This window comes from Micromonospora sp. NPDC005413, from assembly GCF_040606435.1.
Classification (GTDB): domain Bacteria; phylum Actinomycetota; class Actinomycetes; order Mycobacteriales; family Micromonosporaceae; genus Micromonospora.
In genome coordinates this window covers 3504-117856 of sequence record NZ_JBEXEV010000015.1, presented here as the reverse complement: position 1 = coordinate 117856, position 114353 = coordinate 3504, and the positions used below count along the sequence as shown (strand labels likewise).

Genomic DNA, 114353 nt, shown 5'->3' with positions numbered 1-114353 from the left:
CCGGGCGACCTCGGTCGGCGGGACGCCGGCATTCAGCCAGAGCGAGGCCGCCGCGTGCCGCAGGTCGTCGGGCCGGCGTACGAGCGGCGAGGCGACCTGAGATTCGGTGAGCGCCTTCTCGCGGGCGAGCTTCCACCACCGGTCGTAGACCGACGACAGCGGCCCCCGATCAGCATCTCTGCTGGTCAGGGGCCGTGTCTGCACCTGGTGGCGGGTGAAGGATTCGAACCTTCGAAGCTTTCGCGACGGATTTACAGTCCGCTCCCATTGGCCGCTCGGGCAACCCGCCAGGGCACCCCACCGCGTCGTAACGCGGCGGCGGAAGCAAGGATAGCGGCTCCCCCCGGCACGGACGCAACCGGGTACGGTCAGGGGGTCGTGCCGCTGGTCGGCGGCCGACGGCAGGCCCACCGCCGGACAGCAGGAGCAGAAACATGGCAGCGAACCCGTCGTTCGACATCGTGAGCAAGGCTGACCGCCAGGAGGTCGACAACGCCCTCCGGCAGGCGGAAAAGGAGCTCTCGACGCGGTTCGACTTCCGCGGCACCGGCGCGGAGATCTCCTGGTCGGGTGAGGAGGCGATCGGCCTTCAGGCGGAGACTGAGGAGCGGGTCCGCGCCGCCCTGGACGTGTTCAAGGAGAAGTTGGTCAAGCGGAACATCTCGCTGAAGTCGTTGGACGCCGGCGAGCCGCGCCCGTCGGGCAAGATCTTCAAGATCGACTGCAAGGTGATCCAGGGCATCGAGGCGGACAAGGCCAAGGCGATCAGCAAGAAGATCCGCGACGAGGGCCCCAAGGGTGTGCAGGCGCAGATCCAGGGCGACCAGTTGCGCGTCACCGGCAAGAAGAGGGACGACCTCCAGGCGGTCATCGCCCTGCTCAAGGGCGAGGACTTCGGCGTCGCCCTCCAGTTCGACAACTACCGGTAGGGCACTTCTGCCGGCTGGGGCTTGCATCCGGTACCTGGGTACAGGCTTACCGTCGGGATATGAGCGACCGACATGTCACGACGGATGCCTCCTGGGTGCCGGCTGCGTGCACTCTGCCGACGGCCGAACAGCCGCTGCGGCTCGCCGAGTTCGATCAATTTTTCCGCGATGCGGTTCGGGGTGTCGAGCGGCTGTCGGCACGGCATCTGCGGTTGCAGCTCGGCGGCGCGCAGCAGGTGGAGGAGACCGCGCGGGATCTGACGGCCCGGGAGTCGTCCTGCTGCTCGTTCTTTGCGTTCGACATCGCGCGCCCTGGCCCGCAGTCGCTGACGCTGGACGTTCGCGTAGCAGCGGCGCACGTCGACGTGCTCGAAGCCCTCGCCGAGCGGGCGACATCTGCCCGGGGTCAGAGATGACCGGGTCGGGGCTGCGCATCGGTCAGCTGGCCGATGCGGCCGGGGTCAACTCGCAGACGTTGCGCTACTACGAACGCCGGGGACTACTCACCTCCCCACGGCGGTCGCCGGGCGGACATCGGCTCTACCCGACCGACACCGTCACCCTGCTACGGGTCATCAAGACCGCACAGCGCCTCGGCTTCACCCTCAACGAGGTGGCCGACCTGCTCGACGCCGGCCGACACCAGCACAACCGACCCGACACCGGCCTCCAGGCGCGAGCCAAGGACAAGCTCGTCGAGGTGGAGCAGAAGTTGGCTGACCTGACGGTCATTCGCGACACCCTCCGCGCCGCCATCTCGGCCGGCTGCGACGACCTGGTCGCCTGCGCCGGCAACTCCTGCTGCCCGCTGCCGTTTGCTGAACTCACCGCCACGCGACCGGCTGCGCCGGAGGCACGGTCAGGGTGAGCAGCACGACCGCCAGGTGCTCAGGTTAAGGTCCGACGCATGACGGTGGTTCGATCAATCCTGCTGTTCATACTCGCCGCGATCGCCGAGATCGGCGGCGCATGGCTCGTGTGGCAGGGCTGGCGAGAGAACCGAGGGCTGCTGTGGATCGCGGCCGGAGTCATCGCACTCGGGCTCTACGGCTTCGCCGCCACCTTCCAACCTGACCCGAACTTCGGGCGTATCCTCGCCGCCTACGGCGGAATCTTCGTCGCCGGCTCCCTCGTCTGGGGCATGGTCGTCGACAAGTTCCGCCCCGACCGCTACGACATCACCGGCGCAGCGATCTGCCTCGTCGGCGTCGCCATCATCATGTACGCCCCCCGCAGCTCATAGTCATCCGCCGAATTCCAGGGTCCAGCGGAGATTGAGTCGATCAAGCGGGGACCGTTCAGACCGTGACCGGCTCTTCGGTGCGTACCGCCGTGGTTTCCGCGCGGGCGATGGACCCGGCGGGCAGCGCGGCGACCGCGGCCCCGACGGCGACCGCCGCCCCGGCGAACAGGAACGCCCAGCGGACGCCGCCGGTGTGATCCACGATCAGGCCGGCGACCGAACCACCGGCGGCGCTCGCGGCCACCGCCACGGTCACGACCCAGGTGTACGCCTCGTTGAGCATGCCGGTTGGGGCGATCCGACCGACCAGGGTGTTCTCCAGGGTCAGCGCGGGCGCGATGGTGGCCCCACCGACGACCAGCGCGGCACCCAGCGCCAACGGCGTGGGCATCATCGCGAACACCACGAAACTGCCGGCGACCGCGGCGAGCAGCAGGGCGAACTGTCGGGTCATGTTCGGCGACGGCCTGCGGACACCGAACCAGAGCCCGCCGACAGCACTGCCCGTCCCCCAGACTGCCAGCAGGATCCCGGCCAGGCTCTCCGGGTCGTCGGTGGTGTAGCCACTGGCGTACGCCGGGACGATCACGCCCGCGGCGCCGAATGCGATGCCGAGCCCGGCCACGCAGAAGAGCAGGGCCGGGAAGCCGATGACCCGCAGCGGGCCGAGCCCTCGGGCGTGGTGCTCTCGCGGGTGCGGGCGCCAGCCGCGCATCACCCGGCCGAGGGCCACGGCGGTGGTGCCGACCAGGGTGACCACGGCCGCCCCGATCAGCGCGGCGGCAGCGTCGGCGAAGATGACGAAACCGGCCACGAGCAGCGGGCCGAGTACGAAGACGACCTCGAAGAGCGAGGTCTCCGCGGCCAGTGCGGTGTTGCGCAGGGCGTACCGGCCGGAGCTGGGGTTGGTCAGCTCATTCCAGGCGCCACGGATGGCGGCGGTGAGCGGCGGGTACGTCGCGCCGGCCACGGCTGCGGCGAGGTAGATGGTGGGTAGAGCGTCGTCGCCTGAGCGGCTGGCCAGCAGCAGCCCGATGAGTGCCAGCGGGTGGGTCACGGCGGTGACCAGCAGGACAGGGCTCGGGCCGACCCGGTCGGCGATCCGCCCGGCCACCGGGCTGAGCGCGGCACCGGCGACGGCGTAGATCCCGCCCGCGACGGCGGCCAGCGCGTACCGCCCGGTCACCTGCTCGACCACCAGGAGCAGCGCCAGCGGGGTCATGCCGATCCCGAGCCGCCCGATGATGCCGGTGACCAGCAACATGGGCGCGCCGGGGATCCGCCAGACACCCAGGTACTGACGCAACGCGGCCACCGAACCTCCCGAAGATGTAATGAGCGTGAGCCGTTACGACCCTAACGCTGCCGCCCGACCGGCAGACACCGGATATCCGCCCCGACGCAGCACTCCGCCCGTACCCGGTGCGATCGGGGTACGGGCGGAGGTGGGAATCAGCGGGTCAGCGCTGGAACTGCACCGGCCCCGAGTTGGCGGCCATCTGCTCCAGCCGGGCGACCCGGTCCTCCATCTTGGGGTGCGTGGAGAAGAGCGCCGCCATGCCGCCGCCCCGGAACGGGTTGGCGATCATGAGGTGCGCGGTGCTGGTGAGCTGGCCCTGAGCCGGCAACGGCCGACGCCGCGCCACCGCATCGATCTTGCGAAGGGCGCTGGCCAGGGCCAGCGGGTCACGGCTCAACGTGGCGCCCGAGGCATCGGCCTGGAACTCGCGGCTCCGGCTGATCGCCAACTGGATGATGCTGGCCGCGATCGGGCCCAGGATCAGGGTGAGCAGCAGCACCGCCGGGTTCGGCCGGTCCTCGTCGTCCCCTCCGCCCAGCGGAATGAAGAACGCGAGGTTTGCCAGCAGGGTGATGATGCTGGCCAGGCCGGCCGCCACGCTGGAGATCAGGATGTCCCGGTTGTAGACGTGTGACAGCTCGTGCCCGATCACACCGCGCAGCTCGCGGTAGTCGAGGATCTCGGTGATGCCCTGGGTCACGCAGACCGCCGCGTGCTGCGGGTTACGGCCCGTGGCGAACGCGTTGGGCTGCGCGGTCGGGCTGACGTACAGCCGCGGCATCGGCTGCTGGGCCTCGGCAGCCAACTCGCGCACCATGCGGTACAGATCGGGGAACTGTGCCTCGGTGACCGGTTGCGCCCGCATCGAGCGCAGTGCGAGCTTGTCGGAGTAGAAGTAGGAAACGCCGTTCATGACCAACGAAATGACGACGGCGATGACCAGGCCGCCACTGCCGCCGAACCAGTAGCCCACCACGAGAATCAGCGAGGTGAGCAGGCCGAGCAGCGCGGCGGTCTTCAGACGGTTGTGGTGCACGATCTCTCCTTCGGTGCACGGATCACCGGGATCCGCTGACCGGTGTAACACTCCGGTACCCACCAACCATCCGTCTCAACGCTGAGAGTTCACTGAGACGTGCCAGGTAGGACCCTGTTTCCGGTCAGCGGCCGGCCAGATCGAGCACCAGTTGCGGAGCGACACCGAGCACCACAGCGGCCACCGTCGCCACCGCCAGCACCACCGCCACCACACCCACCAGGGGTACGGCCGCCGCACCGCCGGGAAGCGGCGCAGCCGCGCCGGACGTCGTCTGCGGCGCCCAGAGTGCGGCGGTCACCCGCAGGTAGTAGGCCAGCCCGATCACCGCGTTCAGCGCCACCACCAGCGCCAGCCAGGCCGCGCCACCGTCCAGCAGCGCCCGCACCACGGTCACCTTCGCGAACAGGCCAGCCAGCCCCGGCGGCAGCCCAGCCAGACCCACCAGCGCGAGACCGAGCGCCGCGCCGCGCCACGGGTGCCGGCGGGCCGCCCCGCGCAGGTCGTCCAGGCTGCCGCCATCCGCACCCGTCGGGCGCAGCGCGGTCACCGCGGCGAACGCCGCCAGCTCCAACACCACGAAGAAGACGGCGTACGCCAGCGCGGCGGCATACGCGGCGGACCGTGCCTCGTCCGTACGGCCGGCAGCCAGCGCCAACGCTCCCAGCGGGGCGAGGATGTAGCCGGCCTGCGCGACGGACGACCAGGCGAGCAGCCGGACCGTACGCCGCTGGCGCAGGGCGACCAGGTTGCCGACGGTCATGGTGAGCACCGCGAGCAGGGCGAGCACCGGGCCGGTCTGGTCCGCCGGCAGCGCCCGCTGCACCACGGCGAGCAGAGCGACCAGGCCGCCCAGCTTCGACGCCGTGGACAGGTACGCGGCCACCGGCAGCGGCGCTCCGTCGTAGGTGGCCGGCGCCCAGGCGTGGAACGGCACCGCCGCCACCTTGAAGGCCAGCCCGACCAGCAGCACCGCCACCGCGGCGGTGGTCAGCGGCAGGTCCCGCAGCTCCGGCCGCTCGGCGAGCAGCGTGTTGAGCCGGTCCAGGTGCAGCCCACCGGTCACCGCGTACAGCAGCGCCGCGCCGAGCAGGGTCAGAGTGGTCGCCACCACGCTGACCACGAAGAAGGTCACGGCGGCCTCGGCACTGGCGAGGCTCCCCCGGCGCAGGCCGACCAGCACGTACAACGGCAGGGTCAGCGTCTCCAGGGCGACGATCAAAGTGATCAGGTCGCCGGCCGCACCGAGCACCACGCCGCCGGTCATCGAGCAGGCCAGCAGGAAGCAGTACTCCCCCACCGGCGACCGACCGGCCTTCAACGCGGGCACGGACAGCCCGAGCACGCCCAGGGTGAGCAACGCCACCACCGCGCCGACCAGAGCGGCGCGACCACCGAAGATCCACGAGCAGTCCGCGCCGACGCAGAACGTCCGCCGCTCCCCCGCCGCGCCGACCAGGGCGGCGCCGACCGCCGTACCGAGCGCACCGAGCGCGGCCACCACGATCGTGGCCCGCGGCCGGGCCAGCAGCAGGTCGGTGATCAGCACGAGCACGGCGGTGCCGGCGGCCAGGTAGGCCGGCAGCAGTGCCACGCTGTCCACGCTCTGCACCACGTTCACCAGACCGCCTCTGTCCGCGACTGCGGGGCTCGCAACACCGGCTCACTCCTCGCGCTCACGGAAAGACCACCCCAATGAGGGCATCGACCGGGGCCTCGGCGACGCCGAGGACGAGCGCCGGGGCCAGCCCGATGGCCAACGCGAGCAGGACCAGCGGCACCCATGCGGTCAGCTCGGCACCGGCCAGAGCGGGGCCGACCCGGCCGACCGAGGTGCTCGGCCGGCCGTGGGTGACCTGGCGCAGCAGCCGCAGGAAGTACGCGGCGGTGAGCGCGCCGCCGATCGCGGCCAGCACCCCGAGGGTGGTCCAGAGCGGGCCGCCCACCTGGATGGCCGCGATCACCGTGAACGCCTCGCCCCAGAAGCCGGCCAATCCGGGCAGGCCGAGCGACGCGATCGCCGCGAACGCGAGCAGGCCAGCCAGCCGAGGCGCGGTCTCCCGCAGCCCGGACAGCTCGGCGAGAGTGCCCGTGCCGGTACGGTCCTTCACCGCACCCGCCAGGAAGAACAGCAGGCCGGTGATCACCCCGTGTGCGACGTTGCCGATCAACGCCGCCTGGATGCCGGTGGTGGTCAGCGTGGCGACGCCCAGCAGCACGAAGCCCATGTGCCCCACGCTCGAGTACGCGATCAGCCGCTTCACGTCGGCCTGGGCCAGGCAGACCAGCGCGCCGACCAGGATCGCGGCGACCGCCAGCACGCCGAGCACCGGTGCCGCCCAGCGGGCACCCTCCGGCGCAACCCCCACCGCCACCCGGATCAGACCGTAGGTGCCCATCTTCAGCAGCACCCCGGCCAGCACGACACTGCCCACCGTGGGGGCCTGGGTGTGCGCGTCGGGCAGCCAGGAGTGCAGCGGCCACAGCGGACTCTTCACCGCGAACGCCAATGCGAACAGGGTGAACGCGGCCAACTGGGTGCCCCGGGACAACCCGTCGCCACCGGTCAGCGCCACCACGTCGGCGGTGCCGGCGGCGGCCACCACGACGTACACGCCGACCAGCAGCAACACCGAGCCGAACAGGGTGTAGAGCGCGAACTTGCGGGCCGCCCGACGCCGGTCCGTGCCACCCCAGCCGGCGATGATCGCGTACATCGGCAGCAGGACGACCTCGAAGAAGAGGAAGAACAGCACCAGGTCCAGGGCCAGGAAGGTGCCCAGGATGCCCACCTCGACCACCAACAGCAGCGCGACCAGCGCCCGGCCACTGCCGCCGCCCGGCACTCGCCACATCGTGTACGCGCAGCAGAGCAGCGTGAGCAGCGCGGTCAACACCACCAGCGGCCAGGAGATGCCATCGACGCCGAGATGGAAGCGCAACTCCAGGCCGGGCACCCAGGGCAGGTCCAGTTGATGCCACGGACGCACCGCCGGCCCGTCAGCCGACCAGGCCATCCAGCCCCGCCCGCCGAACACCAGCGGCACCGCCGCCAGCAGGGTCAGCGCCGCCGCGACCGTGCCGACCAGCCGGGCCGCCCGGTCCCGTGGCGTCGCCGCCACTGCGGCCGCGCCGAGCGCCGGCACCGCCAGAACAGCGACCAGCAACACCTGCCCAAACGTCATCGGACCGCCTTTGTTCGCGACTGCGGGGCTCGCAACCCCGGCTCACTCCTCGCGCTCACCGGACCGCTCCAATCACGGCCGCTGCCAACCCGATCAGCAGCGCGCCGGCCAGCACCCCTGCGGCGGCCCGGGGCAGCGCCGCCCGGTGCAGCGCGGCCAGCCCTGCGCCCAGACGGGACGCGGCCCGGCCACTGCCCTCAACCGCGCCGTCCACCACCACCTCGTCGCTCGTGCGCACGGCGCGGGCCAGCGCGCGGACGGGGCGTACGACCAGGGTGTGCTGGACGTCGTCGAGCCGGAACGCGCGGGCGAAGACCGGCCGCAGCGGACCCAGCGCGGTCGCCGGGTCGGCGGCCGGGTCACGACGCCAACCCAGCAGCACCAGCCCGGCGCCGACCAGCAGCAGCGCGAGCGGCAGCAGCAACCCCGGCCCGAGGTGGACCAGGCCGTCCTCGGAGCCCGCCACCGGCACGGTGGGGAACCGCAACCGATCGGCGAACACCCCGACGAACCCGAGAAGACCGAGCAGCGCGGCCGGCACGGCCAGCAGCAGCACCGGCCAGCGCAGCAACGCCGGCGGGTCGTGCGGCCGGACCAGGGGCATGCGGGGAGCGCCGAAGAAGGCTCGCAGCAGCAAACGGCCGGCGTACCAGGCGGTGATCGCCACGCCGATCAACCCGGCCAGCCACACCAGCCAGCCCACCCAGGACGGCGCCGGGCCGGTGCCTTCCAGCGCGGCGGCTTCGGCCACCGTCAGTACGCCGTCCTTGCTCCAGAAGCCGGCCAACGGCGGCACCCCGGCCAGCGCGCCCAGGCCCACCACGGTGCACCAGAACGTCACCGGCATGCTCCGTCGCAGCCCGCCCATCTCCGACATCAGGGTGGTGCCGACCGCGTGGATCACCGCGCCGGCGGCGAGGAACAGCAGCGCCTTGAACGCGGCGTGGGTGAGCAGGTGGAACAGCGCCGCCGACGGCGAGCCGACCGCCAGCGCGCCGGTCATGTAGCCCAACTGGGAGACGGTCGACCAGGCCAGCACACGTTTGATGTCGTCCTGTGCGGTGGCGGCGAGCGCGCCGAGCAACAGCGTGATCGCGCCGATCACCCCGAGCACGGTCAGCGTCACCGGCGCGGCCGTGAACAGCGGGTAGAGCCGGGCCACGGCGTACACCCCGGCGGCGACCATCGTCGCCGCGTGGATCAGCGCCGAGATCGGCGTCGGGCCGGCCATCGCGTCCGGCAACCAGGTGTGCAGCGGGAACTGCGCGCTCTTGCCGGCCACCCCGGCGAGCAGCAGCAGACCGGCAGCGGTCAACGTCGCGGTGGAGTGGTCGTGGGCGAGCACGTCGGCGATCCGGAAGCTGCCCGCCGACACACCGAGCAGCGCGATGCCGAGGAGGAACCCGACGTCACCGACCCGGGTCACCAGGAACGCCTTCATCGCAGCCGCCGGCGCGCCGGGCAGTCGGCGGTCGTGGGCGATGAGCAGGTACGAGCAGAGGCCCATCACCTCCCAACCGACCAGCAGCATGATCAGGTCGCTGGCGACCACCACCAGCAGCATGGCACCGGTGAAGAGGCTGATCTGGGCGGCGTACGGCGGGTAGCGGTGGTCGACGTCGATGTCGTCGTGCGGGCCACGCCGCAGGTAGCCGATCGAGTAGACCTGCACGGCCAGGGCGACCGCGGTGACCGCCACCGCGACCAGCGCGGCGGCGCCGTCCAGCCGGACGCCGAGCGTCACCATCAGCCCGCCGATGTCGACCCAGGTGGTCGATGTCTCCGTCGGCCCGTCGACCGTCAGCAGCAGCGCGACGGCCAACGCCAGCGCGCCGGCCGCGCCGATGACCCCGAGCGCGACGGCCGCCCGACGGGCCCGGTCACCGCCTTCCGCACCCCCGCTCGGGTGACGCGGGGCCGGCGGCAACAGCAGGCCGAGCAGACCAGCGACCAGCGGTACGGCGGGCAGCAGCACTCCGAGCAGCCCGGTCACCGGCCCGCCTCCCCGTCCCGGCCGGCGGTGGCCGGCTCCCGCCCACCGACCGGCTGCGACGACTCGGCCGGCTCGGTCAGCGGCACGTCGTCCACCGCCACGGTCGCCCGCAACCGGTAGAGCTGCAGGACGATCGCCAGCCCCACCCCGATCTCGGCGGCGGCGAGGACGATGACGAACAGCGCGAAGACCTGCCCGGAGTGCGGCAGCACGGCGCGAGCGGTGGTGTCCGCGGTGACCAGGATCAGGTTGACCGCGTTGAGCATCAACTCGACCGACATCAGCACCAGCACCGCGTTGCGCCGACGCAGCACGCCGTAGACGCCGAGGCCGAACAGCAGCGCGGCGGTGACGTACGGGATGACCGGCCTCACCGGCGCCCCCCGGATTCGATGTCGGTCAGGCCACCCGGCGCTGCCGTGCCATCGCGTTGCGGGTCTGGTCGGCCGATGTCCGGTCGGGACAGGACCACCGCGCCCACCAGGGCGGACAGCAGCAGCACGGAGAGCACCTCGAACGGCAGCACCCAGGACCCGAAGATCTGCTCCCCCAGCCGCTCGGCGGTGCCCGCGTCGGGCAGCGTGACGGTGCTCCAGCGGTACGCGTCGACCAGCAGGACGGTCAGCCCCAGCCCGGCGCCGCCACCGATCAGGGCGGCCGGCCAGCCGGGCCGGTCCAGGTCGTCGGAGGCGCCGATCGGGGCCCGGGTCAGCATCACCGCGAACAGCAGCAGGACCACCACCGCGCCCACGTAGATCAGCACCTGCACCCAGGCCACCAGCTCGGCACTGAGCACCAGGAAGTCACCGGCCAGCGCGCCCAGGCAGACCACCAGGTAGAGCCCCGCCCGGACCAGGTGTTTCGTGGTCACCACCAGCAGGCCGGCACCCACCGCCACCGCGCCCAGCGCGAGCAGCAGCACGTCCGCGCCGGTCACCGAGCCGCCCTCACGGCTCGGGCGGCCCCACGTCGCGCGGTCACACATCGCGCGGTCCCACGTCGCGCGGTCCCACGTCGCGCGGTCACGAGGCGGCACCTGGGTCGGCGTCGGGCTCGGAGCGTACCGATGGAGGAGCCGGACGGGCGGCGGCCGCCTTGCGCGCGGCGGCGGTCTCCTCCTTGGCCGGCTCGCCGTTGGGGTCGTGCGCGGGCGGCGGTGGGACGGTGGCCATCCACTGACCGAGGTGATCCTTGTCGTGCAGCAGGTCCTTGATGTCGTACTCGGCGTACTCGAATTCTGGTGACCAGTAGAGCGCGTCGAACGGGCAGACCTCGATGCAGATGCCGCAGTACATGCAGAGCGAGAAGTCGATGTCGAACTTGTCGAGCACGTTGCGCTGGCGGGGGCGGGCGGCGCCGGGCACCACCACCTCCTCCTTGTGCGAGTCGATGTAGATGCACCAGTCCGGACACTCGCGGGCGCAGAGCATGCAGACCGTGCAGTTCTCCTCCGACAGCGCGATCACACCGCGCGAGCGGGGCGGCAGGTCGGGGGCCACGTCCGGGTACTGCTGGGTGGTCGATCGGCTGGTCATCGTCTTGAGGGTGACCGCCAGCCCCTTCACCAGGCCCGCGCCGGGCAGACCGCGCGCGCTGGTGGCGCCGGCCGGGTCGCCGTGCTCGCTGGGGTCGCTCATGTCGACCATCCTGCCCTGTGGCCCCGGTGCGCGCGACCACCACCCGTGGGTCGATGACCCTAGGGTCTGCTCGGGAAGCGCGGCGACCTACCGATCAGCCGGATCACGCCCCGGGTCCACCGACGACCGTCGGTGGGAGCATCTCGACGCCGAGCTGTTGGAGCAGTTGGAACAGCTCGTTGCAGCTCCACACCTCGACGATCCGGCCCGCCGCGTCGAAGCGGAGGAACGTCGCACCGGAGTAGCTGACCACCTGCCCGGTCGGGGGCACCGGCCCGAACTGACCGACGTGCGTGCCGGCCGCACGCCAATGGACGGCCACCCGTTCACCGGCCGCCACCACGTCCACGATCTTGTAGCGCAGGTCCGGGAAGGCCGCCCGCCGCTCGCGGTGCCAGGCCAGCGTCGCCTCCGGCCCGGTGCCGCCCAGCCCCGGGCACTCCTCGGCGATCAACTCGTACGCCGACTCCTCCCGGCGTGCGTTCCACACGTCGGCGATGAACCGCCGGGCCGCCGCCTCCACATCCGTCATGACGGCAGGGTAGTCGCGCCGGTGGCCCATGAGACGAGGCCAGGTTGACCCGCCCGGCACCGCCAGGCCGGAGATCCGCGAGGATGGGACGGAGACGGCAACAGACCGGAGGGTGACGTGGGCGAGGAAACAGGCGGCAAGTACGTCGAGCCGGGCGGCGGGTTCACCCGCGACCAGCGGTACATCGCCACCCGGATCACCGAGGACGGGCGCGACGGGTACCCGGCGGAACCGGGCCGGTACCGGCTGGTTGTCAGTCGGGCCTGCCCGTGGGCCAACCGCCTGATCATCGTGCGGCGGCTGCTCGGCCTGGAGGACGCCATCTCGATGGGGGTGGCCGGGCCGACCCACGACGCTCGGAGCTGGACCTTCGACCTCGACCCGGGTGGCCGGGACCCGGTGCTCGGCATCGAGCGCATCCAGGAGGCGTACTTCAAGCGCTTCCCCGGGTACGAGCGCGGCATCACCGTGCCGGCGATCGTCGACGTGCCGACCGGGCAGGTGGTGACCAACGACTACGCGCAGATGAGCCTCGACCTGTCCACGCAGTGGCGCGCGTACCACCGCGACGGCGCCCCGCAGCTCTACCCCGAACACCTGCGGACTGAGATCGACGAGGTCAACCGCGTGGTGTTCTCCGACGTCAACAACGGCGTCTACCGGTGCGGTTTCGCCGGCACCCAGGAGGCGTACGACAAGGCGTACCACCGGCTCTTCGACCGGCTGGACTGGCTGAGCGAGCGGCTGACCGACCAGCGCTACCTGGTCGGCGACACCATCACCGAGGCCGACGTGCGGCTGTTCACCACGCTGGCTCGCTTCGACCCGGTCTACCACGGCCACTTCAAGTGCAACCGGCAGAAGCTGAGCGAGATGCCGGTGCTGTGGGCGTACGCCCGGGACCTGTTCCAGACCCCCGGTTTCGGCGACACCACCGACTTCGACCACATCAAGCGGCACTACTACGAGGTGCACCGCGACATCAACCCGACCGGGGTCGTGCCGCTCGGGCCCGACCTGTCCAACTGGGTCACCCCGCACGGTCGGGAAGCCCTGGGTGGCCGTCCCTTCGGCGACGGCACCCCGCCCCCGCCGCCGGCCGAGCCCGTCGACCCCGCACACACCCCACTGCGCTAAACAGACCCCACGCCCCCACGCCCCGCCGATCTTGCACTTTGTGCCGCCGAAATGCCCGCTTCACCGCCTTTGTCGGGGCAGGAAGTGCAAGATCGACGCGGCGTGGGGGTCGGGTTAGAGGGCTATGCGGACGGCTGCAGTCAGGACCAGCTGCGCCAGGGACGCGGGGACCAGCACCAGCCAGCAGAGCCGTTGCAGCTGGTCCTCGCGCAGCCGGGGGTAGGACACCCGGAGCCAGATGATCACGAAGGCCACGGCGAAGACCTTGAGCAGCGTCCAGAGCCAGCCCAACTGCTCGTCGGCGAACGGGCCCTGCCACCCGCCGAGGAACAGCACCGTGGTCAGCGCGGCGATCACCACGATGCCGACGTACTCGGCGAGCAGGAAGAACGCGAAGCGCAGACCCGTGTATTCGGTCATGTAGCCGAAGACCAGCTCCGAGTCGGCCACCGGCATGTCGAACGGCGGCCGGCGGATCTCGGCCAGCCCGGCGACGAAGAAAATGATCATCGCGGGTGCCTGCCAGAGCAGCCACCACGGCTGCCACGCCTCGACGATGCCGGAGAGGCTCAGCGTGCCCGCCGCCATCGCCACCGAGGCGGCGGCCAGCACCAGCGGCAGCTCGTAACCGAGCAACTGGGCGGCCCCACGCAGCCCACCGAGCAGGCTGTACTTGTTGGCCGACGCCCACGCCGACATGAGCACCGCCACGACCCCGACACCGACCACGGCCAGCACGAAGAACAGGCCGATGTCCAACGGTTGCCCGACCAGGTCGTTCGGGCCGAGCGGGATGACCAGCAGCACCAGCAGGTAGGGCACCAGGGCCACCGCCGGGGCCAGCCGGAACACCGCCCGGTCCGCCTCGCGCGGGGTGATGTCCTCCTTCTGCACGAACTTGACCCCGTCCGCGACCAACTGGGCCCAGCCGTGGAAGCCACCCGCGTACATCGGGCCGAGCCGGCCCTGCATGTGCGCCATCACCTTGTGCTCGGTCTGGCCGACCAGCAACGGCAGGGTGAGGAACGCGACCAACACGCCGCCCACCCGCAGCACCAGCTCCACCCAGAGCGGCATCAGGTCGTACCCCCGTCGTCGTCGGTGCGGTCAGCGCGGGCCGGCGGGTCCGCGACCGGGCCGGGCGCGGGCTGCTCGGGTGCGGCCCGGCCGTCGTCGGCCGCTGAGGACCGGGGAGTACGCGCCGGACGGGCCCCCGGGGCCGGCCGCGCCGGACGCTCACCGGCCGGCCTGGCCGGGGTGCCGCCGCGCGGACCCTCCCCCACGCCACCCGCGCCGGCCGGGGTGGGCGTGGTCCCCCACTCGCCCGGAGCGGGAACGCCCGGCGGGCGGATCGGTCGGCGCCCACCGCCGGCCTCGGACTCGCCCGGCTCCTTCGCACCCGGCCAGGGCTTGGCCACCCGGGAAGCGAGCACGAACTCCTTACGCAGCGGATGGCCCTCGAACTGCGGCGGCAGCAACAGCGGCCGCAACTCCCCGTGACCGGCGAAGTCGATGCCGAACATCTCGTGCGTCTCCCGCTCGTGCCAGGCGGCACCCGGGTAGACGTCGACCACCGAGGCGACCGTGGGCGCGCTGCGCGGCAACCGGGTACGCAGCAGCACACCGTGCCGCAGCCGCGTCGACCAGAGGTGCGCCACCACGTCGAAGCCCTCGGCCAACTCGTCCACGGCGGAGAGCCAGTCGAAGAAGTCGCAGGCCAGCTCGGTGTCGTCGCGGGCGGCGCGAACAGCGACCAGCCAGCTCGCCGGCGGCACATCGACGGTGGCACGGGCGAACCGCTGCCCGCCGGAGACCGACGGGGTCGCCTCAACCGGCGCGAGCAGCGCGACCAGCCGAGCGCCGACCTCTTCGGGAGTCATGCCGCTGATCCTAGTGCCGGCCCGGACCGCGCCCGTCCGTCGCCGATGCCCGGCGATCTGCCGGCTTTGGTCGCGGCGCAGCGCTCGGCGGGGAAGGATGAGGGTGTGCGCGCTGTGACTGTGACACCCGGGGTCGCCAACTCGCTGGGCCTCGTCGAGGATCAGCCCGAGCCGGCTGCCGAGGAGGGCGCCGTCCTGGTCGAGGCGCTGGCGGTGGGGATCTGCGGCACCGACCACGAGATCATCGCCGGTGCGTACGGCGAAGCGCCGCCGGGTGCCGACCGCCTCATCATCGGGCACGAGTCGCTCGGCCGGGTGATCGAGGACCCGACCGGCACCCTGCAACCCGGTGACCTGGTCGCCGGGATCGTCCGGCATCCCGACCCGGTGCCCTGCTCGAACTGCGCGGTCGGCGAGTGGGACATGTGCCGCAACGGGCAGTTCACCGAGCACGGCATCAAGGCACTGCCCGGTTTCGCGCGCGACCGTTGGCGGATCGAACCCCAGTTCGCGGTCCGACTCGACCCGGCGCTGGCCCAGGTCGGCGTGCTGCTGGAGCCGACCAGCGTGGTGGCCAAGGCATGGGACCACATCGAGCGGATCGGGCACCGGGCCGAGTGGCAGCCTCAGACGGTGCTGGTGACCGGTGCCGGGCCGATCGGGCTGCTGGCCGCACTGCTCGCCGCCCAGCGCGGGCTCTCGGTCCACGTGTTGGACCGGGCGACCGATGGCCCGAAGCCGGAGCTGGTCGCCGCGCTCGGCGCCACCTACCACGCGGTGCCGGTCAACGACCTGCCCTTCGAGCCGGACGTGGTCATCGAGTGCACCGGCGCACCCACGGTTGTCCTCGACGTCATGTGCAAGGCGGCCCCGACCGGCATCGTCTGCCTCGCCGGGGTGTCCAGCGGCGGCCGGATCATCGACTTCGACGCCGGGGCGCTCAACCGGGCGCTGGTGCTGGAGAACAACGTGGTGTTCGGCTCGGTGAACGCCAACCGGCGGCACTGGAACATGGCCGCGCAGGCACTCTCCCGAGCCGACCAGGTGTGGCTCGAGTCGCTGATCACCCGTCGGGTGCCGGTGAACAGGTACGCCGACGCGTACACCTCCGGGCCGGACGACATCAAGGTGGTGCTGGAGTTCGCGTCCTGAGCGACGCCCCTCCCGATCAGATGCCCGGCAGCCGGCCGTTGCGGAACAGGTCGACGAAGAGCTGGTGGTCCTGCCGGGCGCGCACCCCGTACACGTGCGCGAAGTCCACCAGGTGGGTGACGAAGCCCGACTCGTCGGCATCCACCGCCGCGACGATCGCCTCCTCGGTGGAGTAGTCCACCAGGTCGTGGCTGGATTCGTCGTCGGCGACCGAGTGCATCCGGGCCACCGCCCGACCAAGGTCGACGAGCACCCCGGTCAGCTCCTCCGGCTCGTTCACGTCCGACCAGTCCAGGTCGGCGGCGTACGGGGAGACCTCGGCGACGAGCTGACCAGTCCCGTCCAGCTCGGTGAAGCCCAGCCACGGGTCGGCGTGCGCCTGCAACGCCCGCTGCGACTCGGCAGTCCGGTGACCCTGGTGCTGGAAGTAGCCGCGGACCGACTCGTCGGTGACGTACCGCGCCACGGCCGGCACCTGCGCCTGCTTCATGTAGATGACGACGTCGTTCTCCAGAGCCTGGGTGTGCCCCTCCAGCAGCAGGTTGTACGACGGCAACCCGGCCGAGCCGATGCCCACCCCTTTACGCAGCACCACATCCTTGATCCGCGCCGCCACCGGCCGGAGCTGCGTCGAGGCGGCGGGCAGGGTGCCCAGGTAGTCCTGGAAGGCGGCCCGAACCTTGTCCCGGGTGGCGTCGTCGATCTCGAAGACGCCGTCACCGATGGAGAAGCGTCGCTCGTAGTTGTCGACGGTGGTCTGCGCGGCGAGCAGGTCGACGCGGGTGTTGAGCCGGGCCTGCTGGAGCACCCGGCGCAGCACCCCGTCGGCGTTGTCCAGGGTGATCGAGCCGATCGCGTCGTCACCGCCGGCGGCGATCGCGCGCAGCTCGGTCAGGTACGACCGGGCGAAGCCGGCCACCAGGTCCCCGATCGCCGTGTCGGAGAGCGCCTTGCCGTAGCCGAGCAGCGCCACGCTGGCCGCGAGCCGTCGCAGGTCCCAGGTGAACGGACCGACGTACGCCTCGTCGAAGTCGTTGACGTTGAACACCAGTTGCCCGGAGGCGTTCATGTAGGTGCCGAAGTTCTCCGCGTGCAGGTCACCGTGGATCCACACCCGACTGGTCCGCTCGTCGGAGAACCGGTCGTCGGCGAATTCGCCGAGCTGGTCGGCGTAGAACAGCGCGGCGCTGCCCCGGTAGAAGGCGAACGGTGAGGCCGCCATCTTGCGGAACTTCCGGCGGAAGGCGGCCGGGTCGATCGCCATCGACGCACCGAACTCCTCGGTGAGCACGTCGACGATGTGGGCGGACCGCTGGTCGGTGGAGCTGCTCATGATGCGCAGGCTAGCCCGGCCCAGCCACCCCGGACGTCGGACAACCGACTTGTCCCCTCCGGCCGACGGGCCAAGGTCCGCTCCACCAACGGCGGCTGTGCCGTCAGTTCTGGGCGGGTGGGCGTACCGGTGGGGCGGTGAGCGAGTCGACCGAGCGCGGGGCGGCGGCCTCGCGGGGCGGGGCGTCCAACGGCGCAGCGAGCACGTCCGGGCGGGGCACGCCACCCACGCCCGACTGCTCGGCGGCGATCTTCTCCTGAAGGCGCAGGATGCCGTGCAGCAGCGCCTCCGGCCGAGGCGGGCAGCCGGGCACGTACACGTCGACCGGGATGAGCTGGTCGACGCCCTTGGTCACCGAGTACGAATCCCAGTAGGGGCCGCCGCAGTTGGAGCAGGCACCGAACGAGATGACGTACTTCGGCTCGGGCATCTGGTCGTAGAGCCGCTTGATCGCCGGGGCCATCTTGTCGGTCACCGTGCCGGAGACGACCATCAGGTCGGCCTGCCGGGGGCCGTGGGCGAACGGGATCACGCCGAGTCGCATGAAGTCGTGCCGGCCCATGCTGGTGGCGATGAACTCGATCGCGCAGCAGGCCAGGCCGAAGTTGAACACCCAGAGCGAGTAGCGGCGCCCCCAGTTCAGCACGAACCGGATCGGCTCACCGAGCACTGCCGGCAGCTGCACCATTTCCCCTCCCGTCCCCCACCGGACAGTCAACCACAGCCTCCGGGCGCAACCCTGGGTGCCGGTGGCGACGCCGACCCGCGACGGCGGACAGTCGGGTTTACGGCACGGGATCCGCAACCACCCCGGCCGCTGTGGAGTGTTACCGGCGCCAGGGGGACTGACCCTACGGCGACGGGGAGGGGCAGTGACGGCAACGATGGGGGCACGCGCGAATGAGCCACCGGTGGCGATGAGGACCGGCGGGTCGGACGCGGTTACGACAACCTTCGACGACTTCTACCACGCACATTTCCGAGGGGTGACCGCGCAGTTGTGCGCGTACACCGGGGACCTGGGACAGGCGCAGGACCTGGCTCAGGAGGCGTTCTGCCGGGCGCTGGCCCGCTGGGACCGCCTGGTCCGGTACGAGGATCCGGTGGCGTGGGTCCGGCGGGTCGCGTGGAACCTCGCCCGGAGCCGGTGGCGCCGGCTCCGCACCGCCCGCGACCACCTGCTGCGGCAACGGCGAACCGAGGCGGAGGTCGCCGGACCGACGCCCGACCGCGTGGCCATCGACGCCGCGCTGGCGAAGCTGCCCCCCAACCACCGCCGGGCGGTCATCCTGCACTACCTGGCCGACCTGTCGGTGCATCAGATCGCTGCTCAGGAAGGGGTGGCTGAGGGCACCGTCAAGTCCTGGCTGCATCGCGGCCGGGTCGCCCTGGCCGGTCTGCTCGACGAGAACACCGAGGGGGTGTGGGATGTCTGACCTCGATCCGCTACTGCGCGAGCGGTTCGCCGCGTACCGCAGTGACGTGACGGCCAGCGTCGTCGGTCCCGGGCCGGAGCGGGCGCGGCACACCCTGCGCCGAAGGCGGCGGACGACGGCGGTGGCCGTGGCTGTCGCCGGGGTCATCCTGGTCGTGGCCCCGGTCGTCGCCAGTGCCGCGCTGCGTAACGATCCTCACCCGCCGGTGCCGGCGGAGTCCGTCGAACCGACAGCCCCGCCGACGGCAGGCCCCACGCCGACCGTCACCGGGTCGCCGAGCCCGCCGGCAACCGCCACGGGGACGCCGGACGCCCGGATCAGCCGGACGCAGCTACTCGCAGCACGCCTCGACCTGCCGGACTGGCCGCCGAACTTGCCGTCGACCTGCACAACCGCGAAGGTGCGCCTGGCGACCAGTTCCAACACCGCCTACGTGCCGTTGCTCACCGACGTTCCGGTGGGCCACGCCGACCTCGACGGCGACGGCGCCGACGAGACGGTCGCCGTCATCGCCTGTCGGTTCGGCGAGGCGTTGGCGAAGCAGGTGGTCGCCTTCGACCGGGACAGCAGTGGGCGGATCGTGACGCTCGGCCGCGTCGTCCGCACCACAGACGGTGTCGAGGACATCCTCGGCGTGACGGTCTCCACGGCCGGCTCGGTCCAGGTACGGGTGGCCGACCTTCAGCCATGCTGCGACATCCCGACGTACTGGCGGCAGGAACAACTGCGCACGTACCGGTGGGAGGGGGGCCGGTTCACCCAGACGGACGGCCCGACGACGTTCGGAAAGGACCGTCGGCTCACCAATCTGCGACTGACCATGACGTACAAGCTGGGTGGGCTCGTCGAGAACGACGCCCGGCAACATCTCACCACCGTCCTGACCGTCAAGAATGCCGGACCTCGCGACGCGGAGCGGATCAGCTTCGAGGGGCTGGGCCTGGGCGAGCCGACGGGCGGCGACTGGTCGACGTGCGACCCGCCGCCGGCGACCGAGCCGGACGACTCCGCGTGTCTGCTGCCCGGGATACCGGGCGGTGAGACCCGCAAGTACACCTTCGAGGAGTTGGTGCCCGGCGGGGCGCGGCAGGAGTCCATGACTCCGCGGAACATCGTCGTGTCGCACTGGGACCGGCAGGACCGCAGATGGCGCGATCTCACGCCGGACGACAACAAGGTCACGCTCGATCTTCGTTGAGCCTGCCGGTGCCCCACCCGTACGGGTGGGGCACCGGCGGTTCAGCCGCCGGCCTACCAGGTGGGACGTTGCAGCAACCCGACGAACTCGACCAGCAGCCGTTCGCGCACCGCGGGCGGAGCGGCGTCGAGCAGCGTGTTCACCACCGCCATCCGGTCCGGCGTCGGCGCGTCCCCGGCGCCGAGTCCGAGCGCGCCGGCCAAGCCGGCGACCAGTTCGGGGGTGAGCGCGTCCGGGGTCAGCGACGTCGCCAGTGCCGTCAGTTCGGGCGGCAGGGCGACCGGGCCGGCTGCCCGGGCCGTGGCCACCGCGTCGGCCAGGTCCGGCCCGAACTCGGCCACCCGGGGCGCGACCGCCGCGGTCACGGTGAGGTGCACGCTGGCGGGCAGGCCGGCGTACGACAACTGGGGTTGGGTGTGCCAGCCACGCGCGGTCAGCTCGTCGACCAGGACGAACAGGTCGGGGCCGCCCTCGGTGGCGGTGAAGCAGACCACTGTGGACTCTGGTTCGGCCATCAGCCGCAGCCCGTCGACGGCGCGGACCGCGTCGGCCAGGCCAGCGACCGCGTCCCGGGTGAGGGCGGCCAGCCGCAGGTAGCCGTCGTCGCCGAGGTGCCGCAGAGTCGCGTACGCGGCGGCGATCGGCCCGCCCGAGCGGGTGGACGCGATCACCGGGTTGATCATCGTGTAGCCGGGCCAGTCGGCGTACGCGAAGTACTGCGGGGCGCGCAACGCGGCGTCGCGGTGCAGCAGCACCGACACGCCCTTCGGCGCGTACGCGTACTTGTGCAGGTCCACCGAGATGGAGGTGACCCCGGGCACCGCGAAGTCGAACGCCGGCACCGGCTCCCCGAGACGACGCAGGTACGGCAGGGTCCAGCCGCCGAAGCAGGCGTCCACGTGGCAGCGCACCCCGGCGTCGGCCGCCGCAGCCGCGATCTCCGCGACCGGGTCCATCACCCCGTGCGCGTACGACGGCGCGGAGCAGGCGACCAGCACCGTCTCCGGGCGGATGGCGGCTGCCATCGCAGCCGGGTCGGGGCGCAGCGTGTCCGGGGAGACCGGCACGACATCCATCGCCACCCGCAGGTAGTGCGCCGCCTTGGCGAACGCGGCGTGCGCGCTCGACGGCACCACGATCCGGGGTGCGGCGATCTCCGGGTGGGCGTCCCGGGCCGTCTTGACGGCGAGGATCAGCGACTCGGTGCCGCCGCTGGTGACGCTGCCGACGACGTCCGGTGCCGTCGTGTCCGGCCCGCCGCCGAGCACCCGGCCAGCGGTACCGACCAACGCGTTCTCCATGGCCAGCAGGGACGGGAACGCGGTCGGGTCCAGCCCGTTGACGTGCGCGCTCTCCCGGTGGGCGGCAGCGGCCAGCTCGTCCAGCCCCGGCACCGCCGGGTCGTAGACGTACGCGAACAGCCGCCCCCCGTGCGTAGGCCGGTCAGCGCCGCGCAACGCACGAACCTCGGCAAGAACGTCCTCTGCGGCCACCCCGTCGGCGAAAAACGCCCCGACCCTCACCCTGTTCTCGTCGATCATGGACTCGTGGTGCCCTTCTTGTCATGGTCAGCGGCTTTCGTCCCCCACCACAACTCCATGATCGACGCGCTGGTCGTGCGTGGCGGCGGCGGTGGTGGCGGTTAGGACGGCGGGGGTGAGGGTGTAGCTCCGGAGGACGAGGATCGGGGGGGCTATCAGCAGGGCTGGGATGATCGTGAAGCCGAGGAGGACGCCCAGTCTCGCCGTGTCCGACTGGGCGGCTGCCGAGCCGGTGTCGGAGGACACGTAGCCGGAGATCTGGAGCACCAGTCCGTAGATGCCCGGGCCGAGTGCCAGGCCGAAGGTCTCCCCGGCGGTCCACAGGCCGGTGAAGACACCCGCCTGCCGTCGACCGGTGCGCGCCGTGTCGTACGCGATGCAGTCCGGCAGCATCGCCAGCGCGAAGACCTGCTGCCCGGCGTACCCGACGCCGATCACCGCGACCACCAGGTAGACCGCGACCGTCGGCAGCACCGACGCGGCGACCAGGGCGAGGGCCCCGGCGGCGAGGATCAGCGAGGCGACGACCAGCGCGGTCCGCTTGCCCAACCGGGCACCGACCCGGGTCCAGATCGGCATCACCAGCAGCGCCGGCCCGACGAAGCAGACGAAGAGCAGGGTCGGCCCGCTCTTGTCGTCGCGCAGGATCTGCCCCGCGAAGTAGTTGACTCCGGCCAGGATCGTCGCCACCCCGGCGGACTGCACCACGAAGCAGATCAGCAGCGCCCGGAACGGCCGGTTGGCGGCGGCCACGGCGAGTTGGGCGCGCAGGGTCGGCTCGCTGCCGCCCACCGTGCCGGTCGGCGCGGACCGGGTGCCGAGGAACGCGCCGACGGCACCGAGGGCGATCAGCGCCGCCACGAACAGCCCCATCCACCGGTGTCCGGCCACGCCGTCGCCGCCTGCGGTCACCACCAGCGGGGCGATCGCGCCGGAGACCAGGATGGCCAGCGCCAGCACCGCGATCCGCCAGGTCATCAAGCGGGTGCGCTCGGCGTAGTCGTCGGTCAACTCCGCCGGCATCGCCACGTACGGCACCTGGAAGAAGGCGAACGCGGTGGCAGTGGCCAGGAAGGCGAACGCCACGTACGCCACGGCGGCGGGGCCGTTACCGAACGGCGCGGCGAAGATGGACGCGAACAGGACGGCGAGCGCGAGGCCGGCGACGAGCAGGTACGGCCGGCGGGCACCCCAGCGCGACCGGGTGCGGTCGGAGATCCGTCCGGCGACCGGGTTGACCAGCACGTCCCATGCCTTGGGCAGCAGCACCAACAGGGCGGCCAGCCCGGCGGCCACGCCCAGCGTGTCGGTCAGGTACGGCAGCAGCAGCAGACCGGGCACGGTGCCGAACGCACCGGTCGCCAGTGAGCCGAGCGCGTAGCCGGCGTGCACCGGCCGGGGCAGCGAACCGGCGGCTGACGAGCCGGGGCCCGGCGGCGTTTTCATGGGGCCGAATGTTACTCACGTTATGCCGAAGGTCACATCCCCTCATCCGGCGACCAACCGGCCGCCGCGATGTCCACGCCCTCGCCGCGCAGCGGCGCCCCCTCGGCCCGCAGTCGGGCCCGCGCCTCCCGCTCGTGTCCCGGCGGCAGCCGGCCGGATGCGGCCACCACGCGGTGCCAGGGCACCGAGCCACCGTGCCGGGCCATGATGTTGCCCACCAGCCGGGCCGAGGCACGCCCCGAGCGCTCGGCGAGCGCGTCGGCGACCCCGCCGTACGACATCACCCGGCCCTCCGGGATCCGCTCGACCAGGTCGAGCACCGCCTCGACGTACTCGTCAGGTGTCACAACCCGCCACCATATGGGAAGGCCGCCGGACGGTCCGGCCGTGACCACGCAGAATGGTCGGGTGCGCGACGCAGTCACGACGGCCCGGCGGGTCGTCGTCAAGATCGGATCCTCCTCGTTGACCACCGCCACCGGCGGGCTGGCCGACGAGCGCGTCGACACGCTCGTCGACACCCTCGGTCGACTCGCCGCCGAAGGGCGCGAGGTGGTGCTGGTGTCCTCCGGCGCGATCGCCGCCGGGCTCGCCCCGCTCGGGCTGACCCGACGCCCGCGCGACCTGGCCACCCAGCAGGCCGCCGCCAGCGTCGGGCAGGGCCTGCTGATCGGCCGGTACGCGGCCAGCTTCGCCCGGCACGGCCGCACCGTCGGGCAGGTGCTGCTCACCGTCGATGACGTGACCCGACGGGCGCACTACCGCAACGCGTACCGAACGCTGCGCAAGCTCCTCGACCTGGGCGCGGTGCCGATCGTCAACGAGAACGACACGGTGGCCACCCAGGAGATCCGGTTCGGCGACAACGATCGGCTGGCCGCTCTGGTGGCCGCCCTGGTGCACGCCGACCTGCTGGTGCTCCTCTCCGACGTGGACGCTCTCTGGACCGGCGACCCCACCAAACCGCACTCGACCCGGATCGCGGAGGTCCGCGACGACGCGGACCTCGCCGGGATCACCATCGGCGGGGCCGGCCGGTCCGGCGTCGGCACCGGCGGCATGGTGACCAAGGTCGAGGCCGCCCGGATCGCCACCGGCTTCGGCATCCCGGTGGTGCTCACCGCCGCTGACCTCGCCGGTCCGGCACTGGTCGGCGAGCCGGTCGGCACACTGTTCCATCCGCAGCGGCAACGCCCGACGGCCCGGCTGTTCTGGCTGGCCCACGCCACCACGCCCCGAGGGCGGCTGCACCTCGACCCGGGCGCGGTGGCCGCAGTCGTCGGGCGGCGCAAGTCGCTGCTGCCCGCCGGCATCACCGCCGTGGACGGCACGTTCACGGCGGGCGACCCCGTCGACCTGGTGGACACCGCCGGCGCGCCGGTCGCCCGAGGGCTGGTCAACTACGACGCGGTGGAGCTGCCCGGGCTGCTCGGCCGCTCCACCTCCGAACTCGCCGCGGCGCTCGGCCCCGCGTACGAACGAGAGGTCGTCCACCGCGACGACCTCGTACTGCTGTAGGCACGGACCCCCATGTTCACACCCGAGGAGTGCAGAATGAGCGAATCATCGACTCAGGGCGTTGTGGCCTCAGGCCGGCACGGAGCGCAGCGGAGTGCCGGCCTGAGCGAGCGCCAGCGAGCGAATCATCGACTCAGGGCGTTGTGGCCTCAGGGCGGCACGGAGCGCAGCGGAGTGCCGGCATGAGCGTCGTCGAGCAGGCGCGACGGGCGCGGGACGCCGCCGCGGAGTTGGCCGTGGCCACCCGTACGGTCAAGGACGCCGCGCTGGCGGCGATGGCCGACGCGCTGGTCACGCGTACCCCGGAGATCCTGGCCGCGAACGAGGCGGACCTGGCGGCCGGCCGGGAGGCCGGGCTGAGCGCGGCCGTGCTGGACCGGCTCGCCCTCGACGCGGGCCGGGTGGCCGGCATCGCCGACGCGCTGCGCCAGATGGCCGCGCTGCCCGACCCGGTCGGCGAGGTGGTCCGTGGCTCCACCCTGCCCAACGGTCTGGAGCTGCGCCAGATCCGGGTGCCGTTCGGGGTGGTCGGCATCATCTACGAGGCGCGGCCGAACGTGACCGTGGACGCAGCCGGGATCTGCCTCAAGTCGGGCAACGCGGCGCTGCTGCGCGGGTCGTCCTCGGCCGCACACTCCAACGCCGCGCTGGTCGCGGTGCTGCGCGACGCGGTCGCCGCCGCCGGGCTGCCGGCCGACGCGGTGCAACTGCTCGACGCCAGCTCCCGCGAGTCGGTCAAGGAGCTGATGCGCGCCCGAGGGCTCGTCGACGTGCTCATCCCGCGCGGTGGAGCGTCGCTGATCCGCACCGTGGTCGAGGAGTCGACCGTGCCGGTGATCGAGACCGGGGTGGGCAACTGCCACGTCTACGTGGATGCCGCCGCCGACGTGGCGAAGGCCGTCGCGGTGACGCTGAACGCCAAGACGCAGCGCCTCTCCACCTGCAACACCGCCGAGTCGCTGCTGGTGCACGCGGGCGTCGCCGACGCGTTCCTGCCGGCGATGCTGGCCGCGTTCGCCGAGGCCGGGGTGACCGTGCACGGCTCTCCAGAGGTGGCCGCATACTCAGCGGCCGTGGTCCCGGCCACCGAGGAGGACTACGCCACCGAATATCTGTCGGCCGACATCTCGGTCACGGTGGTCGACTCGCTGGACGCGGCGGTCGCGCACATCCGCCGGTACGGCACCGGGCACACCGAGGCGATCCTCACCGACTCGGCGAGCGCGGCCCGCGACTTCGTGGCCCGGGTGGACGCGGCGGCGGTGATGGTGAACGCCTCCACCCGGTTCACCGACGGAGGCGAGTTCGGGTTCGGCGCGGAGATCGGCATCTCCACGCAGAAACTGCACGCCCGTGGCCCGATGGGCCTGCCCGAGCTGACCAGCACCAAGTACGTCGTCACCGGGGACGGGCACCTGCGCTAGGGCGAACCGCCGCTCAGCCGGGCGGCCTCAGCCGGGCGTCGCGGGCCGGGCGGCCCGGATCGCGGACAGCGTGGCGTGCACGTCGAACGGGTGGCCGTCGTCGCTCTCCCAGCCGCCGTCGCTGCGCTGGGTCTCGGCGAGCCGGCGCAGGGCCCGCACCATGATCCAGTCCTGCGGGTCGATGCCGGCACGGCGCAGCGTGGCCGCCAGCCACGCCACGTTCCCCGGGGACATCTTCGGCATCCGCTCGGCGAGCACCACCTGGATCCGCGCTGACTCCTGGAACATGTCCTGCCGGTACAGCACCGCCGCGCTCAGCCAGCCGGCGGCGAGGAACGAGGGCCAACTGCCGTCCGGGCGCAGCCGTGCGGCGAGCGAGTGGGCCGCCGCCTGCACCACCCCGGCGTAGGCCCCACCGACCCGGTGGTCGAGCGGGCCTGAGGCGCGGGCGTCCAGGCCGGCAACGGTGAGCCAGAAACCGGCGTTGGCCGACAGGAGGAACCCGGCCTCCGGGTCGCCCGGCCGGGCCCACTCCGGAGCCGACTCGGCCAGCGACGCGTCCTCGTCCCAGCCGCCGTCGGCCTGCTGCCGGGAGGCCAGCCAGTCCAGTGCCCGGCGAGCGGCGGAACGGCCGAGCGCACCCAGGTCGTCCAGCTCGGCGAGCCGGAAACAGGTGGCGTCGATCGAGGCGATCTCGCCGCCCCAGGTGGCCGGCCAGCCGCCGTCGGATGACTGGCCGACCTCCGCCGTCTCCAGCAACTCGGCGGGCACCGGGGTGCCGTTGCGAAGCCAGGAAAGGCGGGCGCGTTCCACCGCGTCCCCATGCGCCACGACGAACCCGATCGCGGCTTCCAAGTCGACCACGGCGGGAACGCTACCTGCGCAGACGCGATGCCGCCTCGGAGAATCGGCCAGCCCGAAATGGCTGCGTCGCTCCCGCCGGAGGGCTGCTCGGCGTCGGCTGCGTCGATTTTGCCGGGGCGGCGGTGTCGGCCGCCCCGGCTCAGTCGATCAGTACGCGGGCAGCGACGGGTCGATCTGCTTGATCCAGGAGAGCACGCCGCCCTGCACGTGCACGGCGTCACGGAAACCGGCCGCCTTGAGCGCGGCGAGCGCCTCCGCCGATCGGACACCGGACTTGCAGTGCAGCACGATCTGCCGGTCCTGCGGGAGCTGCGCGAGCGCATCTCCGGAGATGATGTCGCCCTTGGGGATCAGGGTGGAGCCGGGGATCCGGACGATCTCGAACTCGGCCGGCTCCCGTACGTCGACCAGGAAGATGTCCTTGCCGGCGTCCTGCCAGTCCTTGAGTTCCAGTGCGGTGATCGTCGAGTCGAGCGTCGCCTCCTGGGCCTCCTCGGAGACCGCGCCGCAGAAGTCCTCGTAGTCTTCCAGCAGGTCGGTGACCGTCGGGTTCTCGCCGCAGAGCGCGCAGTTCGGGTCCTTGCGAACCTTGATCTTGCGGTATTCCATCTCCAGGGCGTCGTAGACCATCAGCCGGCCGACCAGCGGCTCACCGATGCCGGTGAGTAGCTTGATCGCCTCGTTGACCTGGATCGAGCCGATCGACGCGCAGAGAACCCCGAGCACGCCGCCCTCGGCGCAGGAGGGAACCATGCCGGGCGGCGGCGGCTCCGGGTAGAGGCAGCGGTAGCAGGGGCCGTGCTCGGCCCAGAACACCGACGCCTGGCCGTCGAAGCGGTAGATCGAGCCCCAGACGTACGGCTTGCCGAGCAGCACCGCCGCGTCGTTGACCATGTAGCGGGTGGCGAAGTTGTCGGTGCCGTCGACGATCAGGTCGTACTGGGCGAAGATCTCCCGGACGTTCTCCCGGTCCAGCGCGGTGTTGTGGATCTCCACGTTGACCAGGGGGTTGATCTCGCGGATCGATGCGGCGGCGGACTCCGCCTTGGACCGGCCGATGTCGGACACGCCGTGGATGACCTGGCGCTGGAGGTTGGACTCGTCGACGGTGTCGAAATCGATGATGCCGAGTGTGCCGACCCCGGCCGCGGCGAGATACAGCAGGGCGGGCGACCCGAGGCCACCGGCGCCGACACAGAGCACCCGGGCGTTCTTCAGCCGCTTCTGCCCGGTCACCCCGACATCCGGGATGATCAAGTGGCGTGAGTAGCGGCGGATCTCGTCAACGGTCAGCTCGGCGGCGGGCTCGACGAGCGGGGGCAACGACACGGTGGACTCCCCGGGATCGGCGGTGTGAACCGCGCCATTGTTGCTCGCCGGAGCCCCCCTCGGCCATGAGGGACGACACGTGGTCCGCGATGCGGGAGCGGGAATAACCGACGACCCCGTCGATCAGGGGACGATGTCACCCGAGTAGCGACGGCCGTCGACGTACGGCCAGGCGTTGGCGACGCAGCCGTGCAGGCCGTACGTCTGCTGCTGCATCACCGGGGCGGGTTCCCCCGGGCCGGGGCACGCCTCGTGCTCCTCGCCGAACTCGTGGCCCACCTCGTGGTTGATCACGTAGGTGCGGTAGGTGTCCAGCGGAGCACCGTAGTCGGGAACCGCCTCCATCCAGCGGGCCAGGTTGATGATGACCTGGCCGGGCAGACGGCAGGAGGTGTAGCGCTCGGTGGTCAGCCCACCCTCGGCGCACATCCGCTCGGACGTGACCGGGGTGGCCAGGTAGATGGTGAAGTCGGCGGCCCCGGCGTCGGCCACCCGTTGCACCCGCAGCTCATCGGAGGCGATCCAACTGCGCTCGTCGGCCAGCACCTCGTCAACTTTGGCGGCGAACGCGTCGGCGTCCTGGCCGGTGCCGCGTTCGACCGCGACCCGGTAACGACGCAGCGGTCCATCCGCACCGTGCACGGGTGTCTCACCGTCAGCCGCGGCGAACCGTCCCGCTCCGACCGACGGGTAGCTGGTGGGCGCCGGGTGCGCCGCCACCCCACCGCCGTGCCCCATTTCGCCCTGGGTGTTGGCGGCAGGAGTCTCGGCTGGCGGCTCGCCGCCCCTGTTCAGCAGCACACCGATGGCGGCAGCGAGCACGAGCAGGCCGAGCAGGAGACTGCGGCTACGTCGCCTGCGCATCCGGACGAGCGTGGGACGCGCGCCCCCGTACACCGACCGGCCGGATGGGTCGGGCGGCTGGGGCGGGCCGTAAGGGGACGACGGCGTCATAACGTCGAGCCTGCCAGATTATTCGGGCATTTCTCCATTTTTGCCGCTATTCACGCAAGGCGCCTGGTGGAGGGGCGGCAGGTCGGCGCGTCGTCCGGTCGCTCAGAGGGCAGGACCGGTGTGGCGGCGCCCGTCGAGGTACGGCCACGGATTGACCCGGCACCCGTTCAGGAAGAGCGTCTGCTGCATCATCACCGGCGCTGGCCGGCCCGCACCCGGGCAGCGCTCGTGCCGGTGCCCGAGCTGGTGACCCACCTCGTGGTTGACCACGTACGTCCGGTAGACCGCCAGCGGCACGCGGGCCGAGACGAAGTGCGGCACGGACAGCCGCCACCGATCCAGGTTGATGATCACCTGACCGGGTGCCCGGCAGGAGGTGTACGGCCGACCGCCGACCCGGATGTCCACCCCACCGTCGGCGCACATCCGACCCGCCGTACGGGCGGTGGCCAGATAGACGGTGAAGTCGCGGGGCGCACCTCCCGGCACCTGCTGCAGCCGCAGCCGACCGCTGTCGACCCAACTGCCCGGCCCGGCGAGCGCCGTCTGGACCGCCTGCGCGAAATCGGCGGCGTCCTCGTTGCTGCCCGACTCCACCGCCACCCGGTAACGCCGCAGCTCACCCGCCCGACCCAGCACCGGGCCGGAGCTGTCGTCGTAGCCGAACCTGCCTGTTCCGGCGCTCGGGACCGCGCCGGACACCCGCAGCACCGTGGGCGGGCTGGGCACGACAGGGTCGGAGGGCGACGAGTCGGCCGACGGCGGCAGCGGCGCGGCCACCAGCGGCGGCGCGGCGACCTCCTCGGCGGCCAGCCGTTCGGCGCCGGGGTGCCCACCCGGCCCTTCGGCGATCACGGTCACCGCAGCGCCGACGGCCACCACCACCGCCACCAGCTGGGCGAGCAGTGCGAAGCGTCGCTGACGACGAACGGGGCGACGGGCGGAGCTGGGCATCCATCTCAGCCTGCCAGATCGGACCGCCCGACGCTGTCCCCCGTTTCGGCGAGCAGACCCACCACCGCCCGGGCCACCAGGCGGGGAACTTCCAGCTGCGCCACATGACCGACGCCGTCGAGCATCATCAACCGGCTGTCCGGGATGACCCGGGCGGTCTGCGGCGCGACCCGCACGTCGATCAGACGATCCTGTCGGCCGCCCACCACCAGGGTTGGCGCCCGCACCGCCCCGGCGAGCCGCCACAGCGACCCCGGCCCCGGCAGATACGCCCGCAGGAAACTGGAGACCAGCCCACGAAACGTTCGGACGTACGCGGCGGCGTAGTGCGTCGCCTCGTAGCGCACCCGGATCTCCTCCAACGCCTCGGCCCGGCGCTGCTCGCAGATTCGGCTCAGGTCAGCCACGCACGCCTCCAACACCTGCTGGGCCATCACCTCGGGGGCGAGCTGGGTGAGCCACCGGGCGACCAGCCGTTCACCCCGGGGAATGGCGAGCACCGGCAGCATCCGCCCCTGCAACGAGCGACGGAAATCCAGGAACGGCAGAGCCGGAGAGATCAGGGTGAGGGTGCGGACCAGATCAGGCCGGAGCCCGGCCACCTGGACCGCGACCGCGCCGCCCAGCGAGTTGCCGAACAGGTGCACCGGACCCCGACCGGAGTGCTCGATCCAACGGACCACCAGATCCGCGAAGGCCGGAATGGTGTACCGACGCCCCGGCTCGCTGCGACCGAAGCCGGGCAGGTCGATGGCCTGACCGTCCAGCCGGTCGGCCAGCAGCCCGGCCAGGTCCGTCCAGTTCTGTGACGAGCCGCCCAGCCCGTGCACGTACAGCGCGGGCTCCGCGCCCGCGGCGGTGGCCGGGGTGTCCCGCACGTACGTGACCAGGCCGTCGAGGCGGACCTCCCGGCCCGGCCACGGCGGCGGAACATGGTCATCGGGAAGCAGATGGTCCGGCCAGAGGGTGGCACGTTTCATCGTTCCAGTCTGCCCCGGACCACTCAGGACAGCAGCGCCTCCAGCCGACGGTTCACCGCCGCCAGCGTCGCCCGGACAACCGCCTGCCGCGGGTCGCCGGCGACCAGAGCCGAGCCGGCAAGCTGCTCGACCCAGCCCTCACAGACGAGCAGCGCCACCACCGTGGCCACCTCGCAGTTGCCGAACGGCACCACCGCCGCGTGCTCGACGAAGCAGCGCCCCCGCTCGGCGTTCTCGGCGCCGCGCAGCAGCTCGTCCACCGCGGCGGCCGCCGCGACCGCGCAGAGCCGCAGCACGTAGCCGTCCACCGCCGGCCCGGTGGCGTACCCGGAGGCGCTGTCGCCCCCGGCCAGCAGCCGGACCTCGACGTTGGCGTCCAGGCCGAAAGTGCTGACCTGCACGTGCTCGATCACCACCCGCGGCCCCGGCGTGCCGCCGGTGTCCAGCGGCCGGGACGGCGCCGACTCCGTGGTGGTCACCTGACCACCGGAGTACGACGTGCCGACCGTCGCCGGGCTGCCGGTTGCGGCACCACCCGGGGCGGCCGAGACCGATCCGGGCTCCTCGACCGTGGCGCGACCCCGGTGGGGGGCGTTCGGCCGGCGTCGACGCGAGGTGTCCGTGCCGGGCCACTGCTCCGTGCCTGCCGGCGTGGCCCCGACCCGACCACCCGACGGACGAATGGCCGCCGTCGACTCGGCCGCCCGCACCTCGCCGTTACGCGGGTCCACACCGGCATCGCGTGGCTCTGCGCTCCGGGGCTCCGGGGTACGCCGCTCGGCGGGTCGGGGCTCGGCCGCGCGACGGCGAACCGGCGGGGGTGGCGTGGTGGGCAGACCGGGCACGTTCTGCGGGGCGGCGGCCAACCCCATCCGGTCCTGGAGCAGCCGGGCCACCTGTCGGCTCACCTCGGCCGGGTCGGCGCCGTCGGCCAGGTCCAGTCGCAGACTGTGCGCCCCCGCCGGGGTACGGCGCAACGCCGCGTCGCGGACACCCGCCACCTCCCGAACGGCGTCCAGGATCGCGTTGACGTCGAACCCTTCGGGGCGCTCCTGCAGCGGGGCTGGCTCGTCATCGCGGCGAAGGTGGGTGGCGATACGGGCGAGTTCCGGGGTTTCGGCGGGTGGCTCCACGGCTGGCGGCTCCGGCACGACGGGCACGTCCGGTTCCGCGGGGACGCGCTGCGGCAGCACCACCGCCGTCGGGTCCGGTTGCCGCCCGTCATCAGCCGGCGACCCCGGGTCGGGGGCGGATCGGCGAGCCGCGTAGGGCGAGGCGGACGAGGGTGCGGGCCGGTCACGGCGCCCGGACCCGCTCGTGGCGGGGGGTGGGACGGCTCCGGTGGAGGACGGCGTGGCCTCGGCGGATGACGGGGCGTTCGTCGGCGCTGTTGTGCGGGTTGGCTCGACGGGAGACTGACCCGCCGACTCAGGAGTCGCCGGCCGGAGCCGGAACGGTGCGGTCGGCCGGATCTCGGGCCGGGGCAGGCTGGGCGTCTCGCCCGCGTCACCCCCGCCGGGCATGCTGGCCGACTGGCTTGCCGCCCAGGACGGACGGTCGGCAGGGGCGGCGGGGATGCGACCCTCGGACCAATCCGGCCGCTGCGCCCGGGGCGTGCTCGCCGGGGTGGTCGGCGAACCGCCGGCCCAGGACGGGCGCTCCGCCACCAGGGGCGGGCCCGCCGGAGCTGGTGGCGCGTCGGCCAGCGTGGGAGGTGGCCCGGCCGGCGCCGGAGGTGGCGCGTCGGCCGGTACCGGGCTGGCGGCCCAGGTGGGGCGCGCCGACGGGGAACTGGTCGGCGCCGGATCGGGCCCACCAGCCCAGGACGGGCGCGCCGACGGGGAACTGGTCGGCACCGGATCGGACCCGCCAGCCCAGGACGGGCGTACCGGCGGGACGCTGGTCGGCACCGGATCGGGCCCGCCTGCCCAGGACGGCCGCACTGGCGGCGCACTGGTGGGCTCGGGGCCGGCCCCGCCAGCCCAGGACGGGCGGTCGACCCGGGGTGCACTGGTCGCCCCGGATCCGGTCCAGGATGGCCGGTCGGCCGGCGGGCCGCTGGTCGGCGTTGGGCCGGCCCAGGCGGGGCGCTCGACGACCGGCGGCGTGCGTGGCGACGACACCGGCGGGCCACTGGTCGGGGACGGGTCCGAGTCGGCAGCCGCGAGCGAGCGGTCGGGGATCGGCGCGGCGGCCGGGGGGGCCCAGGACGGGCGGTCGGTCGGCGGCACGCTGGTTGGTTCGGCGGCCCGCTCCGACGCAGCCTCGGACACGGGCTCGCTCCGGGCGGGGTCGTACCCGCGGGGCGGATCGGCGCGGACCGGTTCGTACGGGCGGGGCGGGGCGGCGCGCACGGGCTCGTAGGGCTGGTTGGGCTCGGCGACCCAACCCGGCGCGGACTCGTCCCGGGCCGGCGCGGACTCGTCCCGGGCCGCCGGGCCAGCCGGTTCGTCGTCCTGGCGGGACCAGGGCGGTGCCCACCCGCCGCCCCAGCTCGGGCGGTTCCAACTCGGCCCCGACCAGTCCGGCTCGATCTCCGGCGACTCTCCGGCACGGTGCGCGTCCCCAACACGATGCGCGTCCCCAGCACGGTGCGCGTCTCCGGCACGGTGTGTTTCTCCCGGCCGGGGGCCCTCGGCGGCACTACCCGGCTCGGTCCCATCGGCGCGCCCGGCCGGCGCCGGGGTGTGTCTCTGCGCTGCCGCGTGCTCCGGTGAGAGCGGGTCCCGCCAGTCGCCCGGCGCGGCCGGTGGTTCGTCGGCGGCCAGCCGCTCGACGGTGGGCGCGTGGAAGCCGGGCGGCACCTCGAAACCCGACGCGGCGGTGCCGACGGGCGGCACCTGGACGGCCGGTGGCGCCGAGGTAGGCAGCCCCGGCTCGGCCCAGCGGGCGCGGTGCGCGGCGGCCGGATCGACGGTGGAGTGCTGGGCGGGGCCCGTGTCGGGCTCGCCGGCCCCCTGCTCCATCGGCGGTACGGGACGTTGGGCGGGCACCACCAGCCGACCGCTGGCCGCCTCGGGCCGGCCCTCGGCGGGCAGCCCGGGCGGTGCGCTCACGGGTGTGGGGTGCCCCGTGGGTGGTTCGAGACCCGGATGGCGGACGCCATTGGCGTCATCCGGGTGGTGCACGCCGTTGGCGTGGTGGCCGTTGGCCCGGGCCGGCGGCTCGAGGTCGGCCGGCAGCCCGACCAGGGGCGACGGCAGGTCGCCGTGTCGCGTGGAAGAGGTGCGCCAGCCGGACGCGGGGTCGGGCTGCCAGCGCGGCGCCGTGTCCCGGACGTCCTCGCCATCGGCGGCTCGGGGCCACCCACCCGCCGGGGGCGCCCACCCGCTGACGGAACGGCCCGGGTCGTCGTGCTGACCCGCTCCGTCACCGTGCTCTCCCGGGGTGGCGGCTCCGGGTTGCCCTGTTTCACTCACCGCGCGCTCCTTGGTCGCCCCCGCTGAGGCTACCGTGTGCCGAGAGTGGCGATAAGTTACAGCGGCGGGCCATTTCCACGACGGGGCCCATGGGCTTCGCCCGGTCTGGGGGGAAAATGCCGGCTCGTACGGAGAACTCGGAGGATCCCATGACCGCTGCGGGGAACGGTGCACAGACCGCTGGCCGGCCCACCCGCCTGCCCCGCTCCGCGCGCCGTAAGCAGCTTCTTGCTGCGGCGCAGGAGGTGTTCGTCGCGCAGGGCTACCACGCCGCCGCGATGGACGACATCGCCGAGCGGGCCGGGGTCTCGAAGCCGGTGCTCTATCAACACTTTCCCGGCAAGATGGATCTCTATCTGGCGCTGCTCGACACGCACTGTGACGCGATCGTCGCCAAGGTGCGTGACGCGATGCGCGGCACCAACGACAACAAGGAACGGGTCGGCGCCTCGGTGCAGGCGTACTTCGACTTCGTCGATCACGAGAGCGAGGCGTTCCGCCTCGTCTTCGAGTCGGATCTGCGAAACGACCCGGCGGTGCGGCAGCGGGTGGAACGGGTCGAGCAGGGCTGTATCGCGGCGATCACCGACACCATCATCTCCGACACCGGGGTGAGCCGGGCGCACGCCGAGTTGCTCGCCTCCGGGCTGGTCGGCGCGGCGGAGACGGCCGCCCAGTTCTGGCTGGCCGGTGGCCGGCAGGTGCCAAAGGCCGAGGCCGAAGCGTTGGTGGCCGCGCTGTCGTGGCGGGGCATCGCGAGCTTCCCGCTGCAAGGTGAGTCAGCCTGACCGTCGACCCCGTGATCGGATAGCCTTCGCAGGGCGGTTCTTTCGCCCCAGTTGAGGAGGCACAGTGGAGGTCAAGATCGGCGTGCAGTACGCGCCGCGCGAACTGGTAGTGGACAGCGCGCAGTCGCCGGCCGAGATCGAGCAGATCGTGACCGACGCCTTCGCCGGCAACGGCGGCACGCTCTCCCTGACCGACGAGAAGGGCCGACGGGTCATCGTTCCGGTCGAGAAGGTCGCCTACGTCGAGATCGCCGAGGCGTCTCCCCGGTCGGTCGGTTTCACCGTCCGCTGACCGGTCCGGCCATCGCGGCAGGTCGGCGTTCGGCCCACCTGCCGCAGGCCGGCACCGGGCCCGACTCGCCGGGCGGTCAGTTGTTCAGCCCGGCGGCGGCCATCCGCACGGCATGTGCGGCGGTGAGCCTTCCGAACAGCCCCGGCACGTCGACCCGGTCACCCTGGGCGATCAACTCGGTGAGTGCGGCCCGCTCGGCGGCGACGCGGCCGGCCTGGGACAGCGCCTCGCCGACCAGCCGCCGCGCCCACATGGAGAGCCGGCCAGCCACCCGGGGCTCGTTGGCGACGGCTGCGCGGATCTCCGCGGCGGCGAAGTCCGCATACCGGGAGTCGTGCAGGACGTCCAGCACCAACGCCCGGTCCGGTTCAGCCAGCGCATCGGCGATCTCCCGGATGAAGTCGTCGGTGATCGCGTCGCCGACGTACGCCTTGGTGACCACTTCCGCCCAGTCTCGTGGCTCGGTCGAGTCGTGGTACGCCTGCAACGGCTCAAGGTAGGGCGCCATCGCATCCTCCGGCGGCACGCCCAGCGCGGTGAGCCGGTCGGCGAGGCGCCGGTAGTTGGCTATCTCGGCCGCGGCCATCTCGTTCAGCGCGGCTCGGCGGCGCAGGTCAGGGGCGAGCCGGGCGTCGCCGGCCATCCGTTCGAAGGCGAGCAGCTCACCGAAGGCGACCAGGCCCAGCAGGTCGGCGACGGCGGGACCGGGGGTGGTCGGCGCGGACACGAGCGCACGCTACCGCGCCCAACCGCGCGCGTGTGACCCGCGTGGGGTACGTCCCCGACTCCGTTCGCGCTGTGATACAAGTCACATTCGTCGCCCCCGCGTGGCGCCTGGCCGGATGGGAATCGGGACGGGGGCATGCCTGTTCAGGTAGCATGGAGCAGTTGCCGTGGGCGCCGATCTGATCGAAGCTCAGCCCGCGGCGCGCGTGCGGCCCGGTCCGGCTCGGCAATCTGCCGCCGACCGTGTGGCCCGCGTCATACCGAACGCGCCCTGAGGAAAAGACGGGGCGCACCCACGAGAGGGCACCCCTACATCCACATGAGCGAGCTGACTCAAGATCTGATGGACGGCCAGGAACTGGCCCCCACCGCCCCGGTTCGACCGGAGGCACCCACATTCGCCGCACTCGGCGCCCGCGCCGAGACCGTCGAGGCGCTGGCCGCGGCCGGCATCACCCGCGCGTTCGCCATCCAGGAATACGCGATCCCCATCGCGCTGCGCGGCGTCGACCTGATCGGTCAGGCACCTACCGGCACCGGCAAGACGCTCGGCTTCGGCATTCCACTGTTGGACCGGGTCTTCGCGCCGGGTGAGGGCAGCGACGGCGTCCCCCAGGCGCTGGTCGTCGTCCCCACTCGCGAGCTGGGCATCCAGGTCGCCAAGGATCTGGCCGCCGCAGGTCGGACGCGGGGCGTCCGGGTGCTGCCGATCTACGGCGGCGTGGCGTACGAGCCGCAGATCGACGCGCTCCGCAAGGGCGTCGAGATCCTGGTCGGCACCCCCGGCCGGTTGATGGACCTGCAGAAGCAGAAGCACCTCCGACTGGACCGGGTGCACGCACTCGTCCTCGACGAGGCCGACCGGATGCTCGACCTGGGCTTCCTCGACGACGTCGAGAAGATCCTCGCGATGCTTCCGGAAGACCGGCAGACGATGCTCTTCTCGGCCACCATGCCGGACCCGATCGTCACCCTGTCCAGGCGCTTCCTGCGCCAGCCGATGACGATCCACGCCGGGCACACCGCCGAGACCGGCCCGTCGCCGCAGACCCAGCAGCTGGTCTACCGCACCCACTCGATGAACAAGGTCGAGGTGGTGGCGCGCATCCTCCAGGCGGAGGGGCGTGGGTTGACCATGATCTTCACCCGTACCAAGCGGGCCGCCGACCGGGTCGCCGAGGACCTCGACTTCCGCGGGTTCGCGGTCGCCGCGGTGCACGGTGACCTGGGTCAGGGTGCCCGCGAGCGGGCGCTGCGGGCCTTCCGGGCCGGCAAGATCGACATTTTGGTCGCCACCGACGTGGCGGCCCGAGGGCTGGACGTCACCGGCGTCACCCACGTGATCAACTACGACTGCCCGGAAGACCAGGACACCTACACCCACCGGATCGGTCGCACCGGCCGGGCCGGCGCGACGGGTGTCGCGGTGACCTTCGTCGACTGGGACGACATGCCGCGCTGGCGGATCATCGACAAGACCCTCGGTCTGGAGATGCCGGAGCCGCCGGAGACGTACCACACGTCGCCGCACCTCTACACCGACCTGCACATCTCCACCGAGGTCAGCGGCACGCTGCCCACCGCCGAGCGCACCCGCGCCGGGCTGTCCGCCGAGATCGAAGAGGACCTGGGTGGGACGACGCGCTCCCGCCGGGGCGACAGCGGTGCTCGGGGTCCCCGCCGCGGTGACAGCCGGGGCGACGGTCGCGGTGAGGGCCGAGGTGAGGGCCGGGGCGAGCGCCGTGGTCGGGGCGACAGCCGCCGCGACCGCTCCGACGCCGGCACGCCGGCCGCCGCCGAGGCACCCGTAGGCATGCCGACCGCCGTCGATGCGCCTGTTGGCGAGACCGCCGAGGAAGGCACCCGTACCCCCCGCCGCCGGCGTCGCCGCCGGGCCGGCGACGTGGTCGCGGGCGAGCCAACCGCGGTGATCTCCGCCGACGACAGCCCCACCGAGCCGGCCGAGGCGTCCGACGGCGAGCCGTCGAAGCCCCGCCGCCGCCGTCGCCGCCGTGGTGGCGGTTCCGGTGCGGGTACGCCGGCCGAGGCGACCGCGGACTGACCACCAGCCACACCTGACATCCCCCGCACCGCCTCGCGCGGTACGGGGGATGTTCCCTTCCCACCCCACCTGCCGAAAATGGAACGATGCCGGAACCACTGGACGCCGCCCTGACCGAGGTTCGGGCCCTCCTGCTCGACCCCGCGCTGACCCGGGCGGTCGCCGCCGGACGCCGCCGCGGGCCCCGCCCCACCGTGGTTCGGGCCGAGCTGCGGCCGGTGACGCTCAAGGCCGGGCCCCGACTTCAGATCGCCACCTCCGACGGCGCTCGCCCGTACACCCGCAACGTCGCCCCCGGTCCGGAGGCCGCCGTGGCGGTCGACGAACTGCTGGCCGAGCCGTTCGGCAACTGGCACGTGGAGACAACTGACGCGACGCTCCAGCTGAGGGTGACCAAGTCCGGCGAGGCGCAGGTTCACCGGGCCGCGACGGCTCGTCCGGCGGCGACGCCGGGCGGAAATGACCGGGCCAAGGAGTACCTGCTGGACCCGGGCGATGAGATCTTTGCCGAGATCGGCGGCTCGGCGGCCAAACGCCGTCAGGTGGACGCGTTCCTGCGTGCCCTGGCCGCGACCCTGCCCGATGAGCTGACCGGTCCGCTGCGGGTGGTCGACCTGGGTTGCGGCAACGCCTACCTGACGTTCGCCGCGTACCGCTATCTGACGAGTCGAGGGCTCGACGTCCAGCTGATCGGCGTGGACGTCCGGGAGGACCAGCGGCGGCGCAACACCGAGCTGGCGCAGCGGCTGGGCTGGGCCGAGCAGGTCAGCTTCGTGGCCGGCACGATCGCCGACGCCGTCGTCGACCCCGCCCCCGACCTGGTGCTGGCGCTGCACGCCTGCGACACCGCCACCGACGAGGCGCTGGCCCGTGCGGTGCGCTGGGAGGCCCGCTGGGTGCTGGCCGCGCCGTGCTGCCACCACGACCTGGCGAAGCAGCTCCGCGCCCACCCCGCCCCGGCCCCGTACGAGCTGCTGACCCGGCAGGGCATCCTGCGTGAGCGCTTCGCCGACGTGCTCACCGACGCGTTGCGCGCGGGGTTGCTGCGGGTGCACGGCTACCGGGCCGAGGTGGTGGAGTTCGTGGACTCCCAGCACACGCCGCGCAACCTGCTGATCCGTGCCCGCCGGACCGGCAGCGGTCCCACCGAGCCGCAGCGCGCGGAATACCGCGAACTGGTCGACCAGTGGCAGGTCACACCACGACTGGAGACCCTGCTGGCCACTGACGAGGCTCCCGCGGCCTAGCTGCCGGAACGTGGAGGCCGGCGGTCGGTCAGCGGCGGCGGTCGCCGTTGCTGCCCCGGTCACGGCCGCCGACCCGGCCGCCGACCCGGTCACCGGCACCACGGTCGAGGGTCGACACCCCGTCGTTGCCGGCCCGCTGGCTGAAGAGGCTTACCGCACCGGGCTGGTACGGCTGGGGACGGCTCGATTCGGCCATGGTGGTGCTCCTCGGCTGGTTGGTGTCTTTCCCCGTGAGTCGTGGATGGTGCCCGCGAACAGGTCCCGTACACGGGACAGATTGTGCGGTCAGTCAATTGTTTCCGGCCCGGGGCGTACTACCCTCGGAAGGCGCATCGTCCCAGTGCTCCGGCCGGGAGGGATAACCCGCAGGGATGGGTTCCGCAGAGGTTTCACCGCAGATGGCCTTCGCCCGCTTCGTTCGGCGGGCCATCGACGACGCTCGTGACGAACGCGGGTGGACCGTGACCGACCTTGCCGCACACACGGGCGTGGGCCGCTCGACGGTGTTCCGTTGGTTGGCCGGGGACTGGCAGGACTATCCCGAGTTGGCCAAGGTCCGGGGCTTCTGCGCGGCACTGGATCTGCCGGTGGCGGCCGCGTTCCGGGCGCTCGGGCTACCCGATGCGGGCCCTGCTCCCCGCCGCCGCAACGACGACGGCCCCGTCGAGGCGGACGTCCGGGCCATCCTGGATCGGCTGGCCGACCCCACGGTCCCCGCCGAGGAGAAGCACCACATCCGCGACCTGCTCCGCTACCTGGCCCGCCGCCCCATCCGCCGCGCCGGCTGAGCCTGCCGGCTCAGGGGACGTCGAGGGTGAATTCGGCGGTGTGGACGTCGGGCCCCACCTGGAAGTCGAGAAAGAGGCGGTAGCGGCCTGGGCCCGGGGTGGTCAGCCAGAACTTGACCTGGCCGTCCACTAGCTCCGGCTCCGGGTGCACGTGCAGGTAGCCGAGGTCGCCCTCACGCAACGCCACCAGATGCCCGTACGCCCCGAGGTAACGCTGCAGCGGAGCCGCACCGCCAGCGCCGTCGACCCGGAAGGTCAGCGGCACTGTCGCTCCGCCCTGCGGGGTGCCCTGATAGCCGACGGTGAACCCGTCCACGGTCGTCGAGGTGGCTGGGCGCGGCAGCGGACGGGGCTGGTAGCCGCCGGGCGCGACCAGGTCCGTGCCGAGGGTCACCGCGGTCTGTGCGCCGTTGCCGGCGACCACTGTGAAGTCGGCGTACGCGCGCCAAACGCCCGGCTGCGCGAGGGTCAACGGCACCGACCAGGTGCCGTCCGCCGCCATGGTCGGGTGCAGGTGCTGGTAGCCGGTCAGGTCCCGGCGGACGACGATGAGGTGCATCGGCTTGTCGTGCACCACGGCGAAGCGGGTGACCGGCTGGCGCTGCACGTCGCGCACCTGGAAGCGGAGCTGACCGGGGCGACCGGCCGCGAACTCGGTGGCCAGTGGGGCCATGGTGAGCCCGGCCGAGCTGACCGACAGACCGCCCGGCTCGGTGGCCGCACCCTGATCGGTGCCCGTGGCGGTGCCGTGGTTGTGCGGCCCGATGCCCGGCGGATCGGTGTGATCTGCTGCCAACGAGGGGCTGCCCGTGGTGGCGCCGTCGGCGTTCAGCCGGCCGAGGCCGAAGCCGAGCAGCACCGCCAGCACCAGCCCGCCGACCACCAGCGCCAGCCGGAGCGTGCTCCGATCCAGCGCGTGGGTGACGGGCTGTTGGTCGGTCATGCCGCCCACGGTACCGTCGCGCCGGACCGCTGCCGGCCGATGCCCGGGCGGCGTGGCGCCGGTCGCATTCGGAGGTGCCCGGGAACTTTCCCGCCCGACCCGGCGCGGACAGCACCGTGGGTGCGCGCAGCACGGCAACCGGGCGCGGGTGCGCCAGCACGGGGGCAACCGGGCGGGGTTGTGAGCGACACGGCGACCGGCGCCGACCGGCGCGAGCCGCAGCGGGTCAGCCGGCCACGGCGAGGGCCAACGGGAGCACGTCGGGTGCGCCGGCCCGGCGCAGTGCCCGGGACACCAACGTCATCGTCCAGCCCGAGTCGACCAGGTCATCGACGAGCAGCACCGGGCCGTCCAGGCCAGCCAGGGCGTCGGCCAGGTCGGCCGGCACGGTGAAGGTGTCATGCAGGGCGCGTACCCGCTGGGCGCTGTTGCCGCGCGGCCCGGCCGGGCCGCCCCGGCCGGCGGAGGTGACCTCGCCGAGCAGCGGCAGCCGGCCCACGGCGGCGATCCGTTCGGCGAGCGACCCGACCAGCCGGGGCCGTCGCCGGGAACCGACCGCGACCACCGCCGCCGGTCGGCGGGGCCACGGGTCGTCGCCGTGCGCCCACGCCTTCAGCACCTCCACCACCGCGCCGACGACGTCGTCGGGCACCGGCGCGTCGGGCGCCTCCGGGCCGACCAGATCACGCAGCCGGCCACCCCAGCCCAGGTCGGAGAGCCGCCCAACGGCACGGCCCGGCAGCGTCTGCTCCGCGGGGGCTATCCGGCCCTTGAGGGGTACGCCCACCGCGTCGAGCCCGGTCGGCCAGAGCTTCTTCGGGGCGATCTCCACCCCGGGTCGCCCCAGGAAGGTCTGCGCGGCGGCGTGCGCCGCCGTCGACACGTCCGCGGAGAAGAGCGGATCGGCGCACCGGTCGCACCGGCCGCAGTCGGCCGCCCCGGTGTCGTCCAGACATTCCCGTAGATACCGCATCCGGCAGTCGGACGTGGTCGCGTACTCCCGCATGGCCTGTTGCTCGACGGTGCGTGCCTCGGCGACGCGGCGCAACCGGGCCTCGTCGTAGACCCAGGGCTCGCCGGTGGCGAGCCAGCCACCGCGCACCCGGCGGACCGCGCCGTCCACGTCGAGCACCTTGAGCATCAGCTCCAGCCGTGCGCGGCGCAGGTCGACCAGGGGTTCGAGGGCCTGGGTGGAGAGCGGGCGGTCGGTGTGCAGAGCGGCCAGCACGGCCCGGACCTGCTGCTCCGGTGGGAACGCCAGCGAGGCGAAGTAGCGCCAGATCGCGGCGTCCTCGACACCGGGCAGCAGCAGCACCTCGGCGTGCTCGACGGCGCGGCCGGCGCGGCCGACCTGCTGGTAGTACGCGATCGGGGAGGGCGGCGCGCCGAGGTGGACCACGAAGCCCAGGTCGGGCTTGTCGAAGCCCATGCCCAGCGCGCTGGTGGCGACCAACGCCTTGATCTTGTTGTCCAGCAGGTCCTGCTCGGCGGCCCGCCGGTCGGCGTCCTCGGCCTGCCCGGTGTAGGAGGCCACCGGGTAGCCCCGGGAGCGCAGGAACTCGGTCGTCTCCCCCGCTGCCGCCACGGTCAGCGTGTAGACGATGCCGGAGCCGGGCAGCTGGTCCAGGTGGTCGGCGAGCCAGGCCAGCCGGTGCGCCGGGCTGGGCAGATCGAGGACGCCGAGGCGCAGCGACTCGCGGTCCAGTGTGCCGCGCAGCACGAGAGCGTCGCCCAACTGCTCGGCCACGTCCTGGGTGACGCGGGTGTTGGCGGTGGCGGTGGTGGCCAGCACCGGTGTGCGCTCCGGCAACTCGGCGAGGAACGTCCGCAGTCGCCGGTAGTCCGGCCGGAAGTCGTGCCCCCAGTCGGAGACGCAGTGCGCCTCGTCAACCACCAGCAGCCCGGTGGTCGCGGCCAGTTTCGGCAGCACACCGTCGCGGAAGTCCGGGTTGTTCAGCCGTTCCGGGCTGATCAGCAGCACGTCCACCGCACCGGTCTGGATCTCGGCGGTGATCTCGTCCCACTCGTCGAGGTTCGCCGAGTTGATCGTGCGGGCCCGGATGCCGGCCCGCGCCGCCGCCTCGACCTGGTTGCGCATCAGCGCCAGCAACGGCGACACGATGACGGTTGGGCCGGCCTGCTCGGCCCGGGTGGTGTCACGCAGCAGGGCGGTGGCGACGAAGTACACGGCCGACTTGCCCCAACCGGTTCGCTGCACGCAGAGCACCCGCCGCCGGTCGACGACTAACGCCTCGATGGCCCGCCACTGATCCTCGCGCAGCCGGGCGTGGTCACCGGCCAGCCGGCGCAGCACCGCCTCGGCCCGCTCCCGTACCGCTGCCCGCTCGTCACCCATCCGGCATTTCTACCAGCGCCGTGCGTCAGGACCTCGGTTCGCGCGAGAGGTTCCGGTCACGATCCGGGCGTTTGCGCCTCGTCGGGCAGGACGGCCGAGGGCAGGAAGATCAGCAGATCGCGGAGGGGCTCGGTGGCGTTCGGAGGCAGCAGGCAGCGCGCGGCGAGCTCTTCCATCGAGGTGTACGGGCCACGCAGCCACCGGTCCACGACGATCTGCCGACCCTGCTCGGGCGTCAAACCGGGCAGGCCCGTGAGCACCTGCTCCGGAACGGCGTTGATGTCGATCAGGCCACCGTCATCGAAGGTGCCGGGCAGGTCGGGCCGGCCGAGTCGCAACTCGGCCCGGGCCGCGGGGTAGTGGTAGAGCAGGTAGCGGGCGTGCTCTCGACGGATCCGCCGCTCATCGTCAGCGCGGTCCCTCCCGCTGACCAGGCTCCCGGTGATCGCCGCCCAGAGCCCTCGGCTGAGCAGCACCACATGCACCGCCCCGACCAGCCAGGTGACGGCGGCCAGGCCGACGAAGGCCAACGCCTGATTGTCGGAAACCTCGTCCGCGTTCTCGACGTCGAGGACATTCACCTCGACGGTGACCAGGACCAGATAGCCGACGCCGGCGAGCGCGAGGCGCCAGCTACGCCGCCAGAACGCGTAGGCCAGGATCACCAGCCAGGTCAGGCAACCGAAGGAGAGCAGGACGAGCGCCGTACCGAGGACCGTGACGGTCCTGCTCACCCAGCGCGGTGTCTGCCGCCTCGCGCGCTTCGTGGCGGCCGATGGTGGCGGTGTGTGGAGCGGGGTCGACAGGAGTGACGGCGGGTATCCCACGCCGCTCGGACGCTGGCTCGCCGCGATGGGCATGACCGGTTCGACGGGCTGGGTGGCCACGGGCCGGGGTGGCTCCGGCTCGTTCGAGGGCTTCGCCGCCGCCGTCAGCGTCGGGTCGGAGCGGAGGATGCGCCGGTGCAGTTCCTGGAGCGCCTCGCCCGGCTCGATGCCGTACTCCTCCCGGAGCAGGTCGCCGAACTCCCGATAGGCGGCGAGCGCCTCGGCCTGCCGCCCACTGCGATACAGCGCGAGCATGAGCTGGTGCCGCAGCCGCTCCCGGACCGGGAACTCGGCCACCAGCTCCACCAACTCCCCGACCATCTCGCGGTGCCGCCCCAGGTCCAACGTCAGCTCGGCCCGGGTCTCCAACGCCACGGCCCGCAGCTCCACCAGCCGTTGCCGGGCCGCCTCGAAGACCGGCCCGGTGAACCCGGTGAACGGTTCCCCCTGCCAGAGGGCCAGGGCAGTGGCCAGCTCGGTCAACGCCTCGGCGGCACGGCCCTCGGCGCGTCGCTGCCGGGCGCGGTGGATCCCCCGCTCGAAGCGGACCGCGTCAAGCACGTCCGGATCGACCCGGAGCAGGTAGCCGGCGTCGGTCAGGCCCAACACCTGCCCCGGCGTACGCGGCGACCGGTCCGGCTCCAGCACCCGGCGCAGCCCGGCGACGTACTTCTGCACCACGTTGGGGCCGTTCGCGGGCGGATCCTCCGGCCAGACCGCCTCGACGATCTGCCCCGTGGACACCGGACGACCCGCGGAGAGCAGCAGCACGGCCAGCACGGCACGCTGCTTGCCGGGACCGAGGTCGATCTCCCGCTCGGCGTACCAGGCCCGCTGAGGCCCGAGGATCTCGAAACGCAGCGTTCCTGACATGCGAATTTCCGCTCCTGACACCCCCGGCAGCACCAGACGGCAGTGCCCGGCAGCCGGACGGCAGCATATCGGCAGCCAAACCGCCGCGCCTGCCGGCAACATCGTCGTCGGCAGAAGCCATGCAGCGAGAAAGAGACATGTGATGACACAGGCAACGGGCACCGCCGGCACCATCCGACGGACGGTCGGCACGGTCGCCGCCGTGCTGGCCACGACCACCCTGCTCACGGGTTGCGGGTCCAACAGCGAACCGGCCGCAGCACCGCAGAGCAGCCCGACCGCCAGCCCGACCGCCGACCCGAAGCAGGCACTCCTCGACGCCGTTCCGGACGGCACCGAGGGGACGTTCCGGTTCAGCGGCAAGGACTCGTCCAGCACGCTCAGCGGACGGATCGACCCGGACTCGAAGGCGTTTGAGATCAACACGACCGTTGCGCCGGGCGCCGACGGCATCACCACGAAGATGTCGTTCCTGCTGATCGGTGAAGAGGTCTGGATGAAGGCGAAGTTCAGCGGCCAGCCGGGCCTGCCGAAGTTCCCGGACAAGTGGATGAAGCTGGACCGTACGAAGCTGGCCGACGGCGAAGCCATCCCGGCCTACGACGGCGCGGACCAGGGCAACGCCGGTCCGCTCATCGAGGCGGCCACCTCCGTCAAGGAGCAGAGCCCCGGGCAGTATGCCGGTGTCATCGACGTGAGCGCCGGCAACGCGGCGGAGGCGCTGGAGGAGGGCGAGGCGGCGGCGCTCGGCGAGGCCGCCAAGACGGTGCCGTTCACCGCCGTCGTCGGTGCGGACAAGCACCTGTCCTCGCTGACGCTGAAGATCCCGGCCGCCGGCAAAGCGAAGGCGTACGACTACGTCGTCACGTACGCCGACTACGGCAGCGCCCCGAAGATCAGCGTGCCGACCGGCACCGCCACGACGAAGGCACCAAAGATGGCGTACGAGATGTTGAACGGCTGACCCACGACGCAGGAGGGCGGCGGCCACACGGGGGGCCGCCGCCCTCCCGTCGTCGGGGGGTCAACGGCGGGGGCGGAGGGAGCGGGTCAGGTGGGTCAGGCGGGGGGCCAGGCTGGTCAGGCCGCCTGGGAAGAAGTAGACCGCCAGGATGAAGACCGTGCCCAGGACGAACAGCGGCTGGCTCAGCGGGCGGCTCAGGACCGCCGGCAGGTTGTCGACCGCGTCGGACGTACCGAAGGCGGTGAGCCGGTGGTCCAGGTACATGTAGAGGACACCGCCGAGCACCGGCCCCCACCGGGTCCCCGGCCCGCCGAGCACCACCATGACCAGCAGCGACAGGGTCAGCTCGGAGGAGGTGATGTGCGGCGACGCGCCGCCGACGATCAGGACGTAGACCACCCCGCCCGCCGACGCCAGACCGCCGGCCAGGGTGAACGCCACCAGCTTGTAGCGGTACGGGTCCAGCCCGAGCACGCCGATCCGCCGCTCGTCGTCGCGCAGCCCGGCGAGCACCCGGCCGGTCGGCGAACCGCTCACCCGGTGCACCACGAAGACCACCAGCGTCAGGTACGCCAGCGCGAGCCAGTACAGGTTGACGGTGTTCGTCACCCCTACCAGCCCGGCGGGCAGCCCGGACACGTCCAGCGGCAGGCCCTCCTCGCCACCGGTGAGCCCACCGAAGTCCCGCGCGACCAGGATCGCCCCGACCTGGGCGAAGGCCAACGTGACCATGGCGAACGCGATGCCCACGGTCCGCAGCGCCACCGCGCCGAGCAGCGCGGCGAGGATGGTGCCACCGGTGATGGTCAGCAGCGCCGCCTGCCAGAGCGGCAGGCCGGCCCGGGTGACGAGGATGTCCGTGCCGTACACGCCGGCGGCGAAATAGAGCGCGTGCCCGAAGGAGAGCATCCCGGTCCGACCGAAGAGCAGGTCGTACCCGGCGGCCAGCCCGCCGAAGATCAGGCAGATGGCGAGGATTTGCAGGGTGCCCGGTGAGTTGATCGGCCCTTCGAAGATCCCCGGCAGGGAGATCGTCGAGTACGGCAGGATCACCAGGACGACCAGCGCGACCAGCGGCAGGAACGGGCGGACCCGCTGCCACCGCTCCCGCTGCGGGGTCAACTCGGCGGGTACCTGCGCGGGAGGCGCGTCGAGGGTGGAGTTCGTCATGCCGTTGCCACCTTTCCGGCGATGCCCTGCGGGCGCAGCAGCAGCACCACGGCCAGCAGCCCGACCACGCAGATGTCGCCCAGCCCGGACGTGCCGTAGTAGTTGACGAACTGCTGCACCAGCCCGACGACGACAGCCGCGTACGCGGAGCCGACCACCGAGCCCATCCCGCCGATCACCACCACGATGAACGCGAAGATCAGCAGCGAGCCGCCCTGCCCGGGCGAGACCGTGCCGAAGTAGACCCCGCCGAGCGCACCGGCGAGCGCGGCAGCCGCCCCACCGATCGCGAAGACGAGAGTGAACGCCTTACGGACGTCGATGCCCAGCGCGGTCACCATCTCCCGGTTCTCCACCCCGGCCCGAATCACCAGGCCGTACCGGGTCCAGCGCAGGAACGCCAGGATCGCACCGAGCACCAGCACGGCCGCGATGATCAGCAGCAGGCCCCCGTTGGGCACCTGCGCGCCGAGGATCCCGGTCACCTGCCGGGTCCAGTCCGGACGCGGAAACGGCCGGGCGTCCGCACCCCAGGTGGCCTGGAGCAGCGCCACCCCGGCCAGTGACAGACCGACGGTGACCAGCACCTGCTCGATGGTGCGGGAGTAGAGCGGGCGGATCAGCACCAGCTCGACCAGGATCGCCACCAACGTGCCGGCAGCCACCCCGAAGGCGACCGCCAGCACGAAGCCGAACCCGTCACCGCCGGCGCCCGGCAGGTTGCCCGCCGCCCACCAGGTGCCGTAGGCGCCCACACCGAGGAACAGCCCGTGCGCGAAGTTGAGCACGTCGGCCAGGCCGAAGACCAGGGACAACCCGGAGGCGACCAGGAAGTACAGCGCCGCCAGGCCGAGCCCGGTCAACGCCAACAGAATCACGGTCCCCATCAGTGCTGGTCCTTCCTCGCGACTGCGGGGCTCGCAAGCTCACTCCTCGCGCTCGACGAGTGCACCTCCGCCGAGCCGACGCCGAGCAACGACTTGGTCAGCGCCGTCTCCAGCAGCAGCTCGCGGGCGTCGCCGGTCCAGGCCACCTTGCCAGCGGCCAGCACGACCGCGTCGCGGGCCAGCCGTCGTACCACTGCCAGGTTCTGCTCGACGAGCAGCACCGGCACCGACTCCGCGACCCGTTCCAGCACCTCGGCCACCTCGGTCACCACCTTCGGAGCCAACCCCTTGGTTGGCTCGTCGACCAGCAGCAGCCGGTTGTCGTTGAGCAGCACCCGACCGATCGCGAGCATCTGCTGCTGCCCGCCGGAGAGCGAGCCGGCCCGTTGCCGTCCGCGCCGGTCCAGCTCCGGAAAGAGCGCGAAAACCTTGTCGTACGCCGGGCTGGTGCCGCGCCGCTCTGCGAGCCGCAGGTTCTCGGCGACGGTGAGGCCGGCGAACACGCACCGGTCCTCGGGCACGTAGCCGAGCCCGCCGCGGACCAGCCGGTGAGTGGGCCGGGCCAGCAGGCTCTGCGCGCCCATCCGGATGGTGCCGCGGACCTCCCCGGCGGGCGGGGTGAGGCCGACGATCGCGCGCAGCGTGGTGGTCTTGCCGACGCCGTTGCGGCCGAGCAGGACGGTGACGCCGGTCGGGGCGACCGTGAAGGACACCCCCTGGAGGATGTGCAGCCCGGAGATCCGGACCGACAACCCCTCCACACTGAGGATCGGTTCCATCAGAGCGACTCCCCCAGGTAGGCCTCTTGCACGGTGGGGTTGGCCATCACCGTCTCCGGGGTGTCGCAGGCCAGCAGCGCGCCGTGGTGCATGACGGCGATCCGGTCGGCCAGTTCGAGGATGACGTCCATGTGGTGCTCGACCATCAGCACCGCCCGGCCGCTGTCGCCGGTCAACGACTTGATGACGGCCACCAACTCGGGCACGTCTTCGGCGCTGACGCCGGCCATCGGCTCGTCCAGCAGCATCACCCGCGGTTCACCGGCGAGCAGCAGGGCGATCTCCAACTTGCGTTTCTCGCCGTGGGCCAGGGTGCCGGCCAGCGCCGTACCCCGGTGGGTGAGGCCGACCCGGTCGAGCGCCGCGTCGGCGGCGGCAGCGACCTCCCGGTCGGCCGCCGCTCGCCGCCACAGTGCCATCGAGCCCCCGCGGTGCGCCTGCACGGCGAGCCGGACGTTCTCCCGCACGCTGAGCGAGCCGAAGACCGAGGACGCCTGGAAGGTACGGCCCAGCCCGAGGCGGGCCCGTCGGTGCGGCGGAAGCGCCCCGATGTCCTGCCCGTCCAGGACGACCCGGCCCTCCGTGGCCCGGCGCAGGCCGGTGATCAGGTTGAACAGTGAGGTCTTGCCGGCGCCGTTCGGCCCGATCACGCCCAGGAACTCCCCGGGCGCGAGATCGAGGTAGACGCTGTCGACGATGGCGACCTCACCGATCCGCCAGGTCAGACCGCGGGTGGCGAGCATGGGTCAGCCCTTCATGGCCACGGCCGGTGGCGCGGTCTCGTCACCGGTGAGGCTCTTCTGCGCGGTTGCCGTGAACGCGGTGCCGCTGCCGGTCAGCTTGGCCTGGAACATCGGCTGGAGAAGCGCGTGGTCCGCGGCCCGGATGGTCATCTTGCCCTTGACCCCGTCGAAGCTCCAGCCCTCCAGCGCGGTGACCATCTTGTCGACGTCGTCCCCGCCCTCCTGCACCGCACGGACCACCATCTGGGCGGCGGCGAAGCCGTCCGGGTGGAACAGGTCGATGGTGCTGACCTTGGCCTTCAGCGCCTTGCTGGCCTCGGTGTCGCTGGCACCGTCGAAGTAGTGCGACAGGAAGGAGATCTTGGTGCCGGCAGCACCGAAGGTCGGCCAGGAGGCCCGGATGTCCAGACCGGTGACGACCGTGGTGGAGGAGAGCACGCCCTGCTGGTCGAGGCTCTGCCACATGGCCGGGGCGGTGGTGCCGGCCCAGGCGACGAAGAGCAGGTCCGGCTTTGCGGCCTTGATCTGGCTGGCGAACGGCGTGAACTCGGTGGCGCTTGCCGGGGCGCGGACGCTGCTGACGGTCGCGCCGGCACCGCCGATGACGGCCTTGACGGCAGCCTCGTTCGCGTCGCCGAACGCGCCGTCCTGGGCGAAGACCACGACCTTCTTGCCGGCCGGGTCGCCAATGAACGACTTGGCGGTCACCACGTCCTGGTAGGACTGGCGGCCGGAGCGGAAGGTGTACTTGTTGGCGCCGGTGACCGCGTCCGTCGCGGCCGCTCCGGAGATGAAGAGGACCTTGTTCTGCGCCGCGATCGGGGCGACCTGGAGCGCCACGCCGGAGGCGGTGGAGCCGGCAATGATCTTGGTGCCCTTGCCGATCAGGTCCTTGGCGGCGGAGACCGCCTTCGCCGGGTCGCCCGCGTCGTCGACCTCGGTCACCTCGATCGTCCGGTCACCGACCTTGCCAGTGCCCTTGGTGGCGAAGTCGAGCCCCGCCTTGAACCCCTCGATGTACTGCTTTCCATAGCTGGCCAGTGCTCCCGACTGGGAGTACACCAGGCCGACCTTGACCGGCGCGGCGCTGTCGCCGCCGCCGGTGGCGGTGTCCTGCGGGCTGCCACAGGCCGTGGCGGCCAGCGCCGCTGCCATCATCGTGGCGGCGGAGAGGAACACCCGCCGCGTCGTCCGGACCGTCATTGCGACTCCACATGAGGACTCGGAGGGAGAGAACTTCTTCGTGACGGCTCACGCTAGAAGTGACGTCACCCACGGGCTATGTGGCGGAAACACACAAGTAACAGGAATGAGGTGGCCGGGGGTTACAACGGACCGCGTTACCGCCTGAACGCCCGGTCTCCCGATGGCGTGGACCCCCACGGACCGTCCGGCGTCTGTGTCGTCGCGCGCCATCCATCCCGCATGATCGACACCAGGTCGGCGATCTCGCGCGCCAGATCGGCGGGCGAAGATCAACACCGCGCGTCCGCGCGCGTCGCACCCCTTCAAGATCGTGCTCGATCGTGGATGTAGTGGCCTCGAACGTTCTGTGACACCACTACTTCCACGATCGAGCACGATCTTGCGAACGTCCGCCCGGCGGAATGCCTGTTCCCACTCCGAACGGTGACCGGAACAGGAAGATTGTCTGGTGCGCCGGTTCTTCCGCAACCCCGTGCGGCTGGTGCCGTTCGCGTTCCTGGTGCCGATCCTGCTCGGCACCGGGCTGCTGTCGGCGCGTTGGGCGACGGTCGACCACCAGCGCCCACCCCTGGTCACCGCGCTCTTCACCGCCACGTCGGCGGTGTCGGTCACTGGCATGGCGGTCACCGACACTCCCAACTACTGGTCCGGCTTGGGACTGGTGGTGATCACCGTGCTCACCCAGCTCGGCGGCCTCGGGATCCTCACCGTTGCGGCGCTGGTCATCCTGGTGGTCTCCCGTCAGCTCGGGCTGCGCAACCGGCTATTGGTGCAGGCCGAGACGGCGGAGTTCGGCATCGGTGACGTGGCCCGGCTGCTGCGCCGGATCGCGGTGACCGTCTTCGCCTGCGAGGCGTTGATGACCGCGCTGGTCGCGGGCCGACTGTGGCTGGCGTACGACTACCCACCCGGGCGTGCCCTCTGGTCGGGCGTCTTCCACGCCGTTCAGGCTTTCAACAACGGTGGCTTCGCGCTCTACTCCGACGGCCTGCTGGCCTTCGACCGCGACCCGTGGGTGTCACTGCCGCTGGCGTTCGGTGCGATCGTCGGCGGGCTCGGGTTCCCCGCCCTGTTCGAGGCGGTACGCGAGTGGCACAAGCCTGCGGGCTGGGCCGTGGCCACCAAGCTCACCATCTGGGGCAGTGTCGCGCTGCTGCTGATCGGCTTCGTCGGCCTGCTCGCCGCCGAGTGGACCAACGACGACACCATCGGCCCGTACGACGTTCGGGGCAAGATGCTCGCGTCGTTCACCCAGATCGCGCTGAGCCGGACCGGCGGCTTCAGCGTCCTGGACATCACCGCCCTGCAGGAAGAGAGCTACCCACTGCTGATCGTGCTGATGTTCATCGGCGGTGGCAGCGCCAGCACGGCCGGCGGGATCAAGGTTTCCACGTTCTTCCTGCTGGCGTTCACCATCTGGGCCGAGCTGCGCGGCGAGCCGGACGTGACGGTCGGGCACCGCCGGGTGGCCACCGCCAGCCAGCGACAGGCGATCACTGTGGCCCTGCTCAGCGTCGCACTGGTCACGGCCGGGACGATGCTCTTGCTGCTGCTCACTGAGGGGGTCCGCTTCGTGGCGGCCCTGTTCGAGGTCACCTCCGCCTTCAGCACCACGGGGCTGACCATCGGGCTGGCCGGCACGCTGCCGGGCAGCGGCCAATTGACTCTGACCGTGTTGATGTTCATCGGCCGGATCGGGCCGCTCACCCTCGGATCAGCGATCGCCCTGAACACCCGGCGCCGGCTCTACCGCTATCCCCAGGAACAACCCGTTGTCGGCTAGCAGCAAGGAGGGTCGAGGTGTCAGCTAGGCGCGCGGATGGTCGGGGCGTCGTGGTGATCGGGCTGGGTCGGTTCGGCTGCCACCTGGCGGGGTCGCTGAGCCGGATGGACCGCGAGGTGCTGGCCATCGACCGCAACCCGGAACAGGTGCAGCGGTGGTCGGCCCAGCTCGACCGGGTGGTCCAGGCCGACGCGACCGAGGAGGGGGCGCTGCGGCAACTCGGCGTTGCCAGCTTCGGGCGGGCGGTGGTGGCCATCGGGGCCTCGGTGGAGGCGAGCGTCCTCACCGTGCTGGCGCTGGTCGAGCTGGGTCTGCCGCAGATCTGGGCGCGGGCGACCTCGCAGAAGCACGCCAAGATCTTGTCGTCGGTGGGCGCGCACCATGTGATCTTCCCCGAGGCGGAGACCGGTGACCGGGTGGCGCACCTGATCGTCAGCCGGCTGCTCGACTTCATCGAGTTCGACGACGACTTCGCGATCGCCACCGTCCGGGTGCCGGACTCCCTGGTCGGGCGGACCCTGCTCGACCTGCGTCCGGAGGAACGCTACGGGGTTCGGGTGGTTGGCGCGAAGCTGCCGGGCGAGCGCTTCCGGTACGCCTCCGACAGTACGAGGCTTTCCCAGGGCGTCGTGCTGGTCGTGGAGGGCGGGATCGACCAGGTGCAGCGGTTCGCGGGGCAGCGCTGAGCGGCCTCACTTCTTACCGCTGCCGTGCCCCTTCCCGTGACCCTTGGTCACTTTCCCGCTTTTCCCGGACCACCATCCGATCCCTTGCCCTTGCTGGGCTTCTCGGGCTTGGTCTTCGTCGTGCCACTGCCCGGGCCGGAGCCACCCGAACCCGGGCCGCCACGGACCGTCGCCGCCTTCGGCGCGACCGTCACCGCCTTCGGCGGGGCCTTCACGGTGGCCGCCTTGCTCGGCGGGACAGTGGGAGGAGTCGTGCCGGCCACCCCGGAGACCCGTACCCCGCAGGTCACCTCGCCGAGCCGGAACTCCACCGGCAGCGGGTTCGCCCCGCTGTACTTCCCCGCGAGGGTGAACTTCTCGGCCGCGCCGGCAGCCAGCGTGGTGCGCTGGGCCGTCGGCCGGATCAGCACCGTGCTCCCCTGCTGGTGCACCGGTGCGGGCTCCGCCTTCGTCACCGTCTGCTGCCCGGGAAAGGTGAAGCTCATCGTCCAGTCCCGCAGCTCACGGTCACCGGTGTTGGTCAGGGTCAGCTCGGCGGCGAAGTCGCGGCCGGAGTCCGTCCGCAGCGCGTACGCCACCTCGCAGGGCGCCGCCGTCGGCAGACCCATCTTGGCCACGGTCGTCGGCTGGTCCCCGCCACTGGCCGGGCTGCGCGAGGTGAACCCCCACATCGCCCCGGTGACGGCGATCAGCCCGACGGCGGCCACTCCGGCCTCCACCCGCCGACGCCTGGTCACCCGCTGCCGCGCCCGCCGGTTCCGGTCACGGGTACGCGACAGCGGCAGCGCGTCCGTCGCCGCCGACCAGGGCAGGATCGTGGTACGCGCACTGCCCAGCATGGCCGGGTCCAGGGGCCCGGCGGCCGGCGACACCGGCACCGCCGCCAGCATGCCGGCCGCGTCGGCGAGGGTCCGGGTCAGCTCGGCGGTGACCGGCCGGTCGTCGGGCCGCTTGGCCAGGCAGCGCCCCACCAGGGCGGCCACCTCGTCGGGCAGGCCCGGTACCGTCGGCATCGGCGCCGGCTCGTTGTACATGTGCGCGCGCAACATCTGGGTGGTCGTGCTGGCCTGCCACGGCAGCCGGCCGGTGAGCATCCGGTAGAGCAGCAGCCCGACGGCGTACACGTCGGTGGCCGGGGAGACCTGGCCGTTGTCCAGCCGTTCCGGCGCGAGGTACGCGGGCGTGCCCAGCAGCGAGCCGTCCGGCCCCTTCTCGCTCTCCCCGACCAGCGCCGAGATGCCGAAGTCGACCACCTTGACGCCGGTCGACGTGAGCATGACGTTGCCCGGGGTGACGTCGCGGTGCACCACACCGCGGGCGTGGGCGGTGGCCAGCGCCGAGCTGACCTCCGCGCCGATGGTCACCGCTTCCCGCCACGGCAGCCGGCTCTCCTGACCCAGCCGGCTGGCCAGAGACATGCCGTCGACCAGCTCCATCACCACGTACGGCACGGTCAGACCCACCTGCTCGGACTCGCCGTAGTCGTACACGTTGGTGATGTTGGGGTGGCAGAGCCGCGCGGCGGCCTGCGCCTCGATGCGGATCCGGTGGCGGAAGGCCCGGTCGGTGGCCAGCCGGGAGGCCAGCACCTTCACCGCGACCTGGCGGCCGAGCACCTCGTCGTAGCCGCGCCAGACCACCGACATGCCGCCAGCGCCGAGCTGCTCGATCAGCCGGTACCGCTCATCGAGCAGCTGCGCGCCGTTTCGATCCCCACCACCCATGGTGACCGTTGTTGCCCACGAGCAGCCGACCTACACCTCAAGGATCGGAATCGGTCAGCTTTGTCACCCGTTCAGGCGGTGGCCAGCAGTTGGTCCACCGGGGCGTAGTCGTCGGACAACACCATCGCCCCGCCGACGAAATCCGTCAGCTCCGCGCCGGACAGCAGGCTGACCTTCGGGTCGACCTCGCCCAGTCGGGCTTGAACGGCTTCCAGTGGCAGCGGCGCATCGGAGCCGACGATGAGGAAGTTGGACCCCCGCTCCTCGGCGAGCGCCTCCGGCGGCGCGATCAACGCGACGTGCGCGAACTCGGCGGCCACCGTGGCCAGCTCCGCGCGGATGAACCGCAGCGGCGGATAGTCGATGACGTTCTGCACGTACACACCGCCGGGGCGGGTCACCCGTCGGACCTCGGCGGCCATTTCGCGGGTGGCCAGGTGCCAGGGCACCACCAGGTGGCCGAACGCGTCACCGACCACCAGGTCGCGGCTGTCCGTCGGCTCACCGACGACCAGCATCCGGGCGTCACCCACCACCGCCCGCAGCTCCGGCCCCGGGCGTACGCCCAACTCGCGCTCGCCCAACTCGACCAGCCCACCGTCGATCTCGAACACCACGTTGTCAGTGCCCGGCCGGGTGGCGGTCAGATAGCCCGGCACGGTGAACCCACCGCCGCCAAGGTGCAGCGCGTCCAGCCGCTGACCGGCCGGCGCGGTGACGTCGGCGACCGCGCCGATCCACTTGGTGTACGCGTACTCCAGGTGCTTCGGGTCGGCCAGGTCCACGTACGAGTGCTGGGCCGAGTTGAGCAGGAGCGTGCGCCCGGTGGGCCGGTTCGGGTCGGACGCCACCCGGGCGCAGTGGTACGCCGTCTCGATGTCGCACGGGTTCGGTGCCACGGTGGTCAGCCCGGCCCCGACCAGGCCGAGGACGGCCAGCGCGGCCCGGGTCCGGGCGGGACCGGGCAGCTCGGTGGGGTCCTGCCGGCGCAGATACCAGCCGAGGCCGAGGCCGACCAGCCCGAGCGCGATCGCCAGTGCCAGCAGGATCACCGTGCTGCGCAGCGCCGCGACCAGCACGAAGCCGGTGAGCAGGGTGGCGGTGATGCCGCCCAGGGTGCCGATCCCGGACAGTCGACCGACCACCTGGCCGGTGCGGCGCAGGTCGGCGAGCTGAAGCTTCACGACCAGCGGGGTGACCGCGGCCAGCAGAGCGGCCGGCACGAACACCGCCAGCGCCACCAGCAGCAGGATGGCGGTCTCCGCACCGCCGCGCAGCACCTCACCGGCGTACCGGACCACGGGCAGGGTGACCGCGGTGGCGATGCCGGCCAGCACCAACGCCGGTGCCAGCAGGCCACGGGGATTACGTCGGTCGGCCAGCCAGCCACCGGACCACGCCCCGTAGGCGATCGCGGCCAGCGCGATGCCGATCACCGAACTGGTCACCTGGAGGGTCACCCCGACGTACGGGCCGACCAGGCGCAGCGCGACGGTCTCCAGCACCAGCACGGCGCCGCTGGAGAAGAAGACCAGGAAGGCGGCCAGGCCGTTGGGCAGCGCCCGGCCGGTGACCGGCACGGACGGGGCCGAGGAAGCCGGTGGGGCCGCTACGTCGGGCGGTGGGGAGTTCATCGTCGCGATGGTACGCAGCGAAGCTGGTGCTCCGGGTCAGTACATCGAGAGATGAACATGGTTCGTGTGGGACGCGGCGGGACTGCCGCTGCCGCTGTACGCACGCCATCCGGTGCCGGGATGCCAGATCTGCCGGTACCAGATCACGTAGAGCACGCCCAGTCGGTCGGCGTTGCGCACGTGCCAGGCGGCCAGGCTGTCCCCGTACGCCTTGTCGCCGCCGGTCGCGTTGCGATCCTCGAAGCCGTTGGTGGCTGCCGCGAAGTCGCAGGCCCGCCCCTTCGGGTGCTCGCCGCCGCCACCCTCGCGCTTGCAGGAGACATGCCGCTTGTAGCCGGCGGCCTGGGTCTGCTTGAGCGCGTTGAGGGTGCGCGGGGTGATGCAGCCGGAGGTGGTCGGGTCCTTCACCGAGCAGGATTCCGAGGGCCAGGATCCGTCGGAGTTGCGCGGCGCCGGCTTCGCCGAGGTGGAGCTGCCGCCACTGAACCCGTTGCTGCTGCCCGAGCTGACCTCGGCGAGCGCCGCCTCGGCCTCCTTCTTCTTCTTCGCCATCACGGCGAGCTGCTTCTGCTGCTCGCGGACCTCGGCGTCGATGGCGACCTTGGCCTGCTGCGCCTGCTCCCGGGCTTCGACGAGATCGCGCAGCCGCTTGCTGTCCCGCTGGGCCATCATGTCGAGGTCGCTGGCGCGTTGCAGGAACGCCTGCGGCGTGGCGGTGTTGAGCAGCATCGACGCCGGGCTGAGCCGGCCGACGCGGTACGACTGCGCGGCAACCTCGCCGACCTGGGCGGTGAGCCCGACCAACCGACCCTCGACCGCCGTCAGCTCACCGGTCAGCGCCGTCTGGCGACGCTTGGAGTTGTCCAGTTTGGCCTTGGCATCGATGTGGCCCTTGGCGGTCAGCTCCAACGCGTCCCGCAGCTTCTTGCTGCCGCCCTCGTCGGGCTCCGCGTACGCGGGCACGGCGGCACCGCCGAGCACCAGCGCGGCGGTGGCGAGCACGGCGAACAGTGCGCGGCGACCGAGCCGCGGGCTGAGCCTGGTCCTGGGCACGAAAGCGTCCTTCCGTCGACCGCCGGCCCCCGGTGAACCACTGCGCGGCGGCGTCCCCGCCGGCGCCGGTCGGCGGCCTGCTGGCGGAGACCGCCGGTCACGATACCGGACTGCGCGCCAGTGACCAGCCCCGCTGGCCGCCGGGTTGACACGATGTCGACGGAGCGTGCCAACACTGTCGCGCAGTGCGCGGATCAGGGGCCGATGAGGGCGTCGCGCACCTCGGTCCAGACCTGCTCGTTTGCCGCGACGAGCAGACCGCGGCCGTCGTCAGCGGGGTGGTAGTCGACGCCGTCGAACCGGCGGGCGACGCCACCGGCCGCGCGGACCAGCAGAGAGCCCGGGGCATGGTCCCACGGCAGGGTGCGCCAGAAGAGGGCGAACTGCTGCTCGCCGGTGAGGATGTCCAGATACTCCCGGCCTGCGCAGTGCTGGCCGGGCAGCAGCTCACCGAGCCGCCGGCCGCCGGCGCGGACCCGGTCCCGGGTCTCCGGCGGCAGGAACCTGGTCATCGCCACGCCGCGCAGCTCACCGAGCGGCGGCACCGAGGCGCTGCCGTTCACCGGCCGGCCGTTGAGCAGGATGCCGTCGTCCGCCCAGGCGGCGGCGAGAGTGTCGGCGAGCGGGTCGAGGATCCAACCGGCGACTGGCCGCCCGTCGGTCAGCAGTGACACCATGACGGCGAATGGCCGGCGACCCGCGGCGAAGTTGGCGGTGCCGTCGACCGGGTCGACCAGCCACACGTCCCCGCCGTCGCGCAGGTGCCGCAGCAACCCCGGGTCGTCGGCGACGCCCTCCTCACCGACGACCTTCGAGCCCGGCCGCAGCCGGCGCAACCCCGCCGAGAGCAGCTCCTCGGCCCGGCGGTCAGCGATGGTGACCACCTCGCCGGGTGCCTTCTCCGACACGTCGGCGTCGTCGAGTTTGCCGAACAGTGGCAGCACGACCTGATCGGCGACCTCCCGGAGCAGGTCGCCTACGTCGTCGAGCAGGGTGTCAGCCACGCGGCGGCAGCTTGACCACGCTGACGAAGAACTCGTCGATCTGACGGACCACCGAGATGAAGCGCTCGAAGTCCACCGGCTTGGTCACGTAGGCGTTGGCGTGCAGCTGGTAGCTGCGCATGATGTCCTCGTCGGCCTGCGAGGTGGTGAGCACCACCACCGGGATCCGACGCAGGTTCTCGTCCTTCTTGATCTCTTCCAGCACCTCCCGGCCGTCGCGGCGGGGCAGGTTGAGGTCGAGCAGGATCAGGTCGGGCGTCACCGCGTCGGCGTACTGGCCCTCCTGCCGCAGGTAGGCGAGCGCCTCGGTGCCGTCGGAGACGACGCTCAGCCGGTTCCGCAGCTTGTGCTCCTCGAACGCCTCCTGGGTCATCAACACATCACCCGGATCGTCCTCCACGAGCAGGACCTCGATCGGGCTCTTGCCATCCGCCGGCGCGGTCATCCCACCGTCTCCCTCATGTCACCCGTTCTACCGCTTTCCGGCGACTCGTCTGCCCGGTCCGGCCGGTCCGGCCCGGCGGACTGCTCCGCCAGCCCCGCCGGAGCCTCGTTCGAGGGCGTCGCGTCGCCGTCTGCCACAGTCTGCGGCTGCTCCGGCGAGTCGACAGCCGCAGTGGCGGCGGCCTCGATGTCACTCGGAAGCGCCGGCAGGGTGAACCGGATCGCGGTGCCCTCCGGCACGTCGGTGTCCACCCAGACCCGGCCGCCGTGATATTCGACGATCTTCTTGACGATGGCCAACCCGATGCCGGTGCCCGGGTACGCGTCCTTCGAGTGCAGCCGCTGGAAGATCACAAAGATCTTGTCGGCGAACTCCGGCTCGATCCCGATGCCGTTGTCCTGGCAGCTGATCTCCCACTCGGCGCCCACCAGCCGGGCCGAGATGTGCACCTTCGGCGGCACGTCCAGACGGCGGAACTTGATCGAGTTGCTGACCAGGTTGGCCAGCAGGTTGGTGAGCAGCGGTTCCTCACCCGAGATCACCGGCAGCTCGGTCCAGGTTAGCTCGGCATCGGCGTACTGCCGGGCGGCCTCGGTCTGGCCGGCCACGTCGCCCATCACCTTGTTGAGATCGACCTCGACGAAGCCGGTGGTGAGTCGGCCGATCCGGGAGAACGCGAGCAGGTCGTTGATCAGACGCTGCATCCGCTGCGCGCCGTCCACCGCGAAGGCGATGTACTGGTCGGCCCGCTCGTCGAGCTGCCCGGCATAGCGGCGCTGGAGCAGTTGGCAGAAGCTGGCCACCTTGCGCAGCGGCTCCTGCAGGTCGTGCGAGGCCACGTACGCGAACTGCTCCAGGTCGCGGTTGGACCGGGTCAGCTCCTCCGCCTGCTTCTGGAGCTGGCTGTTGACCCACTCGATGCGCTCGCGGGCAGCCCGCACCTCGGCCAGGTCGGCGGCGATCTTCTGGCGCATCGCGTCCACGTCCTCGCCGAGCCGGATGAACTCCGGCGGGCCGGTGGTGGCGATGCCGTGCTGGTAGTCACCCTCGGCGACCTCGCGGACCTGGTCGGCCAGCCCGATCAGGGGTCGGATGACCATCCGGTCCAGGGAAAGCAGCAGCACCGAACCGGCGATGACGACCACCAACGCGGCGACGATCAACAGGACGACCAGCACGTTGCTGCTGGTGCGCACGTTGGCGGCGGCCTCTTCCCGGGCGGCCAGGATCTCCTCCTGGAGGTCGTTCACCGCCGATCGCACCTCGTCGAACTGCTGCCGGGCCTGTTCGGTGACCAACGCCTGACCGGCGCTGGTGCCGCTCTCCTCGGTAGTCGTGATCACCGGCTCCGCCACCGACTGCCGCCACTGCGCCGTGCGCTCCTCGACAATCCGCATCTCCTGGCCGATCTGCGGGTAGTCGTCAAGCAGCGCCCGCATCGCGGCGATGACGCTCTTCTCCTGTTCGAGCCCCTCCTGGTACGGACTCAGGTCGGCGGGATCACCGCTGACCGCGTACCCGCGGATCCCCGTCTCCTGGTCGAGCAGCGCGTTGAGCAGCTCCTGTGACTGCACCCGCAGCGGGCCGGTCTGGTTCAGGATGGCGTCGATCTGGGCGCGGTTGCGGGCGGCCATCGCCGCTTCCGCGCTGGCCAGGCCGATCAACAGCACACCCACGACGGTGAGCAGCGTGATGACCCGACGGCGCAGACTCCAGCCGCCGATCTCCGGCTTCATCGGCCACCACCCCGGCTGACCAGCAGCATGGCCACGTCGTCGGCGAGGGGGCCACCGTTGATCTGCTCCGCCCGGCCGACCAGCCAGGCCGGCAGCTCGGGCAGCGACACCGCGCGGTTCGCCGGCTCGTCCAACAGGCCGCTCAGACCCGGCACGTCGAGCCGTTCGTTGCCGGCGCCCACCCGCCCCTCGATCAGGCCGTCGGTGTACATCAGCAGGGACCAGTCATCGGTGTCGAACTCCAGGTCGTAGGCGATTGGCCGGCGAGGTCGTACGCCCAGCAGCCGGCCGCCGGGCGCGGGCACCGGGGCGACCCGGCCGCCGGTGAGCAGCAGCGGCGGCGGATGCCCGGCGAGTCGGACGGTGGCTCGGTTGGCGTCCAGGTCCAGTCGGGTGGTCGCCACGGTCGCGAAGATCTCCTGGAGGCGGCGCTCACTCATCAGCACCTGCTCCAGTGCGGGCAGCACCTCGTCGTCGGGCACTCCGGCGAGCACCAGGGCCCGCCAGGCCACCCGCAGCTCCACACCGAGCGCGGCCTCGTCCACCCCGTGCCCGCAGACGTCGCCGACGATCAGGTCGAGACGGTCCGGACGGGTCTGCACCACGTCGAAGAAGTCCCCACCGATCAGCGCGGCGTGCCGGCCCGGACGGTAGAAGGTGTGCACCGCCACCTGGTCGGTCGTCATCAACGGCTGTGGCAGCAGGCCGCGTTCGAGCCGAGCCGACTCGGCCTGGCGCAGCTCGATCTCCCGCAGCCGGCGGGCGTTCTCGTCGGCGCGCTTGCGCTCCACGGCGTAGCGCAGCGCCCGGGTCAGCAGTACCCCGTCGACCTGACCCTTGACCAGGTAGTCCTGTGCACCCTCGGCGACCGCCACGATGCCCAGGTGCTCGTCCGAGCGGCCGGTCAGCACGCAGACCGCGGCGCCGCTGGACATCTCCAGCACCTGGCGCAGCCCATCCAGCCCCTGCGCGTCGGGAAGGCCCAGGTCGAGCAGGACGCAGTCGACGCCTGCGATCCGCTGCCGCGCCTCGCTGAGGCTGGTGGCGATCAGCAGCTCGATCATCGAGTTCGTCTCGGCGAGCAGCTCACTGACCAGGAAGGCGTCACCCTCGTCGTCCTCCACCAGCAGCACCCGCAACCGCTCGCCCGGCGGAAGGTTGGCGTGCCGCGCCAGGCCACCGTGCGGGTACGGCACAACTGAGGAACCGGCCAAGCCGGCCCCCCGGTGCGGCCGGGTCACCGCCGCGAGACGCGGGAGTTCGCTGGTGATGTCGGGCTCCTTCCGAGTGCCCTGCTGATCCTGTATTAGACAACGGTCGCACACAACACGATGCCCACGGCACGGGCGGGGATGGGCCGCATCACTGCCCGCCGAATGACCAGCCGGGCGGGCGGTCGATGCGGGCGTACCGGCCATCGCATCGGGGGCCGCCTCCGGGCAGGATGGTGCCACCCCAGGCCCCACCACCCCCCGAGGAGTTTCTGTGGGCGCACCCACCACCCCGGCCACGACGGAGACGCCAGCCCGTCCGACTCCGGGCGTACCCCCTGCCAACCGGGCGCTGACCCGGCCTCGCCGGCGGCTCATGGCCGCCGCGGCGGCCCTGGTCGCGCTGGCCGCCGTCGGCGCGGGCAGCCTGCTCGACCTGCGCACCCCCGCGCCGCGGCAGGTGGACGCGCCGGCGGGTGAGTTCAGCGCCAGCCGGGCGTACGAGGACGTGAAGGTGATCGCAGCCCGATCGCACGTCGCCGGCAGCCCGGCCAACGACCAGGTCCGCGCGCACATCGAACAGCAGTTGCGCGGGCTGGGCCTGGAGACCGAGGTGCAGGACACCGTGGCACCGGAGGCCGGCCAGCTCAGCGGGGCGGCGGGCGGAGCGACCCTGGCCCGCGTCCGCAATGTGGTGGCCCGGCTGCCCGGCACCGACTCGACCGGTCGGATCTTCCTGGTCGCCCACTACGACTCGGTGCAGACCGGGCCGGGCGGCAACGACGACGCGGCCGGCACCTCGACCATCCTGGAGGTGGCCCGCGCGCTGACCACCGGCCCCCGGCCGCGCAACGACATCGTCTTCGTGCTGACCGACGCCGAGGAGGCGTGCCTCTGCGGCGCGTCCGCGTTCGCCGCCAGCCACCCGCTGGCCGCCGACGGCGGCGTGGTGCTCAACCTGGAGGCCCGCGGCTCCACCGGGCCCGTGATCATGTTCGAGACGTCCCGGAACAACGCCAAGCTGGTGGACGTCTTCGGCCGGGCCGCCCCGCACCCGGTCGGCACCTCGTTCGCTGTGGAGATCTACCGCGCGCTGCCCAACGACACCGACTTCACCGCGTTCCTGGACCAGAAGTTCGTCGGGTTGAACTCCGCCTACATCGACGGCGGCGCGATCTATCACACGCCGCTGGACACTCCGGCGTCGATGGACCGGGGCAGCCTCCAGCAGCACGGCGACAACGCGCTGGGCCTGGCCCGGGAGTTCGGCCGTACCGACCTGACCGATCTGCGCTCCGGGCACGACGCCACGTACTTCCCGGTCCCCGGCGGGCTGGTCCGCTATCCCGGCTGGCTCACCCTTCCTCTGGCCCTGCTCGCGGTGGCCGCGGTGGCCGCGCTGGGCTGGCTGACCCGCCGACAGGGCCGGGCCAGCGCCGGCCGGCTGGCCGCCGGCTTCGGGCTGGCCCTGGTGCCGATCGTGGTCGCGCCGGTCGCCGCGCAGCTGCTCTGGCTGGCGATCACCACAATCCGACCGGGGTACGCGGAACTGCTCGACCCGTACCGGCCGATCTGGTTCCGGTTGGCCGTGCTGGCGCTCGCCGCCGCCATCCTGTTCACCTGGTACGCGCTGACCCGCCGCCGGATCGGCCCGGCCGCGCTCGCCGTCGGCGGGCTGGCCTGGCTGGCCCTGCTCGGGGTGCTGCTCGCCGTGGCGGTGCCCGGCGGCGCGTACCTCACCACCCTGCCGGCCCTGGCCGGCGCCCTCGGCGGGCTGGTCGCGCTGCGTACCCGGCAGACCGGGCCGTGGCCGGTGGTGGCGGTGACCGCCGCCGCGGCCGTCGGCGTGGTCATCCTGCTGCCCACCGTGGTGCTGCTCTTCCCGGCGCTGGGAATGGAGATGGGCGGGGTGGCCGCGCTGGTCGCGGTGCTGCTCGGCCTGACCGCCCTGCCGGTGGTCGACCTGCTGCACCCACAGGCCGGCGGCCAGCGCGGTCTGCTGGCACTGCGGGCCCGCCGGCTCGGCGTGCTGCCGGCCGCGGCAGCCGCCGTGGCGGCGGTGGTGCTCGCCGGGGTCGGCCTGACCGTCGACCGGTTCGACGCCGCCCACCCCGCGCCCACCCACCTGATGTACGCCATGGACGCTGGCACCGGCCAGGCCCGTTGGCTCAGCCACGAGAGCGACCCGCAGCCGTGGACGGACGGCTACGTGGACGGGGTGACCGACGTCGGCGACGACTTCCCCGGGCTCGGCGACGGTGAGTTGCGCGCCGGGCCGGCACAGTCGGCGAACCTGCCGGCGCCGAAGCTGGAGGTGTTGGCCGACGCCAGTTCCGGCGGCGAACGCACGCTGCGGCTGCGGCTCACCCCGCAGCGCGCGGCCCGGCTCGCCACCCTGCACGTCGACACGTCGACCGCCACCGTGCTGCGAGCCGAGGTGGCCGGACGGTCGGTGCCGGTGGAGCCCCGCGAGGGGAGGTGGGGCTTCGGGCTGGTCTTCCACGCCCCGCCGACGGAGGGGATCGAGGTCACGTTGACCCTGCGGCCGTCCGCCGGGCAGGTGGCGCTGCGGGCGATGGACGCCAGTGACGGGCTGGACGCGCTGCCCGGCTTCCGCCCCCGGCCGCCGGCTGTCGGCGTCGTCGGGTCGCACAGCTCCGAGATGTTGGCGGTCGCCCGCACCTATCCCATCTGACGAACAGCATGGTGGTCCGGTGGAGCGATTCATCCGCCGGACCACCGGCTTTCGTAGCGATCAAAATCGGATTCGTCTGACGTCAATCGGTCAACCCTCCGGTTCGGGTTGACCGGCGCCGATACGATGCCAGCGATTTCCGTCGTGATCGGTGAAGGTGAGCTCGACCAGAACGGTGTCGGCCGGACGTAACCGGTGCTCCGCCGTGACGGTGACGAAGAGGTCGTGAACGTCGCGGCCAGGTATGCGCCGGACCTGTTTCGCCGCGGCCAGCTCGGCGGATGGGCCGTCCGGATCGTCGGGCGGGACGAGCCGTGCCAGCACCGCCACGTCCAGCACCGGGGCGTCACTCTCGTTGGCCACGGTGACCCGCAGCACCGAGGCGCCCCGGATCTCGGCCACCGCCGACACCAGCCGGGCCTGCGTGGCCCGGACCCGCAGATCGTCGGAGCGGCGAGCGCGGATCTCCCGCCGCAGCCCGAGGTAGACGAAGAGCACGCTGGCGATGGAGCCGACCGCGCCGAACCAGTCCGGCACCGAACCCCAGTCGACCAGATCGTGGTACGGCATCCAGTTCATACGTCCATCGTGGAGGCACCGCGCGAGTCACGAGCCCGGCGGATCGGCCGGAATCAACGGCGAAATGGAAATGGCGGCACCGATTAGGCCGCCCGGGTGGCCTAAACGGAGAGTGTGCAACCCAGTACGGGGATGGATACCCTTGCGGTTGACGTGGTGCGGGCGACGATCCCTCCGGCTGTCCATAAGTGGGCAGAATCTTCCACCGTCGGCCCACTGCAATTTCGCCACCGAAGGGGGACCGCATTGACTGCGGACGTTCCACCCGAGGATGCCGGCGCGCCCCGGCCTGCGTACGACCGGCCGAGTCGCGTCTCCGTCGACCCACCGCTCGGCCGACTGGACAGCCCGCTGCACGGGCGCGACGACCTGATCGACCAGATCGTGCAACCGGGGGAAGGTGCCGGGGAGCAGCCCTCCGTGCACATCCTGTGCGGCATGGGCGGCTCCGGCAAGAGCCACGTTGCCCTGGAGATCGCCCGCCGCGCCCGGGCGGAAGGTCGGACGGTCTGGTGGGTGCAGGCAGCGCGGCTCAACTCCGGAATGCGTGAGGTGGTCAGCCAGCTCGGTGCCTCCGAGACCCAGGTCGACCAGGCCTGGGCCGGGATGATCAGCGCGACCGACCTGGTGTGGCGCTATCTCAACCAGGCCGCGCAGCCCTGGTTGCTGATCTTCGACAGCGCGGACGAGCCCGCCACGCTGGGCCCCACCGACGGGGTGCTCGCCGACGGCACCGGTTGGCTGCGCCGCCCGGACGCCGACGACGGCGTGGTCATCGTGACCACCCGGGATGGCAACCGGGCCACCTGGGGCACCTGGTCGACGCTGCACCAGGTGCGCCCGCTCGACGCCGACGCCGGCGCGCAGGTGCTGATCGACCGGGCCGGCAAGCAGGCCGGTGACCTGGCCAACGCCCGGGAGTTGGCCCGGGAGCTGGGCGGGTTGCCACTCGCTCTGCGCGCCGCCGGCAACTACCTGCGGTCGGTCAACGCCAGCCCGGTCTGGCGCGGCTCATCCACCATCACGACCTTCGCCGACTACCGGGCCGCTGTGGAGCGTCGGTTCCGGTCACCGCGCGACGCCACCGACGTCGACCTCGACGAGTCGCTCGGGCTGGAGATCGTCCGTGAGGTCGACGACATCTCGCTGGACCTGCTGACCCGCCGCAAGCTCCAACAGAGCCGGCCGCTGCTCAACGTGCTGGCCTGCCTGAGCGTCTCCCCGGTGCCCTACGAGGTGGTGCTCAAGCCGGCCATCCTGGCCGTCTCGCCGCTCTTCAAGGGGCTCACCGGCCAGCAGCGGCTGAAGGTGTTGGAGGGCATCGGCGACCTCGCCCTCGTCGACTTCGACGTCCGGGAGGACGTCACCGACCCGGCATTCGCGCACGTGCTGTCGCTACACCCGCTGGTGCACGCGATGTTCCGCGACCGCGACGAGGTCCGTGAGCAGATCGCCGAATACCACGGGCTGGTCATGAAGCTGCTGCTCGCCGCCACCGAAGGGCAGAGCCCAGACGACTCGGCGGCCTGGGCCAACTGGGACGTGCTGGTGCCGCACCTGGTCGAGGCGGTGCGGGAATACCTCGTGCCACAGAAGCACAAGCACGACCCCGAGACGGTACGCCGGGCGCTGGAGCTGGCCCGACTCACCGCCCGCTACCTCATCGCGGTCGGCCTACCCGGCTCGGCCTTCGACATCCTGGACCCGATCGTGCGGGGCTGCGCCGCGTACGACCACGACCTGGACCGACCGCAGGTGCTGGCGCTGCGCCACGAGCTGGGCCGCACCTGGCTCGAACGCAACCAGCCGGAGATGGCCGACCGGGTGCTCCGCGACGTGATCGCGGACCGCACCAGGGTGCTGGGCAGCGACGACGCCGACACCCTCGCCAGCCGCCACAAGCTCACCAAGGCGATCATGGCGCAGCGCCAGTGGCCGGAGGCCGAGTTGGAGCTGCGGCAGATCGTCGCCGCGGAAGACCAGGTCCGCGGCCCGGAGCACTGGGACACCATGATCGTGCGGCACAGTCTGGCGCTGGCCGTGCTCGCCCAACAACGGGCACCCGAAGCCGAGGAGATGCTGCACGCCATCCTGGAGGTCCGGTACCGGACCTGGCCGCTCAACCAACCGGAGACCTGGCAGGCCCGGCACACGTTGGCCCGCTGCATGCAGGCGCAGGGCCGACTCGCAGAGGCGGAGGCGGAGCTGCGGGCCACTCTGGCCACCGTGGAGCCCCGGCACGCCGACCGCGGCGAGGTGCTCGCCATCCGGGCCACCCTGGCCGCGGTGCTCCTGCTCGACGGGCGACTCGACCCGGCGATCGAGGCGTACGAGCAACTGCTGGCCGATCGCCGGCGACTACTCGGGGACACCCACCTGGACACCCTCCAGGTGGAGCACGCACTGCGGCGCCTGCGCAACGGCGACTGACCACCTGCTGCGCCTGGCAACGGCGGGATCAGTGCGGCGCGGCCGGGCCCAGGTCACTCGGGTCGGTGTTGCCACCACAGATGATCACGGCCACCCGCTCCCCCGGCTGTGGCACGTACGCGCCGCCGACCAGCGCGGCCAGCGCGGCGGCACCACCCAACTCGGCGGCGACCCGCAGCTCAGACCAGAGCAGGCGGCGCGCCCGCACCAGGTCCTCGTCACGGACCAGCACGGAGACCACCCCGGTCCGGCGGGCGGTGTCGAAGGCGATCTCGCCGATCCGACGGGCACCGAGCGAATCCGTGGCGATGCCGCCCACCTCGATGTCAACCGGTCGGCCTGCCTTGAGGGCCGAGTGCAGGGTGGGGATCTGCTCGGGCTCGACGGCGACGACGCGTACCGACCCGTCGAACCAGCTGGCGATGCCGGACACCAACCCGCCGCCGCCGACCGCCACCAGCACGGTGTCGATCCCGTCCACCTGCCGCTCCAGCTCCCGGCCAACGGTGCCCTGACCGGCCACCACCTCCGGTTGGTCGTACGCGTGCACGACCAACGCGCCGGTCTCCCCGGCCCGCTGGGTGCTCGCCGCCAACGCCTCGGCGTAGTGCTGACCGACCTGGCGCACCTGCGCGCCCAGCCCGGCCAGCCGCTGCACCTTCACCGGTGAGGCGGTGACCGGCACGAAGACCTCCGCCGGAACGCCCAGCGACCGGGCCGCGTACGCGACCGCGAGGCCATGGTTGCCGCCCGAAGCGGCGATCACCCCGGCCGACGGCAGCGCCCCCTGGAGCATTCGATTGAACGCCCCCCGGGGCTTGAACGAGCCGGTGTGCTGGTGCAGCTCCAGCTTGAGACTGAGCTGCCCGGGAACACCCAGGTCGGCACCATCGACGGCGATGACCGGGGTTTCCCGGACCCGCCCCTCGACCAGTGCCGCAGCCGCCTCGACGTCGCTTCTGTCCACCATGGGGAAACGCCCTTCACTACGACCAGAGGGCCAGTCGACCGTCGTCGGTGAGCCCGACAAAACATCCTATGGAGATCCGTCGGCCATCCGTCGCGGGACGCACCGTGTGATAGTGCCGTGGATCAAACAGAAAGCCCTCCCCGAGCGTGGGCCGCAATGTCAACGACTGCGCGTCGGCGGCCACCGACTCGTGGAAGCCGTACCCGCCGGGGATCCGCCACTCTTCGTCGTCCGGCTGCCAGCGCCGCCGCCACAGCACCGTCTCACCACCGGCCGGGGGTACCCGGATGTAGATGTTGAAGGCCAACTGCGCCACCACGTCACCGTCGAGCAGCCGGCCCGCGTACTCCCGGACCGCGTCGTCGAAATGCATCTGAAGGCCGGCGTTGATCTCGCGGACGATGCCGACGTGCATCTCCCGGCGCTGCCGCCGCCCGGGTGCGACGTCTGGCCAGGCGGCCCGGAACGCGGCCAGGCACAGCTCCCGTGGCGTGTCCGTCAGACCCAGCGTGGACCAGCTCTTCTCGGCCGCGCGGGCCGCGTCCCAGTAATCGTCGCGGAGTTCACCGGCATCCCGGTGGTCGTTGATGGCCGGGCCGAACTTGGCGACGGTGGGAAACACCCGACTCTCGTCGTAGCGGTCCATCGGTGCGTTGGCGAGCGCGGCGGTGATCGCGTGGCAGCGGGCCGCGGACAGCAGCCCCGGCACCCGGAGGGCGGCCAGCCGCCCGGCGATGAGCCCGGCGACATCCGCACGGGTGATCGAATCGGATTCGACGGCGACGAACAACGGATCGATCCTGCTCGAATGCTGCACGGCGGTCCTCCCGTAACGAAGATCCCTCACCGGACTTGTCGCGCCCCCGATCCGCGCACCGTGCAATGTACAAACCTCCAGCAAGGCGGGGTCCCGCAGATTCACGCGCGATGGCGCGGTCGCCGCTACCATCGGCGCAACCGGGGTACACGACACCGAGCCGTACGGCGGGCGCTTTCCACCGATCGGAGAATGGCGACGATTCCCCGGCGTGTCGCATGATGCGACTAGTTCGAACGCTGACGAGGAGTTCGATATGGCTGGCGCCGGCCCGACCGATCTTGACATGCACGCCGACCGTCTGGAAATGGCGCGTCGAATAGCCCGGGAAATGATCGAGTCCGACCATCAGGCACTGGAACTCGCCGTGCGGCAGCGCCCGCAGTGCTGGTCCCGACGCCCCGCCGGCCACGGCTCCCGCCCGGACGCTCTGGCGGGCTGACCCGATACTTCGGCCATGACGCTGTCGCCACCACGCCCCAACCTCGGTAGCACCAGCAAGGTCGCCACGCCAGCCATCTTCCTCGCGTTGCTGGTCAGCCTGGCGATGCTCGCGCTCATCTCCCGCACCAGGATCCGCTCGTCAGCCCTGGTGGGCACCCTGTCCGCGGTGCTTCCGCTGGCCGCGTGCGGCTTCCTCGCCGCCAGCCTCTGACCGGCCCAGCGGCCGATCGGCGTCAGGTCGTTCCTTCCAGCGGCGTGATCTTCGTACGGTCGATCTTGTGCGAGGCTTCGGCGGTGACTGACTTCGGCATCCGCGCAGCCACCCACTCTGATTCCGAGTTCCTGGTCGACATGCTGATGGATGCCGTGAACTGGCTACCGACGCGCCACTGGTCTCGGGACCAGATCCTGGCGAATCCCGCACTGGCGCACTATGTCACCGGTTGGATGCGGCGAGACGACTTCGGCCTGGTCGCGGTGGACCCGGCTCATGAGCCAGTCGGCGCAGCATGGTTCCGATACCTGACCGCCGCTGATCCGGGCTACGGGTACGTGAGTGACGACGTGCCGGAGCTGACTATCGGGGTGGTGCAAACCTGGCGGGGCCGGGGCGTGGGCCGAGCACTTCTGCGCGCCGCTCTGGCCGCCGCACGAGAACGTGGCGTCCGTACGGTGTCGCTGAGTGTGGAGCGGGCGAACTTCGCTTCGAGGCTGTATGCCGCTGAGGGATTCCGCACCGTCGAGTCGTTTGAGAACTCGGACACGATGGTCGCTGAGATCGGGACCTGACGGTCCGCGATCGGAAGCGGAACGTCTTTTTAGACATGCGTCGTGGATGTGCGAACCCACCAGTCGCAGCCGACAGGGGCCACGGGAAGTGGTGCAGCCGGGGCAAGATGCCAGTCATGCGCCGCATCGCTGCCACTCTCTGCCTGCTGACCGCCGCCGCGCTCGGAGTGGCTGCCTGCGCGGAGGCTCAACCGAGGCCCGGAGGCACCCCAAGCGCATCCACCCTCTGGGTCACCTATGCGGCCGAGGTGAGCGGCGTGACGGCCGGTCCGGGCGCCCAGGCTGTGACCGTGCATGTCGAGGCGCTCGCCGGTCGCGACGGCTGCTCGCGCAACGTGCGAGTCGATTCCCAAGAAGAGGAGAACGGCGTCATCTTCGCCAACATCGTGGAGGAGTCGGCCACCGTTGGCAACTGCCCGACCTTTGCGCCCGCCGAAGTGACACTCACGTCGACGGAGCCGATCGGCAAGCGACCGCTGTCGCTCAACCAGAAGGCTTGGGCGCTGAAGAACGGCACCTACACCCTCTGCGACGAGAACCTTGGCTGCAACCCGCCAAAGGACCGCTGCGATCCGGTCTGGACGCGTGCGGCCGTACGAGGGATGGACCTGTCCCGCCACTCGCAGGGCACCGTCGAAGCCTGCGATGGGAACTGGCTCATCATGACGGTGCCCGACGACCCGACAGCGTGCGGCGTCGAGGCGCGCCCGGGGTGCGAGGTGAACACCGCCGTCCGACGCTACTTTCTGCGGAACAAGCCGGCCGGCTGGTTGATTATCGCCCAGACCAATTCTGGTGGGTGTGACGTCGTTGTGAAGGCCGCAAGCACCTTCCCCCGGAAGCTCTGCGCCGACCTGGAGCCGACGAGCCGACTCATCAGCGTGGCGCCGACGCTGCCGCCGGGCTCTCCACCAGGCGGCTGAGGCCGCCCGCCGACCCCGGACGGGGCGAAGCTCGTACTGCCCGAAGTTGGCCTCGTGCGGCCACCTCTCTGGTTTATTGGAGCCGTAGCCGGACGGCGTACGGGTCGACGAGCGTCACGCCGGCGGCAGTGCGCACGTGCAGCTCACAGCCGGTGGGATCGCCCCGATCGCTGGGCCACCACAGACCCCAGCAGGAACGGGAAGACCAGCCCGCCGAGCAGCGCGCCCACATGGTCGGCGGCGAACAGGTCGGCCACCACGGTTGGCGGCCGAGCATCGCGCCGGCATCTTTGTCCGCCCGCGCAGTGCTCGCCCAGGTGGTCCGGAGCCCTCACGTCCCTGCCACGGTCATTCAACTCGCCGCCGCGCTCGGCGTGGCGTGACCGTGCCACTTGATCGACACCATGTCGCCGACGTAGCTGTATCCGTACGGCGGGATGCCGCACCTACGGCGCAGTGGAGTGGATCAGGCGCTCACGCGGTCGACCACGCCGGGGAGGATCGCGCTACTTCCAGCGGAAGTGGACGAAGAGTCGGCCGAAGTTCTTGGAGTCCTTCTCCACGCGGTGGTAGAGCTGCTTGACGTCCTTCTGGTCGAGAAACCGCAGCACCCGCTTCTTGAGCTGGCCGGACCCCTTGCCAGGGATGATCTCGACGAGGGTGGCCTTCTTCGCCACCGCCTCGTCCATGATCCCGCGCAACGCGCGGTCGATGTCCTGGCCCTTGTTGAAGATCTCGTGCAGGTCCAGCTTGAGCTTCATGCCGCAGCCCCCGGCCGGTCAGGTCCCATGTCCGCCATCCTAGGCACGTCCGGCGGCCCACCCGCCGGACGGCGAAGGGGCGGCCCCGGAGGACCGCCCCTCGCACCGTCACCGGCCACGCTCAGCGTGTGCCGCCCACGCGGGTTTCCACCCGCTCCAGCGCGGTCCGGTAGTCGTCGTTTGTCGCGTACATGGCGGCGGCGATCCGCAGGTGCCGCAGCGCGTCGGTGTGTCGGTTCAGCCGCTCCAGCGTCCGACCGAGCACGTGGTGCGCGTAGTGGTCGCTCGGGTCCCGGTCGACCAGCTCCCGCAGGTGCTCCTCGGCCCGGTTGAGCTGGGCCGACTGGAAGTACGCCCGGGCCAGCAACTGCCGGACCGCCGCGTTACCGGGTTCGGCGTCGACGATCGGCTCCAGCAGTCGGGCCGCTCCGCTCGGGTCACCGGTTTCGAAGAACATGGTCGCCCGCCGGTAGTCCGCCAGAAGATCCATCTGCCCACCTCCTCGGGTCGCACCGTCACCTGTTCCGACGCTGGCACAACACTGGGCGTTTGGCGACTGTTCCCGGGAGTCGAGATCGGGTCAGTTCCCGCCGCGACGGGGTCAGGCGCGGGCGTCCCGACGTCCCACGGAGAGCTCCCAGGCGCGGACACCGCCGACGATCCCGGCGGTGTTCGGCACCACCACCACGTCGTCGCCCATCCGCGCCAGCTGTTCGGGCCGGATCAGTCGGGAGTTGCCCCCGCCCAGATAGAGCCGGTCCCAGCGGAACACCGGGCGAAGCCCGTCCACCACCTGCCGGATCCGGCGGGACCAGAAGGCGTCGCCGAGCCGCCTGCGTTCCGGCTCACCCACGTACGTGTCGTAGGTGGTGCCCCAGCGCACCGGCGCGTGGGACAGCTCCAGGTGCGGTGCGAGCACCCCGCCGTCGAAGAGCGCGCTGCCCAGCCCCGTCCCCAGGGTCAGCACCAGCTCGCAACCGGCGCCGGCGACCACCCCGGCGCCGTGCACCTCGGCGTCGTTGAGCACCAGCGCCGGCACCCCGAACGCGTCCGCCAGCGCGCCCCGCGCGTCCCAGCCGGACCACTCGGCGAGCAGGTCCGGGTCGACCCGGGTGCGCGGGCCGTTGCGGGTCACGTAGTGCGGTGTGGTCACCACCACCCCGTGCCGGATCATCCCGGGTACGCCGACCGTCAGCCGGTCCGCCGCGGGCAGCCGCCCACCCAGGTCCAGCAGGGTCCGGACGAACAGCGCAGGCGGCAGCGGATACGGGGTCGGCACCCGCAACGGCCGGGCCCGCATCGTCCCGGCCTCGTCGAGCACCGACGCCTTGATGCCGCCGCCGCCGCAATCGATCGCCAGTGTGGTCACCACGTCGTTGAGTCTGCCCGCTGCCGTCCGCTCGTATGCCACCAGCCGGATAGGCTGCCGTCCTAATGAGCGCCACGATGATCGTCAAGGACCTGGCCGCCGGGCACGGTGACCGCCCACTCTTCGCCGGATTGGACCTGGTTGTCGCCCCCGGCGACGTGGTGGGCCTGGTCGGGCCGAACGGAGCCGGAAAGTCGACGCTGCTGCGTACCCTCGCCGGGTTGCTCCCGGTCGAGGCCGGCAGCGTGCGGCTCAGCCCGCCCACCGCGAGCGTCGGGCACCTGCCGCAGGAGCCGGAACGGCGGCCGGGCGAGACGGTACGCGACTTCCTGGCCCGGCGGACCGGCGTGACCGCCGCCCAGGCGGCGCTGGACGCGGCGACCGAGGCGCTGACCGCCGGGGCGGCGGGCGCCGACGACGCGTACGGCGACGCTCTGGAGCGCTGGCTCGCCCTCGGCGGCGCGGACCTGGACGAACGCGCCGAGCAGGTGAGCGCCGACCTGGGGCTCGCGGTCGACCTGGACCACCCGACGACCGGGTTGTCCGGCGGCCAGGCGGCCCGTGCCGGGCTGGCGTCGCTGCTGCTCAGCCGGTACGACGTGTTCCTGCTCGACGAGCCGACCAACGACCTGGACCTGGCTGGGCTGGACCGGCTGGAGGAGTTCGTCACCGGGCTGCGGGCCGGCACGGTGCTGGTCAGCCACGACCGGGAGTTCCTCACCCGCACCGTGACCCGGGTGCTGGAGTTGGATCTGGCCCAGCAGCAGGTGCACCACTACGGCGGTGGCTACGCGGCCTACCTGGAGGAGCGCGAGGTGGCGCGGCGGCACGCCCGCGCGGACTTCGAGGAGTACGCCGACACCCGGGCCGGCCTGGAGGCGCGGGCCCGCACCCAGCGTGGCTGGATGGAGAAGGGCGTGAAGAACGCCCGGCGCAAGGCCACCGACAACGACAAGATCGGCCGCAAGTTCCGCAGCGAATCGAGCGAGAAGCAGGCGGCCAAGGCCAAGCAGACCGAACGCCTGATCGAACGGCTCGACGTGGTCGAGGAGCCCCGCAAGGAGTGGGAGCTGCGGATGGAGATCGCCGCCGCCCCCCGCGCCGGCGCCGTCGTGGCCACGCTGCGAGGTGCGGTGGTACGCCGAGGCGGGTTCACCCTCGGCCCGATCGACCTCCAGATCGACTGGGCGGACCGGGTCGCGCTGACCGGGGCGAACGGCTCGGGCAAGTCCACCCTGCTGGCCGCGCTGCTCGGCCGGCTGCCGCTCGACGCCGGCACCGCCTCTCTCGGGCCGGGGGTGGTGGTCGGCGAGGTGGACCAGGCACGAGGGCTGTTCCTCGGCGACGCGCCACTGATCGACGCGTTCCAGGCGGCCGTACCCCACCTGTCGCCGGCGGACGCACGGACCCTGCTGGCCAAGTTCGGGCTACGTGCGGCGCACGTGCCCCGGCCGGCGGCCACCCTCTCCCCCGGTGAGCGGACCCGCGCGGCGCTGGCCCTGCTCCAGGGGCGCGGGGTCAACCTGTTGGTGCTCGACGAGCCCACCAACCACCTGGACCTGCCCGCCATCGAGCAGCTCGAATCGGCGCTGGCCAGCTACCCCGGAACGCTGCTGCTGGTCACCCACGACCGACGGATGCTGGCCGCCATCGAGACGAACCGACGGCTGCGGGTCGACGCCGGACGGATCGCCGAGGATTGATCCGTGCCGGCGGGCCAGCGCGGGGTGAGAATGTCGCCATGCTCAAGTGGGAGTACGCCCTACTGGTCCGCCGCCGTCAGGCCGCGACCAACGACCTCGGCTGGGAGGTCGTCTTCGTCTGGTACGGCCCGGACGGCTCAATGGTCGACGTGACGCCGTACGGCGACACCGCGCTGGCCCACCTCAACCGGGCCGGCGACCAGGGCTGGGAGTTGGTCGCGATGAGCGAGGACCCGTCCCTGCCCGGCAACCATGAGCTGCACCGCTATCACCTCAAACGGCCGAAGTCCGCCGCCCCGCCACCCCGCCAGCGGATGCGTGGGGGCCGCCGCACCCTCTCGGGCTGACCCGACCGCTCCGGGCACCCCGAGCCGGCGCTGCCCTTGCGGCGCTGCCCTTGCGGCGCTGCTTCGGCTCAGGGCCTGGCCCTCGCGGCTCCGGCACGGACCGGGCAGGAACCGGTGTCTCCGTTGAGACTTATGCCTGTGAGTCATTTTTATGCCTCACAGGCATCATGCTCGTCGCGGACCTGGCCCGCTCACCCGCCGATCCCGGCGGTCATCGCCGTGGTCGGTGCACCCTGCGGCTGCTGCGACACGCCCATCAACGGCCACGCCGATCGACCGACGAGGTCAACGAGGCGGGGCATACCGGGCGCGATTGCGGGTATCGCGCGGCGGGAGGTGGCCCGAATGGTCGCTTTGGCACAGACTCCGCCCTCGGCCGACCGGCTGCGGGCGATCGACGATTTCCTCGCTGACGCATGGTCAGAGCAGGTCCGGCACGATGACCGGCTGCGGGACCTGGCGATCGAGGTGCGGTTCGACCGGGGAGTGGCCCATCTGAGCGGGGACGTCGCCGAACCCGCCCAGTTGCGGCTGGTACGGGAGCTGGTGGGGCGGATGGCCGGCGTCTACGGCGTCTGGTGCCGGGTTGGCATCGACGGGCGGGCGCCGGTGGTCGTGGACCTCGGTTGCGGGCCGACCAAGCAGTGGTCGAGCAATCTGGGGCTGGACATCTACCCGGCGCCGGGGGTGAGTGCGGTCGCGGACCTGTCCGGTTCGCTGCCGCTCGCCAACAACTCGGTGGACGTCCTCTTCGCGGTGCACATCCTGGAGCACCTGATCGACTTCCTGCCGCTGGTGGACGAGTGCCACCGGGTGCTCCGTCCGGGTGGCGTACTGCACGTGATGAGCCCGTGGTGGGGGCACGTGAACGCGGTGGCCGACCCGACCCATGTCCGGCTGATGGACGTGCAGACGTTCAAGGGGATCTGCCAGGGCCGGCCACCGGGCACCCCGCGGTGGTACCCGCTGCACGCCAGCTGCGACGGTGCCTCGATCTTCGCCGACCTAACCCCCCTACCCCCCGACGTGGACCCGGCACCCCAGTCCCACCTAGCCCGCTTCTTCGACTAACCCCACCACCCCACCCACCCCACCCCACCCACCCCACCCACCCCACCTCACCCGGCCCGGCCTGGCCCGGTGATCAAGAGGTTTGCGTCAGAAATCGCACTCCTCGTGACGCAAACCTCTTGATCACCGGGGCAGAAGGGGCGGAGGGCGGGTGACCCGGGGGCCCGAGGGGGGTTAGGGGGTTAGGGGGTTTGGGTTGATTCTCGTAGTTCTAGGCGGTAGGGGGCGGAGAGCGCTTTGGCGGGGGCGGTGCGGTCGCCGTCCAGGCGGTTGGCGAGGAGCTCGACGGCCAGGCGGGCGATCTGCTCCTTGTCCGGGGCGACAGTGCTCAGGGTGGGGATGGAGAAGCGCCCGTCCTCGATGTCGTCGAAGCCGACCACCGCCACGTCCTCGGGCACCCGCAGGCCGGCCTCGTGCAGAGCGCGTAGGGCACCCAGGGCGAGCGTGTCGTTGAAGCAGAAGACGGCGTCGGGGCGTACCCCGGAGGTGAGCAGGTCCCGCATGGCGGCCGCGCCGTCGGCGCGATGCCAGGCCGGCGCGGGCGCCACCAGGGCCTCGTCGTAGTCGAGCCCGGCGGCGCGCAGCGCGTCGGTGTAGCCGGCCAGGCGCAGTCGGGCGCTGGCACCCTCGTCGGTGCGCTGCGAGCCGATGGCTGCGATCCGCCGACGGCCGAGCTGGATCAGGTGGCTGGTGATCTCCCGGGCCGCTGTCACGTTGTCGATCACCACGCGGTCGGCGGGGCCGTGTTCGACCCGCTCGCCGAGTAGCACCATGGGGGTGCCGTCCAGGCCGGCGAGGTCCTCCGCGGTGAGCGCCAACGGGCTGAAGATGAGCCCGTCGATCAGGTGGTCGGTGATGCCGGACGCGACCACCCGTTCCTGCTCGCGCCGACCGCCGGTCTGGTCGATCAACACCGTCCAGCCGTACTCGGCGGCGGCGATGACCACGTAGCGGGCCAGCTCGGCGAAGTACGGAATGTCCAGTTCCGGCACAGCCAGCGCGATCACGCCGGTGCGACCCTTGCGCAGGTGGCGGGCGGAGAGGTTGGGCCGGTAGTTGAGCTCGGCGATCGCTTCCTCGACCCGCGCCCGGGTGTCCGGCCGAACGTGCACGTAGCCGTTCACGACGTTGGAGACGGTCTTGACCGACACGCCGGCCCGTTCAGCCACGTCCTTGAGCCTTTGTCGCACTCCGCAACCTCCCCGATGTAACTGAGCGCACCATACCTCGTCAGCAACCCTTTACAACGTTGCCTACAACGTTGTAGAAACGTGGACACCGGGTGAACGGTGACTGCGCTCACCCGGCATCGGCACTGAGGAAAGGTGGCACCCTTGCGGACCGCGCAGCTGACGATCGACCCGGCCTTCTCCATCGGCCCGGCCGACCGACGCCTCTTCGGCTCCTTCGTCGAGCACATGGGGCGGTGCGTCTACGGCGGCATCTACGAGCCCGGCCACCCCAGCGCCGACTCCCGCGGCCTGCGCCGCGACGTGCTGGATCTGACCCGTGAGCTGGGTGTCTCGGTGGTCCGCTACCCGGGCGGCAACTTCGTCTCCGGCTACCGCTGGGAGGACGGCGTCGGCCCGGTCGGCGACCGGCCGCGCCGGCTCGACCTGGCCTGGAAGACGATCGAGACCAACGCGTTCGGGCTGGACGAGTTCATGACCTGGGCCGCCGAGGCCGACGTCGAGCCGATGATGGCGGTCAACCTCGGCACGCGCGGCGTCCAGGAGGCACTGGACCTGCTGGAGTACGCCAACCACCCGGGCGGCACCGAGCTCTCGGACCTGCGGCGCAAGCACGGCGCGGAGGACCCGTACGGGGTGCGGCTGTGGTGCCTGGGCAACGAGATGGACGGCCCGTGGCAGGTCGGCCACAAGACCGCCGACGAGTACGGCCGCCTCGCCGCCGAGGCCGCCCGCGCGATGAAGATGATCGACCCCTCGATCAGCCTGATCGCCTGCGGCAGCTCCAACCGGCGGATGCCCACGTTCGCTTCGTGGGAGGCGACCGTGCTGGAGCACACCTACGAGCACGTCGACTACATCTCGGCGCACACCTACTACGACCCGTCCGACGGCGACCAGGCCAGCATCCTGGCCTCAGCCGTGGACATGGACAACTTCATCACCGAGGTCGTCGCGACCGCCGACCATGTCGCCGCCAAGCAGCGGCACAAGCGCAAGCTGAAGATCTCCTTCGACGAGTGGAACGTCTGGTACGAGTCCCGCCTCCAGGCCGACCTGGACCGGCGCGGTTGGGTCGAGGCTCCGGCGCTGATCGAGGACGACTTCACCGCGGTCGACGCGGTGGTCGTCGGCGACCTGCTGATCACCCTGCTGCGCCACGCGGACCGGGTCGGGGTGGCCGCCCAGGCCCAGCTGGCCAACGTGATCGCGCCGATCCGCACCCGCAACGGCGGCCCGGCCTGGCGGCAGAGCATCTTCCACCCGTTCGCGCTGACCGCCCGGTACGCCCGCGGCACCGTGCTGCGCACCGACCCGGTGTCGCCGCGCTACGACACGAAGAAGTACGGGGACGTGCCGGTGCTCGACACGGTCGCCGTACACGATGAGCAGACCGGCGAGCTGACCGTCTTCGCGGTCAACCGCGACTCCACGGACCTCGCGTTGGACCTCGACCTGCGCGGCCTGCCAGGGCTGTCCGGTCTGTCCTTCCTGAGCCTCGCTGCCGGATCTGATCCGTCGGCGACGAACACCGAGGCCGAGCCCGACCGGGTGACGCCGCGGGAAATGCCCACCCCCACCCCCGACGGCGGCCGGTGCACCGTGCGCCTGCCCGCCGTGTCCTGGAGCGTGCTGCGCTTCGGCCCGCTCAGCGCCTGAATTCGCACCGGGTTTGACCAGGCACAATTCATTCCGTCCCCCTGCAAGGAGATACAGCATGATCCAGAACGACATGAGCCGGCGGCGCCTGCTCGGCCTCGGTCTCGGAGTCGGTGCCGCGGCCTCGCTGACCCTCGCCGGTTGCGGCGGCGGCGATGACAGCACCTCCGGGCCGGCCGCCGGCAACGGCGGTAAGGAGTACACCGGCCCCAAGGTGGACCTGAAGCTGTGGAACGGCTTCACCGGCGGCGACGGCGACATCTTCAAGGCGCTGGTGAACCAGTTCAACACCGAGCACAAGAACATCGCCGTGTCGGTGGCCACGTACCAGTGGGAGGACTACTACAACAAGCTCCCCGGTGCGGCCTCCAGCGGCAACGGCCCGGACATCGCGGTCATGCACATGGACCAGCTCGCCACCTTCGCCGCCCGCGGTGTGATCACCGAGCTGGATGACGTGGCCAAGAACCTGGAGCTCGCCGAGGGCGACTTCGCCCCCACGGTGTGGAAGGGCGGGCTCTACAACAACAAGCGGTACGGCATCCCGCTGGACATGCACCCGCTGGGCTTCTACTACAACAAGGCCGTCATGCAGAAGGCCGGCCTGGACCCGAACAAGCCACCGGCGACCAGGGAGGAGTACACCGCCGCGCTGACCGAGCTGAAGAAGGCCGGTGTGCAGGGCTTCTGGGTCAGCCCCTTCCAGTTCACCGGCGGTATGACCTTCTACTCGCTGCTGAACCAGTGGGGCGCCACCCTCTTCGACGCCGAGGTGGCCAAGGCCACGTTCAACTCCGACCCGGCGGTCGAGGCGTGCACCTGGCTGGTCGACATGGTCAAGCAGGGCTTCTCGCCGGCCAACGTCGGTCAGGACGCCGACTACCTGGCGTTCAAGAGCGGCAAGAACGCCTTCACCTGGAACGGCATCTGGCAGATCAACGATCTGAAGAAGAGCCCCGAGGTGCAGTGGGGCGTCGCCCCGCTGCCCCAGATCGGTAGCAAGCCGGCGGCGTGGGCCAACTCGCACAACTTCACCATCGTGAAGCAGCGGGCCAACGACGCCAACAAGGTCTCCGGCGCGAAGGTCTTCATCAACTGGCTCAGCGTGCACTCGCTGGACTGGGCGAAGGGCGGCCAGATCCCGGCCCGCAAGGCGGTCCGCGAGGGCGCCGAGTTCAAGGCGCTGCCGGAGATCTCGTCGCTCGCCCCCGAGTTGGAGTACGCGGCCTTCCCGCCGGCGGCGCCGGGTCTCGGCGAGGTCATGACGACCTTCTACAACTCCTTCAACGAGGCCGCGCTGGGCAAGAAGTCGCCCAAGCAGGCGCTCGACGACGGTGTGGCGAAGGCCAACAAGCAGCTTGAGGACAACCGCAAGAAGTACGGGAGCTGATAACCCGTGGCGGACGTGATCGAGGTCGGGGCGGCGCGCGATGACGCGCCGCCCTCGGCGGCCAAGGCTCCCCGCAGGGGTGCCTCGGCGGGCCGGACCGGACGGGCGACGCCGTATCTGTTCCTCGCCCCCTACCTGATCCTGTTCGGGGTGTTCGGCCTCCTGCCGATCATCGTGGGCCTGTGGCTCAGCGTGCACCAGTGGGACTTCCAGCTGCCCAATCGGCCGTTCGTCGGGTTGGACAACTACAAGGAGCTCTTCTCCAGCGAGTCCGCCGTCTACGGCGACTGGTGGGAGAGCATCCGGGCCACCGCGATCTTCACGGTCCTGTCGGTGCCGCTGCTGGTGGTCGTACCCCTCGGGTTGGCGCTGTTGCTGAACCGCTCCTTCCCTGGCCGGACCTTCTTCCGCGCGATCTATTTCGCGCCGTACGTGCTGGGCGTCGCGGTGATCGGCCTGCTCTGGCGGTTCCTGTTGGACGCCAACCTTGGCCTGGTCAACCGGCTCCTCGGGGCGGTCGGTCTGCCGGCGGACACCCCGTGGGTGACCAACATGCCGTGGGCGTGGATCTCGCTGGTCGGGGTGACCGTCTGGTGGACGTCCGGCTTCAACGCGGTGATCTACCTGGCCGGCCTGCAGGACATCTCGTCGGAGCTGTACGAGGCGGCCCGGATGGATGGCGCCAACGCCTGGCAGCGGTTCCGCAACGTCACCCTGCCCGGGCTGCGCCCGGTGCTGCTCTTCGTGATCACCACGACCGTGCTCGCCTCGGCGAACATGTTCGGCCAGTCGTTCCTGATCACCCAGGGAACGCCCGGCACGGAGACCCGCACGGTGGTGTGGTTCATCGTCGAGACGGGGCTGCGTAACAACAACGCCGGCAAGGCCGCCGCGATGAGCATCGTGTTCGCCCTGATGCTGGCCGTCGTGAGCATCGCCAACTTCCGCCTCTTCCGCTACAAGGAAGACTGAGGGGACCGCCATGACGACGCCCACGCGGACTTCCCGCGGTTCCGCGGCCGCGAGCCGGGTCGTGCTCTACGCCACCCTGGTAGCGCTGGCCCTGATCTTCCTGATCCCGCTGGTGTGGATGGTCATCACCTCGCTGAAGACCTACACCGCCGCCCAGCAGATGCCGCCGAGCTGGCTGCCGAACCCGATTGCGGGCTACGGCTACGAGCAGGTCCTCAACAACACGGCCAACCCGGTGCTGCGCTGGTTTCTCAACAGCATGCTGGCTGCCACGCTGCACTCGCTGCTGGTGCTGGTGACCGCCTCGATGGCCGCGTACGCGCTGGCCCGGCTGAAGTTCCGGGGACGCGGGGTGAGCTTCGCGCTGATCGTCGGGACGCTGTTCATCCCGCCGACCTCGCTGATCATCCCGAACTTCCTGATCGTCGACCAGCTCAACTGGATCGACACCCTCGCCGTGGTGGTGGTGCCCGGCGCGGCCAGCGCGTTCGGGGTGTTCTTCCTGCGGCAGTTCTTCCTCTCGCTCCCCAACGAGCTGGAGGAGGCCGCCACGCTGGACGGCGCCAACCAGTGGCAGATCTTCTTCCGGGTGGTGCTGCCGCTGTCCAAGCCGGCGCTGGCCACCCTGGCCGTGCTGTCGTTCCTCACCAACTGGAACGACTTCCTCTGGCCGATCTTCGTGCTGTTCAGCCCGGAGAAGCTCACCCTGCCGCCGGGCCTGGGCCTGCTCCAGGGCTCGTACGTCACCGACTACCCGGTGATCATGGCGGGGGCGGTGCTGGCCAGCGTGCCGGTGCTGATCCTCTTCGTGATCGCCCAGCGGCACATCATCCAGGGTGTCTCCCGCAGCGGTCTGAAGGGATGACGCGCACCACCACCCGGCGACGCGGCGCGGCGGCGATCATCGCCGCCGCGTTGCTCGTCGCGGGCTGCACCGACGGCAGCGAACCCACCCCCACGAGCAGCGGGAGCGACTCCAGCATGTTCACCAACCCGGTCGTACGCACCGACGCCCCTGATCCCCAGACGATCCAGGTGGGTGACACCTGGTACCTGTTCCACACCAACTCGGGCGGCCGCAACGTCCCGGTGCTCACGTCGACGGACCTGGTCGACTGGGCCGAGGCCGGGGACGCCCTGCCGGCGCTGCCGGACTGGGCGGACGCCGGCAAGACCTGGGCGCCGGAGGCGATCCAGGTGGCACCGGACCGCTTCCTGCTCTACTACACGGTCGCCGGGCGGGAATCCGGGCGGCAGTGCGTCGGCCGGGCGGTGGCCAGTGCGCCACAGGGGCCGTACCGGGACGACGCGGCCGGCCCGCTGATCTGCCAGGCCGACCTGGGCGGGGCGATCGACGCCAGCCCGTTCCGGGACACCGACGGCAGCCTCTGGCTGCTGTGGAAGAACGACGGCAACGCGATCGGGGTGGACACCTGGCTCTGGTCGCAGCGCCTCTCCGAGGACGGCCTGACCCTCGTGGGCGAGCCGACGAAGCTGCTCAAGCAGACCGAGCCGTGGGAGGGCACGCTGATCGAGGGGCCGTTCTTCCACCGCCAGGACGGTCGGCTGCTCCTCTTCTTCGCCGCCAACGCCTACGACCGGGCGGAGTACGCCGAGGGCTACGCGATCTGCGAGAGCCCGACCGGCCCGTGTGTGAAGGCCGCCGAGAACCCGATCCTGAAGAGCACCGACGCCGCCTCGGGCCCCGGCCACGCCTCGATGGTGGTCAAGGACGGCCGGACCTGGCTGCTCTACCACGCCTGGCCGCCCGGCCAGGAGGGCAGCACGGACCCGGGCCGGCAGGTCTGGCTCGACGAGGTGACGTGGCTCGACGGCAAGCCGGTGGTCAAGGGCCCAACGGGCAAGCCCCAACCCCGCCCCTAACCCACACCCCGCCCCGCCCCGCCGCCCCCCGCCCCGCCGCCCCGCGCCCCGCCGCGTCGATCTAGGGCATATCGTCGCTAGTGGATCTCCGATCACGACGATCTGCCCTAGATCAACGACGTAAGGGGCGAGGGCGGGCGCGGCGGGCGCGAGGGGCGGGGCGGTGCGGGGCGGTGCGGTGGGTTTAGCTTTCGGTGGCGGGCTCGCGGGGTGCCGGGGCGACGGCGGGCTCGTGCCGGGCCAGCCGGTTGCGGCGGTAGCCGTAGCCGAAGTAGATGAGCGCGCCGAGCAGCATCCAGGCCAGGAACCGCAGCCAGGTCTCCACCGAGAGGTTGAGCATCAGGTAGAAGCAGGCCAGCGCGGAGATGATCGGCAGCACCGGCGAGAACGGCACCCGGAACGGCCGCTCCAGGTCCGGGCGCTTGCGGCGCAGGATCGGCACCGCCATCGAGACCAGCACGAACGCGCAGAGCGCGCCGATGCTGACCAGGTCGGCCAGCGCGGACAGCGGCAGGAAGCCGGCCAGCAGCGCGACCGCCACCGTCATGATCGCCGAGATCCGGTACGGGGTGCCCCAGCGCGGGTGCACCTTCGCGATCGAGGGAGGGATCAACCCGTCCCGGGCGATGGCGAAGCCGATCCGGCCCATCGCCACGAGGTCGACCAGGATGACGCTGGTCAGACCGGCGACCGCGGCGATGGAGACGAGCACGGCCGCCCAGCCGGCGCCGACCGCCTCGAAGGCCGACGCGATCGGGGCGCCCCGGTCGATCTCGCCGTACGGCACCATCCCGACCAGCACCAGCGAGACGCCGACGTAGAGCACGGTGGAGATGAGCAGCGTGCCGAGCAGACCCAGGGTGAGGTCCCGCTTGGGCTTACGCGTCTCCTCGCCCAGGTTCGCCACCGCCTCGAACCCGGTGTACGCGAAGAAGACCACGGCGGCGGCGCTGAGCACCCCGACGAAGCCGAAGACCGACGGTTCCAGCCCGAAGAGCGCCTGCGTGACCGGTTGCTTGATGCCGTCGTCGCCGCTGCCCGCGGGCTCGGCCGGCGGGATGAACGGGGTGAGGTTGGCGGCCTTGACGAAGAACAGCCCGGCGACCACCACGAAGACGCAGATGGCCACCTTGACCAGCACCAGCAGGTTGGTGATCCGGGCGGACTCCCGGATGCCGACGATCGCCACAACGCCGAGGATCAGCACGATGGCGATGGCACCGACGTTGACGGTGCTGCCCTCCTCACCGAACCAGCGGGTCGGCAGGTCGAGCAGCTCGGCCAGGTAGCCGGACCAGCCGCGAGCCACCACGGCCGCGCCGAGCGCGAACTCCAGCAGCAGGTCCCAGCCGATGATCCAGGCGACGATCTCGCCCATCGAGGCGTACGCGTAGGTGTAGGCGCTGCCGGCGGTCGGCACGCTGGAGGCCAACTCGGCGTAGCAGAGCGCGGCGAGCAGGGCCACCACGCCGGCGATGGCGAAGGAGATCACCACGCCCGGTCCGGCGCTGTCCCGGGCCTCGATCCCGGTGAGGGTGAAGATGCCGGTGCCGATCACGATGCCGATGCCGAAGCCGGTGAGGTCGACCGCGCCGAGCCGTCTCTTCAGCCCCAGCCCGCCGTCGGTGCCGTCCGCCTCGCTCTGGGCTATCACGTCCTTGATCGGTTTGGTTCGCAGCACGGACACGCGGTCACCCCTTCCACCGTGCGACCACCCGCGTGGCGGCCGGTAGCCGGCGTTGCTACCCAGCGGCGGTAGTGGTCAATCGCATCGATCGGGCGCGAACCCTTGCGGCAGTGACCCGAGTGTGAAAATTTTCTACCTACGGCCGACAGTCAGCGACGAATCTTGCCGGCAGTGCCGTGCTGAACACCGGTAGCCCCAACGAAGGGACACACCGCATGAAGGCCACACGACTCGGAGCCGCCGGGCTGGTCGCAGTCCTGCTCGGCACGCTCGTCACCATCACCCCCGCGAGCGCCGCGCCCAGCGCGGCCGGCACCACCACCGCCACCTGCACCACCGACCCGGCCACCCCGAAGCGACAGTTCCGGGCCATGTGGATCTCGTCGGTGGTCAACATCGACTGGCCCAGCAAGGCGTCCCAGACCAGCCCGGATCGGGTCGCCGCCCAGCAGGCCGAATACCGGGGCCTGCTCGACCTCGCTCAGCGGCTGAACCACAACGCCGTCGTGGTGCAGGTCCGGCCGACCGCGGACGCCCTCTGGCCCTCGCCGTACGAGCCCTGGTCGGAATACCTGACCGGCGTACGCGGCCAGGACCCAGGCTGGGATCCGCTTGCCTTCCTGGTCGAGGAGGCACACCGACGCAACCTGGAGTTCCACGCCTGGTTCAACCCGTACCGCGTCTCCATGCCGGCGCCCGGCGGTGCCGGCGCCGACCTCAACCTGCTCGCCCCTGGCCACCCGGCCCGGCAGCATCCGGACTGGACCTTCGCCTACCCACCGGCCGGCGTGGCCGGCAGCCGGCTCTACTACAACCCCGGCATCCCGGAGGTCCGCGAGTTCGTGCAGACCGCGATGATGGACGCGGTCAGCAGGTACGACATCGATGGCGTGCACTTCGACGACTACTTCTACCCCTACCCCAGCGGCAGCCACCAGGTGCCCGACGACGCCACCTTCGCGGCCCACAACCGGGGCTTCACCGACCGGGCGGACTGGCGGCGGGACAACATCAACCTGCTGGTCCAGGAGATGAACGGCAAAATCAAGGCGGTCAAGCCGTGGGTGAAGTTCGGGGTCAGCCCGTTCGGCATCTGGCGGAACAAGTCCGTCGACCCGCTGGGCTCGGACACCACCGGCAGCCAGTCGTACGACATCATCTCCGCCGACACCCGCAAGTGGGTCAAGGAGGAGTGGATCGACTACGTGGTTCCGCAGCTCTACTGGTACATCGGCCAGTACCCGGCGGCCGACTACGCACGGCTGGTCCCGTGGTGGGCCGAGACGGTGCGTGGCACCCGCGTCCAGCTCTACATCGGCCAGGCCGACTACAAGAGCGGCGATCCGGCGTACGGGCAGTTCTGGCAGAACCCGAGCGAGCTGTCCGACCACCTGACGCTCAATCGGGCGTACCCGGAGGTGCAGGGCAACGTGCACTTCTCCGCCGTCCAGGTGCGGGCCAACCGGCTCGGCGCCACCGACATCTACGCCGCCGAGCACTACTCCCGTCCGGCGCTCGTGCCGGCGATGTCGCACCTGCCGGCCCGCCCACTGCTCTTCCCGGTGGTCACCAAGGCGACCCGGCAGACCGACGGAGTACGGCTGACCTGGCGCCAGCCGGCTGACGGCGTCGGGCCGCTGGGCACTGCCACCTCGTACGCGATCTACCGGTTCGATGGCACCACGCTGCCCGGTCGGTGCGGCACCGCGGACGCCGCGCACCTGGTCGGCACCGTCCGGGCCACCTCCGGCGGCTCCCAGTCGTGGGTGGACACGTCAGCCGAGCCCGGCCGGCGCTACACCTACCAGCTCACCGCACTGGACCGGTTGGCCAACGAGAGCCCGACGAGCCCGCCGGCCTTCGTCCTGCGCTGACCCGTCCACCTTCACCGAATGCCCCGGGCGCCCCGCGCGTCCGGGGCATTCGTGTGTTTCAACGTATGTCATCAATAGTTGGCGATGCGCATACCGCCTAGTTGATCAGCTGATCGAGACTCATCGACATCCGGTAACCCGCCGGTAACTTCGTCCCACCCGCTCACCCCCGCGGAGGTAACCCGTGCCCCGACGTCTCGCCACCCTGATCGCCTCGGGCGCGCTCGCGCTGCTCGCCACCCTCGCCATCGCCTCCCCCGCCGCCGCGGTCACCCCCGCACAGCGACTGTCGGTGCTCTCCAGCTGGACCCAGACCAGCGCGTCCAGCTACAACTCCTGGAACAACGCCCGGGTCAACCGGGCACCCTGGGCCGAGTACAACTTCAACTGGTCCACCGACTACTGCTCGTCGAGCCCCGACAACCCGCTCGGGTTCACCTTCAACCTGGGCTGCTACCGGCACGACTTCGGCTACCGCAACTACAAGGCGGTCGGCCAGTTCTCCGCCAACAAGTCCCGACTGGACAGCGCCTTCTACGAGGACCTGAAGCGCGTCTGCACCACGTACAACGCGGTCGTCCGGCCGGCCTGCTACAGCCTGGCCTGGACCTACTACCAGGCCGTCAGCATCTTCGGTTCCGTAGCGGCCGTGCAGCAGGCCGACATCGACCGCGCCGCCCAAATGAAGGCCAAGGCCGAAGCCGCAGCCGCCGCCCGCGCCTAAACCCCAACCCCAACCCCCCACCCACCCCACCCCACGCCCCGTTGATCAAGAGGTTTCGGTCACCGGAAGACCGTTTCCTGACGCAAACCTCTTGATCAACATGTCCGGGGGGTGGGGTGGGGGTGGGGTGGGGTGGGGTGGGGTGGGGTGGGGTGGGGTGGGGGTGGGTTAGGCGCGTTCGGTTCTGGTGGCTGGGTGGTGTTCTGGGTCGGCGGGGCGGCGGGGGGTTGGCTGGGACAGGCCGGTGCTGAAGCGGGTCGAATCCGCCGCCAGGTCCGGATGTTCCACGTCCAGTGCCAGCGCCGCAGCCTCGTCCAGCCCCAACTCGGCACCCTCGCCGTACGCGTCGTCGAAGGCCGCGTCGCCCAGCGCCGCACGCAACTCCACCTGCTGGTCGGCCCAGTAGCCGCCGAAGATGCCCGGCGTCGCTCGCATGCTCGCCCGGGTGGCCTGCGCCGCCCCGAACAGGCGGGCGGCGGTCAATCTGGCCCCGCCGATCGCGCAGCGGACCGCGACCGCGTTCAACGTGTCGCACGCCCGACCGTGGTAGCCGTGGCCCATCCGGGAACGTAGCGCCACCAGCAGGTGCTCGTGTGCGGCGATCACGTCGCCCCGGGCCAGCGCGACCATCCCGAGCAGCATGTCCACCGAACGCCGGCCCCGCTCCACCGGCCGGGCCGCCTCCACCGGACGGACCGCCCCCAGCAGGTCCGCCGCCTCCTCCAGGGCGCCGCGCCGCCAGAGCAGCTCGGCCAGGCTGAACACCGCGAACAGCGCTTCGCCGACCACGTCCTGCCCGTGCGCCCAGTCGATGACCTCCCGGCACACCCGCTCGGCCTCGACGAACTGGCCCATGTCCACCAACGGCGCGGCCCGGCCGGCGAGCACCCGGGCCAGCAGCCCGGCATCACCGGCCTGCCGGGCGGCCGCCTCCGCCCGCTGGGAGTAGCGCAACTCCTCGGCGAACTCGCCGTCCGCGCCTGCGTGCAGGGAATGCATGTGGTAAGCCGCCGCCAGTTCCGCCTCGGGGATCCGCTCGCCCGTCTCAGCGATCCGCCCGTACAACCGGAACAGCCACAGCCGCCCCTCCCGGGCCAGGCCCCGCTCAAGCCACCACTGGTCCAGGCCACCAGCCAGGCCGAGACCGGCGCGGGCGCTGCCCCCGGTGGCGCACCACCGCAGCGCCGCGCGCAGCTCCCCGGCCAGTGGGTCGAGGGCATACAGCGACAGCGTCACCGGTCGGCCGTCCTGACCCAGGTGCGCCCGGTCCAGTGCATGCGCCGACCAGGCCACGTGCCGGTTCCGGGCGGCCTGCTCCTCGCCCGCCTCGACCAGCCGCCGCGCCGCGTACGCCCGGATGGGGTCAAGCATCCGGTAGGTGCTGCCGGCAGCACGCGGCTCGGCCAACACCATCGACTTGTCCACCAGCACCGAGAGCGGATCCAGCGGGTCGTCGCCCAGCAGCCACTCCACCGTCGCCAGGTCCACCGGCCCTGCGAAGACCGCCAGCCACCGCAGCAGGCGGGCGGCCCGTGGCCCCAGCGTCCGGTACGACCAGGTGACGGTGGCCTGCATGGTCAGGTGCCGCTCGGTGGCCGAGCGCTGCACCGCCCTGCTCGCCGGGGTGGGCGGCGACGACCCGGCCGCCGCGGCGACCAGGTCCACGGTGTCCTGCTGGTTGCCGGACCAACCCCGCTCCACCGGCGGCGGCTCCGGGTCCTCCCGGCCTGCGTCCAGTGTGCCGAGCACATCGTCCAGTCGCTCGGCGAGCTGGCCGACCGAGAGCACCCGCAGCCGGGCGGCGGCCAGCTCGATGGCGAGCGGCAAGCCGTCCAGCCGCTGCACCACCCGGCGCAGATCGGCCGACTCGGCCGGGTCCGGTTGCCGGCCGCCGCGCGCCGCCGCCGTACGGTCCAGCAGCAACGCCACCGCGTCGCTCTCCGCGCCGTCCGCCTGCGGGTCGACCGAGAGCGGCGGGATCCGCCAGACCACCTCGCCGGGCAGGCTGAACGACTCACGACTGGTCGCGATGACCCGCACGCCGCTCCCGCCGGACAGCAACCGCGCGATCACCTCCGCGCAGGCGGCCGGTTGGGTGTCGCAGGTGTCCAGCACGACCAGCATGCGGCGACCTGCCGCGTACTCGACCAGGGTGTCCAGCATCGGCCGGCCCGGCTCGGGTCGCAGGCCGAGCACCGCGGCGATCGCGAACGCCACCAGCCCCGGGTCGGTCACCGCGGCGATGTCGACGAACCAGACCCCGTCCGGGTACGCCTCGACCACCCCGCTGGCCAACTCCACCGCGAGCCGGGTCTTGCCCGCGCCGCCCGCGCCCAGCACCGTGACGAGGCGGTGCTGTTTCACCAACAGGCCCAGCTCGACGCGCTCGGTCTGCCGACCGACGAACGAGGTCACCTGGGTCGGCAGGTTGTGCGCCACCGCGTCGGCGGTACGGGGTCGGGGGAACTGCCGCTCCAGGCCCGGCGCGACCAGTTGGAACAGTCGTTCCCGGTCGTCGAAGCCTCGCAACCGGTGCAGGCCCATGTCGAGCAGGGTCGCACCGGGCGGCAGCGGCTCGGCCCGACGTGCGGTGGACGCCGAACAGAGCACCTGTCCGCCGTGCGCGGCGGCGGCCACCCGGGCGGCCCGGTGCACCTCGGGGCTGATGTACTCGCCGTCGCGTGGCTCGGCGTAGCCGGTGTGCAGGCCCATCCGTACCCGGGGCGCGGCTTCGGTGGTGGGCCAGTCGTGGCTGGACAACGCTCGCTGGGCGGTCAGGCACGCGGTCAGCGCCGCCGCAGCGTCCTCGAAGGCCAGGAAGAACGAGTCGCCTTCGGTCAGCAGCTCCGCGCCACCCGTGCTGGCCAGTGTCCGGCGCAGCAGCCGACGGTGCTCGGCGAGCACCGGGCGGTAGTCCGGGCCGAGTAGCTGGGCCAGCCGGGTCGAGCCCTCGATATCGGTGAAAACGAAGGTCACCCAACCGCTCGGGAGCTGGATCCGTGGCGACATGCGTGGAACCTCCGCCCGTGACGTCGGATTCATGCTGCCTGAGTCCGAGCGGTCACGCATCGTGAGAACGGCCGGGCAGGTGCCGCCTCAAGGTGCCACTCGGACCCGCTCCCGGCAAGGCAAGCCCACCAGGCGGCGGCGATTTGGCCCGATCAGCAGCCGCAGGCGCCGCCGCAGCACCCACCACCGGCGGACGCCGGGGCACCACCGGTGGCACCACCCCGCCCGGTAACCGCGACCGCGGAGAGCAGCTTGACCGTGTCGGCGTGTCCCTGTGGGCAGGTAGCCGGCTCACCGGCCGCCGCCATCGAACGGTTGACCTCGAAGGTGTCGCCGCAAGCGCGGCAGCGGAACTCGTACCGGGGCATGGCACCCAGAGTACGTGGATCTGGCGTCCTGCGGAGTATGGGTGATACTCGACGGGTGGTGGACGGCGAGGACGACACGCGTGTGCAACCGTTACGACCGGCCGCGCCGATGGACGGGCCACTCGAAGGCTCGGGGGCCGCGCCGGACCCGGTGCGCGCGGTGCCCCGCCCTCGCCGACCCTGGCTGAGCGGACGGTCCGGAACCAAGCCGACCACACCAGCGGCGACGGCCACCCCGACCGCCCCCGCCGGGTCCGATCCGGACGCGAGCGTTACCGCCGCCGGCACGAGCGCCCCGGCCGAGCCCGAGTCGCCCCCGACCGCCGACACCAAGATCGCCGACACCAAGGTCGAGGACTCGAAGGCCGAGGACACCCGGGTCGAGGACCCGACGGCCGACGCCAGCGCCAGTGGCCTTGCCGCGCCGAAGCCTTCGACCGGGTCGAGCGGCGACACGTCGGTTGACGATGCGAAGACCGTCACCGTGGCCGACGCCGCGGATCTGACGAAAACCACTGTGGACGAATTGGCCGTCGTGTCGGCAGCCGACCCCGCCCGGCGACGGCGGATGCCGTTCGCGCACGCGGTACGGCTGCCGCCGCGTCAGGCGGCAGCCTCCGCCGCCCGCGCGACCCGCGCCTGGGCTCACCGGCCGAGTGGCCGGCTCACTCTGCCCGGCGTCTTCCTGCTGGCGATGGTGGCCGCGACCGCAGCGGCGGGGGCGCTGCTCGTGCCGGCCACGATCCGCGCACCCCGCACGGTCGCGGCCGACTCCTCCGCCGCGCCGACCGCTGCCGCACCGCCAGCGGTGCCGTCCGGCCTACCCACCGGCCCGCTGCCCACCGGGCCCGTCCCGACCGGCCCGGTGCCCGGCGGCGGGCTGCCCAGCGGCGGGCTACCCACCAACGGGTTTCCGACCGGGCCAGTGATCGGGGGTCGGCCGTCGGACGCCCTGGCCGGTTGGGCTCAGCAGGTCGGCGCCAAGGTCGGCGTCCCCGCTGTCGCCATGCAGGCGTACGGCTATGCCGAGCTGGTGCTCGCCCAGACCAACCGCAGCTGTGCGTTGAGCTGGACCACGCTGGCCGCGATCGGTCAGGTCGAATCGGGACACGGCTCGGCCAACGGCGCACGGCTGGGGCAGGACGGCAAGGCGCTGCCAAAGATCATCGGACTGCCGTTGGACGGGAAGGACGGCCGGATGCGGATCATCGACACCGACCGTGGGCTGCTCGACGGGGACCCGGTCCTCGACCGCGCGATCGGGCCGATGCAGTTCATCCCGACCACCTGGCAGGAGATCGGCGCGGACGCGGACAACGACGGGGCCAAGGACCCGCACGACCTGGACGACGCCGCCCTGGCGGCGGGCAACTACCTCTGCAAGGGCGGCCGCAACCTGAGCATCCCGGGCGACTGGTGGAACGCGATCCTGTCCTACAACGACGTGCGACGGTACGCCCAGGAGGTCTACGACACCGCGAACCGGTACGGACGGGCCAGTCGCTCGTGAAGTGATCGTTTAGATACGTTGGAGAACTGGACACTTCCCCCGGGCAACTGTTAGCGGCAAGCTAGACGGGTGATGGTGCGCGAGTGGGACCCCAGGACCGCGTCGTCCGCCGAGATCGCGTCGCTGCTGGCCACGCTGAACGCGGTCCTGGCGGCCGATCTGCCGCAGGACCCGCCGTGGCGGGAGACCTCGCTGCGGGAATACCTCGCCGAGGTGATGCCCGGCGAGCGGCGGATCTCCTGGATAGCTCAGGCCGAGCCGACCGCCCCTGGCGACCCGGGCGCGGTGCTCGGCCAGGTTCACGTGCTGCTCCTCGGCGACATCGGCGTGCTCGAGGTGCTGGTGCACCCGTCCGTGCGGCGCAGCGGCCTCGGCCGTGACCTGGTGTTGCGTGCCGCCCGCCGGGTCTACCAGGAGGGCTTCCGGTCGATCGGGGTCGAGGTGGTCGGCGACACGCCGGCGGTGGCCTTCTACGAGGCGCTCGGCTTCACCCGGGAGTACGTGGAGACGCGCAGTGTGCTCGACCTGTCCTCGGTCGACTGGGCCGAGCTTGCCCAGATGGCCACCGGCATCGGGGCGGGCTACCACCTGGAGTTCTTCCCCGGCGGGCCACCGGATGACCTGATCGAGGCGTACGCGCGGGCCAAGGCCGAGGTGCGCGACGTCGACGATGGTGAGCTGCGGCCCAGCTCCTACGACCCGGAGCGGCTGCGCGACAGCCTCGACACCCTGCACCGGCGGGGCATGAAACCGTACATCGTGCTCGCCCAGCACGAGCAGAGCGGCGAGGTGGCCGGCCTGACCGAGGTGGTGGTGCCGGCGCAGCACCCGACCCGCGCCGACCAGTACGACACGATCGTCGCGCAGGACCACCGGGGCTACGGCATCGACCGGGCGATCAAGGCCAGGATGCTGCTGGAGCTGCGTTCGGCCGAGCCGGAGCTGATCGAGGTGCAGACCTGGAACGCGCAGGCCAACGAGGCGATGCTGAAGGTCAACGCGGAGCTGGGCTACCGGCCCGACCGGGACTGGTGCGAATACAGCGTCGACGTCGCCGAGCTGGTGCACCGCCTCGATCCGCCGCGCTGAGGAATTCACGAAACTGTCCATTAGGGGATGGACGGTGGACAGTCGCGCACCTTAACGTGCGTTGACCCCATCCACCCATCGTGGAGGCCCTATGCGCCCGCGCCGCACAATCGCCGCGCTCGCGACCGCCACCGCCGCCGTGACCATCACGGCGCTCGGCGTCGCACCCACCGCGGCCAGCGCCGCGCCCACCGACCTGTTCATCTCGGAGTACGTCGAAGGTTCGTCGAACAACAAGGCCATCGAGCTGTTCAACGGCACCGGCGCCCCCGTCGACCTCACCGCCGGCGGCTACCAGCTCCAGCTCTACTTCAACGGCTCCACCACGGCCACCACGATCGCGCTGACCGGGACGGTGGCCGCGGGTGACGCGTTCGTGTTCGCCAGCACCTCGGCCGGGGCCGCCATTCTCGCCCAGGCCGACCAGACCACCGGGGCGAGCCTGTTCAACGGTGACGACGCGATCGTGCTGCGCCGGGGCACCACCGTGCTCGACTCGATCGGGCAGGTGGGCGTCGATCCGGGCACCGAGTGGGGTGCCGGTGCCACCAGCACCGCGGACAACACGCTGCGCCGACTGCCGACCGTGGCCGCTGGCGACACCGACCCGTCGGACGCGTTCGACCCGGCCGCGCAGTGGGCCGGCTTCCCGGTCGACACCTTCGACGGGCTCGGCACGCACACCGTGGACGACGGCGGCCCCGTCGACGCGCCGGCCACGCTGACCTGTGGCGGCCCGCTGGTCACCGCCGCGGGCACGGCGGCGACCCGGGAGGTCACCGCCACCGACCCCGATGACACGATCGTCGACCTGGCGGTGACCGCGGTCAGCCCGACTCCGGCCACCGGCACGATCACCCGCGACGCGTTCACCCCCGCCGAGGGCGTGGGCGGCACCGCCCGCGCCACGGTCGGCGCGAGCGCCGACCTCTCCGCCGGGGCGTACACCGTCACCATCACCGCGACCGACGCGGGCGGCGGCACCGCCAGCTGCGCGCTGGTCGTGCAGGTGACCCGGGAGTTGACCGTCGGTGAGGTGCAGGGCCCGACCACCGACGCCGAGTCCGGTCCGAGTGACCGCTCACCGCTCGCACCGGCGAGCGGCAACGGCACGAGCAGCACGCTGTACGACGTACGCGGCGTGATCACCCAGTTGACCCTGGCCCGCACCTCGGCCGGGGCGGAGCAGCACGGCTTCTTCCTGCAGAGCCGGACCGGCGACACCGACGGCGACCCGACCAGCTCCGACGGCATCTTCGTGTTCATGGGCGCGTTCACCTCGCTGATCGGCGGCTACGTCCCCACGGTCGGCGACGAGGTCGTCCTCCGGGCCCGGGTCTCGGAATACTTCACCTTCACTCAGCTCTCCGGCGCCTCGCTGGTCCGCCGGATCGCCACCGGCCTGGCCGTGGACACCGCGGTCGAGGTGGCCGACGCGGTGCCGCCGGTTGAGTTGACCGACGCGCAGCGCTTCTGGGAGCGGCACGAGGGCAGCCGGCTGCGGGTACGCGCGGGCAGTGGCGCGGTGAGCGGACGGGACGTCTTCTCCTCCACCGCCGACGCCGAGCTGTGGGTGGTCGACCGGGACGACCCGCTGCTGGACCGCGCCGACCCGTACGCCCGGCGGGTCTTCCGTGATTCGCACCCGCTGGACAACGACCCGACCCGCCGCTTCGACGACGGTAACGGCCAGCGGGTGCTGCTCGGCAGCATGGGCGTGAAGGCCACCGCCGGGGACAGCACCGCGCTGCTCCCGCCGGCGCACACCTTCGACACGCTGCGCGCGGACGCGCTGGGTGCGGTCTACTACTCGTTCGAGAAGTACGGCGTCCAGGTCGAGCGGGCGGAGTTCGACGCCGGGGCCGACCCGTCGAAGAACAACCCGCCGAAGCCGGCCGACCGGTCGCAGGAGGTGGCGGTCGCCACCTACAACGTGGAGAACCTGTACGACTACCGGGACGACCCGTTCGACGGCTGCGACTTCGCCGGCAACGCCGGCTGCACCGGGGTCAGCCCGCCCTTCGACTACGTGCCGGCCAGTGAGGCGGACTACCGCGAGCACCTGACCTCGCTCGCCGACCAGATCGCCAAGGACCTGCACGCACCGGACCTGATCCTGGTGCAGGAGGCCGAGGACCAGGACATCTGCACGGTCACCGGAACGGCACTGGCCTGCGGTGACACGGACAACGCCGACGGCGCTCCGGACAGCATCCAGGAGTTGGCGCTCGCGGTGGCGGCGGCCGGCGGGCCGGCGTACGCCGCTGCCTATGACCGGACCGGCGCGGACGCCCGCGGTATCACCGCGGCCTTCCTGTATCGCACCGACCGGCTCTCGCTGGCCGCGGCGACGGCCACGGACCCGCTGCTCGGCTCGGCGCCGACCGTCCAGTACCGGGCTCCGGGGCTGCCGGCCAACGCCGACGTGCAGAACCCGAAGGCGCTCAACGCGGTGCTGCCGGCGGACGTGGACACGTCGACCGGCAAGGACGGCAACAACGTCTTCACCCGCGCTCCCCAGCTGGGCAAGTTCAGCGTGGCCGCGTCGCCCGGCTCGGCCGAGCGGTTCACCCTGTACGCGCTCAGCAACCACTACTCCTCCGGCCCGGACAGCCGGGTCGGGCAGCGGCGGGAGCAGGCGGCGTACGGCGCGGCGATCGTCACCGCGATCGAGGCGGCCGACCAGTCCGCCCGGGTGGTCTACGGCGGAGACCTGAACGTCTTCCCCCGCCCGGACGACCCGTTGCCCTTCGGGCACCAGCAATTCAGCGCCACCGGCAGCCAGCCCACCCCGTCGGACCAGTTGGCCCCGCTCTACCAGGCGGGTCTGCACAACCTGTGGGACAACCTGGTCGCGGACGTGCCTGCGGCCGCCTACTCGTACAGCTTCGAGGGGCAGGCGCAGACGCTCGACCACCTGTTCGTCAACGAGGCGCTCTACGGCGACCTGGTGCAGGTGCGGGCGGCGCACATCAACGCCGACTGGCCGGCGGAGTTCACCGGCGACGGGTCGCGGGGTTCCAGCGACCACGATCCGCAGGTGGCCCGGTTTCGTTCTCGGGCGTCCCTGACCGTCGCCGACACGACGGTGGTCGAGGGCAACCAGGGCACGCGGCAGCTCACCTTCACCGCCACCGTGTCCCGGCCGCTGTCCCAGCCGGTACTGCTCTGCGCCGCCACCGTCGGCCTCACGGCGCAGGCTGGCTCGGACTTCGACCCGTACGCCGGCTGCAAGGTGCTGGCCGCCGGGCAGACGTCGGTCGTCTTCCCGGTGACGGTGCGGGGTGACCGGAAGCGGGAGTCGGACGAGAAGCTGACGCTGCTGGTGGCCGGCGTGCCCGGGTTGCGACTGACCGATCCGCTGGCAGTCGGCACCATCACCAACGACGACTGACCCTTCGGCCCCCTCCACCGGTGTCGGCGGCCCACCGTCCAGGTTTTCCCGGACGGTGGGCCGCTGCCTTTCGCCCTCGGCCGCACCCCGCCCGGCTCAGTAGTAGTGGTGGCTGATCGGTGGTGGTGGCAGATGGCGGTGCTGGGCTACCCGCACCTCCCACTGGCTGCGTCGGCGTCGCGCCTCCCGATCTGCCGAGTCGCGGTGGTAGGTCTCCGGGGGCCGAGCCAGCCCGTAGACGTCCCCCCACCACTCCCCCGGCTCCGGGTCGAGGATGGTGTCGAGGTGTGACGGGTAGCGGCGGCCGGCGCCGTCGTGAATGTCCTCCCGATCGGCCATCGGGTGGATGACCCGCCTCAACCCGCCCCACTGTCGAGGGTGTGACTTTGGCAAACCGGGCCATCTGGCGCTGGCCCAACCCCTTCATGCGCCGGGCCCGACGAACGAGACCGGCGATGGGGAACGGACCGATGGTGGGACCCACAGAGGGAGGAGGATCGAGCGCCGAAGCCATGCGTCCACGATCCTCGGCCCGGACACGCGGCTCAATCCCTGTGGCAAAACCTGTGGATAACTGGCGGGGTCGGAGGCCAAGGGTGTCCCACGCCGCAAAGGGGGGAAAGGGCACCCGACTGCCTCCCTTGAGGCACGCAGCGTAGAAACCCCGGGCATGCCGAGGAGCGCGCAGGGCACGGCTCAGGAAGCGCAGGCTACGGACAAACGAGCCCAGGCGCGACGGCCGGCGATGACCGTCAGTAGCGCTGGCGGAGCAACCCGGCGGCCTCGACGGCCCAGTAGGTGAGGATGATCTGCGCGCCGGCCCGCTTGATCGAGGTGAGCGTCTCCAACATCACCCGCTCCCGATCGATCCAGCCGTTCGCGGCGGCCGCCTCGACCATCGCGTACTCGCCGGAGACCTGGTAGGCGGCGACCGGGACGTCCACCGCGGCCCGCACCGCCGCCACCACGTCGAGGTAGGGCAGCGCCGGCTTGACCATCACCAGGTCGGCGCCCTCGGCGACGTCGAGCGCCACCTCGCGCAGCGACTCGCGCAGGTTGGCCGGGTCCTGCTGGTAGGTGCGCCGGTCGCCCTCCAGCGCCGACTCCACGGCGTCACGGAACGGGCCGTAGAAGGCGGAGGCGTACTTCGCGGCGTACGCCAGCACTGCCACGTCCTGGTACCCGGCGGCGTCGAGCGCCCTGCGTACCACGCCGACCTGGCCATCCATCATCCCGGACGGCCCGACCATGCCGACCCCGGCGGCGGCCTGGGCCACCGCCATCTCGGCGTACGCGGCCAGGGTGGAGTCGTTGTCGACCTCGCCGTCCGCGGTGAGCAGCCCGCAGTGCCCGTGCGAGGTGAACTCGTCCAGGCACAGGTCGCTCATCACCACCGTGGCGTCACCCACCTCGGCCACCACGTCGCGGATGGCGACGTTGAGGATGCCGTTCGGGTCGATGCCGCCGGAGCCGGTCGGGTCCCGCCGTTCCGGCACGCCGAAGAGCATGATTCCGCCGACGCCGGCCCGGACCGCCTCGGCCGCCGCCTTGCGCAGCGAGTCCCGGGAGTGCTGGAGCACCCCCGGGAGCGATGCGATGGCCCGGGGCTCGGTCAGCCCCTCCTTGACGAACATCGGCACGATCAACTCGGCCGGGTCGACCCGGGTCTCGGACACCAGCCGGCGGATCGCCGGGGTGCGGCGCAGGCGGCGGGGCCGGATCTCGGGGTACGACATGGGAGGCCCTCCTCGAACGACTACCGGAAACGCAGGGCGGTCGGCCCCTGCACCTTCGAGCCGCGGCGCTGCTTGGCCGGCATGGCGGCCAGCTTCTCGCGCAGCTCGACGGCGTAGGCGGCGAGCGCCTCCACCAGGTCGGGCACCGAGGCGTGCGGCGGCTGGACGTCGACCCGCAGGCCGAACTCCGTCGCGGTCTCCGCCGTCTTGGGCCCGATGACGGCAACAACGGTCCGGGCGTGTGGCTTCCCGGCGATGCCGACCAGGTTGCGCACGGTGGAGGACGAGGTGAAGAGCACCGCGTCGAACCCGCCGGACTTGATCGCGTCCCGGATCTCGGCGGGCGGCGGCGCTGCCCGCACCGTCCGGTACGCGGTCACGTCGTCGACCTCCCAGCCGCGCTCGGTGAGCCCGGCAGCGAGCGTCTCGGTGGCGATGTCGGCGCGCGGCAGCAGCACCCGGCCCACCGGGTCGAGGATCTCGTCGTGCGGGGAGAACTCGGCCAGCAGCCCTTCGGAGGACTGCTCCCCGGCGGGGATCAGCTCCGGCTGGATGCCGAACGCGCGGACCGCGTCCGCTGTCGCCTCACCGATGCAGGCGATCTTGACGCCGCCGAAGTGCCGGGCGTCCAGACCGTGCTCGGCGAACTTCTCCCAGACCGCGCGGACCGCGTTCACCGACGTGAAGATCACCCAGGCGTACCGGCCGTCGACCAGGCCCTTGACCGCCCGCTCCATCTGCGCCGGGGTGCGCGGCGGCTCGACCGCGATGGTCGGCACCTCGCACGGGATCGCCCCGTACGCGCGGAGCCGGGCGCTCATCGCGCCGGCCTGCTCCTTGGTACGGGGTACGAGCACCTTCCAGCCGTACAGCGGGCGGTTCTCCCACCAGCTCAGCTTGTCGCGCTGACCCACCCCGACACCGACGGTGAGCACCACCCGGCCGGTGAAGCCGAGCGCGGCGGCCACGAAGCTGTCCACGGTCGACGTGGTCGTGTACTGGGTCTCGCCGGTGCCGTCGCCGGTCACACCGACGCCGGTGGTGCCGTCGACCCCGGCGGCGAGCAGCCCGTCCCGGACCGCGGCGAGGTCACCGGCGTCCACGGCGAGCGCGAGCGAACCCCGGCCGACGGCCGCGGCCAGCGCCTCGAAGTCCAGCACGCTGACGTCCTCGACGTCGGCGGCCGTACGCACACCCGGCAGCGGGACCCCCGCGTAGGTGGCCACACCCTCGGCCTGACCAACGCCGGGCACCACCTCGAAGTGGGCGGCGGTGCGGGCCACCGCCTGCACCTCCTTGACCACCGAGTCGTGGCCGAACGGGTCGCCGGCGACCAGGTGCACCGCGTTCAACCCGGACCGGGCCGCGGAGATCAGCACCTTCGCCACGTCCCCCGGCGCGCCTTCGGCCGGGGTGAACTCGGCATCGTCCCTGGCTTCGGCGCGAACGACGGCGAGCAACGACTCCGGGACTCCCCGGTCGTAGATCACCTGGTCGGCGTCGACCAGGGCGTCGTGCGCCCGACGGGTCAGCAGGCCGGGGTCACCGGGGCCAGCCCCGACGAACGCGATACGGCCGACGGGCTTACGGGTGCGGGTCATTCTGTGCTCCCAAATTGCTGGGTCCCCGGGCCGGTGTGTCCTTCGTGGCCGAGGATCGAGTCGGCGCCGAGGTCGAGGAGTTCGGCGGCGAGTGCCTTACCGATCTCCGCCGCGTCGGCGGGCGTTCCGGTGCGGGACAGCCGGAGGTCACGAGTGCCGTCCGGGCTGATCACCGCCCCGCGCAGGTAGATCTCATCGCCGCCAACGCCAGCGGCGTTCGAGCCGGTCGGCTCGCCTTCGGCGATGATGGCGTAGGCGGCGACGGGTGCGCTGCACCCGGCCTCCAGGGTTGCCAGCAACGCGCGCTCCGCGGTGACCGCGGCGTGCGACGGTGCGTGGTCGAGCACCGCGAGCAGCTCGACCAGGTCCTGGTCGTCGACCCGGCACTCCACGGCCAGCGCGCCCTGTGCGGGCGCGGGCAGCATCAGCATCGGGTCCAGCGTCTCGGTGATCACGTCGACCCGACCGAGCCGGGCCAGCCCGGCCCGGGCCAGGACGACGGCGTCGAGGTCGGCCTCGGGGCCGAGCACCCGCGCCAGGCGGCTGTCCACGTTGCCGCGGATCGGGGTGACCTCCAGCTGCAGGCCGAGCGCGTGCAGCTGGGCGATACGGCGCAGCGCGCCGGTGCCCACGGTGGCCCCGGGCGGCAGCTCGGCGAGCGTCCGGCCGTCGCGGGCGACCAGCGCGTCGCGCGGGTCCTGCCGGGCCGGCACCGCCGCGATGTGCAGCCCACCGGCCTCAGCCGTGGGCAGATCCTTGTAGGAGTGCACCGCGAAGTCGATCGTCCGGGCGGTCAGCGCGTCGCGCAGCGCGGAGACGAACACCCCGACGCCGAGCCGGTGCACCGGCGCGCTGGAGCGGTCGCCGGCGGTGACCACCTCGACCAGCTCGACCGGGCGGCCGGTGGCGGCGGTCAACGCCTGGGCGATCTGGCCGGACTGGGCCATCGCCAGGGCGCTGCCCCGGGTGCCGAGGCGCAGGGGGGCGGTCATCGCGCACCTCCGGTGGGCGGGTTCGGGTCGGTGGCGTCGGCGCCGAACAGCGGGTCGATACCGCCGAGCGCCGCGCCGAGGTCGGGGGTCAGAACGTCCGGGACGGTGTCCACCGGCGAGGTCTGCGGCACCTGGAGGTCGAACAGCTCGCGCAGCAGAGCCGCGTACTGGTCGCCGCCGGGCTCCGCGGCCAACTGGCGAACCTTGACGGTGGGTTGGTGCAGCAGCCGTTGCACGACCCGGTGCACCGTGCGGGCCACCTCGGCTCGCAGGTCGTCGCCGAGGTCGGGGCGACGCTGAGCCAGTCGGCGCAGCTCGGCGGTGACCACGTCGTCGGCCCGGCCGCGCAGCGCGGCCACGGTGGGTGCCACGTCGGCGCCGCGCAGCCAGGTGAGGAAGCTCTCCACCTCGCCCAGCACGATCCGTTCGACGGCGGCGGCGTCCGCAGCCGCCGGACCGTCGGCGAGCAGCGCCGCCATCCGGTCGATGTCGATCACCTCGACGCCGGGCAGCTCGGCGACGCCCTCCTCGACGTCGCGCGGGACAGCCAGGTCGAGGAGGACCAGCGGGCCTCGTGCCAGGTCCCGTCCAGCCAGCGCCGTGGTGACCACGGCTCGGGTGAGGACTGGTTCGGTGGACGCGGTGGCGGCCACTACGATGTCCACTGTGGAGAGGGTGTCGGCCAGCTCGGTCATCGGCGCGGCACTCGCCCCGTACGACTCGGCGAGCCGGACGGCGCGGTCGGCGCCCCGATTGCTGACGGTGAGTGGCCCGGCGCCCAGCCGGGACAGCGTGGCCACCCCGAGCGAGCCCATCGCGCCGGCACCGACCACCAGGGCCGGGTGGCCGACGAGGTCGCCGTCGAGGTGCCCGGCGGCCAGCTGCAGCGCGGCGGTGACGACGCTCTGGCCGGCCCGGTCGATGCCGGTCTCGGCATGGGCCCGCTTGCCGACCCGCAGCGCCTGCTGCATCAGCTCGTGCAGGAGGCGGCCGGCCGAGTCGGCGCCGGTGGCCCAGTGGTACGCGTCACGCAGTTGGCCGAGGATCTGCGCCTCGCCGACCACCATCGAGTCCAGACCGGTGGCGACCCGGAAGACATGGTCCACGGCGGCGGTGTCGTAGTGCACGTACAGGTTGCTGGCGAGAGCCGCCGGCGAGCTGCCGGCCTGCTCGGCCAGTACGGCGCAGACGTCGCCGAGCCCACCGTGGAAACCGGACACGGCGGCGTAGACCTCCACCCGGTTGCAGGTGGAGACGATGACCGCCTCGGTCACGTACGGCTGGGCGACCAGGCGGTCCAGGGTGCGGGTGAGGTCGGCGGGGGGCACGGCCAGCTGCTCCAGCGTGGCGACCGGGGCGGTCCGGTAGGACGCGCCGACGACGAGCAGTTTCACGTGCCGATCGCCTCCTGGGTGTCGGTGGCCGCGAACCCGCCCGGCAGGGCGGTGAGAGCGGACCCGCCGGTGGCGGGCAGCGCGGTCAGCGACGCCTTGCGGTGCTCGTGGAAGGACAGAATCTGCAGCTCGATGGCGAGGTCGACCTTGCGCACGTCGACCCCCTCCGGAACCGAGAGTACGCACGGCGCGAAGTTGAGGATGCTCGTCACGCCGACCGCGACCAGCAGATCGGCGACCCGCTGGGCCGCGGCGGCCGGGGTCGCGATCACGCCGATCGCGATGGATTCGGCCTCGGCGACCGCTGGAAGCTCGTCGACATGTCGCACAACCAGGCCGTTGATCTCTTCACCCACCCGGGAGGGATCGGCGTCGAGCAGTGCGGCGATCCGGAAGCCCCGGCCGGCGAAGCCGTCGTAGCCGGCCAGAGCGTGACCGAGATTACCCACGCCGACCAGGGCGACCGCCCGGCGTTGAGTGAGCCCGAGCACATACTCGATCTGCTCGATCAGCAGCGCGACGTCGTAGCCGACGCCCCGGGTGCCGTAGGAACCGAGGTGGGAGAGGTCCTTGCGGAGCTTGGCGGAGTTGACCCCGACGGCGGCGGAGAGACCCTCACTGGAGATCGTCTCGTGCCCGGCGTCGGCAAGGTTGTGCAGCGCACGCAGGTATTCCGGGAGCCGAGCGACGGTCGCCTCGGGCAGATCCGGGAGCGCCGGTACGGCACCGGCACTGCCGGGCGCGCCTGGGTGACGGTGCTGACTCATGAGACTCCGTGCGGTGCGATCCTCGGCCAACTCCGCTGGTCGGCCGCTTATGGACTCCCGCTGGCGACCGAGGTTGCCGGCTGTGCTAGCAGGGCGCGTCGGAGTCACAGAGTAGGCGCTTGTGAAGACGTGCACAAATCGCGATCTTGTCGCTGCGTCACGCAACCTCACCAGCACCTCCATTCCGCAAGATCGATCCGACGGGTTTCCACCCGCACCGCCTGGGCGATTATTACTCAATCCCGACTTCTCTGCCCAATCCCGCGCCGGGCCTCCCGCGGGCCGTCCCGGAAGTGGTAGGGACAGCACTACGAGGGAGAGGCAGGGCTTCGGGATGGGGACGGGAAGCCCGGATGCCTAGCCTTTGAGCATGACCGCCGTTGCCGCCACCAGCGACCAACCGACGCTGGCACCGAGCATCCCCCGCCAGCTCTTCGTCGACTCCGGGTACGTGCTGCTCGGCCTGCCCCTGGCGGTGGCCAGTTTCGTCGTCCTCGTCGTCGGCCTCGCGGTCGGCGTCGGCCTGGTGGTCACGGTGATCGGCCTGCCGATCCTCAGCGGCACCCTGTACGCCGCCCGCGGGCTGGCCGACATCGAGCGGCTACGACTGCCCGCCGTGCTCCGGCAGCCCCGGATTCGCCCGCACTACCGGCTGCCCGAGGCGGGAGCGAACGCCTGGCGGCGGATCTTCGTGCCGATGCGGGACGCCCAGTCCTGGCTCGACCTGGCGCACGGCATCCTGCGGCTCATCGCGGCGGTGAGCACCTTCGTGGTCGCCGTGTCCTGGTGGGCCGCCGCGATCACCGGCTCGCTCTACTGGGCCTACGACTGGGCACTGCCCCGAGCCGACGGCGAGGGTGACAGCGACCTGGCGCAGCTGCTCGGCCTGGGTGACTCGACCACCGCCCGGATCGGTCTGTACACCGCGCTCGGAGTGTTCTTCCTGATCACGCTGCCGATCGTGGTTCGGGGCTGCGCGCTGCTCCAGGGCAGCTTCGCCAAGGCCATGCTGACCGGAGTGGCCGAGATGCGCGACCGGATCACCGTGCTGGAAGAGCAGAAACGAGCCGCCGTGTCCGCCGAGGCGTCCGCGCTCCGCCGGTTGGAACGCGACATCCACGACGGCCCCCAGCAACGCCTGGTCCGCCTCGCCATGGACCTCAGCCGGGCCCGGATGCAGCTCGCCTCCGACCCGGAGGCGGCCGGCAAGACCATCGACGAGGCGGTCACCCAGACCCGGGACACGCTCGCCGAGCTACGGGCGCTGTCCCGGGGCATCGCCCCGCCAATTCTGGTCGACCGGGGCCTGCCCAGCGCCCTGGCCGCGATCGCCGCACGCGGGCTGATCCCGATCGAGCTTCAGGTGGACCCGCAGCTCGGCACCCCGGGCGGGCGGCTCGACCCGGCGGTGGAGAACACCGCGTACTTCGTGGTGTCCGAGGCGTTGACCAACGTCGCCAAGCACAGCCGGGCCACCGAGGCCATGGTGGCCGTTGCCCGGCAGGGCGCCCAGCTCCAGGTGCGGGTGGGCGACGACGGACAGGGCGGCGCGCACCTGGCCAAGGGGCACGGGCTGGCCGGCATCGCCGACCGGGTGCGGGCCGCCGGCGGTGAACTGGCGGTGGTCAGCCCGGCCGGCGGCCCCACCGAGATCCGCGCGGAGCTTCCGTTGTGAGCCGTCGGGCGCCCCGTCGAGCCCTCGTGACGGGCCGGGCATGGTAGACAACACAGCCATGCGCATTGTGATCGCCGACGACGCCGTCCTGCTCCGGGAAGGGCTGGTCCGGCTCCTGACCGAGAGCGGGCACCAGGTGGTGGCCGCCGTCGGGGACGGCGACGCTCTGGTCGAGGCGGTGGTGCAGCACCGGCCGGACGTGTCGATCGTCGACGTCCGGATGCCGCCGTCGCACACCGACGAGGGGCTGCGGGCGGCGGTGGAGGCGCGGCGGCTGGTGCCGCGTACCCCGATCCTGGTGCTCTCCCAGTACGTCGAGGTCTCGTACGCCGATGATCTGCTCGCCACCACCGGCGGCGCCGGCGGCGGAATCGGCTACCTGCTCAAGGACCGGGTGGCCGCGATCGACGAGTTCCTGGACGCCCTGCGCCGGGTGGCGGCCGGCGGCACGGTGCTCGACCCGGAGGTGGTCGGCCAGCTCTTCGCGCGGCGCCGCCGGGACGACCCGCTGAGCGAGCTGACCCCACGCGAGCGCGAGGTGCTGGCCCTGATGGCGGAGGGGCGCTCGAACATCGCCATCGCCCGCACCCTCGTGGTCAGCGACGGCGCGGTGGAGAAGCACGTGCGCAACATCTTCACCAAGCTCACCCTGCCGCCGGACACCGAGCAGCACCGGCGGGTGCTGGCCGTCCTCACCTATCTGCGGAACTGATCCCCTGGGCCAGGGCGACCGCGCCGGTGAGGGTGTCGGCCACCGGGTGACCGGAGGCGCGCAGTCGGGCCGGGTCGGTGAACCCGCCGGTGTAGAGCACCGCACGGCCGCCAACCGCCAGCGCCGCGTCCGCGTCGTCGATGGAGTCGCCGATCAGCACCACCGAGGCGCCGTCCACGCCCAGCTCGGCCAGGTGCACCTGGAGCGACTCGGCCTTGCGGCCACCGCCGACCGTGGCCCGCAGCCCGTCGACCCGGGTGAAGTGGCCGGTCAACCCGTACGTGTGCACGGTGGGCACCAGCTCCTCGTGGAACCACATGGAGAGCAGGCTCTGGCTGCCCGGCCAGGCGGCCATCGCGGTGCGCGCGTCGGCGGCCAGCTCACAGGTGGTCAACCCGGTGCGGTACGCGTCGTGGAAGATCCGGTCCAGTCGGCCGAACTCGTCGTCGTCCACGGCCTGACCGAGCACCTCGGCGTAGTACTCGGCGATCGGCCTGCGGAACCGCACCCGATGCTCGTCGGGGGTGACCGTCGGCCCGCCCAGGCTCGCGAACACGACGTTGGTGGCGGACACCACCAGGCTGAGGTCGTTGAGCAGGGTGCCGTTCCAGTCCCACACGAGGTGGGGGTGCGCAGGGGTCATCAGAGCACCATAGGCACCGCTCAGAGCTGCGGCGTGGTCAGGTCCCGCAGCAGCCGGTCCTCCTCGACCCGCCAGTAGCCGTGCTCCTTGCCGTCGAGCATCACCACCGGCAGCCGGTCGCCGTACTCCCGCTCCAGCCCCTCGTCGCCGGTGACGTCCCACTCGACCCACTTGTCGCCGGTGACCGCCACCACCCGGTCGAGCGCCGCCTTGGCGTCGTCGCACAGATGGCAGCCGGGCCGGGTGATCAGGGCGAGCCGGGCGTCAGTGGCCATCGGTTACCTCCGTGCGGGTGTCGACGTCGGTCGGCGTCGCCGACCGGAGCAGGGTCTTGCGTACCTTGCCGATCGCCGAGTGCGGCAGGGCGTCGACGAACTCGACGGCGGTCGGGCACTTGAACCGGGCCAGGTTCCGCGCGCAGTGGGCGAGTAGCTCCTCGCTGGTCACCGGTCGCCCTTGCGCCGGCACCACGTACGCCCGCACAGTCTCGCCGGTCCGCGGGTGCGGCACACCCAGTACCGCCGACTCGGCCACCCCGGGGTGCCCGGTGAGCACCACCTCGACCTCGTGCGGATAGACGTTGAACCCGTTGACCAGGATCAGCTCGCCGAGCCGGTCGACCAGGAAGAGGTCGCCGTCCTCGTCGGCGTACGCGATGTCGCCGGTGCCCCACCAGCCCTCCGCGTCCGGGCCGCCCCGACCGTCGGGCCAGTAACCGGAGAAGAGGTTGGGGCCGCGCACGACGATCTGCCCCGGGTCGGTGCCCGGTGCCACGTCGGAGATGTCCAGTTCATCCGGGTCGTCGTCGGGAACGGCCAGCCCGTCGCGCCACAGGTCCACCCCGTCGGCGCCGACCAGGCGTAGCCGCACACCGGGCAGTGGCCGGCCGATCGAACCGGCTTTGGCCACGCCGCCGACCAGGGTGGAGGTGAGCACCGGCGCGGTCTCGGTGAGGCCATACCCGATGTGCGCCTGGTGGCCGGTGACCTCCGTGAAGCGCGCCGCGACCGCGGGCTCCAGCGGTGCCGCGCCGCACACCGCCACCCGCACCGACGCGGTCGCCGCGCGGGCCGTGGCCGCACCGGCCCAGGCCAGGAACATCGACGGTACGCCGACCAGCACGCTGACCCGGTGCCGGGCGATCTCGTCCAGCCCCGCCGTCGTGCCCAGCTCGTCGAGCAGCACGCCGGTCGCGCCATGGTGGACGACCGCGCCGAGCCCCGAGTTGAGCCCGTACGCGTGGAACAGCGGCAACGCGAGAAGAACAGTGTCCGCCGGCCCGACCACCGGTGGTTCGATCTCCTCGACCTGCTCGTGGTTGGCGAGCAGCGCCTGGTGCGAGAGCATCGCCCCCTTGGGCCGCCCCTCGGTGCCGGAGGTGTAGAGCAGTACAGCCAGGTCGGCTCCGCCTCGCTGTGGGCGGGGTGGCGGTCCGGGTGCCTCGGCGGTCGGCGGCGTGCCGTGCACGGCGGTGAGCACGGGCAACTCGGCGGCCACCTCGGCGACCAGGCCCCGGACCCGATCGGTGCCGATCAGCACCGACGCGCCGGAGTCGGCCAGCACGTGCCGCAGCTCCGGGGCGGTGAAGCCGGGGTTGACCGGCACGGCGACCAGCCCGGCGCGCAGGGCGCCGAGCCAGGCGATCACGAAGTCGGGGGTGTTGGGCAGCGCGATCGCGACGCGTGGTGGCGTACCGCCGGGGTCGGTGGGCGGCGCGGCGGCGGACAGGCCACGCGCGGCGGCGTCCACCGCGGCGTCCAGTTCGGACCAGCTGAGCGTCTGGTCGCGCCAGTGCAGCGCGGCCCGGTCAGCGCGGTCGAAGGCTGCCCGGCGGACCCGGTCGGCGAGGTTCGGCGCGGGGTTTACCGAAACGTCCTGCACGGTGATCGAGTCTGGCACAGCGGGCGGCGACAGGCCACGCCCGACAGTCGGGCCCACGCCCGGACGGTGGCGTCGTACAAGTCCCGTCAACGGGACTGTCCAGGGTGGCACCGGCCATCCGTTCAGGTCCTGCCGACGGGACGGGTAACGCCGTCCACAGACGGTTCGGCGGCGCCCGCGCGCCACCCGGCATGGTGGGTCGGCCGAACAGGCAATGTGCCCCCGACCAGGGGCTCCATCCTGGATCAGCGGTCCGACGGAAAGTCAATCGCACACGACGGACAACCGGTCCGCCATTGGTGCGACGGAGCGGGAAATACTTCCGCCTTGTGTAACGGACTTGCCACGCGCGGGTGACGTTGGCCCTATCATCACTCGGGTCGGCTCACCCCATTTGCCGTGAGTCGACACCCCTCAGCCCGAGGAGGCCCCCGTGCCTGTGAGCGCATTGGACCAGCACCTCAAGGGGAATTGCCGCCCGTCGGCAACCCCCGCAACCGTCCTGCCCGACCGGAAGCCCGGTCGGTCCGCCCCGACGACGCACAGACCGGCCCGCCGGGCAACCAACGGGACGGGGGCAACTCGGTGACCACCTTCGGTTACGCGGAACGCCCGGTCGGCCTGACCGGTCAGACGGCCCGTGCCCACGTCAACGAGCGGCCGGCTGCCCGCGCCCCGCTGGACGAACCGCACGGCAACGCCGTGCGGGGCGACGGCGCGGCGCAGCGAATCCGCAGCCGGCCACACCACAACGAGCCGCCGCCGCGGCCCGCGGTGCCCGGCGGGAACGCGAAGCCGGCCGGCGGTCGGGTCGCCGTACCGGCCCGACCGACCATGCCAGCACAGAATCGTCGGATCAGCGACACACCGGCGGTGACCACCGACCCGGCGGCGGGTGAAACAGCAGTGATCCCGGCAGTGCCGGCCAGCACCGCCACCACCCCGACCGGTTTCCCGAGCCGTCCGGACCCGTCCGACCCGGCCACCGAGGTCTGGACGCTGATCGAGCGGGCCCAGGCCGGTGAGTCCGAGGCGTTCGGTCTGATCTACGACCGGTACGTGGACACCGTGTTCCGGTTCGTCTACTTCCGGGTCGGCAACCGCCAGCTCGCCGAGGACCTCACCTCGGACACCTTCCTGCGCGCGCTCAAGCGGATCGGCAGCTTCACCTGGCAGGGCCGCGACCTCGGCGCCTGGCTGGTGACGATCGCCCGCAACCTGGTCGCGGACCACTTCAAGTCGGGCCGGTACCGGCTGGAGGTCACCACCGGCGACGTCCTCGACGCCGACCGGGAGGACCGGGGCCCGGAGGGCAGCCCGGAGGCGGCGGTGGTGGAGCACATCACCAACGTCGCGCTGCTCACCGCCGTGAAGCAGCTCAACCCGGAGCAGCAGGAGTGCATCGTGCTCCGCTTCCTCCAGGGCTTCTCGGTCGCCGAGACGGCCCGTGCCATGGGCAAGAACGAGGGTGCCATCAAGGCCCTCCAGTACCGGGCCGTCCGCGCACTGGCCCGACTCCTGCCCGACGGCTTCCAGCCGTAGTTTCTTCCGGCGGGACCGATGGACGTCGATCAACGTCCGTGCAGCTCAGAGTCGGTCCCGCCTGGTGACGACGATCACTTTCTGTGATTTCCGCCCCGCCAGGCCCGTAACCCGTGCCCGGTCCGCGACGTTTCTCCGGGTGCGACCGGTGGTTGTCCCGGCAGACCCGGGTCACCGAGGTCCGACCGGCACGCCGGCGGCACCTCACCTCCGTGGTGTCACACTGCCGCCCGGTCGCTGGCAAGGACGGCGGCCGACCGGCCGTGACCAGCGAGAGGAGGTGCCTGCGGTGGACAACACCCTCTTCTCCCGCCGGCGCGCCGAGCGCTTCGCGCAGCTTCTCGACGAGGCCAACGGCGCTCGGCGACACCACGTGCGATCCCGGGTCGACGGGCAGCTCGCGCCGCTCGTCGCAGTGGGCCAGCGGCTCAGCGTCGACCCCCCGGCGGTCGAGGTGGCCCCCGACTTCCGTAACGGCCTGCGGGCGATGCTGCTCGCGACAGCCGAACGGGAAGGGGTGGGCACCACACCGACGGCCAGCGAACCGGCCGCCACGCGTTCCACCACGACCGCCCGCGGGCGGCTGCTGCCGGCGGCCACCGCACGGCGGGCCCGAGCCCGAGGCGCGATCCTGGTCGGCATCGCCGCCGGCGCCATCGCCGTCTCCGGCATCTCCGCCGCCAGCGAGGACGCGGTGCCCGGCGACGCGCTGTACGGCATGAAGCGCTCGACCGAACGGGCTCAACTCGCCCTGGCCAGCTCGGACATCAGCCGCGGCCAGCTCTTCCTGGACTTCGCCCGGACCAGACTCGACGAGGCCGCCAAGCTCCGCGGTGACCGGATCGGCTACAGCGCGGTCCTCGACGACATGGACGCCGACACCCGGCAGGGTGTTCGCCTGCTGACGACCGCCGCGGTCCAGCGGGCCGAGTCGGGCAGCCTGGACACGCTCAACATCTTCGTCTCGGGCCAACACCGGGCGGTGACCGGTCTGCTCGACGGGAGCACCCGCGTCGACCGGGAACGGACCCGACGGTCGCTGCTGCTACTGGACACCATCCGGGAGCGCTCGGACGCGCTGCGCGCGGCGATCGCCTGCGGCCTACCGGCACCGACCACCAGCGACGCCCTCGGCCCTGACCCGAGCGTCTGCCCCGGGGCTCGCTGACCTCGCGCTCCTATACCGCACGTCCGACCGGCCGCGCCACAGTTCGTTGTGTGCCCGGCCGGTCGACCGCGTCCGGCGGCTACCCTCGCTGGAGGCATTCGTCGTACTGGTCAGGAAGGGGGTCGCGTGGCGCGCAGCAGCCATAAGGTGACGGTCAGCACCGACGCCGAGGGGCACACCGCAGGCTGGGCGGAGACCGACCTGGCCCCGGTGAGCGCACCCGACCCGACCGCCGCGGCGTTCTTCGACGTGGACAACACGATGATGCAGGGTGCGTCGATCTACTGGTTCGCCCGAGGGCTCGCCTCCCGGAACTACTTCACGACAGCCGACCTGGCCCGATTCGCCTGGCAACAGCTCCGGTTCCGATTGCTGGCCCGGGAGCACGCCGGTGACATGTCCCTGGCCAAGGAGGCCGCGCTGGCCTTCGTCGAGGGCTGGCGGGTCGACGACGTGGAGCGCCTCGCGGAGGAGATCTTCGACGAGATGATGGCTCCACGGATCTGGGCCGGCACCCACCAGCTCGCCCAACGTCACCTGGACGCCGGCCAGCGGGTCTGGCTGGTCAGCGCCGCCCCGGTGGAGATCGGCCGGGTGATCGCCGCCCGGCTCGGCCTCACCGGTGCCATCGGCACGGTGGCCGAGGTGGTGGACGGGGCGTACACCGGGCGGTTGGTGGGCGACCTGATGCACGGGCCGGCGAAGGCCGAGGCGGTCACTCAGCTCGCCGCGGTGGAAGGGCTCGACCTGACCCGCTGCGCGGCCTACAGCGACTCGGCCAACGACCTGCCGCTGCTCTCCACCGTGGGCAGGGCGGTGGCCGTCAACCCGGACGGCACCCTGCTGCGACAGGCCCGCCAGCACGGCTGGGAGGTGCGGGACTTCCGCACCGGCCGCCGGGCGGTCAGGATCGCCGTACCGTCGACGGCGGCAGCCGGGCTGGTCGCCGGCGCGGTCACCGCCGGGCTGGCGTTGCAGCGCCGCCGCCGCGCCGGCTGATTCAGGGGCCGAACGGGTCCGGCCGCCGCTCCAGCAGCCTGTGCAGGGTCTGCTGGACGGTCTCCCGCACCTGGTCGGCCAGGTTGAAGACCACCAGCGGGTCGTCCGCTGAGTCGGTCAGATGGGCGGTGGGGATCGGCGGGCAGAACTCGATCAGCCACTTGCTGGGCAGCGGCACCATGCCCAGCGGCCCGAGCCACGGGAAGGTCGGCGTGACCGGGAAGTATGGCAGCTTGAGCAGCCGCGCCAGGGGCTTGATGTCGGCGAGCATCGGGTAGATCTCCTCGCCGCCGACGATGGCGACCGGCACGATCGGGGTGCCGGTGCGCAGCGCCGCCGAGACGAACCCGCCCCGCCCGAACCGTTGCAGCTTGTACCGGTCGGCGTAGAGCTTGCCGACGCCCTTGAAGCCCTCGGGGAACACACCGACCAGGTCGCCACCGCCGAGCAGCCGCTCGGCGTCCGGGTTGCAGGCCACCGTGCCGCCGGTCTTGCGGGCGATCTCGGAGACCACCGGCATCCGGAAGACCAGGTCGGCGCCGAGCAGCCGCAGGTAGCGGTGGGCGGGGTGCTTGTCGTGCAGCGCCGCCGAGAGGATCAACGCGTCCAGCGCCACCGTCCCCGAGTGGTTGCCGACCACCAGGGCGGGCCCGTCGAAGGGCAGGTGCTCCACCCCACTGACCTCGGTGCGGAACCAGTCCCGGTAGAGCAACCGCAGCAAGGGATGGAAGACGGCGTCGGTCAACTCCGAGTCGAAGCCGAACTCGTCGACCTCGTAGTCGCCGGAGAGCCGCCGGCGCAGGAACGCCAGGCCGTTCGCGACCTTGCGGTCCCAGTGGTCCCCCGGTTGGTCCGGCACCGCCGGCTCGGTGCCACCGGTGACCAGGTCGCCCCCGTCTGCGCCGGCCGCGTCGCCCGGGTCGGCGGGCTCGTCGGTGGCTGCGGTGTCGACCTCGTCGGCCGACGTCGGGGTCGGTGCGACCTGAGCCGCCGGTCGGTGTCCGTTGCGCCGCGCCGGCTCCGCGTCCGGTGCGGTCGACTGCTGCGGTACGTCGAAACGCCCGACCCCCTGCGGGTCGCGCCCCTCCCCCTGCGCGCTCACGACGCCACCTCAGTTCGCGACTGCGGGGCTCGCAAAACCGGCTCACTCCTCGCGCTCACGACGCCACCTCAGTTCGCGACTGCGGGGCTCGCAAAACCGGCTCACTCCTCGCGCTCACGACGCCACCTCAGTTCGCGACTGCGGGG

101 protein-coding genes, 1 tRNA gene and 1 pseudogene (1 of these 103 only partly in view) are annotated in these 114353 nt (G+C 71.9%); 42 read left to right on the top strand and 61 right to left on the bottom strand.

Annotated features, from left to right (window positions below; translation table 11 throughout):
* A protein-coding gene (locus ABZS37_RS18235; protein WP_355170296.1) for a hypothetical protein crosses the window boundary here: on the bottom strand, positions 1 to 204 show its 5' portion. 102 nt of this gene lie to the left of the window's left edge; only the first 204 of its 306 coding nucleotides appear in the window; it begins with the start codon at positions 202 to 204; its stop codon lies beyond the left edge, outside the window.
* A 1-nt stretch (position 205) separates the two neighbouring features.
* Positions 206 to 289, bottom strand: a tRNA-Tyr gene (locus ABZS37_RS18230).
* Positions 290 to 434: 145 nt separating this feature from the next.
* Here ABZS37_RS18230 and ABZS37_RS18225 point away from each other — a divergent pair.
* From ABZS37_RS18225 to ABZS37_RS18210, 4 genes are read left to right on the top strand one after another with little or no spacing between them, the layout of a single operon-like run.
* Positions 435 to 929, top strand: a complete 495-nt coding sequence (locus ABZS37_RS18225; RefSeq protein ID WP_354995000.1) for a YajQ family cyclic di-GMP-binding protein — start codon at positions 435 to 437, stop codon at positions 927 to 929.
* 59 nt (positions 930 to 988) lie between these two features.
* Positions 989 to 1345: a hypothetical protein gene (locus ABZS37_RS18220; protein WP_355170294.1), complete on the top strand. Its 357-nt coding sequence runs from the start codon at positions 989 to 991 to the stop codon at positions 1343 to 1345.
* Positions 1342 to 1797: a MerR family transcriptional regulator gene (locus ABZS37_RS18215; RefSeq protein WP_355170292.1), complete on the top strand. Its 456-nt coding sequence runs from the start codon at positions 1342 to 1344 to the stop codon at positions 1795 to 1797. Before ABZS37_RS18220 ends, ABZS37_RS18215 begins: the two co-directional genes overlap by 4 nt.
* Before the next feature lie 39 nt (positions 1798 to 1836).
* Positions 1837 to 2172, top strand: a complete 336-nt coding sequence (locus ABZS37_RS18210) for a YnfA family protein (protein WP_354994997.1) — start codon at positions 1837 to 1839, stop codon at positions 2170 to 2172.
* A 55-nt stretch (positions 2173 to 2227) separates the two neighbouring features.
* Here the strand turns inward: ABZS37_RS18210 and ABZS37_RS18205 are convergent, their stop codons facing one another.
* From ABZS37_RS18205 to ABZS37_RS18165, 9 genes are all read right to left on the bottom strand, one after another.
* Entirely contained in the window at positions 2228 to 3487 is a 1260-nt protein-coding gene (locus ABZS37_RS18205) for an MFS transporter (RefSeq protein ID WP_355170290.1), read from the bottom strand.
* Positions 3488 to 3632: 145 nt separating this feature from the next.
* A complete protein-coding gene (htpX, locus tag ABZS37_RS18200) occupies positions 3633 to 4508 on the bottom strand; it encodes a zinc metalloprotease HtpX (protein WP_354994995.1) in 876 nt (291 codons plus the stop codon).
* 124 nt (positions 4509 to 4632) lie between these two features.
* Complete coding sequence (locus tag ABZS37_RS18195; RefSeq protein ID WP_355170288.1) at positions 4633 to 6129, bottom strand: proton-conducting transporter membrane subunit; 1497 nt, start codon at positions 6127 to 6129, stop codon at positions 4633 to 4635.
* A 55-nt stretch (positions 6130 to 6184) separates the two neighbouring features.
* On the bottom strand, positions 6185 to 7693 hold the full coding sequence (locus ABZS37_RS18190; protein ID WP_355170286.1) for an NADH-quinone oxidoreductase subunit M: 1509 nt from the start codon (positions 7691 to 7693) through the stop codon (positions 6185 to 6187).
* 55 nt (positions 7694 to 7748) lie between these two features.
* Positions 7749 to 9686, bottom strand: coding sequence for an NADH-quinone oxidoreductase subunit L (locus tag ABZS37_RS18185; protein ID WP_355170284.1), 1938 nt, complete (start codon positions 9684 to 9686; stop codon positions 7749 to 7751).
* Positions 9683 to 10060 (bottom strand): NADH-quinone oxidoreductase subunit NuoK, encoded by a 378-nt coding sequence (nuoK, locus tag ABZS37_RS18180; protein ID WP_355170282.1) that lies wholly within the window; start codon positions 10058 to 10060, stop codon positions 9683 to 9685. Before nuoK ends, ABZS37_RS18185 begins: the two co-directional genes overlap by 4 nt.
* Positions 10057 to 10623, bottom strand: a complete 567-nt coding sequence (locus tag ABZS37_RS18175) for an NADH-quinone oxidoreductase subunit J (protein ID WP_354994990.1) — start codon at positions 10621 to 10623, stop codon at positions 10057 to 10059. The genes nuoK and ABZS37_RS18175 overlap by 4 nt, the downstream gene beginning before the upstream one ends.
* 85 nt (positions 10624 to 10708) lie before the next feature.
* Positions 10709 to 11323, bottom strand: a complete 615-nt coding sequence (locus ABZS37_RS18170; RefSeq protein WP_354994989.1) for an NADH-quinone oxidoreductase subunit I — start codon at positions 11321 to 11323, stop codon at positions 10709 to 10711.
* 103 nt (positions 11324 to 11426) lie between these two features.
* Positions 11427 to 11855 carry an ester cyclase gene (locus ABZS37_RS18165; protein WP_355170280.1) on the bottom strand — a complete coding sequence of 143 codons (429 nt, stop codon included), beginning with the start codon at positions 11853 to 11855 and terminating at the stop codon, positions 11427 to 11429.
* Between the two features lie 117 nt (positions 11856 to 11972).
* Here ABZS37_RS18165 and ABZS37_RS18160 point away from each other — a divergent pair, with 117 nt between their 5' ends.
* Positions 11973 to 12992 carry a glutathione S-transferase C-terminal domain-containing protein gene (locus tag ABZS37_RS18160; protein ID WP_355170278.1) on the top strand — a complete coding sequence of 340 codons (1020 nt, stop codon included), beginning with the start codon at positions 11973 to 11975 and terminating at the stop codon, positions 12990 to 12992.
* Between the two features lie 114 nt (positions 12993 to 13106).
* On the opposite strand, the gene ABZS37_RS18155 is transcribed toward ABZS37_RS18160, so the two are convergent.
* Positions 13107 to 14069 (bottom strand): complex I subunit 1 family protein, encoded by a 963-nt coding sequence (locus ABZS37_RS18155; RefSeq protein ID WP_354996735.1) that lies wholly within the window; start codon positions 14067 to 14069, stop codon positions 13107 to 13109.
* Positions 14069 to 14872, bottom strand: coding sequence for an NADH-quinone oxidoreductase subunit C (locus ABZS37_RS18150; protein WP_355170276.1), 804 nt, complete (start codon positions 14870 to 14872; stop codon positions 14069 to 14071). Before ABZS37_RS18150 ends, ABZS37_RS18155 begins: the two co-directional genes overlap by 1 nt.
* Before the next feature lie 105 nt (positions 14873 to 14977).
* On the opposite strand from ABZS37_RS18150, the gene ABZS37_RS18145 reads away from it, so the two are divergent.
* Complete coding sequence (locus ABZS37_RS18145; protein WP_355170274.1) at positions 14978 to 16024, top strand: glucose 1-dehydrogenase; 1047 nt, start codon at positions 14978 to 14980, stop codon at positions 16022 to 16024.
* Between the two features lie 16 nt (positions 16025 to 16040).
* Here the strand turns inward: ABZS37_RS18145 and ABZS37_RS18140 are convergent, their stop codons facing one another.
* Positions 16041 to 17357, bottom strand: a complete 1317-nt coding sequence (locus ABZS37_RS18140; RefSeq protein ID WP_355170272.1) for a DUF2252 domain-containing protein — start codon at positions 17355 to 17357, stop codon at positions 16041 to 16043.
* Between the two features lie 103 nt (positions 17358 to 17460).
* Positions 17461 to 18042 carry an NADH-quinone oxidoreductase subunit B family protein gene (locus ABZS37_RS18135; protein ID WP_355170326.1) on the bottom strand — a complete coding sequence of 194 codons (582 nt, stop codon included), beginning with the start codon at positions 18040 to 18042 and terminating at the stop codon, positions 17461 to 17463.
* Positions 18043 to 18274: 232 nt separating this feature from the next.
* On the opposite strand from ABZS37_RS18135, the gene ABZS37_RS18130 reads away from it, so the two are divergent.
* On the top strand, positions 18275 to 18793 hold the full coding sequence (locus ABZS37_RS18130) for a SigE family RNA polymerase sigma factor (RefSeq protein ID WP_355170324.1): 519 nt from the start codon (positions 18275 to 18277) through the stop codon (positions 18791 to 18793).
* A complete protein-coding gene (locus ABZS37_RS18125) occupies positions 18786 to 19991 on the top strand; it encodes a hypothetical protein (RefSeq protein WP_355170270.1) in 1206 nt (401 codons plus the stop codon). The genes ABZS37_RS18130 and ABZS37_RS18125 overlap by 8 nt, the downstream gene beginning before the upstream one ends.
* Before the next feature lie 53 nt (positions 19992 to 20044).
* Here the strand turns inward: ABZS37_RS18125 and ABZS37_RS18120 are convergent, their stop codons facing one another.
* From ABZS37_RS18120 to ABZS37_RS18110, 3 genes are read right to left on the bottom strand one after another with little or no spacing between them, the layout of a single operon-like run.
* Positions 20045 to 21532, bottom strand: coding sequence for an aminotransferase class V-fold PLP-dependent enzyme (locus tag ABZS37_RS18120; protein WP_355170268.1), 1488 nt, complete (start codon positions 21530 to 21532; stop codon positions 20045 to 20047).
* Between the two features lie 27 nt (positions 21533 to 21559).
* Entirely contained in the window at positions 21560 to 22978 is a 1419-nt protein-coding gene (locus ABZS37_RS18115) for an MFS transporter (protein ID WP_355170266.1), read from the bottom strand.
* 32 nt (positions 22979 to 23010) lie between these two features.
* Complete coding sequence (locus tag ABZS37_RS18110) at positions 23011 to 23325, bottom strand: MGMT family protein (protein ID WP_354996746.1); 315 nt, start codon at positions 23323 to 23325, stop codon at positions 23011 to 23013.
* Between the two features lie 61 nt (positions 23326 to 23386).
* On the opposite strand from ABZS37_RS18110, the gene proB reads away from it, so the two are divergent.
* Complete coding sequence (proB, locus tag ABZS37_RS18105) at positions 23387 to 24496, top strand: glutamate 5-kinase (RefSeq protein WP_355170264.1); 1110 nt, start codon at positions 23387 to 23389, stop codon at positions 24494 to 24496.
* A gap of 182 nt (positions 24497 to 24678) precedes the next feature.
* Complete coding sequence (locus tag ABZS37_RS18100) at positions 24679 to 25920, top strand: glutamate-5-semialdehyde dehydrogenase (RefSeq protein WP_355170262.1); 1242 nt, start codon at positions 24679 to 24681, stop codon at positions 25918 to 25920.
* Positions 25921 to 25947: 27 nt separating this feature from the next.
* Here ABZS37_RS18100 and ABZS37_RS18095 read toward each other — a convergent pair whose 3' ends face one another.
* The 6 genes and pseudogenes from ABZS37_RS18095 to ABZS37_RS18070 all read right to left on the bottom strand — a co-directional run bounded on the left by ABZS37_RS18095 (position 25948) and on the right by ABZS37_RS18070 (position 33184).
* Positions 25948 to 26784 carry a prenyltransferase/squalene oxidase repeat-containing protein gene (locus ABZS37_RS18095; protein WP_355170260.1) on the bottom strand — a complete coding sequence of 279 codons (837 nt, stop codon included), beginning with the start codon at positions 26782 to 26784 and terminating at the stop codon, positions 25948 to 25950.
* Between the two features lie 147 nt (positions 26785 to 26931).
* Positions 26932 to 28180: pseudogene (moeZ, locus tag ABZS37_RS18090) on the bottom strand (adenylyltransferase/sulfurtransferase MoeZ).
* A 56-nt stretch (positions 28181 to 28236) separates the two neighbouring features.
* Positions 28237 to 28977, bottom strand: coding sequence for a DUF3152 domain-containing protein (locus tag ABZS37_RS18085; RefSeq protein ID WP_355170258.1), 741 nt, complete (start codon positions 28975 to 28977; stop codon positions 28237 to 28239).
* A 192-nt stretch (positions 28978 to 29169) separates the two neighbouring features.
* Complete coding sequence (locus tag ABZS37_RS18080) at positions 29170 to 30021, bottom strand: DUF3152 domain-containing protein (protein ID WP_355170256.1); 852 nt, start codon at positions 30019 to 30021, stop codon at positions 29170 to 29172.
* A gap of 5 nt (positions 30022 to 30026) precedes the next feature.
* Positions 30027 to 31001 carry an alpha/beta hydrolase gene (locus ABZS37_RS18075; RefSeq protein ID WP_354996751.1) on the bottom strand — a complete coding sequence of 325 codons (975 nt, stop codon included), beginning with the start codon at positions 30999 to 31001 and terminating at the stop codon, positions 30027 to 30029.
* Positions 31002 to 31024: 23 nt separating this feature from the next.
* On the bottom strand, positions 31025 to 33184 hold the full coding sequence (locus tag ABZS37_RS18070) for a hypothetical protein (RefSeq protein ID WP_355170322.1): 2160 nt from the start codon (positions 33182 to 33184) through the stop codon (positions 31025 to 31027).
* A 1385-nt stretch (positions 33185 to 34569) separates the two neighbouring features.
* On the opposite strand from ABZS37_RS18070, the gene ABZS37_RS18065 reads away from it, so the two are divergent.
* A complete protein-coding gene (locus tag ABZS37_RS18065) occupies positions 34570 to 35208 on the top strand; it encodes a TetR/AcrR family transcriptional regulator (RefSeq protein ID WP_354996752.1) in 639 nt (212 codons plus the stop codon).
* 64 nt (positions 35209 to 35272) lie between these two features.
* Positions 35273 to 35500: a DUF3107 domain-containing protein gene (locus ABZS37_RS18060; protein ID WP_266246431.1), complete on the top strand. Its 228-nt coding sequence runs from the start codon at positions 35273 to 35275 to the stop codon at positions 35498 to 35500.
* A gap of 76 nt (positions 35501 to 35576) precedes the next feature.
* Here the strand turns inward: ABZS37_RS18060 and ABZS37_RS18055 are convergent, their stop codons facing one another.
* Positions 35577 to 36227: a ferritin-like fold-containing protein gene (locus ABZS37_RS18055; RefSeq protein ID WP_355170254.1), complete on the bottom strand. Its 651-nt coding sequence runs from the start codon at positions 36225 to 36227 to the stop codon at positions 35577 to 35579.
* A 318-nt stretch (positions 36228 to 36545) separates the two neighbouring features.
* Here ABZS37_RS18055 and ABZS37_RS18050 point away from each other — a divergent pair, with 318 nt between their 5' ends.
* Together ABZS37_RS18050 and ABZS37_RS18045 are read left to right on the top strand one after the other, a co-directional pair.
* Positions 36546 to 38288, top strand: a complete 1743-nt coding sequence (locus ABZS37_RS18050; protein ID WP_355170252.1) for a DEAD/DEAH box helicase — start codon at positions 36546 to 36548, stop codon at positions 38286 to 38288.
* Between the two features lie 86 nt (positions 38289 to 38374).
* On the top strand, positions 38375 to 39535 hold the full coding sequence (locus ABZS37_RS18045) for an SAM-dependent methyltransferase (RefSeq protein WP_355170250.1): 1161 nt from the start codon (positions 38375 to 38377) through the stop codon (positions 39533 to 39535).
* 28 nt (positions 39536 to 39563) lie between these two features.
* Here the strand turns inward: ABZS37_RS18045 and ABZS37_RS18040 are convergent, their stop codons facing one another.
* Positions 39564 to 39731 (bottom strand): hypothetical protein, encoded by a 168-nt coding sequence (locus ABZS37_RS18040; protein ID WP_355170248.1) that lies wholly within the window; start codon positions 39729 to 39731, stop codon positions 39564 to 39566.
* 175 nt (positions 39732 to 39906) lie between these two features.
* On the opposite strand from ABZS37_RS18040, the gene ABZS37_RS18035 reads away from it, so the two are divergent.
* Complete coding sequence (locus ABZS37_RS18035) at positions 39907 to 40323, top strand: helix-turn-helix domain-containing protein (protein ID WP_355170246.1); 417 nt, start codon at positions 39907 to 39909, stop codon at positions 40321 to 40323.
* Positions 40324 to 40333: 10 nt separating this feature from the next.
* Here the strand turns inward: ABZS37_RS18035 and ABZS37_RS18030 are convergent, their stop codons facing one another.
* From ABZS37_RS18030 to ABZS37_RS18020, 3 genes are all read right to left on the bottom strand, one after another.
* A complete protein-coding gene (locus ABZS37_RS18030; RefSeq protein WP_355170244.1) occupies positions 40334 to 41266 on the bottom strand; it encodes a hypothetical protein in 933 nt (310 codons plus the stop codon).
* Positions 41267 to 41492: 226 nt separating this feature from the next.
* Positions 41493 to 43622 carry a DEAD/DEAH box helicase gene (locus ABZS37_RS18025; protein WP_355170242.1) on the bottom strand — a complete coding sequence of 710 codons (2130 nt, stop codon included), beginning with the start codon at positions 43620 to 43622 and terminating at the stop codon, positions 41493 to 41495.
* 56 nt (positions 43623 to 43678) lie between these two features.
* Entirely contained in the window at positions 43679 to 45322 is a 1644-nt protein-coding gene (locus ABZS37_RS18020; protein WP_355170240.1) for a BTAD domain-containing putative transcriptional regulator, read from the bottom strand.
* A 142-nt stretch (positions 45323 to 45464) separates the two neighbouring features.
* Here ABZS37_RS18020 and ABZS37_RS18015 point away from each other — a divergent pair, with 142 nt between their 5' ends.
* Positions 45465 to 46286, top strand: a complete 822-nt coding sequence (locus ABZS37_RS18015; RefSeq protein ID WP_354996760.1) for a hypothetical protein — start codon at positions 45465 to 45467, stop codon at positions 46284 to 46286.
* A gap of 60 nt (positions 46287 to 46346) precedes the next feature.
* On the opposite strand, the gene ABZS37_RS18010 is transcribed toward ABZS37_RS18015, so the two are convergent.
* From ABZS37_RS18010 to ABZS37_RS17990, 5 genes are read right to left on the bottom strand one after another with little or no spacing between them, the layout of a single operon-like run.
* Positions 46347 to 47456 (bottom strand): branched-chain amino acid ABC transporter permease, encoded by a 1110-nt coding sequence (locus ABZS37_RS18010; RefSeq protein ID WP_355170238.1) that lies wholly within the window; start codon positions 47454 to 47456, stop codon positions 46347 to 46349.
* On the bottom strand, positions 47453 to 48343 hold the full coding sequence (locus tag ABZS37_RS18005) for a branched-chain amino acid ABC transporter permease (protein WP_354996762.1): 891 nt from the start codon (positions 48341 to 48343) through the stop codon (positions 47453 to 47455). The genes ABZS37_RS18010 and ABZS37_RS18005 overlap by 4 nt, the downstream gene beginning before the upstream one ends.
* Complete coding sequence (locus ABZS37_RS18000; RefSeq protein ID WP_355170236.1) at positions 48343 to 49122, bottom strand: ABC transporter ATP-binding protein; 780 nt, start codon at positions 49120 to 49122, stop codon at positions 48343 to 48345. The genes ABZS37_RS18005 and ABZS37_RS18000 overlap by 1 nt, the downstream gene beginning before the upstream one ends.
* Complete coding sequence (locus tag ABZS37_RS17995) at positions 49122 to 49865, bottom strand: ABC transporter ATP-binding protein (RefSeq protein ID WP_355170234.1); 744 nt, start codon at positions 49863 to 49865, stop codon at positions 49122 to 49124. The genes ABZS37_RS18000 and ABZS37_RS17995 overlap by 1 nt, the downstream gene beginning before the upstream one ends.
* Positions 49866 to 49868: 3 nt before the next feature.
* Positions 49869 to 51068, bottom strand: a complete 1200-nt coding sequence (locus ABZS37_RS17990; RefSeq protein ID WP_355170232.1) for a substrate-binding domain-containing protein — start codon at positions 51066 to 51068, stop codon at positions 49869 to 49871.
* Between the two features lie 451 nt (positions 51069 to 51519).
* On the opposite strand from ABZS37_RS17990, the gene ABZS37_RS17985 reads away from it, so the two are divergent.
* Positions 51520 to 52854 (top strand): potassium transporter TrkG, encoded by a 1335-nt coding sequence (locus tag ABZS37_RS17985; protein ID WP_355170230.1) that lies wholly within the window; start codon positions 51520 to 51522, stop codon positions 52852 to 52854.
* A gap of 17 nt (positions 52855 to 52871) precedes the next feature.
* Complete coding sequence (locus ABZS37_RS17980; RefSeq protein ID WP_355170228.1) at positions 52872 to 53540, top strand: TrkA family potassium uptake protein; 669 nt, start codon at positions 52872 to 52874, stop codon at positions 53538 to 53540.
* 47 nt (positions 53541 to 53587) lie between these two features.
* On the opposite strand, the gene ABZS37_RS17975 is transcribed toward ABZS37_RS17980, so the two are convergent.
* The 7 genes from ABZS37_RS17975 to ABZS37_RS17945 form a co-directional block, all read right to left on the bottom strand.
* Positions 53588 to 55264 carry a serine/threonine-protein kinase gene (locus ABZS37_RS17975; RefSeq protein ID WP_355170226.1) on the bottom strand — a complete coding sequence of 559 codons (1677 nt, stop codon included), beginning with the start codon at positions 55262 to 55264 and terminating at the stop codon, positions 53588 to 53590.
* A 71-nt stretch (positions 55265 to 55335) separates the two neighbouring features.
* Positions 55336 to 56898: a fused MFS/spermidine synthase gene (locus ABZS37_RS17970; protein ID WP_355170224.1), complete on the bottom strand. Its 1563-nt coding sequence runs from the start codon at positions 56896 to 56898 to the stop codon at positions 55336 to 55338.
* Positions 56899 to 56934: 36 nt separating this feature from the next.
* Positions 56935 to 57951 (bottom strand): hypothetical protein, encoded by a 1017-nt coding sequence (locus tag ABZS37_RS17965; protein ID WP_355170222.1) that lies wholly within the window; start codon positions 57949 to 57951, stop codon positions 56935 to 56937.
* A gap of 194 nt (positions 57952 to 58145) precedes the next feature.
* Entirely contained in the window at positions 58146 to 58955 is an 810-nt protein-coding gene (locus ABZS37_RS17960) for an inositol monophosphatase (protein WP_355170220.1), read from the bottom strand.
* Complete coding sequence (locus ABZS37_RS17955) at positions 58948 to 59400, bottom strand: response regulator (RefSeq protein ID WP_355170218.1); 453 nt, start codon at positions 59398 to 59400, stop codon at positions 58948 to 58950. Before ABZS37_RS17955 ends, ABZS37_RS17960 begins: the two co-directional genes overlap by 8 nt.
* Positions 59397 to 61136 carry an ATP-binding protein gene (locus ABZS37_RS17950; RefSeq protein ID WP_355170216.1) on the bottom strand — a complete coding sequence of 580 codons (1740 nt, stop codon included), beginning with the start codon at positions 61134 to 61136 and terminating at the stop codon, positions 59397 to 59399. The genes ABZS37_RS17955 and ABZS37_RS17950 overlap by 4 nt, the downstream gene beginning before the upstream one ends.
* A complete protein-coding gene (locus ABZS37_RS17945) occupies positions 61133 to 62332 on the bottom strand; it encodes a fused response regulator/phosphatase (RefSeq protein ID WP_355170320.1) in 1200 nt (399 codons plus the stop codon). The genes ABZS37_RS17950 and ABZS37_RS17945 overlap by 4 nt, the downstream gene beginning before the upstream one ends.
* A 391-nt stretch (positions 62333 to 62723) precedes the next feature.
* Between ABZS37_RS17945 and ABZS37_RS17940 the strand changes: the two genes are divergently transcribed.
* Positions 62724 to 65042: a M28 family peptidase gene (locus ABZS37_RS17940; RefSeq protein ID WP_355170318.1), complete on the top strand. Its 2319-nt coding sequence runs from the start codon at positions 62724 to 62726 to the stop codon at positions 65040 to 65042.
* 90 nt (positions 65043 to 65132) lie between these two features.
* Here the strand turns inward: ABZS37_RS17940 and ABZS37_RS17935 are convergent, their stop codons facing one another.
* The gene (locus tag ABZS37_RS17935; RefSeq protein ID WP_355170214.1) at positions 65133 to 65621 is read right to left on the bottom strand and encodes a hypothetical protein; all 489 of its coding nucleotides are present in this window, start codon (positions 65619 to 65621) and stop codon (positions 65133 to 65135) included.
* 246 nt (positions 65622 to 65867) lie between these two features.
* Between ABZS37_RS17935 and ABZS37_RS17930 the strand changes: the two genes are divergently transcribed.
* Positions 65868 to 68051 carry a tetratricopeptide repeat protein gene (locus ABZS37_RS17930; protein WP_355170212.1) on the top strand — a complete coding sequence of 728 codons (2184 nt, stop codon included), beginning with the start codon at positions 65868 to 65870 and terminating at the stop codon, positions 68049 to 68051.
* A gap of 28 nt (positions 68052 to 68079) precedes the next feature.
* Here the strand turns inward: ABZS37_RS17930 and ABZS37_RS17925 are convergent, their stop codons facing one another.
* Together ABZS37_RS17925 and ABZS37_RS17920 are read right to left on the bottom strand one after the other, a co-directional pair.
* A complete protein-coding gene (locus tag ABZS37_RS17925; protein ID WP_355170210.1) occupies positions 68080 to 69021 on the bottom strand; it encodes a threonine/serine dehydratase in 942 nt (313 codons plus the stop codon).
* A 16-nt stretch (positions 69022 to 69037) separates the two neighbouring features.
* Entirely contained in the window at positions 69038 to 69838 is an 801-nt protein-coding gene (locus tag ABZS37_RS17920) for a proline hydroxylase (RefSeq protein WP_355170208.1), read from the bottom strand.
* Between the two features lie 307 nt (positions 69839 to 70145).
* Between ABZS37_RS17920 and ABZS37_RS17915 the strand changes: the two genes are divergently transcribed.
* From ABZS37_RS17915 to ABZS37_RS17900, 4 genes are all read left to right on the top strand, one after another.
* Positions 70146 to 70280 (top strand): hypothetical protein, encoded by a 135-nt coding sequence (locus ABZS37_RS17915; RefSeq protein ID WP_355170206.1) that lies wholly within the window; start codon positions 70146 to 70148, stop codon positions 70278 to 70280.
* A 15-nt stretch (positions 70281 to 70295) separates the two neighbouring features.
* Complete coding sequence (locus ABZS37_RS17910; RefSeq protein ID WP_355170204.1) at positions 70296 to 70493, top strand: hypothetical protein; 198 nt, start codon at positions 70296 to 70298, stop codon at positions 70491 to 70493.
* Between the two features lie 44 nt (positions 70494 to 70537).
* Positions 70538 to 71071, top strand: a complete 534-nt coding sequence (locus tag ABZS37_RS17905; RefSeq protein ID WP_355170202.1) for a GNAT family N-acetyltransferase — start codon at positions 70538 to 70540, stop codon at positions 71069 to 71071.
* Positions 71072 to 71187: 116 nt separating this feature from the next.
* Entirely contained in the window at positions 71188 to 71994 is an 807-nt protein-coding gene (locus tag ABZS37_RS17900) for a hypothetical protein (RefSeq protein ID WP_355170200.1), read from the top strand.
* 506 nt (positions 71995 to 72500) lie between these two features.
* Here ABZS37_RS17900 and ABZS37_RS17895 read toward each other — a convergent pair.
* From ABZS37_RS17895 to ABZS37_RS17885, 3 genes are all read right to left on the bottom strand, one after another.
* Positions 72501 to 72755 carry a Smr/MutS family protein gene (locus tag ABZS37_RS17895; RefSeq protein WP_007465523.1) on the bottom strand — a complete coding sequence of 85 codons (255 nt, stop codon included), beginning with the start codon at positions 72753 to 72755 and terminating at the stop codon, positions 72501 to 72503.
* Between the two features lie 121 nt (positions 72756 to 72876).
* Entirely contained in the window at positions 72877 to 73245 is a 369-nt protein-coding gene (locus tag ABZS37_RS17890; protein WP_354996785.1) for a tetratricopeptide repeat protein, read from the bottom strand.
* Positions 73246 to 73356: 111 nt separating this feature from the next.
* Positions 73357 to 74127, bottom strand: a complete 771-nt coding sequence (locus ABZS37_RS17885; RefSeq protein ID WP_355170316.1) for an ROK family protein — start codon at positions 74125 to 74127, stop codon at positions 73357 to 73359.
* Between the two features lie 62 nt (positions 74128 to 74189).
* Between ABZS37_RS17885 and ABZS37_RS17880 the strand changes: the two genes are divergently transcribed.
* The 3 genes from ABZS37_RS17880 to ABZS37_RS17870 all read left to right on the top strand — a co-directional run bounded on the left by ABZS37_RS17880 (position 74190) and on the right by ABZS37_RS17870 (position 77245).
* Positions 74190 to 75827: an ABC-F family ATP-binding cassette domain-containing protein gene (locus ABZS37_RS17880; RefSeq protein ID WP_355170198.1), complete on the top strand. Its 1638-nt coding sequence runs from the start codon at positions 74190 to 74192 to the stop codon at positions 75825 to 75827.
* A gap of 38 nt (positions 75828 to 75865) precedes the next feature.
* On the top strand, positions 75866 to 76174 hold the full coding sequence (locus ABZS37_RS17875; protein ID WP_354996788.1) for a hypothetical protein: 309 nt from the start codon (positions 75866 to 75868) through the stop codon (positions 76172 to 76174).
* A gap of 345 nt (positions 76175 to 76519) precedes the next feature.
* Positions 76520 to 77245, top strand: a complete 726-nt coding sequence (locus tag ABZS37_RS17870; RefSeq protein ID WP_355170196.1) for a methyltransferase domain-containing protein — start codon at positions 76520 to 76522, stop codon at positions 77243 to 77245.
* A gap of 182 nt (positions 77246 to 77427) precedes the next feature.
* On the opposite strand, the gene ABZS37_RS17865 is transcribed toward ABZS37_RS17870, so the two are convergent.
* On the bottom strand, positions 77428 to 78435 hold the full coding sequence (locus tag ABZS37_RS17865) for a LacI family DNA-binding transcriptional regulator (RefSeq protein WP_355170194.1): 1008 nt from the start codon (positions 78433 to 78435) through the stop codon (positions 77428 to 77430).
* Between the two features lie 144 nt (positions 78436 to 78579).
* Between ABZS37_RS17865 and ABZS37_RS17860 the strand changes: the two genes are divergently transcribed.
* Genes ABZS37_RS17860 through ABZS37_RS17840 form a run of 5 tightly spaced genes read left to right on the top strand, consistent with a single transcriptional unit; the run spans position 78580 to position 84340 of the window.
* Entirely contained in the window at positions 78580 to 80094 is a 1515-nt protein-coding gene (locus tag ABZS37_RS17860) for an alpha-N-arabinofuranosidase (RefSeq protein ID WP_355170192.1), read from the top strand.
* 58 nt (positions 80095 to 80152) lie between these two features.
* Positions 80153 to 81484 (top strand): ABC transporter substrate-binding protein, encoded by a 1332-nt coding sequence (locus ABZS37_RS17855; RefSeq protein WP_355170190.1) that lies wholly within the window; start codon positions 80153 to 80155, stop codon positions 81482 to 81484.
* Positions 81485 to 81490: 6 nt separating this feature from the next.
* Complete coding sequence (locus ABZS37_RS17850; RefSeq protein WP_355170188.1) at positions 81491 to 82456, top strand: sugar ABC transporter permease; 966 nt, start codon at positions 81491 to 81493, stop codon at positions 82454 to 82456.
* Positions 82457 to 82466: 10 nt separating this feature from the next.
* Positions 82467 to 83321 carry a carbohydrate ABC transporter permease gene (locus ABZS37_RS17845; RefSeq protein ID WP_355170186.1) on the top strand — a complete coding sequence of 285 codons (855 nt, stop codon included), beginning with the start codon at positions 82467 to 82469 and terminating at the stop codon, positions 83319 to 83321.
* The gene (locus ABZS37_RS17840; RefSeq protein ID WP_355170184.1) at positions 83318 to 84340 is read left to right on the top strand and encodes a glycoside hydrolase family 43 protein; all 1023 of its coding nucleotides are present in this window, start codon (positions 83318 to 83320) and stop codon (positions 84338 to 84340) included. Before ABZS37_RS17845 ends, ABZS37_RS17840 begins: the two co-directional genes overlap by 4 nt.
* Positions 84341 to 84524: 184 nt before the next feature.
* Here the strand turns inward: ABZS37_RS17840 and ABZS37_RS17835 are convergent, their stop codons facing one another.
* Positions 84525 to 86027: an amino acid permease gene (locus ABZS37_RS17835; RefSeq protein ID WP_355170182.1), complete on the bottom strand. Its 1503-nt coding sequence runs from the start codon at positions 86025 to 86027 to the stop codon at positions 84525 to 84527.
* Between the two features lie 215 nt (positions 86028 to 86242).
* Here ABZS37_RS17835 and ABZS37_RS17830 point away from each other — a divergent pair, with 215 nt between their 5' ends.
* Positions 86243 to 87901 (top strand): family 10 glycosylhydrolase, encoded by a 1659-nt coding sequence (locus tag ABZS37_RS17830; RefSeq protein WP_355170180.1) that lies wholly within the window; start codon positions 86243 to 86245, stop codon positions 87899 to 87901.
* Between the two features lie 184 nt (positions 87902 to 88085).
* On the top strand, positions 88086 to 88625 hold the full coding sequence (locus tag ABZS37_RS17825; protein ID WP_355170178.1) for a phospholipase: 540 nt from the start codon (positions 88086 to 88088) through the stop codon (positions 88623 to 88625).
* A gap of 168 nt (positions 88626 to 88793) precedes the next feature.
* On the opposite strand, the gene ABZS37_RS17820 is transcribed toward ABZS37_RS17825, so the two are convergent.
* On the bottom strand, positions 88794 to 91634 hold the full coding sequence (locus ABZS37_RS17820; protein ID WP_355170176.1) for an adenylate/guanylate cyclase domain-containing protein: 2841 nt from the start codon (positions 91632 to 91634) through the stop codon (positions 88794 to 88796).
* A gap of 152 nt (positions 91635 to 91786) precedes the next feature.
* Positions 91787 to 92002 carry a zinc ribbon domain-containing protein gene (locus ABZS37_RS17815; RefSeq protein WP_355170174.1) on the bottom strand — a complete coding sequence of 72 codons (216 nt, stop codon included), beginning with the start codon at positions 92000 to 92002 and terminating at the stop codon, positions 91787 to 91789.
* A gap of 37 nt (positions 92003 to 92039) precedes the next feature.
* Between ABZS37_RS17815 and ABZS37_RS17810 the strand changes: the two genes are divergently transcribed.
* The 3 genes from ABZS37_RS17810 to ABZS37_RS17800 all read left to right on the top strand — a co-directional run bounded on the left by ABZS37_RS17810 (position 92040) and on the right by ABZS37_RS17800 (position 97995).
* Positions 92040 to 93512: a lytic transglycosylase domain-containing protein gene (locus tag ABZS37_RS17810; protein WP_355170172.1), complete on the top strand. Its 1473-nt coding sequence runs from the start codon at positions 92040 to 92042 to the stop codon at positions 93510 to 93512.
* A gap of 72 nt (positions 93513 to 93584) precedes the next feature.
* The gene (locus ABZS37_RS17805; protein ID WP_355170314.1) at positions 93585 to 94601 is read left to right on the top strand and encodes a GNAT family N-acetyltransferase; all 1017 of its coding nucleotides are present in this window, start codon (positions 93585 to 93587) and stop codon (positions 94599 to 94601) included.
* Between the two features lie 91 nt (positions 94602 to 94692).
* Positions 94693 to 97995, top strand: a complete 3303-nt coding sequence (locus ABZS37_RS17800) for a lamin tail domain-containing protein (RefSeq protein ID WP_355170170.1) — start codon at positions 94693 to 94695, stop codon at positions 97993 to 97995.
* A 96-nt stretch (positions 97996 to 98091) separates the two neighbouring features.
* Here ABZS37_RS17800 and ABZS37_RS17795 read toward each other — a convergent pair whose 3' ends face one another.
* From ABZS37_RS17795 to ABZS37_RS17770, 6 genes are all read right to left on the bottom strand, one after another.
* A complete protein-coding gene (locus ABZS37_RS17795; RefSeq protein ID WP_355170168.1) occupies positions 98092 to 98334 on the bottom strand; it encodes a hypothetical protein in 243 nt (80 codons plus the stop codon).
* 413 nt (positions 98335 to 98747) lie between these two features.
* Positions 98748 to 99731: a porphobilinogen synthase gene (hemB, locus tag ABZS37_RS17790; RefSeq protein ID WP_354996804.1), complete on the bottom strand. Its 984-nt coding sequence runs from the start codon at positions 99729 to 99731 to the stop codon at positions 98748 to 98750.
* Between the two features lie 20 nt (positions 99732 to 99751).
* Positions 99752 to 101332, bottom strand: a complete 1581-nt coding sequence (locus tag ABZS37_RS17785; protein WP_354996805.1) for a uroporphyrinogen-III synthase — start codon at positions 101330 to 101332, stop codon at positions 99752 to 99754.
* Positions 101329 to 102324 carry a hydroxymethylbilane synthase gene (hemC, locus tag ABZS37_RS17780; RefSeq protein ID WP_355170166.1) on the bottom strand — a complete coding sequence of 332 codons (996 nt, stop codon included), beginning with the start codon at positions 102322 to 102324 and terminating at the stop codon, positions 101329 to 101331. Before hemC ends, ABZS37_RS17785 begins: the two co-directional genes overlap by 4 nt.
* Positions 102321 to 103718 (bottom strand): glutamyl-tRNA reductase, encoded by a 1398-nt coding sequence (locus ABZS37_RS17775; RefSeq protein ID WP_355170164.1) that lies wholly within the window; start codon positions 103716 to 103718, stop codon positions 102321 to 102323. Before ABZS37_RS17775 ends, hemC begins: the two co-directional genes overlap by 4 nt.
* On the bottom strand, positions 103715 to 104485 hold the full coding sequence (locus tag ABZS37_RS17770) for a redox-sensing transcriptional repressor Rex (protein WP_354996808.1): 771 nt from the start codon (positions 104483 to 104485) through the stop codon (positions 103715 to 103717). The genes ABZS37_RS17775 and ABZS37_RS17770 overlap by 4 nt, the downstream gene beginning before the upstream one ends.
* Before the next feature lie 370 nt (positions 104486 to 104855).
* On the opposite strand from ABZS37_RS17770, the gene ABZS37_RS17765 reads away from it, so the two are divergent.
* Positions 104856 to 106160, top strand: a complete 1305-nt coding sequence (locus ABZS37_RS17765; RefSeq protein WP_355170162.1) for a sensor histidine kinase — start codon at positions 104856 to 104858, stop codon at positions 106158 to 106160.
* Positions 106161 to 106218: 58 nt separating this feature from the next.
* Positions 106219 to 106872, top strand: coding sequence for a response regulator transcription factor (locus ABZS37_RS17760; RefSeq protein ID WP_355170160.1), 654 nt, complete (start codon positions 106219 to 106221; stop codon positions 106870 to 106872).
* Here the strand turns inward: ABZS37_RS17760 and ABZS37_RS17755 are convergent.
* Genes ABZS37_RS17755 through ABZS37_RS17745 form a run of 3 tightly spaced genes read right to left on the bottom strand, consistent with a single transcriptional unit; the run spans position 106853 to position 109396 of the window.
* Positions 106853 to 107515 (bottom strand): HAD hydrolase-like protein, encoded by a 663-nt coding sequence (locus ABZS37_RS17755; protein ID WP_355170158.1) that lies wholly within the window; start codon positions 107513 to 107515, stop codon positions 106853 to 106855. The two genes, ABZS37_RS17760 and ABZS37_RS17755, sit on opposite strands and share 20 nt — an antisense overlap.
* Positions 107516 to 107535: 20 nt before the next feature.
* Positions 107536 to 107790: a glutaredoxin family protein gene (locus tag ABZS37_RS17750; protein WP_030329740.1), complete on the bottom strand. Its 255-nt coding sequence runs from the start codon at positions 107788 to 107790 to the stop codon at positions 107536 to 107538.
* On the bottom strand, positions 107780 to 109396 hold the full coding sequence (locus tag ABZS37_RS17745; protein ID WP_355170156.1) for an AMP-binding protein: 1617 nt from the start codon (positions 109394 to 109396) through the stop codon (positions 107780 to 107782). The genes ABZS37_RS17750 and ABZS37_RS17745 overlap by 11 nt, the downstream gene beginning before the upstream one ends.
* A 585-nt stretch (positions 109397 to 109981) precedes the next feature.
* Here ABZS37_RS17745 and ABZS37_RS17740 point away from each other — a divergent pair.
* From ABZS37_RS17740 to ABZS37_RS17730, 3 genes are all read left to right on the top strand, one after another.
* Entirely contained in the window at positions 109982 to 110938 is a 957-nt protein-coding gene (locus tag ABZS37_RS17740; protein WP_355170154.1) for an ECF subfamily RNA polymerase sigma factor, BldN family, read from the top strand.
* A gap of 289 nt (positions 110939 to 111227) precedes the next feature.
* Entirely contained in the window at positions 111228 to 112106 is an 879-nt protein-coding gene (locus tag ABZS37_RS17735; protein WP_355170152.1) for a DUF5667 domain-containing protein, read from the top strand.
* Positions 112107 to 112232: 126 nt separating this feature from the next.
* Complete coding sequence (locus ABZS37_RS17730) at positions 112233 to 113105, top strand: HAD-IB family hydrolase (RefSeq protein WP_355170150.1); 873 nt, start codon at positions 112233 to 112235, stop codon at positions 113103 to 113105.
* A gap of 1 nt (position 113106) precedes the next feature.
* On the opposite strand, the gene ABZS37_RS17725 is transcribed toward ABZS37_RS17730, so the two are convergent.
* Positions 113107 to 113991: a lysophospholipid acyltransferase family protein gene (locus ABZS37_RS17725; protein ID WP_355170312.1), complete on the bottom strand. Its 885-nt coding sequence runs from the start codon at positions 113989 to 113991 to the stop codon at positions 113107 to 113109.
* Between the last annotated feature and the right edge of the window lie 362 nt (positions 113992 to 114353).

What these genes read in the sequence shown, in the direction of transcription:
- ABZS37_RS17915 (WP_355170206.1), top strand. Translation starts at nt 70,146, where the DNA reads ATGGCGCGTCGAATAGCCCGGGAAATGATCGAGTCCGACCATCAGGCA.
- ABZS37_RS18025 (WP_355170242.1), bottom strand. Translation starts at nt 43,622, where the DNA reads ATGGGTGACGAGCGGGCAGCGGTACGGGAGCGGGCCGAGGCGGTGCTG.
- ABZS37_RS18065 (WP_354996752.1), top strand. Translation starts at nt 34,570, where the DNA reads ATGACCGCTGCGGGGAACGGTGCACAGACCGCTGGCCGGCCCACCCGC.
- ABZS37_RS17755 (WP_355170158.1), bottom strand. Translation starts at nt 107,515, where the DNA reads ATGACCCCTGCGCACCCCCACCTCGTGTGGGACTGGAACGGCACCCTG.
- ABZS37_RS17950 (WP_355170216.1), bottom strand. Translation starts at nt 61,136, where the DNA reads ATGAAGCCGGAGATCGGCGGCTGGAGTCTGCGCCGTCGGGTCATCACG.
- ABZS37_RS17975 (WP_355170226.1), bottom strand. Translation starts at nt 55,264, where the DNA reads ATGGGTGGTGGGGATCGAAACGGCGCGCAGCTGCTCGATGAGCGGTAC.
- ABZS37_RS18020 (WP_355170240.1), bottom strand. Translation starts at nt 45,322, where the DNA reads ATGTCAGGAACGCTGCGTTTCGAGATCCTCGGGCCTCAGCGGGCCTGG.
- ABZS37_RS17870 (WP_355170196.1), top strand. Translation starts at nt 76,520, where the DNA reads ATGGTCGCTTTGGCACAGACTCCGCCCTCGGCCGACCGGCTGCGGGCG.
- ABZS37_RS17750 (WP_030329740.1), bottom strand. Translation starts at nt 107,790, where the DNA reads ATGGCCACTGACGCCCGGCTCGCCCTGATCACCCGGCCCGGCTGCCAT.
- ABZS37_RS17910 (WP_355170204.1), top strand. Translation starts at nt 70,296, where the DNA reads ATGACGCTGTCGCCACCACGCCCCAACCTCGGTAGCACCAGCAAGGTC.
- ABZS37_RS17990 (WP_355170232.1), bottom strand. Translation starts at nt 51,068, where the DNA reads ATGACGGTCCGGACGACGCGGCGGGTGTTCCTCTCCGCCGCCACGATG.
- ABZS37_RS18085 (WP_355170258.1), bottom strand. Translation starts at nt 28,977, where the DNA reads ATGCGCAGGCGACGTAGCCGCAGTCTCCTGCTCGGCCTGCTCGTGCTC.
- ABZS37_RS17880 (WP_355170198.1), top strand. Translation starts at nt 74,190, where the DNA reads ATGAGCGCCACGATGATCGTCAAGGACCTGGCCGCCGGGCACGGTGAC.
- ABZS37_RS18045 (WP_355170250.1), top strand. Translation starts at nt 38,375, where the DNA reads ATGCCGGAACCACTGGACGCCGCCCTGACCGAGGTTCGGGCCCTCCTG.
- ABZS37_RS18015 (WP_354996760.1), top strand. Translation starts at nt 45,465, where the DNA reads ATGACACAGGCAACGGGCACCGCCGGCACCATCCGACGGACGGTCGGC.
- hemC (WP_355170166.1), bottom strand. Translation starts at nt 102,324, where the DNA reads ATGACCGCCCCCCTGCGCCTCGGCACCCGGGGCAGCGCCCTGGCGATG.
- ABZS37_RS17925 (WP_355170210.1), bottom strand. Translation starts at nt 69,021, where the DNA reads ATGGTGGACAGAAGCGACGTCGAGGCGGCTGCGGCACTGGTCGAGGGG.
- ABZS37_RS18120 (WP_355170268.1), bottom strand. Translation starts at nt 21,532, where the DNA reads ATGATCGACGAGAACAGGGTGAGGGTCGGGGCGTTTTTCGCCGACGGG.
- ABZS37_RS17890 (WP_354996785.1), bottom strand. Translation starts at nt 73,245, where the DNA reads ATGGATCTTCTGGCGGACTACCGGCGGGCGACCATGTTCTTCGAAACC.
- ABZS37_RS17900 (WP_355170200.1), top strand. Translation starts at nt 71,188, where the DNA reads ATGCGCCGCATCGCTGCCACTCTCTGCCTGCTGACCGCCGCCGCGCTC.
- ABZS37_RS18165 (WP_355170280.1), bottom strand. Translation starts at nt 11,855, where the DNA reads ATGACGGATGTGGAGGCGGCGGCCCGGCGGTTCATCGCCGACGTGTGG.
- ABZS37_RS17810 (WP_355170172.1), top strand. Translation starts at nt 92,040, where the DNA reads ATGGGTGATACTCGACGGGTGGTGGACGGCGAGGACGACACGCGTGTG.
- ABZS37_RS18035 (WP_355170246.1), top strand. Translation starts at nt 39,907, where the DNA reads ATGGGTTCCGCAGAGGTTTCACCGCAGATGGCCTTCGCCCGCTTCGTT.
- ABZS37_RS17855 (WP_355170190.1), top strand. Translation starts at nt 80,153, where the DNA reads ATGATCCAGAACGACATGAGCCGGCGGCGCCTGCTCGGCCTCGGTCTC.
- ABZS37_RS17805 (WP_355170314.1), top strand. Translation starts at nt 93,585, where the DNA reads ATGGTGCGCGAGTGGGACCCCAGGACCGCGTCGTCCGCCGAGATCGCG.
- ABZS37_RS18040 (WP_355170248.1), bottom strand. Translation starts at nt 39,731, where the DNA reads ATGGCCGAATCGAGCCGTCCCCAGCCGTACCAGCCCGGTGCGGTAAGC.
- ABZS37_RS17815 (WP_355170174.1), bottom strand. Translation starts at nt 92,002, where the DNA reads ATGCCCCGGTACGAGTTCCGCTGCCGCGCTTGCGGCGACACCTTCGAG.
- ABZS37_RS18150 (WP_355170276.1), bottom strand. Translation starts at nt 14,872, where the DNA reads ATGACTCCCGAAGAGGTCGGCGCTCGGCTGGTCGCGCTGCTCGCGCCG.
- ABZS37_RS18130 (WP_355170324.1), top strand. Translation starts at nt 18,275, where the DNA reads ATGAGGACCGGCGGGTCGGACGCGGTTACGACAACCTTCGACGACTTC.
- ABZS37_RS18155 (WP_354996735.1), bottom strand. Translation starts at nt 14,069, where the DNA reads ATGCCGCTCTGGGTGGAGCTGGTGCTGCGGGTGGGCGGCGTGTTGGTC.
- ABZS37_RS18220 (WP_355170294.1), top strand. Translation starts at nt 989, where the DNA reads ATGAGCGACCGACATGTCACGACGGATGCCTCCTGGGTGCCGGCTGCG.
- hemB (WP_354996804.1), bottom strand. Translation starts at nt 99,731, where the DNA reads ATGTCGTACCCCGAGATCCGGCCCCGCCGCCTGCGCCGCACCCCGGCG.
- ABZS37_RS17935 (WP_355170214.1), bottom strand. Translation starts at nt 65,621, where the DNA reads ATGAACTGGATGCCGTACCACGATCTGGTCGACTGGGGTTCGGTGCCG.
- ABZS37_RS17955 (WP_355170218.1), bottom strand. Translation starts at nt 59,400, where the DNA reads ATGACCGCGCCGGCGGATGGCAAGAGCCCGATCGAGGTCCTGCTCGTG.
- ABZS37_RS17795 (WP_355170168.1), bottom strand. Translation starts at nt 98,334, where the DNA reads ATGGCCGATCGGGAGGACATTCACGACGGCGCCGGCCGCCGCTACCCG.
- ABZS37_RS18190 (WP_355170286.1), bottom strand. Translation starts at nt 7,693, where the DNA reads ATGACGTTTGGGCAGGTGTTGCTGGTCGCTGTTCTGGCGGTGCCGGCG.
- ABZS37_RS17970 (WP_355170224.1), bottom strand. Translation starts at nt 56,898, where the DNA reads ATGAACTCCCCACCGCCCGACGTAGCGGCCCCACCGGCTTCCTCGGCC.
- ABZS37_RS17760 (WP_355170160.1), top strand. Translation starts at nt 106,219, where the DNA reads ATGCGCATTGTGATCGCCGACGACGCCGTCCTGCTCCGGGAAGGGCTG.
- ABZS37_RS17995 (WP_355170234.1), bottom strand. Translation starts at nt 49,865, where the DNA reads ATGCTCGCCACCCGCGGTCTGACCTGGCGGATCGGTGAGGTCGCCATC.
- ABZS37_RS18000 (WP_355170236.1), bottom strand. Translation starts at nt 49,122, where the DNA reads ATGGAACCGATCCTCAGTGTGGAGGGGTTGTCGGTCCGGATCTCCGGG.
- ABZS37_RS18080 (WP_355170256.1), bottom strand. Translation starts at nt 30,021, where the DNA reads ATGCCCAGCTCCGCCCGTCGCCCCGTTCGTCGTCAGCGACGCTTCGCA.
- ABZS37_RS18005 (WP_354996762.1), bottom strand. Translation starts at nt 48,343, where the DNA reads ATGGGGACCGTGATTCTGTTGGCGTTGACCGGGCTCGGCCTGGCGGCG.
- ABZS37_RS17820 (WP_355170176.1), bottom strand. Translation starts at nt 91,634, where the DNA reads ATGTCGCCACGGATCCAGCTCCCGAGCGGTTGGGTGACCTTCGTTTTC.
- ABZS37_RS18210 (WP_354994997.1), top strand. Translation starts at nt 1,837, where the DNA reads ATGACGGTGGTTCGATCAATCCTGCTGTTCATACTCGCCGCGATCGCC.
- ABZS37_RS17770 (WP_354996808.1), bottom strand. Translation starts at nt 104,485, where the DNA reads ATGAGTCAGCACCGTCACCCAGGCGCGCCCGGCAGTGCCGGTGCCGTA.
- ABZS37_RS18030 (WP_355170244.1), bottom strand. Translation starts at nt 41,266, where the DNA reads ATGACCGACCAACAGCCCGTCACCCACGCGCTGGATCGGAGCACGCTC.
- ABZS37_RS18075 (WP_354996751.1), bottom strand. Translation starts at nt 31,001, where the DNA reads ATGAAACGTGCCACCCTCTGGCCGGACCATCTGCTTCCCGATGACCAT.
- ABZS37_RS18115 (WP_355170266.1), bottom strand. Translation starts at nt 22,978, where the DNA reads ATGAAAACGCCGCCGGGCCCCGGCTCGTCAGCCGCCGGTTCGCTGCCC.
- ABZS37_RS18050 (WP_355170252.1), top strand. Translation starts at nt 36,546, where the DNA reads ATGAGCGAGCTGACTCAAGATCTGATGGACGGCCAGGAACTGGCCCCC.
- ABZS37_RS18215 (WP_355170292.1), top strand. Translation starts at nt 1,342, where the DNA reads ATGACCGGGTCGGGGCTGCGCATCGGTCAGCTGGCCGATGCGGCCGGG.
- ABZS37_RS17845 (WP_355170186.1), top strand. Translation starts at nt 82,467, where the DNA reads ATGACGACGCCCACGCGGACTTCCCGCGGTTCCGCGGCCGCGAGCCGG.
- ABZS37_RS17830 (WP_355170180.1), top strand. Translation starts at nt 86,243, where the DNA reads ATGAAGGCCACACGACTCGGAGCCGCCGGGCTGGTCGCAGTCCTGCTC.
- ABZS37_RS18010 (WP_355170238.1), bottom strand. Translation starts at nt 47,456, where the DNA reads ATGACGAACTCCACCCTCGACGCGCCTCCCGCGCAGGTACCCGCCGAG.
- ABZS37_RS18225 (WP_354995000.1), top strand. Translation starts at nt 435, where the DNA reads ATGGCAGCGAACCCGTCGTTCGACATCGTGAGCAAGGCTGACCGCCAG.
- ABZS37_RS17800 (WP_355170170.1), top strand. Translation starts at nt 94,693, where the DNA reads ATGCGCCCGCGCCGCACAATCGCCGCGCTCGCGACCGCCACCGCCGCC.
- ABZS37_RS17940 (WP_355170318.1), top strand. Translation starts at nt 62,724, where the DNA reads ATGGCCGCCGCGGCGGCCCTGGTCGCGCTGGCCGCCGTCGGCGCGGGC.
- ABZS37_RS17840 (WP_355170184.1), top strand. Translation starts at nt 83,318, where the DNA reads ATGACGCGCACCACCACCCGGCGACGCGGCGCGGCGGCGATCATCGCC.
- ABZS37_RS17875 (WP_354996788.1), top strand. Translation starts at nt 75,866, where the DNA reads ATGCTCAAGTGGGAGTACGCCCTACTGGTCCGCCGCCGTCAGGCCGCG.
- ABZS37_RS17765 (WP_355170162.1), top strand. Translation starts at nt 104,856, where the DNA reads ATGACCGCCGTTGCCGCCACCAGCGACCAACCGACGCTGGCACCGAGC.
- ABZS37_RS18125 (WP_355170270.1), top strand. Translation starts at nt 18,786, where the DNA reads ATGTCTGACCTCGATCCGCTACTGCGCGAGCGGTTCGCCGCGTACCGC.
- ABZS37_RS17785 (WP_354996805.1), bottom strand. Translation starts at nt 101,332, where the DNA reads ATGACCCGCACCCGTAAGCCCGTCGGCCGTATCGCGTTCGTCGGGGCT.
- ABZS37_RS18100 (WP_355170262.1), top strand. Translation starts at nt 24,679, where the DNA reads ATGAGCGTCGTCGAGCAGGCGCGACGGGCGCGGGACGCCGCCGCGGAG.
- ABZS37_RS18170 (WP_354994989.1), bottom strand. Translation starts at nt 11,323, where the DNA reads ATGAGCGACCCCAGCGAGCACGGCGACCCGGCCGGCGCCACCAGCGCG.
- ABZS37_RS17895 (WP_007465523.1), bottom strand. Translation starts at nt 72,755, where the DNA reads ATGAAGCTCAAGCTGGACCTGCACGAGATCTTCAACAAGGGCCAGGAC.
- ABZS37_RS18140 (WP_355170272.1), bottom strand. Translation starts at nt 17,357, where the DNA reads ATGAGCAGCTCCACCGACCAGCGGTCCGCCCACATCGTCGACGTGCTC.